Annotated in this window: 109 protein-coding genes and 2 tRNA genes (2 of these 111 only partly in view); 39 read left to right on the top strand and 72 right to left on the bottom strand. The window is 47.9% G+C overall.

Annotated elements, in window-relative coordinates; all coding sequences use genetic code 11:
* From T411_RS0101180 to T411_RS0101150, 6 genes are all read right to left on the bottom strand, one after another.
* Positions 1-48 carry the start of a NapC/NirT family cytochrome c gene (locus tag T411_RS0101180; RefSeq protein WP_000023440.1) on the bottom strand. It extends 1,047 nt beyond the left edge of the window, so only the first 48 of its 1,095 coding nucleotides appear in the window; its start codon is at positions 46-48; its stop codon lies off the left edge, out of view.
* A 266-nt stretch (positions 49-314) separates the two neighbouring features.
* The gene (locus T411_RS0101175) at positions 315-2,855 is read right to left on the bottom strand and encodes an Ig-like domain-containing protein (protein WP_000833027.1); all 2,541 of its coding nucleotides are present in this window, start codon (positions 2,853-2,855) and stop codon (positions 315-317) included.
* A gap of 263 nt (positions 2,856-3,118) precedes the next feature.
* Positions 3,119-4,324 (bottom strand): NupC/NupG family nucleoside CNT transporter, encoded by a 1,206-nt coding sequence (locus T411_RS0101170; protein ID WP_000096607.1) that lies wholly within the window; start codon positions 4,322-4,324, stop codon positions 3,119-3,121.
* Positions 4,325-4,666: 342 nt separating this feature from the next.
* A complete protein-coding gene (locus T411_RS0101160) occupies positions 4,667-5,614 on the bottom strand; it encodes a LysR family transcriptional regulator (protein WP_000457165.1) in 948 nt (315 codons plus the stop codon).
* A 163-nt stretch (positions 5,615-5,777) separates the two neighbouring features.
* Positions 5,778-6,749, bottom strand: coding sequence for a lytic murein transglycosylase (locus tag T411_RS0101155; RefSeq protein ID WP_000735487.1), 972 nt, complete (start codon positions 6,747-6,749; stop codon positions 5,778-5,780).
* A gap of 24 nt (positions 6,750-6,773) precedes the next feature.
* On the bottom strand, positions 6,774-7,052 hold the full coding sequence (locus tag T411_RS0101150; protein WP_000882651.1) for a YcgL domain-containing protein: 279 nt from the start codon (positions 7,050-7,052) through the stop codon (positions 6,774-6,776).
* 199 nt (positions 7,053-7,251) lie between these two features.
* Between T411_RS0101150 and minC the strand changes: the two genes are divergently transcribed.
* From minC to T411_RS0101130, 4 genes are all read left to right on the top strand, one after another.
* Positions 7,252-7,914, top strand: coding sequence for a septum site-determining protein MinC (gene minC / locus T411_RS0101145; protein WP_000042146.1), 663 nt, complete (start codon positions 7,252-7,254; stop codon positions 7,912-7,914).
* 20 nt (positions 7,915-7,934) lie between these two features.
* Entirely contained in the window at positions 7,935-8,747 is an 813-nt protein-coding gene (minD, locus tag T411_RS0101140; protein WP_000086775.1) for a septum site-determining protein MinD, read from the top strand.
* Positions 8,748-8,751: 4 nt separating this feature from the next.
* Complete coding sequence (minE, locus tag T411_RS0101135; protein ID WP_000054416.1) at positions 8,752-9,015, top strand: cell division topological specificity factor MinE; 264 nt, start codon at positions 8,752-8,754, stop codon at positions 9,013-9,015.
* A gap of 291 nt (positions 9,016-9,306) precedes the next feature.
* Positions 9,307-9,795, top strand: coding sequence for a copper resistance protein NlpE (locus T411_RS0101130; protein WP_000748182.1), 489 nt, complete (start codon positions 9,307-9,309; stop codon positions 9,793-9,795).
* Between the two features lie 66 nt (positions 9,796-9,861).
* On the opposite strand, the gene T411_RS0101125 is transcribed toward T411_RS0101130, so the two are convergent.
* Together T411_RS0101125 and T411_RS0101120 are read right to left on the bottom strand one after the other, a co-directional pair.
* Positions 9,862-10,185: a DUF1244 domain-containing protein gene (locus T411_RS0101125; RefSeq protein WP_000046692.1), complete on the bottom strand. Its 324-nt coding sequence runs from the start codon at positions 10,183-10,185 to the stop codon at positions 9,862-9,864.
* A 154-nt stretch (positions 10,186-10,339) separates the two neighbouring features.
* Complete coding sequence (locus tag T411_RS0101120; protein WP_000825368.1) at positions 10,340-11,215, bottom strand: Tim44 domain-containing protein; 876 nt, start codon at positions 11,213-11,215, stop codon at positions 10,340-10,342.
* A gap of 193 nt (positions 11,216-11,408) precedes the next feature.
* Between T411_RS0101120 and T411_RS0101115 the strand changes: the two genes are divergently transcribed.
* Together T411_RS0101115 and T411_RS0101110 are read left to right on the top strand one after the other, a co-directional pair.
* The gene (locus tag T411_RS0101115; protein WP_000113995.1) at positions 11,409-11,999 is read left to right on the top strand and encodes a TetR/AcrR family transcriptional regulator; all 591 of its coding nucleotides are present in this window, start codon (positions 11,409-11,411) and stop codon (positions 11,997-11,999) included.
* A gap of 12 nt (positions 12,000-12,011) precedes the next feature.
* Positions 12,012-13,883, top strand: coding sequence for an MFS transporter (locus T411_RS0101110; protein WP_000013111.1), 1,872 nt, complete (start codon positions 12,012-12,014; stop codon positions 13,881-13,883).
* A 108-nt stretch (positions 13,884-13,991) separates the two neighbouring features.
* Here T411_RS0101110 and T411_RS1000000120970 read toward each other — a convergent pair whose 3' ends face one another.
* Entirely contained in the window at positions 13,992-14,183 is a 192-nt protein-coding gene (locus T411_RS1000000120970) for a hypothetical protein (protein ID WP_000231302.1), read from the bottom strand.
* Between T411_RS1000000120970 and T411_RS0101100 the strand changes: the two genes are divergently transcribed.
* Positions 14,098-16,113, top strand: coding sequence for a methyl-accepting chemotaxis protein (locus T411_RS0101100; protein ID WP_001911210.1), 2,016 nt, complete (start codon positions 14,098-14,100; stop codon positions 16,111-16,113). The two genes, T411_RS1000000120970 and T411_RS0101100, sit on opposite strands and share 86 nt — an antisense overlap.
* 52 nt (positions 16,114-16,165) lie before the next feature.
* Here the strand turns inward: T411_RS0101100 and T411_RS0101095 are convergent, their stop codons facing one another.
* A complete protein-coding gene (locus T411_RS0101095; protein WP_000133005.1) occupies positions 16,166-16,711 on the bottom strand; it encodes a helix-turn-helix domain-containing protein in 546 nt (181 codons plus the stop codon).
* A gap of 90 nt (positions 16,712-16,801) precedes the next feature.
* Between T411_RS0101095 and T411_RS0101090 the strand changes: the two genes are divergently transcribed.
* Positions 16,802-17,962: a benzoate/H(+) symporter BenE family transporter gene (locus T411_RS0101090; protein ID WP_000675679.1), complete on the top strand. Its 1,161-nt coding sequence runs from the start codon at positions 16,802-16,804 to the stop codon at positions 17,960-17,962.
* A gap of 28 nt (positions 17,963-17,990) precedes the next feature.
* Here the strand turns inward: T411_RS0101090 and menE are convergent, their stop codons facing one another.
* The 6 genes from menE to T411_RS0101060 form a co-directional block, all read right to left on the bottom strand.
* Positions 17,991-19,421 carry an o-succinylbenzoate--CoA ligase gene (gene menE / locus T411_RS0101085; protein WP_001173525.1) on the bottom strand — a complete coding sequence of 477 codons (1,431 nt, stop codon included), beginning with the start codon at positions 19,419-19,421 and terminating at the stop codon, positions 17,991-17,993.
* Entirely contained in the window at positions 19,397-20,395 is a 999-nt protein-coding gene (gene menC, locus T411_RS0101080; RefSeq protein ID WP_001215226.1) for an o-succinylbenzoate synthase, read from the bottom strand. Before menC ends, menE begins: the two co-directional genes overlap by 25 nt.
* Positions 20,396-20,482: 87 nt before the next feature.
* Positions 20,483-21,349, bottom strand: a complete 867-nt coding sequence (menB, locus tag T411_RS0101075; RefSeq protein WP_001918720.1) for a 1,4-dihydroxy-2-naphthoyl-CoA synthase — start codon at positions 21,347-21,349, stop codon at positions 20,483-20,485.
* A gap of 24 nt (positions 21,350-21,373) precedes the next feature.
* Positions 21,374-22,165, bottom strand: a complete 792-nt coding sequence (menH, locus tag T411_RS0101070) for a 2-succinyl-6-hydroxy-2,4-cyclohexadiene-1-carboxylate synthase (protein ID WP_000950604.1) — start codon at positions 22,163-22,165, stop codon at positions 21,374-21,376.
* Positions 22,155-23,867 (bottom strand): 2-succinyl-5-enolpyruvyl-6-hydroxy-3-cyclohexene-1-carboxylic-acid synthase, encoded by a 1,713-nt coding sequence (gene menD, locus T411_RS0101065; protein WP_001078087.1) that lies wholly within the window; start codon positions 23,865-23,867, stop codon positions 22,155-22,157. The genes menH and menD overlap by 11 nt, the downstream gene beginning before the upstream one ends.
* Positions 23,864-25,171, bottom strand: a complete 1,308-nt coding sequence (locus T411_RS0101060; RefSeq protein WP_000902260.1) for an isochorismate synthase — start codon at positions 25,169-25,171, stop codon at positions 23,864-23,866. The genes menD and T411_RS0101060 overlap by 4 nt, the downstream gene beginning before the upstream one ends.
* Before the next feature lie 214 nt (positions 25,172-25,385).
* On the opposite strand from T411_RS0101060, the gene T411_RS0101055 reads away from it, so the two are divergent.
* From T411_RS0101055 to T411_RS0101045, 3 genes are all read left to right on the top strand, one after another.
* Entirely contained in the window at positions 25,386-26,600 is a 1,215-nt protein-coding gene (locus T411_RS0101055; RefSeq protein ID WP_001179458.1) for a pyridoxal phosphate-dependent aminotransferase, read from the top strand.
* A 152-nt stretch (positions 26,601-26,752) separates the two neighbouring features.
* Entirely contained in the window at positions 26,753-27,337 is a 585-nt protein-coding gene (gene yfbR / locus T411_RS0101050) for a 5'-deoxynucleotidase (RefSeq protein WP_001158196.1), read from the top strand.
* A gap of 56 nt (positions 27,338-27,393) precedes the next feature.
* Positions 27,394-28,719 (top strand): anti-phage deoxyguanosine triphosphatase, encoded by a 1,326-nt coding sequence (locus T411_RS0101045; RefSeq protein WP_001198176.1) that lies wholly within the window; start codon positions 27,394-27,396, stop codon positions 28,717-28,719.
* On the opposite strand, the gene T411_RS0101040 is transcribed toward T411_RS0101045, so the two are convergent.
* A complete protein-coding gene (locus T411_RS0101040) occupies positions 28,713-29,315 on the bottom strand; it encodes a tRNA-uridine aminocarboxypropyltransferase (RefSeq protein ID WP_000092435.1) in 603 nt (200 codons plus the stop codon). The genes T411_RS0101045 and T411_RS0101040 overlap by 7 nt on opposite strands.
* A 3-nt stretch (positions 29,316-29,318) precedes the next feature.
* Here T411_RS0101040 and rrtA point away from each other — a divergent pair, with 3 nt between their 5' ends.
* The gene (gene rrtA, locus T411_RS0101035; RefSeq protein WP_001055412.1) at positions 29,319-29,870 is read left to right on the top strand and encodes a rhombosortase; all 552 of its coding nucleotides are present in this window, start codon (positions 29,319-29,321) and stop codon (positions 29,868-29,870) included.
* Between the two features lie 75 nt (positions 29,871-29,945).
* Here rrtA and T411_RS0101030 read toward each other — a convergent pair whose 3' ends face one another.
* The 9 genes from T411_RS0101030 to T411_RS1000000120965 form a co-directional block, all read right to left on the bottom strand.
* Positions 29,946-31,793, bottom strand: a complete 1,848-nt coding sequence (locus T411_RS0101030) for a M3 family metallopeptidase (protein WP_001276873.1) — start codon at positions 31,791-31,793, stop codon at positions 29,946-29,948.
* Positions 31,794-32,005: 212 nt separating this feature from the next.
* Positions 32,006-33,127, bottom strand: a complete 1,122-nt coding sequence (rnd, locus tag T411_RS0101025; protein WP_001911432.1) for a ribonuclease D — start codon at positions 33,125-33,127, stop codon at positions 32,006-32,008.
* Between the two features lie 109 nt (positions 33,128-33,236).
* On the bottom strand, positions 33,237-34,937 hold the full coding sequence (gene fadD / locus T411_RS0101020) for a long-chain-fatty-acid--CoA ligase FadD (protein ID WP_000360594.1): 1,701 nt from the start codon (positions 34,935-34,937) through the stop codon (positions 33,237-33,239).
* A 124-nt stretch (positions 34,938-35,061) separates the two neighbouring features.
* Positions 35,062-35,916, bottom strand: a complete 855-nt coding sequence (locus tag T411_RS0101015; protein ID WP_001084849.1) for an alpha/beta fold hydrolase — start codon at positions 35,914-35,916, stop codon at positions 35,062-35,064.
* On the bottom strand, positions 35,913-36,470 hold the full coding sequence (locus T411_RS0101010) for a Slp family lipoprotein (protein WP_000784639.1): 558 nt from the start codon (positions 36,468-36,470) through the stop codon (positions 35,913-35,915). Before T411_RS0101010 ends, T411_RS0101015 begins: the two co-directional genes overlap by 4 nt.
* Before the next feature lie 16 nt (positions 36,471-36,486).
* Positions 36,487-36,792 carry a hypothetical protein gene (locus T411_RS0101005; protein WP_000253641.1) on the bottom strand — a complete coding sequence of 102 codons (306 nt, stop codon included), beginning with the start codon at positions 36,790-36,792 and terminating at the stop codon, positions 36,487-36,489.
* 59 nt (positions 36,793-36,851) lie between these two features.
* Positions 36,852-37,565, bottom strand: coding sequence for a tRNA (adenosine(37)-N6)-threonylcarbamoyltransferase complex dimerization subunit type 1 TsaB (gene tsaB / locus T411_RS0101000; protein WP_000111655.1), 714 nt, complete (start codon positions 37,563-37,565; stop codon positions 36,852-36,854).
* Positions 37,562-39,502 carry a DNA repair helicase YoaA gene (yoaA, locus tag T411_RS0100995; protein WP_001893775.1) on the bottom strand — a complete coding sequence of 647 codons (1,941 nt, stop codon included), beginning with the start codon at positions 39,500-39,502 and terminating at the stop codon, positions 37,562-37,564. The genes tsaB and yoaA overlap by 4 nt, the downstream gene beginning before the upstream one ends.
* Positions 39,503-39,593: 91 nt before the next feature.
* Positions 39,594-39,797 carry a hypothetical protein gene (locus T411_RS1000000120965; RefSeq protein ID WP_000356701.1) on the bottom strand — a complete coding sequence of 68 codons (204 nt, stop codon included), beginning with the start codon at positions 39,795-39,797 and terminating at the stop codon, positions 39,594-39,596.
* A 269-nt stretch (positions 39,798-40,066) separates the two neighbouring features.
* On the opposite strand from T411_RS1000000120965, the gene purU reads away from it, so the two are divergent.
* Complete coding sequence (purU, locus tag T411_RS0100985) at positions 40,067-40,900, top strand: formyltetrahydrofolate deformylase (RefSeq protein WP_000412706.1); 834 nt, start codon at positions 40,067-40,069, stop codon at positions 40,898-40,900.
* 73 nt (positions 40,901-40,973) lie between these two features.
* Here purU and T411_RS0100980 read toward each other — a convergent pair whose 3' ends face one another.
* Positions 40,974-42,974, bottom strand: a complete 2,001-nt coding sequence (locus T411_RS0100980) for an NADPH-dependent 2,4-dienoyl-CoA reductase (RefSeq protein WP_000283414.1) — start codon at positions 42,972-42,974, stop codon at positions 40,974-40,976.
* 229 nt (positions 42,975-43,203) lie between these two features.
* Between T411_RS0100980 and sppA the strand changes: the two genes are divergently transcribed.
* Positions 43,204-45,054, top strand: coding sequence for a signal peptide peptidase SppA (sppA, locus tag T411_RS0100975; RefSeq protein WP_000838328.1), 1,851 nt, complete (start codon positions 43,204-43,206; stop codon positions 45,052-45,054).
* 116 nt (positions 45,055-45,170) lie between these two features.
* Positions 45,171-46,184: an asparaginase gene (gene ansA / locus T411_RS0100970; RefSeq protein WP_000101384.1), complete on the top strand. Its 1,014-nt coding sequence runs from the start codon at positions 45,171-45,173 to the stop codon at positions 46,182-46,184.
* Positions 46,185-46,281: 97 nt separating this feature from the next.
* Here ansA and T411_RS0100965 read toward each other — a convergent pair whose 3' ends face one another.
* A complete protein-coding gene (locus tag T411_RS0100965) occupies positions 46,282-46,569 on the bottom strand; it encodes a YeaC family protein (protein ID WP_000381017.1) in 288 nt (95 codons plus the stop codon).
* A gap of 103 nt (positions 46,570-46,672) precedes the next feature.
* Here T411_RS0100965 and T411_RS0100960 point away from each other — a divergent pair, with 103 nt between their 5' ends.
* The gene (locus tag T411_RS0100960) at positions 46,673-47,497 is read left to right on the top strand and encodes a DUF2989 domain-containing protein (protein WP_001054630.1); all 825 of its coding nucleotides are present in this window, start codon (positions 46,673-46,675) and stop codon (positions 47,495-47,497) included.
* A gap of 160 nt (positions 47,498-47,657) precedes the next feature.
* Here the strand turns inward: T411_RS0100960 and msrB are convergent, their stop codons facing one another.
* Positions 47,658-48,101: a peptide-methionine (R)-S-oxide reductase MsrB gene (gene msrB / locus T411_RS0100955; protein ID WP_001881721.1), complete on the bottom strand. Its 444-nt coding sequence runs from the start codon at positions 48,099-48,101 to the stop codon at positions 47,658-47,660.
* A gap of 299 nt (positions 48,102-48,400) precedes the next feature.
* On the opposite strand from msrB, the gene gap reads away from it, so the two are divergent.
* The 6 genes from gap (at position 48,401) to T411_RS0100925 (ending at position 54,339) form a co-directional block, all read left to right on the top strand.
* Positions 48,401-49,396, top strand: a complete 996-nt coding sequence (gene gap, locus T411_RS0100950; RefSeq protein ID WP_000153496.1) for a type I glyceraldehyde-3-phosphate dehydrogenase — start codon at positions 48,401-48,403, stop codon at positions 49,394-49,396.
* Between the two features lie 147 nt (positions 49,397-49,543).
* Complete coding sequence (locus T411_RS0100945) at positions 49,544-50,434, top strand: D-hexose-6-phosphate mutarotase (RefSeq protein ID WP_000365090.1); 891 nt, start codon at positions 49,544-49,546, stop codon at positions 50,432-50,434.
* Between the two features lie 433 nt (positions 50,435-50,867).
* Positions 50,868-51,872 carry a DUF2860 domain-containing protein gene (locus tag T411_RS0100940; RefSeq protein WP_001021735.1) on the top strand — a complete coding sequence of 335 codons (1,005 nt, stop codon included), beginning with the start codon at positions 50,868-50,870 and terminating at the stop codon, positions 51,870-51,872.
* Between the two features lie 154 nt (positions 51,873-52,026).
* The gene (rlmA, locus tag T411_RS0100935) at positions 52,027-52,845 is read left to right on the top strand and encodes a 23S rRNA (guanine(745)-N(1))-methyltransferase (RefSeq protein WP_000143339.1); all 819 of its coding nucleotides are present in this window, start codon (positions 52,027-52,029) and stop codon (positions 52,843-52,845) included.
* Between the two features lie 77 nt (positions 52,846-52,922).
* Entirely contained in the window at positions 52,923-53,843 is a 921-nt protein-coding gene (locus T411_RS0100930) for a ChaN family lipoprotein (protein ID WP_001259038.1), read from the top strand.
* A gap of 139 nt (positions 53,844-53,982) precedes the next feature.
* Positions 53,983-54,339, top strand: coding sequence for a hypothetical protein (locus T411_RS0100925; RefSeq protein ID WP_001068121.1), 357 nt, complete (start codon positions 53,983-53,985; stop codon positions 54,337-54,339).
* Between the two features lie 73 nt (positions 54,340-54,412).
* Here the strand turns inward: T411_RS0100925 and T411_RS0100920 are convergent, their stop codons facing one another.
* Together T411_RS0100920 and mlc are read right to left on the bottom strand one after the other, a co-directional pair.
* On the bottom strand, positions 54,413-55,357 hold the full coding sequence (locus T411_RS0100920) for a chemotaxis protein CheV (protein ID WP_000017256.1): 945 nt from the start codon (positions 55,355-55,357) through the stop codon (positions 54,413-54,415).
* A gap of 104 nt (positions 55,358-55,461) precedes the next feature.
* Positions 55,462-56,679, bottom strand: coding sequence for a sugar metabolism global transcriptional regulator Mlc (gene mlc / locus T411_RS0100915; RefSeq protein WP_000281794.1), 1,218 nt, complete (start codon positions 56,677-56,679; stop codon positions 55,462-55,464).
* Positions 56,680-57,123: 444 nt separating this feature from the next.
* Between mlc and pyk the strand changes: the two genes are divergently transcribed.
* Entirely contained in the window at positions 57,124-58,569 is a 1,446-nt protein-coding gene (pyk, locus tag T411_RS0100910) for a pyruvate kinase (RefSeq protein ID WP_000099574.1), read from the top strand.
* 41 nt (positions 58,570-58,610) lie between these two features.
* Here pyk and T411_RS0100905 read toward each other — a convergent pair whose 3' ends face one another.
* Both T411_RS0100905 and cydH read right to left on the bottom strand, forming a co-directional pair.
* Positions 58,611-59,768 carry a patatin-like phospholipase family protein gene (locus T411_RS0100905; protein ID WP_000834946.1) on the bottom strand — a complete coding sequence of 386 codons (1,158 nt, stop codon included), beginning with the start codon at positions 59,766-59,768 and terminating at the stop codon, positions 58,611-58,613.
* Between the two features lie 18 nt (positions 59,769-59,786).
* Positions 59,787-59,876, bottom strand: a complete 90-nt coding sequence (gene cydH, locus T411_RS1000000120745; RefSeq protein WP_000434306.1) for a cytochrome bd-I oxidase subunit CydH — start codon at positions 59,874-59,876, stop codon at positions 59,787-59,789.
* A gap of 135 nt (positions 59,877-60,011) precedes the next feature.
* Here cydH and T411_RS0100895 point away from each other — a divergent pair, with 135 nt between their 5' ends.
* From T411_RS0100895 to T411_RS1000000120740, 3 genes are all read left to right on the top strand, one after another.
* Complete coding sequence (locus T411_RS0100895; protein WP_001248969.1) at positions 60,012-60,602, top strand: porin family protein; 591 nt, start codon at positions 60,012-60,014, stop codon at positions 60,600-60,602.
* Positions 60,603-61,108: 506 nt separating this feature from the next.
* Complete coding sequence (locus T411_RS0100890; RefSeq protein ID WP_000818005.1) at positions 61,109-62,569, top strand: sodium-dependent transporter; 1,461 nt, start codon at positions 61,109-61,111, stop codon at positions 62,567-62,569.
* Positions 62,569-62,670, top strand: a complete 102-nt coding sequence (locus T411_RS1000000120740; protein ID WP_000144235.1) for a MetS family NSS transporter small subunit — start codon at positions 62,569-62,571, stop codon at positions 62,668-62,670. The genes T411_RS0100890 and T411_RS1000000120740 overlap by 1 nt, the downstream gene beginning before the upstream one ends.
* A gap of 111 nt (positions 62,671-62,781) precedes the next feature.
* Here the strand turns inward: T411_RS1000000120740 and ptsG are convergent, their stop codons facing one another.
* The 14 genes from ptsG to yceD form a co-directional block, all read right to left on the bottom strand.
* Positions 62,782-64,212 carry a PTS glucose transporter subunit IIBC gene (gene ptsG, locus T411_RS0100880; protein ID WP_000475679.1) on the bottom strand — a complete coding sequence of 477 codons (1,431 nt, stop codon included), beginning with the start codon at positions 64,210-64,212 and terminating at the stop codon, positions 62,782-62,784.
* 443 nt (positions 64,213-64,655) lie between these two features.
* Positions 64,656-65,423, bottom strand: a complete 768-nt coding sequence (locus tag T411_RS0100875; protein ID WP_000497154.1) for a TatD family hydrolase — start codon at positions 65,421-65,423, stop codon at positions 64,656-64,658.
* Positions 65,414-66,388, bottom strand: a complete 975-nt coding sequence (locus tag T411_RS0100870; protein ID WP_001881747.1) for a DNA polymerase III subunit delta' — start codon at positions 66,386-66,388, stop codon at positions 65,414-65,416. The genes T411_RS0100875 and T411_RS0100870 overlap by 10 nt, the downstream gene beginning before the upstream one ends.
* On the bottom strand, positions 66,381-67,019 hold the full coding sequence (gene tmk, locus T411_RS0100865) for a dTMP kinase (RefSeq protein WP_000991933.1): 639 nt from the start codon (positions 67,017-67,019) through the stop codon (positions 66,381-66,383). Before tmk ends, T411_RS0100870 begins: the two co-directional genes overlap by 8 nt.
* A complete protein-coding gene (gene mltG / locus T411_RS0100860) occupies positions 67,016-68,032 on the bottom strand; it encodes an endolytic transglycosylase MltG (RefSeq protein WP_000592627.1) in 1,017 nt (338 codons plus the stop codon). Before mltG ends, tmk begins: the two co-directional genes overlap by 4 nt.
* Positions 68,029-68,832: an aminodeoxychorismate lyase gene (gene pabC / locus T411_RS0100855; RefSeq protein WP_000289970.1), complete on the bottom strand. Its 804-nt coding sequence runs from the start codon at positions 68,830-68,832 to the stop codon at positions 68,029-68,031. The genes mltG and pabC overlap by 4 nt, the downstream gene beginning before the upstream one ends.
* 77 nt (positions 68,833-68,909) lie before the next feature.
* On the bottom strand, positions 68,910-70,154 hold the full coding sequence (gene fabF, locus T411_RS0100850) for a beta-ketoacyl-ACP synthase II (protein WP_000044695.1): 1,245 nt from the start codon (positions 70,152-70,154) through the stop codon (positions 68,910-68,912).
* An 88-nt stretch (positions 70,155-70,242) separates the two neighbouring features.
* On the bottom strand, positions 70,243-70,479 hold the full coding sequence (gene acpP, locus T411_RS0100845; protein ID WP_000065130.1) for an acyl carrier protein: 237 nt from the start codon (positions 70,477-70,479) through the stop codon (positions 70,243-70,245).
* Positions 70,480-70,714: 235 nt separating this feature from the next.
* Positions 70,715-71,449, bottom strand: coding sequence for a 3-oxoacyl-ACP reductase FabG (gene fabG / locus T411_RS0100840; protein WP_001918744.1), 735 nt, complete (start codon positions 71,447-71,449; stop codon positions 70,715-70,717).
* 27 nt (positions 71,450-71,476) lie between these two features.
* Positions 71,477-72,400, bottom strand: coding sequence for an ACP S-malonyltransferase (gene fabD, locus T411_RS0100835; RefSeq protein WP_000032624.1), 924 nt, complete (start codon positions 72,398-72,400; stop codon positions 71,477-71,479).
* A 69-nt stretch (positions 72,401-72,469) separates the two neighbouring features.
* Positions 72,470-73,420 (bottom strand): beta-ketoacyl-ACP synthase III, encoded by a 951-nt coding sequence (locus T411_RS0100830; RefSeq protein WP_000287010.1) that lies wholly within the window; start codon positions 73,418-73,420, stop codon positions 72,470-72,472.
* A 5-nt stretch (positions 73,421-73,425) separates the two neighbouring features.
* Positions 73,426-74,451 carry a phosphate acyltransferase PlsX gene (gene plsX, locus T411_RS0100825; RefSeq protein ID WP_001180565.1) on the bottom strand — a complete coding sequence of 342 codons (1,026 nt, stop codon included), beginning with the start codon at positions 74,449-74,451 and terminating at the stop codon, positions 73,426-73,428.
* Between the two features lie 9 nt (positions 74,452-74,460).
* A complete protein-coding gene (gene rpmF, locus T411_RS0100820) occupies positions 74,461-74,631 on the bottom strand; it encodes a 50S ribosomal protein L32 (protein ID WP_000290732.1) in 171 nt (56 codons plus the stop codon).
* A 34-nt stretch (positions 74,632-74,665) separates the two neighbouring features.
* Positions 74,666-75,190 carry a 23S rRNA accumulation protein YceD gene (gene yceD, locus T411_RS0100815; RefSeq protein WP_001174444.1) on the bottom strand — a complete coding sequence of 175 codons (525 nt, stop codon included), beginning with the start codon at positions 75,188-75,190 and terminating at the stop codon, positions 74,666-74,668.
* Positions 75,191-75,337: 147 nt separating this feature from the next.
* Here yceD and T411_RS0100810 point away from each other — a divergent pair, with 147 nt between their 5' ends.
* Positions 75,338-75,919: a Maf family protein gene (locus T411_RS0100810; RefSeq protein WP_001181925.1), complete on the top strand. Its 582-nt coding sequence runs from the start codon at positions 75,338-75,340 to the stop codon at positions 75,917-75,919.
* Between the two features lie 100 nt (positions 75,920-76,019).
* Here the strand turns inward: T411_RS0100810 and rluC are convergent, their stop codons facing one another.
* Positions 76,020-76,967, bottom strand: a complete 948-nt coding sequence (gene rluC / locus T411_RS0100805; protein WP_001002871.1) for a 23S rRNA pseudouridine(955/2504/2580) synthase RluC — start codon at positions 76,965-76,967, stop codon at positions 76,020-76,022.
* A gap of 611 nt (positions 76,968-77,578) precedes the next feature.
* Here rluC and rne point away from each other — a divergent pair.
* Both rne and T411_RS0100790 read left to right on the top strand, forming a co-directional pair.
* The gene (gene rne / locus T411_RS0100795; RefSeq protein WP_012706024.1) at positions 77,579-80,737 is read left to right on the top strand and encodes a ribonuclease E; all 3,159 of its coding nucleotides are present in this window, start codon (positions 77,579-77,581) and stop codon (positions 80,735-80,737) included.
* Between the two features lie 353 nt (positions 80,738-81,090).
* Positions 81,091-82,650, top strand: coding sequence for a SulP family inorganic anion transporter (locus T411_RS0100790; protein WP_000461417.1), 1,560 nt, complete (start codon positions 81,091-81,093; stop codon positions 82,648-82,650).
* 2 nt (positions 82,651-82,652) lie between these two features.
* Here the strand turns inward: T411_RS0100790 and T411_RS1000000121520 are convergent, their stop codons facing one another.
* On the bottom strand, positions 82,653-82,787 hold the full coding sequence (locus T411_RS1000000121520) for a hypothetical protein (RefSeq protein WP_001881761.1): 135 nt from the start codon (positions 82,785-82,787) through the stop codon (positions 82,653-82,655).
* On the opposite strand from T411_RS1000000121520, the gene T411_RS0100785 reads away from it, so the two are divergent.
* Complete coding sequence (locus T411_RS0100785) at positions 82,768-83,643, top strand: DMT family transporter (RefSeq protein ID WP_000219805.1); 876 nt, start codon at positions 82,768-82,770, stop codon at positions 83,641-83,643. The genes T411_RS1000000121520 and T411_RS0100785 overlap by 20 nt on opposite strands.
* A gap of 109 nt (positions 83,644-83,752) precedes the next feature.
* Here T411_RS0100785 and adhE read toward each other — a convergent pair whose 3' ends face one another.
* A complete protein-coding gene (gene adhE / locus T411_RS0100780; RefSeq protein WP_001145580.1) occupies positions 83,753-86,437 on the bottom strand; it encodes a bifunctional acetaldehyde-CoA/alcohol dehydrogenase in 2,685 nt (894 codons plus the stop codon).
* A gap of 626 nt (positions 86,438-87,063) precedes the next feature.
* Here adhE and T411_RS0100775 point away from each other — a divergent pair.
* Positions 87,064-87,702 (top strand): YchE family NAAT transporter, encoded by a 639-nt coding sequence (locus T411_RS0100775; RefSeq protein ID WP_001190428.1) that lies wholly within the window; start codon positions 87,064-87,066, stop codon positions 87,700-87,702.
* An 89-nt stretch (positions 87,703-87,791) separates the two neighbouring features.
* Here the strand turns inward: T411_RS0100775 and asd are convergent, their stop codons facing one another.
* Complete coding sequence (asd, locus tag T411_RS0100770; protein ID WP_001263690.1) at positions 87,792-88,904, bottom strand: aspartate-semialdehyde dehydrogenase; 1,113 nt, start codon at positions 88,902-88,904, stop codon at positions 87,792-87,794.
* Between the two features lie 424 nt (positions 88,905-89,328).
* On the opposite strand from asd, the gene nhaC reads away from it, so the two are divergent.
* The gene (gene nhaC / locus T411_RS0100765; RefSeq protein ID WP_000938463.1) at positions 89,329-90,774 is read left to right on the top strand and encodes a Na+/H+ antiporter NhaC; all 1,446 of its coding nucleotides are present in this window, start codon (positions 89,329-89,331) and stop codon (positions 90,772-90,774) included.
* A 34-nt stretch (positions 90,775-90,808) separates the two neighbouring features.
* Here the strand turns inward: nhaC and T411_RS0100760 are convergent, their stop codons facing one another.
* Positions 90,809-92,014, bottom strand: coding sequence for an Hpt domain-containing protein (locus T411_RS0100760; protein WP_001995424.1), 1,206 nt, complete (start codon positions 92,012-92,014; stop codon positions 90,809-90,811).
* Between the two features lie 162 nt (positions 92,015-92,176).
* Positions 92,177-93,178 (bottom strand): nucleoid-associated protein YejK, encoded by a 1,002-nt coding sequence (yejK, locus tag T411_RS0100755; protein WP_000051797.1) that lies wholly within the window; start codon positions 93,176-93,178, stop codon positions 92,177-92,179.
* An 84-nt stretch (positions 93,179-93,262) separates the two neighbouring features.
* Here yejK and T411_RS0100750 point away from each other — a divergent pair, with 84 nt between their 5' ends.
* The 4 genes from T411_RS0100750 (at position 93,263) to T411_RS0100735 (ending at position 95,710) form a co-directional block, all read left to right on the top strand.
* Complete coding sequence (locus T411_RS0100750) at positions 93,263-93,478, top strand: YejL family protein (RefSeq protein WP_001123168.1); 216 nt, start codon at positions 93,263-93,265, stop codon at positions 93,476-93,478.
* A 34-nt stretch (positions 93,479-93,512) separates the two neighbouring features.
* Positions 93,513-95,315, top strand: coding sequence for a DUF3413 domain-containing protein (locus T411_RS0100745; RefSeq protein ID WP_000228449.1), 1,803 nt, complete (start codon positions 93,513-93,515; stop codon positions 95,313-95,315).
* A 63-nt stretch (positions 95,316-95,378) separates the two neighbouring features.
* Positions 95,379-95,455 (top strand) — tRNA-Pro (locus T411_RS0100740).
* Between the two features lie 164 nt (positions 95,456-95,619).
* Positions 95,620-95,710: transfer RNA gene (locus T411_RS0100735), tRNA-Ser, on the top strand.
* Positions 95,711-95,772: 62 nt separating this feature from the next.
* Here the strand turns inward: T411_RS0100735 and T411_RS0100730 are convergent.
* The 3 genes from T411_RS0100730 to T411_RS0100720 form a co-directional block, all read right to left on the bottom strand.
* The gene (locus T411_RS0100730; protein ID WP_000612504.1) at positions 95,773-96,693 is read right to left on the bottom strand and encodes a histone deacetylase family protein; all 921 of its coding nucleotides are present in this window, start codon (positions 96,691-96,693) and stop codon (positions 95,773-95,775) included.
* Positions 96,694-96,713: 20 nt separating this feature from the next.
* Positions 96,714-98,657, bottom strand: coding sequence for a DNA topoisomerase III (locus T411_RS0100725; RefSeq protein WP_000197425.1), 1,944 nt, complete (start codon positions 98,655-98,657; stop codon positions 96,714-96,716).
* Positions 98,658-98,741: 84 nt separating this feature from the next.
* Positions 98,742-99,074, bottom strand: a complete 333-nt coding sequence (locus T411_RS0100720) for a Grx4 family monothiol glutaredoxin (protein ID WP_000447541.1) — start codon at positions 99,072-99,074, stop codon at positions 98,742-98,744.
* 251 nt (positions 99,075-99,325) lie between these two features.
* Between T411_RS0100720 and sodB the strand changes: the two genes are divergently transcribed.
* The 3 genes from sodB to T411_RS0100705 all read left to right on the top strand — a co-directional run bounded on the left by sodB (position 99,326) and on the right by T411_RS0100705 (position 101,577).
* The gene (sodB, locus tag T411_RS0100715) at positions 99,326-99,910 is read left to right on the top strand and encodes a superoxide dismutase [Fe] (RefSeq protein ID WP_000863548.1); all 585 of its coding nucleotides are present in this window, start codon (positions 99,326-99,328) and stop codon (positions 99,908-99,910) included.
* Positions 99,911-100,024: 114 nt separating this feature from the next.
* A complete protein-coding gene (locus T411_RS0100710; RefSeq protein WP_001196007.1) occupies positions 100,025-100,528 on the top strand; it encodes a VC2046/SO_2500 family protein in 504 nt (167 codons plus the stop codon).
* A 425-nt stretch (positions 100,529-100,953) separates the two neighbouring features.
* Complete coding sequence (locus tag T411_RS0100705; protein ID WP_223225464.1) at positions 100,954-101,577, top strand: SDR family oxidoreductase; 624 nt, start codon at positions 100,954-100,956, stop codon at positions 101,575-101,577.
* 12 nt (positions 101,578-101,589) lie between these two features.
* On the opposite strand, the gene T411_RS0100700 is transcribed toward T411_RS0100705, so the two are convergent.
* The 16 genes from T411_RS0100700 to T411_RS0100625 form a co-directional block, all read right to left on the bottom strand.
* Positions 101,590-102,336 carry an MlaA family lipoprotein gene (locus T411_RS0100700; protein WP_000233072.1) on the bottom strand — a complete coding sequence of 249 codons (747 nt, stop codon included), beginning with the start codon at positions 102,334-102,336 and terminating at the stop codon, positions 101,590-101,592.
* Positions 102,337-102,406: 70 nt separating this feature from the next.
* Positions 102,407-103,621 (bottom strand): c-type cytochrome biogenesis protein CcmI, encoded by a 1,215-nt coding sequence (ccmI, locus tag T411_RS0100695; protein WP_000266864.1) that lies wholly within the window; start codon positions 103,619-103,621, stop codon positions 102,407-102,409.
* 2 nt (positions 103,622-103,623) lie between these two features.
* A complete protein-coding gene (locus tag T411_RS0100690; RefSeq protein ID WP_001918752.1) occupies positions 103,624-104,067 on the bottom strand; it encodes a cytochrome c-type biogenesis protein in 444 nt (147 codons plus the stop codon).
* Between the two features lie 29 nt (positions 104,068-104,096).
* Complete coding sequence (locus T411_RS0100685; RefSeq protein ID WP_001035064.1) at positions 104,097-104,651, bottom strand: DsbE family thiol:disulfide interchange protein; 555 nt, start codon at positions 104,649-104,651, stop codon at positions 104,097-104,099.
* The gene (locus T411_RS0100680) at positions 104,652-106,607 is read right to left on the bottom strand and encodes a heme lyase CcmF/NrfE family subunit (RefSeq protein ID WP_000559818.1); all 1,956 of its coding nucleotides are present in this window, start codon (positions 106,605-106,607) and stop codon (positions 104,652-104,654) included. It abuts the gene before it with no gap.
* Entirely contained in the window at positions 106,604-107,086 is a 483-nt protein-coding gene (ccmE, locus tag T411_RS0100675; RefSeq protein WP_001069622.1) for a cytochrome c maturation protein CcmE, read from the bottom strand. Before ccmE ends, T411_RS0100680 begins: the two co-directional genes overlap by 4 nt.
* A complete protein-coding gene (gene ccmD, locus T411_RS0100670) occupies positions 107,083-107,289 on the bottom strand; it encodes a heme exporter protein CcmD (RefSeq protein ID WP_000545344.1) in 207 nt (68 codons plus the stop codon). The genes ccmE and ccmD overlap by 4 nt, the downstream gene beginning before the upstream one ends.
* Positions 107,289-108,041 (bottom strand): heme ABC transporter permease, encoded by a 753-nt coding sequence (locus tag T411_RS0100665; RefSeq protein WP_000266113.1) that lies wholly within the window; start codon positions 108,039-108,041, stop codon positions 107,289-107,291. Before T411_RS0100665 ends, ccmD begins: the two co-directional genes overlap by 1 nt.
* Positions 108,042-108,131: 90 nt before the next feature.
* Positions 108,132-108,800, bottom strand: coding sequence for a heme exporter protein CcmB (gene ccmB / locus T411_RS0100660; RefSeq protein WP_000982362.1), 669 nt, complete (start codon positions 108,798-108,800; stop codon positions 108,132-108,134).
* The gene (ccmA, locus tag T411_RS0100655) at positions 108,797-109,420 is read right to left on the bottom strand and encodes a cytochrome c biogenesis heme-transporting ATPase CcmA (RefSeq protein ID WP_000895172.1); all 624 of its coding nucleotides are present in this window, start codon (positions 109,418-109,420) and stop codon (positions 108,797-108,799) included. Before ccmA ends, ccmB begins: the two co-directional genes overlap by 4 nt.
* Positions 109,421-109,793: 373 nt before the next feature.
* Positions 109,794-110,297, bottom strand: coding sequence for a flagellar transcriptional regulator FlrD (flrD, locus tag T411_RS0100650; protein WP_001881776.1), 504 nt, complete (start codon positions 110,295-110,297; stop codon positions 109,794-109,796).
* Positions 110,273-110,767 carry a chemotaxis protein CheW gene (locus T411_RS0100645; RefSeq protein WP_000075896.1) on the bottom strand — a complete coding sequence of 165 codons (495 nt, stop codon included), beginning with the start codon at positions 110,765-110,767 and terminating at the stop codon, positions 110,273-110,275. Before T411_RS0100645 ends, flrD begins: the two co-directional genes overlap by 25 nt.
* A gap of 38 nt (positions 110,768-110,805) precedes the next feature.
* Positions 110,806-111,822: a chemotaxis protein CheW gene (locus T411_RS0100640; protein ID WP_000092964.1), complete on the bottom strand. Its 1,017-nt coding sequence runs from the start codon at positions 111,820-111,822 to the stop codon at positions 110,806-110,808.
* Complete coding sequence (locus tag T411_RS0100635) at positions 111,815-112,591, bottom strand: ParA family protein (RefSeq protein ID WP_000637668.1); 777 nt, start codon at positions 112,589-112,591, stop codon at positions 111,815-111,817. The genes T411_RS0100640 and T411_RS0100635 overlap by 8 nt, the downstream gene beginning before the upstream one ends.
* Before the next feature lie 9 nt (positions 112,592-112,600).
* Positions 112,601-113,734 carry a protein-glutamate methylesterase/protein-glutamine glutaminase gene (locus T411_RS0100630; RefSeq protein ID WP_000985860.1) on the bottom strand — a complete coding sequence of 378 codons (1,134 nt, stop codon included), beginning with the start codon at positions 113,732-113,734 and terminating at the stop codon, positions 112,601-112,603.
* Positions 113,735-113,760: 26 nt separating this feature from the next.
* Positions 113,761-115,343: the 3' portion of a chemotaxis protein CheA gene (locus tag T411_RS0100625; RefSeq protein ID WP_000119661.1), read on the bottom strand. The gene runs 775 nt beyond the window's last position; only the last 1,583 of its 2,358 coding nucleotides appear in the window; the start codon falls outside the window, past its right edge; its stop codon occupies positions 113,761-113,763.

Here is a 115,343-nt window from a genome sequence, read left to right as displayed (position 1 = left end):
CACCCCAATGGCAACAAGCAGTGCAACATACCTTTTTTTGATCGACATAAGCTTACACATCCTTTTACATTTATAAATATGCGATCATCCTACCCCTTTTGGGGTATGAGATATTGATCCGCATCATATACGTGCTACGAAAAGCGTGCTTATGTGATGTTGAGTCAAACCTATCGCGGACTATCTTCACTTACCCTCCACGGATTTCAACCAACCTCTTTACTTATTGGTAACTCTCTAGACAAGTGCCATAAAAAATTCACCCCAGCGTAACTGAGGTGAATTTGGCGATAAAAGAAACTCAACGAACGGATTTACTGAGCATTATTCATCTGGCTAAGTTTATCCCCAACCGGTTTGGAAAAATTAAAGCCGTCGTGCTTATCCCAGTTGATTGACCAGGTCATCACGCCTGCATAATTGGGGTAGGCAAAGGCTGGTTTGATGGTGCCGCAGCGGGTTCCTTTGGTTAAACAATCCAACGCATCAAGGATATTTTGGGTTGGAGCTTGACCCGAATTTGCCGAACTTGGACCTGATGGCAAACCAATGGCTACTTGGTCATCACGCAATGGTTCAAAGCGTGTCCCGTTGGCTAAAGTGAAGCCTTCAATCAACATTTTTGATTGGGCGACCATCATATCCACAGAGCCTTCTGGTGCCGCGCTCGGTGTGTATGGGTTAGGTAAACCACCGTTGTTGTAGAGCTGAACATGCAGAATATCAAGCGTATCGCGCACTTCGTTAATCACCGGAATGTAAGCGCCCCAAATTCCACTGTAGGCAACCATACCACCTTGCACATAAGGGTGTTCAGGCGCCATAGTGAGGAACATATCACCACCGATGTTTTTCTCGATTTGCTTCAATGCTCGGCCTAAGCGCGCTTGAATTTGTGAGCCATGAACAAGGTTTGAACCACTTTCGAGATCCACATCCAACCCATCAAAGCCCCATTCTTTGATCAACGCAGTCAGGCTGCTCACGAAGTTGGCTTCATCTTGATCAGTGTTAAGGGTAATAGTGCCTTCAGCGCCACCTAAGGAAAGGACAAATACTTTACCTTTCGCTTGCAGTGCTTTCATATCTTGCTTGAATTGCGCAGGATCGAGCGCAGGACAACTGCTGTAAATATCACCGGCATACAGGTTGAAATGTACCGTTCCGGTACTGTTGCGATCGTTTTCTGCAAAGGCAATATCAATCACATCCCACGCTTGTGACATATCCGCCAAACGAATTGGGCAACCCGCACCATTGACGAAGTTATGCCAGTAACCAATCAAGCGATGTTTCTTCTGCGCTTGCTCTACCACGCTGATTGCGGCAGCAGAAGAGGTCACGCTCGTTCCTGCTGCGTCAGTCGCTTTCGCGGCAACGGTATAGTTACCAATCGCACTTGGCGTCCAACTGTAAGCAAAAGGCTCTGTTGTATCCGTTGCAACTACCGCGCCGTTGACCACAAACTCCACTTTCGCCACATTATTGGTTAGTGACGTAGCATCGGCGGCAATATTGACCGGTTTACCTAGACCAACGGTTTGGCCGGATGTCGGTGAAGTCAGTGAAACCACCAGATCTTGATCGCTCACCGTCACGCTGACTGCGCTTTCACTGGTGTTACTGTCGTTGTCGGTTGCGACTGCTTTCAGGGTTTGATTTCCCGTAGTAGTGGCTAGCCAGTTAACCGCGTAAGGTGCTTGAGTCACCACGCCTAAGCTGTTGTTGCCCGCAAAAAACTCCACTTGCGTGACCGAGCCATCGGCATCACTGGCTTGCGCCGCCACACTGACGGTTGAGCCAGCAAGAATCACTTGGTTCGCCGTTGGGTTGGTTAATGTCACGACAGGTGGCGTTGAACAAGCGCCTAAACCACTCCATGCTTCTTTCCAATAACTTCCAACCCCTGGCTCATACGCCCAACCGGAGCTGGAAGAACACCAACCGGCGATATCACAGCGATATTTTTGGTTCTTATTTTGTACCAACTGCCCTGCCGAATACGCGGTTCCCACCGAATACACAGGTAAACCCGCGCAACCTGCATTCGAGCCACTGCCGACCGTTAAAGTCACTTCTTGGCTCAGGGTAGACAGGTTGTCGTTATCAATCGCTTTGGCTTTAAAGGTATGGCTGCCGACAGCGGCATTCCAATTAAACTGATAAGGCTCAGAGCTATCGATCACAACAAGTTGGCCATCAACATAAAATTCAACAGCGTTGACAGTGCCATCACTGTCAGTGGCATTTGCGGCCACGGCTAGAACATCGCCCACGGTTAGCTGTTCACTGCCCGTTGGGCTAGTCAACGTCACAGTTGGCGGAACTGGGTTACCAGTAGGCGTTACGCTGATATTTACGGTGCTGCTGGTGGTTGCACCTTGGTTATCGGTCGCAATCGCGGTCACTGAAGTGGCTCCTAGCGTTGCCGTCCAATCCACTTGGTATGGGGCTTGTTGGTCAATCGCGATACGCTGTGTGCCGACTAAAAACTCCACCTGAGTAATGCTGCCATCACTATCTGAGGCATTGGCTTGTAATCCGACGACGGAGCCTTGTGGGATCTTGGCGTTATTGAGTGGTGATTGAATGGACACTTGAGGTGGGTTATTCGCCCCTCCGTCACACTGTCCAAGAATTTGCCATGCGTCCCATTGACCAGAATGGGTTACCGGATCGTTACCCTGAGTCCAGTAACGCGCTTGGTAAGCGGTGTTGGTTTTTTGAACTTTATCACTGCCAACATACACTGTACTGCTGTCCCACACTGGCACTCCGGCACAGTTATAGGCTTGTGCTGAGTAACTTACCCCCAAACTGGCGGTAATCACGGCGGCTAAACAATAGCGCTTCATGTTTCTCTCCTGTATTAGATGATGTCGCTTATAACTAATACTCCAGAGTGAAAGATTTGCATGTTAATCAATGGAATAGTTTACCGTTCTCGGCACAGTGTCACTGCTTCTTCTGCGGTTAATCATCGCTTTCAATTCTTTTTCGGCGCGATTCACGAAATAAAAAGGAGATCTTTAAAACAATCACCACTACTAAAAGCGGTGATTTAGGAATAACAAAAAAAGGCCAGCATACTCGCTGGCCTCAATCCATCAATCTGTGATCACAAAGACAAAATCACTCCAGCGATCGATGCACTCATTAGGTTAGCTAATACGCCTGCGCCAATCGCACGGAAGCCGTATTGGGAGATAAAAGAGCGACGTTCAGGTACAAGGCTACCCAAACCACCAATCAAAATCGCCATGGTAGAAATATTCGCAAAACCGCACAGCGCGAAAGTCACGATCGCTTGTGAATGCGCACTCAATTGCTCTTTCACTTCAATCAGTTGAATGAAAGCGACAAACTCGTTCACCACCACTTTGTTACCAATCAGCGAGCCTGCCGTGATCGCCTCATGCCATGGAATACCAATCAGCCAAGCTACCGGAGCGAAAACATACCCCATGATCAGTTCAAAGCTTAGCTCGATGCCAAACCAGCCACCAAACCAACCGAGCAAGCCGTTTAACAGAGCAATCACACTCACGAAAGCGAGCAAAGTCGCCCCTACCGCAACAGCAATTTTCACACCCGACATCGCGCCATCCGCAATCGCTTCGACGACGTTAGTGGATTTCGGCAGATCCAACTCATCTTGCGCAATCGCGGCATCGACGTGTTCGGTTTCTGGCAACATGATTTTTGCCATCAAAAGACCCGCAGGGGCAGACATGAAAGCCGCCGCGATCAGATAGTTCAATTCCACACCTAAAGAGGCATAACCAACCAAAGTACCGCCAGCAACCGACGCTAAGCCGCCCGTCATCACTGCAAAGAATTGCGAATCGGTCATTTTATGAAGATAAGGTTTCACCACCAGCGGCGCTTCAATCATACCCACGAAAATGTTTGCGGTAGCAGAAAGGGATTCTGCACGGCCTGTGCCAAGCAATTTCTGTAAACCACCACCGATGAGGTTAATCACTTTCGGCATGATGCCTAAATGGTAAAGGCCAGAAATCAGTGCAGAGAAGAAAATGATGATGCCAAGGACATTAATCGCAAACACAAAACCTACGCTGCCATTGGCGAGGCCACCAAACACAAAACCGATACCATCTTGCCCATAGTTGATCAGTTGTGACACCGCGCCCGTCACACGATTGAGTGCCTCTTTACCCGCAGGTACATACAGCACCAGTAAGGCGAAGAAGATTTGCAGCAGTAACGCTAAAGAAACTGTACGCAAGTTGATATTTTTTCTATTGGTAGAAAATAGCCACGCAACCAGCAAAATTGCGCCCATACCGAGGAGTGATGACATAACGCCGCCCAAATTGTGAGTAGAACAGGAAAGGCGGCGATTTTAGTGAAGGAAATCGTATGCGCAAGGTGAGTTTGTTAATCACTCATTACCAAACCGGTAATCAAAATACGTCTTTTCATAACTTGCTGATTTTATTAAACCTAAACGTTTGCTTTTGAGTTATCTTTTCCATTGGGAAAATATCTTTTTAAAAACAGCAATAATCCTCATGGAATATACCCCCAGCGATCTCCTGTTGCACTAGCAAGCCAGTGAGCTAATCTCACCGAGTATCGAAAGGCGGCGTCATTAAGGAGAGCAAACATGATCCACACGGCTACGGCGTTAAGTCGCCAGAAGCTATTCTGCTGCAAAACGAACATAAGGTTGTAAACGAGTATCCCAGTAACAAGGCGTACCGAGCCGCTGTTTGATAAATTCAATCACCGCCGATGTTTTTTTCGGCATATGTTGACGACTGGGATACACCGCATAAAACGGCATCTGTTGATTGGCGGACCACTCCGGCAGCAGCTGAATAAGCTGCCCTGTGCGAAATTCATCTCGCAGCAAATAGGTCGCCAAATAAGCGATTCCCCATCCTGCCACGGCAGCATCGCGTACCGCCTCCGCCAGATCGACCGAGTAGTTTCCGGCCACTTTAATGGTTTGATTGTGTCCATCTCGGCTGAATGACCAACGGGTGTAATCGCGCTCCCAGCTTCGATAAATCAAGCAGTTATGCTCCATTAAGGCCATAGGTTCTGTGGGTGATCCATAACGCAGCAGGTAGTCTGGCGATGCGGCCACCACAAAACGGCAATCGGCAATGCGCTGCGCCACATAACCCTCTGGTAGCTGCTCGTTACTGGTGATCCATAAATCCAACCCTTCCTTGAGCATATCGACTTTATGATCAAACAGATGCACTTCGACGTTCAACTCAGGATATTGTTGGCGAAGCTGCTCCAAAGCAGGCAACACATGCAAGGTGCCAAAAGATTGCGATAAACCAAGTCTAATCAGCCCTACCACTTCATCACGCTGATCTTCCATTTCACTTTGTGCATTGGTCACAATCGTTAAAAGTTCACGGCACTGGGCATAAAACAGATTCCCAGCATCCGTCAGAGTAAAGCTGCGCGTGGTGCGCTGCACCAGTTTAACGCCCAGCGAGGCCTCTAACGCGGCGAGCTGTTTACTGACATGAGACACCGACACGCCTAGCGCGTGCGCAGCAGCAGTAAAACTTTGATGTTGGATTAACACCGCAAATAAAGCCATTTGGCTCGCGCGTTCAGCAAACAAATCGCATCTCCATCAGCAAACTCTCCCCATCACAGCCTTCTTCATCAACACATCCCGATTACCGAAATGCCTAAAAACCCGTTGCTCACAAACAGAAAAAACAGAGGGCTCAATGAGAGCCCTCTGTTCGCTAATTGCCAATCCGTTGCGCCAATCCAACAGGTTAGAACGCAATCCGATCCGCCAGATGGCTGACCGCCAACGCAAAGTAATGAGAGCGATTCCACTTCATCAATACATTGTAGTTGTTATACACAAGATAAATTCGCCCTGCTTCATCATCAGGCATGATGAGCCACGCTTTAATATCATCAGAAAGCGCTGGCAGCGGTTTACCATCATAACGAGTGACCCCAAGCTTACTCCACTCTTGTAACGTTTTGCCTTTTTCAGGCTGACGTCCTTCTAGAGCATGGTCAAACCCTTTGGGGATTTTCACTTGGCGTCCCCAAGTGTACTTATCATCCCAGCCTGATTGGCTGAGATAGTTAGCCGTAGAAGCAAATACGTCTGAACGTGTTCCCCAAATGTCTTTTTTGCCATCACCGTTGCCATCAGCGGCAAAATTCAAAAACGAGCTTGGCATAAATTGACACTGCCCCATCGCGCCCGCCCAAGAGCCTTTCATGGCTTCAGGGGCAATGTGACCTTGTTCGAGGATCTGCAAGGCGGCCATGGTTTCTTTGCGGAAAAACTCTTCACGGCGGCCTTCATAGGCCAGCGTCGATAACGCATCAATCACCCGAAAGTTACCCGTGAACGCACCGAAATTACTTTCAACCCCCCACAAGGCAACAATAAATCTCGGTTGTACTCCATACTGCTTACCAATGCGTTGCAGCTCAGTGTAGTGTTTTTCATACAGAGATTGCGCTTGCTTTACTTTCCACTCTGGTACAGCGCGCGGGATGTATTCATCCAGCGTCAACTTTTTCTCTGGCTGATTTTTATCCGCAACGACGGAACGAGGCTTGTATTCCACATCACGAAACGCTTCGTTGAGGATACGTTCGGAAATACCTTCTTCACGCGCTTGCTGCTTTAGCCTTTCGACATATTGTTCAAAACTGACTTCATTGGCGAGTACGGGTGCCGATAACGCTAGGCCCAGTACTATCGATAATAATTTTTTCAAGATGCCCTCCTTGAGCCATCTTCATCAGGGAGTTTGGCGCGCTTTGCGCTCCTTATGTTGTTCCAGCAAATTTTCTGGTGGCGGCGGTAACTGCAAAAAGAAACCTTGTTCCTGCATGGATTGTTTCACCTTCTCCACATTCACTTGCGCCAACTGACGCTGCTCAAGATTGACCAGCATGACAAAAATAGGTTTACCAAACATCTGTTTTAAGGTGTCAGGGACCTGTGAAAAATCGTCCCGTTTCGGAATATAGAGATAAGTGCCTTCTTTTTTAGGACTTTTGTAAATAGAGCAAAGCATGACAAGCCTTTTATTTCGATTATTGACCACTTAGGGCATTTTGTCTTAATTCAGTTAACTTTGATCAAAATTGATGCCAAATCACTTATTTCACCGCAAGAGAACTTGCTGTGCTTTGGCGCTGAATATAACATGACAGCCCTGTTCTCAGCCAATGCTCTCTCCGTAAGGCATAGAGTTTATTGAGGTCAACGTTACCATGTCGAAAAACCCTGACCTGAAAGGTAGTAGTTTTACTTTGTCGGTATTACACCTTTCTGACAACCAAATTGCGCATACTGTTCAATTTCTTCAAGAAAAGATCGCGCAAGCCCCGGCCTTTTTTGCCAATGCGCCAGTGGTGATCAATGTGGCGAAAGTCGAGGGCGATATTGATTATCCTGCGTTAAAACAAGGGATCAGCCAAGCGGGTTTAATCCCCGTCGGTGTCACAGGATGTAAAGACAAACGTAGCCAAAACCTTGCCGTCGAAGCCGGTTTTGCAGTAATGACCGCCACAAACTCCCCAGCCCAAGCCCCAGCGCAAATGGCTCCGACCAAAGTGATTCGTACCCCAGTACGTTCGGGTCAACAGATTTATGCCAAAGACGGCGATCTGGTGATCTTAAGTCACGTCAGTGCGGGGGCTGAAGTGATCGCCGATGGTTCAATCCATATTTATGGCACGTTACGTGGCCGTGCGATTGCCGGAGCGAGTGGTCAACGAGAAGCACGAATTATTTGTCATGATTTGCAAGCGGAATTGATTTCCATCGCTGGCCGCTATTGGTTAAGTGATCAAATTGAAAGTCAGTTCTGGCAACAGAGGGTGATGCTCAGTATGACTGACGAATCGCTCTATCTCGAAACGCTCACGATTTAAGATTGAAAGGAAAAAATAACATGTCGCGCATTATTGTCGTCACGTCAGGAAAAGGCGGGGTTGGCAAAACCACCTCCAGTGCTGCAATTGCTTCAGGTCTCGCGCTGCGAGGCAAAAAAACCGCTGTGATCGATTTTGATATCGGTCTGCGTAATCTCGATTTAATCATGGGCTGTGAGCGCCGCGTGGTGTACGATTTTGTCAATGTCATCAACGGTGAAGCAACGCTCAACCAAGCCTTGATTAAAGACAAACGCAACGAAAACCTGTTCATCCTGCCTGCCTCTCAAACTCGTGATAAAGATGCGCTAACCAAAGATGGTGTACAGCGCGTGCTCAATGATCTCAAAGAGATGGGTTTTGACTTCATCATTTGTGACTCACCAGCTGGGATTGAGCAAGGCGCGCTGATGGCGTTGTACTACGCCGACGAAGCGATTGTCACCACCAACCCTGAAGTATCGTCAGTGCGCGACTCTGACCGTATTCTAGGCATTCTCGATTCTAAATCGATGCGGGCGGAACAAGGCCAAGCGCCGATCAAACAGCATCTGCTGCTCACTCGCTACAACCCTGCACGCGTCACTCAAGGTGAAATGCTCAGTGTGCAAGACGTCGAAGAAATCCTACATGTGCCGCTGCTCGGTGTGATTCCAGAAAGCCAAGCCGTATTGAACGCCTCGAACAAAGGGGTTCCAGTAATTTTTGACGATCAATCCGATGCAGGCCAAGCTTATCAAGATACGGTGGCACGTCTACTTGGTGAACAAGTTGAGTTTCGTTTCCTGACTGAAGCGAAGAAAGGTATTTTCAAACGCTTATTCGGAGGTTAACGCTATGTCATTGCTGGAATTTTTCCGCCCACAGAAGAAGACTTCCGCGAGCGTTGCCAAAGAGCGTCTGCAGATCATTGTGGCTGAGCGTCGTAGCCAAAACGATCCTGCACCCAGCTATTTGCCACAACTCAAAGAAGACATTCTGAAAGTGATTGCCAAATACGTCGCGATTGACCCATCCATGGTCGAACTCTCTTTTGAGCATAAAGGCGATGATATCTCGGTGCTTGAGCTCAACGTCAAACTGCCGGATGACGAAAAATAACCGCTTCAAGACCCTCATCGATGAGGGTCTTTTATTATCTCCCTCTGGTCTCTGCTCAACAGGCTCTCTCCAAACGATTTGGCGTTGTCGTCTGTAGGCGGCAAGTAGGAAAGGGGTATCCTTCTCCACAAGCAAATGACTATTTATTATCTGTTGGGAAATATCGCTTTTATTGAGCTAGATCACACACAACTTGTCGCTAAAATGACGCGCGTTTGACTAGGACTTAACGGCATGAGTTCATATTAGTCGTGTTTGTGATGGTCAACCTTTCTTAACCAAGGATCTATGATGAAAAAAAGTATTTTTGCCCTGAGCGCGCTGACTCTCATTCTTGTCGGTTGCGACAACCAACAAGACGCAAAAGTGGAAGTAGAAAAAGTCGTTGATGTTGCGGCAGCACCTGCTGAGCAATCTGCGGCTCAACCATCAACAGCAAGCGTTGATGCAGCGCACAATGCTCAAAACAGCCTAGATTGGGCTGGCATCTATCAAGGCACTCTGCCTTGTGCTGATTGCGGTGGCATTGAAACAGAGCTGACGCTGAACGCGGATGGCACCTACGCGCTAACAGAAAAATACCTCGATAAAGAAGGTGAACCTTTTGCCTCTCAAGGTACTTTCGTTTGGAATGAAGCTGGCAACATCGTAACACTGCAAACAGGCGACCAAACTGGCAGACAATTCATGGTGGGTGAAAACACGCTGTCCCATCTGGATATGGAAGGTAAGGTTATCGAAGGTGAGCTGGCTGAGTTTTACGTGCTAAGCAAGCAATAAACCGAGCCGCTTATACGGTTTACGAAAAACGCGCCATCCATTGGGCGCGTTTTTTATTGCCTACATTTAAGCTTTGCTTTTCGTTTTCGCTTCAAAGGCGGCGAGTTGCTCTGGCGTCGCAGGCGGCTGGTGGTTTGCCTTCCACTCATCGTAAGTCATACCGTAAACGCGCTCACGCGCATCATCAATATTCAAATCCAACCCCTGTTTTTCCGCTTCAGCAGCGTACCATTTACACAAGCAGTTGCGGCAAAAATCCGCCAAAATCATCAGGTCGATGTTCTGAACTTCTTTATGTTGATCAAGATGTTGTAGCAGTTGACGAAACACTGCGGCATCGAGTTTATCTTGCTCGGCTTGGCTGAGTTGTTGATGTTTGAATTGCGCCACGTCACTTTCCTTTTGTGCCATATTGAAGGCGACCAGTATATACCCAAAAATCGGCAGATTGCAGTTGAGGCAGGCTTCGGATTTTCGTGATAAAAAACACCCAGCTTTCGCTGGGTGTTGAATACAATGACTAAATTGGGCGTTGGTCTGTTTTTTAACCTTGGATACCAACAATCAACCAAGGAGCATTGGGGACTGTCAGATCACGTTCTAAGTGCCATACGTCCTCGATGTTTTCTTCAATACCTTCGACAGCGTCACGATAACGACCGCTGAACTGCAAGCTGAGCTGAGCGCGGTTTGCATCGTAGTCTGCACGAACAATCTCTGCATCCACGTACATGACGTCCGTATGTTGATCGCCTTCGTAATTCGCACGCTCGGCTTTAAGATCTTCAAACAAGCTTGGAGAGACATACTCACGAATCGTTTCGAGTTGGTTATGGTTCCACGCCCCTTGCAAGATGCGATAGTGTTCACGTGCACCATTCACAAACGCCACGCGGTCAAAACCGGCTGGGTAATTGTGGGGTACATCGCTCTGAGCGGCACTACCAAAACCACCACCCATAGATTGTGGCTGTTCAAAGTTGTGTACATTAGGTTGCTCAAACGGCGTACGGTTCATGCCGCTGTAGGCCGGTTGCTGCTGAGATTGGTTTATGCTGCCTTGCTTCGATGCCAGAAAAGCACGCATCAGCTTGAAGATCACAAACGCAATCAGACCCATGATCAGGATATCCATAAATTGGATACCTTCAAATGCACCGCCAAAGAAGGCAGCAAGCAGACCACCTGCCAGTAGACCGCCGAGCAAACCGCCCATTAAGCCTTTCTTCGCAGAGCTGGCTGGATTCGCCGCATCATTTTTCACGGTGTCATTTTTTTGTTGTTGCTGTTTAGGTGCCGGAGCCGTTTTGTAACTGTTATTACCAAACGACTTACCACCTCCGAATTTTTTGGCCTCAGCAATCGGAGTTACCGCAACCGAAACCATGATTAACGCGATAAGCGAAAACAAACGTTTCATACACTTCCTTAGGGTTCGATGTTATGGGGCTTTGCAGCCGATCTATCTTCTCAAAGTCACTATAGCCAGTTCATCTCGCAATGGAAACGTTTTGCATTTATCGACATGTATCAGAATATTGCAAATCGATTCGTTGACGCTCCTATAGGGGATGTTTAGACTATCGAACGTTGTTCATTATTGAATCCAGATCATGGCTAGACGAAACGATCATACCCGAGAAGAGCTGGTGGCTCTCACCTTAGATAGAGTCAAACAGTTCCTCGATACTCACTCCTATCATGAGCTGAGCTTACGTAAAGTCGCCACTATGATTGGCTACGTGCCCAGCACCTTAGTCAACGTGTTTGGCAATTACAATTTGTTGCTATTGCATGTAGTGGCGCAAACCCTTGATGAATTGGCGCAAGAAGCCCAGCAAGCTGTGAAATCCACCACTTATCCGAAAGATGCACTCTATCAACTGGCTTATTGCTACCATGATTTTGCGAAAAGAAATCCTTATCGCTGGCAGTTAATTTTTGAACACAATATGAATGGGGAGATGCTGCCCGAGTGGCAAGCTCAACGCATTAATAACATGACCAGCATGTTAGAAGATCTGCTGAAAGTGATTGCGCCTTTGCGTTCAGAGCAAGAAGTGTTGCAGGCGAGCCGCGTATTGTGGTCTGGCGTGCATGGCATCACTATCTTGAGTGTCGATGATAAATTTTTTGCCAATGAACCGATTGATGGTAATGCTTTGATTAATAATCTGCTGAATCACTATCTGGCTAACTGGTAATGGATGAACAAGATGGCAAACCCAACTACGGCTCTCTTAACTGAGCGCCGCTTTTTACCCTATTTCATCACTCAGTTTCTTGGTGCCTTTAACGACAACATTTTTAAAAATGTCTTGTTACTCTTTGTTGCGTTTGCAGGCCCTCAAGCGTTACCTATCTCAAGCAATTTATTCATCAATCTCGCTGCTGGGCTGTTTATTCTGCCTTTTTTCCTCTTCTCTGCGACCGCGGGAGTCTTAGCGGATAAGCTAGAAAAGTCTCGGTATATTCGTTGGGTTAAATTGCTTGAAATCGCCATCATGCTGTGTGGTGCGATAGGTTTTATCACTCAAAGCTACGGAATCTCACTGTTTTTATTGTTCTTGATGGGTACACAATCGGCCTTTTTTGGCCCAGTGAAATACGCATTGCTACCACAACAACTGAAATCGGAAGAGCTCGTCCCCGGTAATGCCTTAGTAGAAACCGGTACTTTTCTGGCGATCTTATTAGGCACCTTAGGGGCTGGACTGATTGCTTCCGCTGATAACGCGCACTACTTCGCCGCGGCTGCGGTAGTGATTTTCGCCGTGCTTGGTTATCTCTCTAGCCGCGCTATCCCACTCGCACCTGCGAGTGCTCCTCATCTCGAATTTCGTTGGCAGCCAATTACGCAAACCAAGCAGACGCTCCGCATAGCCAAACGTGATCGCGCCATTTTCCAGTCCATTATGGCGATCAGTTGGTTCTGGTTTCTCGGCGCGGGGTACCTTACTCAGTTTCCTAACTTCACTAAACTGCACCTCAACGGTAATGAAGCCGCGGTCTCTTTCTTACTGGCGCTATTTTCCGTCGGCATTGCCGTCGGCTCACTGGCGTGTGACAAGCTTTCCGGACACCGGATTGAGGTCGGCATTGTGCCCTTGGGCAGTGTGGGGATCAGCTTCTTCGGGTATCTGATGGCGACCAGCATTCCCGCCGATCTCCCCATTTTCAGTACTTTTGCGGATTTTGTTACTTACTCCGCGCTATGGCCACTATTTGCTTATTTATTATTGATTGGCGTGTTTGGTGGCGTATTCATCGTTCCGCTTTACGCCATGTTGCAGCAACGCGCTAAAGTCACTGAACGTGCGCAAGTGATCGCGGCTCTCAATATCTACAATTCGCTGTTTATGGTCGGCAGTGCCGCACTTGGCATTGTGTGCCTCAGTGTATTGGAGATGAGTATTCCGCAGTTATTTGCACTACTGGCTGTGCTTAACGTCTTGGTGGCTTTGTATATTTTCCTACAAGTGCCGATTTTTGCCGTTCGCTTTCTGGTGTGGATCCTCACTCATACGCTGTACCGAGTGCGCCATAAAAACTTGCACCATATTCCAGAGCAAGGTGGCGCACTGCTGGTGTGTAACCATGTCAGTTATATGGATGCCCTATTGCTCAGTGCGGTTTGTCCGCGCTTAATTCACTTTGTGATGGAAGAAGAGTACGCCAACCTGCCACTGCTGAAACGTTTCTTGAAACGCGCTGGGGTGATCCCGATTTCTGCCAACAACCGAGCCTCTCTTCGCCGCGCATTTGCGGATATTGAACACTCACTCAACGAAGGGAATTTGGTGTGCATTTTCCCAGAAGGTCGACTTACCGCCGATGGTGAAATGAATCCGTTTATGCGTGGCTTAGATTTAATCCTACACCGCAGCCCTGTTCCTGTGGTTCCTCTGGCACTCAAAGGGTTATGGGGCAGTTATTTCAGCCGTTACAAAGGCCGAGCTTGCCAAGGTGTGCCACGCCGTTTTCGCTCACAGTTAGAGATTGAAGCGGGAATGCCAGTTGCCCCGGAGCAAGCCAACTCGGCGGTGATGCACGAAAAAGTGGCACAATTGCGTGGCGATTGGCGTTAATCCCACACCTTCTTCCTCTATTATTCATGATGTTTTGAAGTTGCAGTCAATCGCGCTGCAACTTCTCCTCATAACCCCATTATTTATCCTCCCAATTAACCAATAACATCACCAAAACTGTTCTAGACTCAAAGTCACATTACCGACTTTTTCAGCCTTTCGTTTAGCACCAACAGTGTCATCCGGTAAATATGATGGGTTAGAGGACTCTTTCATGAGAGTAAAAACAAAAATATTAGTCACATTCAGCGTCGTAGGTATTTTAGTTACTGCTTTAGGCATTTGGACAATAAAAACCATGTACTCAAGCTCCTCGGGGTTGAGCTACATTGTTGGCCCCGCTTGGGATACGGCAGATGGGGCGATGGAAACCACCATACAGATTGAAGCTCAGATGCTTGCCGTCAATAGGCTCATCCTAGGCGAAGATAGCCAACGGGTTGAACAAATACTCAATACTGCCATTACAGATGTCGATACGTCCTCTTCCCGCATGATCGAAGCGGGTCTATTAAGTGCGGCTCAGACACAACAATTTTCTCAATTCAACTCACAGTATCAACAATCAAGAAACGCACTGATTACTAGCTACAAGAACTATATCGAGACCAAAAAATCCTACGATAAAGCAACGCAAGTCCTTGTCGATTTTGGTGAAAAACTAGAGACATTAGGTGATAGTGCCGTTGAGGAATTAGAACGAGAACCTAATCGGAACATCACTTGGCAAAGTGATGTTATGGAACGCTGGCAAGCCGCAGATGGCGGTATGGAATCCAATATAGGCTTGCTATGGAAGCTCTACTACACACAACGTTTGCTGGATGGTCAAGATGATGCCACTCAAATTAAAGCCATTGAACAAGCGATTGGATTTCAAAAACAAGCCAACAGCGAAATGTTCTCGACTGGCCGATTTACTATATCGGCAGGAGAGGAATGGAAAAATGCAAGTTATGAAGAAGTATTCTCCCAATTAAACTCGCAGCATGAACAGGCGATGATGGCGGTCATTGAAAGCTATCGGAACTATCGTCAAATCTACCAAGAGTACACAGTAACATCACTGGCATTACTGGATTTCATTGCCGAATTAGAAGAACTCGCAGACAGTAAAGTAGAGCAGCAAGCCGTGCTTATTTTAGATGGACAAGCATGGGCGATATCTTCATTTAAGGTATTGATCATTATCGCTTTGCTTGTATTACTGTTGTTAGGTTGGATCCTTGTGAACCAAATTCTATCGCCTATACAACGTTTGCAGGAGAGAGTAACCGATATCTCTGAAGGTAATGGTGACTTAACCCTGCGAGTGAACATCACCACCCAAGATGAGTTTGGAGAATTGGGCAAATCATTCGATAAATTTATCGAAAAAATACAGAATCTTATTGCTGACATCACTCAATCTACCAATCTCGCTAAGACCGCGGCGGTAGACCTGTCTGCCACGTTTAAAGTGACCGCAGAAGCCGTCAATAAACAGACATTCGAAGTGAATACTATTTCGAACGCGACCACGGCGATGACCGCCATTTCTTCGCAAGTGATCAGTGGCGCGCGAGAGATAAGCCAATCGGTACTTAACATAGATAAAAACGCGCAAAGTACACTCAGCAACGTTCGACAAGCCGCTCAATCGGTCAATGAACTGGTTGCAGAGGTGACACAAGGAACTGAAACCATCAACTCCTTAAAAAATCATGTCACAAGTATCGAGCCAGTTTTAGCCGACATTAATGGCATTGCAGAACAAACTAATTTGCTCGCACTTAATGCAGCGATTGAAGCCGCTCGTGCGGGAGAACAAGGGCGAGGCTTTGCGGTGGTTGCCGATGAAGTGCGTTCACTTGCTACACGAACACAAGGCAGTACCAACACCATCCAGCAGAGCATTACTCAATTGCGTAGCAGCGCCGATGAATCGGTAAGAGTTATTAACAACAGCATGTTAAAAGGTACTCAAACCACAGAGATCACATCACAGGCTGAAGAGTCCTTACATCAAGTCGCGATTGAAATCTCTCGACTAACGCAGATGAACCAGCAGACCTCTGAGGCGATTACTCATCAAGAGCAATCGGTGACCAGTATTGCTTCTAGCCTTTCTCACTTACAAGCACTTTGCCAAAGTGCCCAAGAAAAAATCCAACAGAGTGAGCACACCATTTCAGCACTCAAGCTAAAACAAGAAGATTTGGCGCTAAAGATGAGTAAATTCAAAATTTAGTATCCTCTGGCAGTGGGTGACTTACCTATGCCAAAACCGCCCACTGCACCTGTTAGCCGCGCCTTGGGTACGCAACAATATTTTGAAACACTGCTTTTTCTGTCACCGCCGCATACCCGTGAGGTTGGTCGCTAAAAAAACGAATATGCTCTCCCTGTTGCAACTCATGCCACTGTTCATCAAAGAACACCTTCATAATCCCTTCCAAAACATGAATGTATTCAATGACCCCTAAAGCATGAGGTGATGACATCTGCTGATGGTGATCGAGCAGTGTAATTTCAAATATTTCCAATCCTGTATCTGCGGCATAAGGAAATAAGGTGTGGATTTTCATGTTGAGATCGTCAGGGAAAGAACGCTCACTCGACAAAAGTTGCGGATCATTGGCAAAGAAAGCGGAAAATGAAGCCTCAAGGCCGCTAGCAATTTTCCAAAGTGTCGCAATGGTGGGACTGGATTCACCACGTTCAATTTGACCTAACATGGCTTTAGATACCCCAGTAAGTTGAGCAGTGGCATCCAAACTCAACCCTCTGCTTTTGCGCAGATTTTTTAATTGATTAGCAATTTGTGACTTAAACATCACGTCAGTCATGCGAAAACCCCTTATTGTGCGCTATAACGCACAGAGCTATACTCGGAACGTGCGCTATTACGCACGACTTTACCTGAAAAGGAAATCATGATGAAAGGATTCTTCAATCTTAGTCACCTCTCTGCGGGATTTACCACGGTTTTGGTGGGATACACCAGTTCGGTGGTGATCGTGATCCAAGCCGCCACAGCCTCAGGTGCCAATCCAACTCAAATCGAAAGTTGGTTGCTGACTCTAGGCGTGGTGATGGGGCTAACGTCAATCCTCTACTCTTGGTTTTACAAAACGCCAATTGTCACGGCGTGGTCAACACCTGCGGCAGTCATGCTGGCGGCATCGGCGGGACAATATTCATTACCCGTGGTGATTGGCGCGTTTATGTTCTCTGGCGCACTGTTTACTTTGACGGGCATGCTCGCACCTTTGACACGAGCACTGAGTAAAATCCCAGTTCCTCTAGGTACGGCTATGCTTGGTGCTATTTTGCTGCCCTTTTGTGCCAAAGCCTTCACCCCGCTGACCGATACTCCCGCACTCTTTGCGCTTTTATTTACTAGCTACTTACTGGCTAAGCACCTTGTTCCTCGATACACCATGTTGGTGCTCTTGCTGGTCAGTCTTGGCAGTGCTCTCGCCTTGGGAAGCTTTCAGCATGCGGATCTGGCGCTGCGGATCGCCACGCCAATCTGGGTGACGCCGGAGTTTGATTGGCTCGCCATGCTTAACCTTGCCCTGCCGCTCTACCTCATCACTATGCTTTCACAAAATTTACCGGGGATTGCGATGCTCAAAAGCTATCAGTATGACGCACCAATCAAACCGATTTTGGTGGGCACGGGATTGGCAACCCTGATGAGCGCGCCTTTTGGCGGCTTTAGCGTCAACTTAGCCGCCATTTCTGCCGCCATCTGTATGAATGAGGATGTCGATCAAGACAAAGCACAACGCTACCGTGCGGTACTTTGGGCTGGAGGATTTTATTTATTGGCAGGGATTTTTGCGGCCCTTGTCGTCAATCTCTTCCTCGCGCTACCCAAACCTATTTCAGCCATGCTCGCTGGTTTAGCGCTGCTCGGTACATTGATGATGTGTTTGCAGAGCGCGTTTAAAATCGATGAGTACCGCGAGCCTGCGCTACTCACTTTTGTGATCACGCTTTCTGGTGCAACCTTGTTTGGAATGAGCGCGACGCTGATTGGCCTTGTGATCGGATTGGCGTACTTACGGTTGACGACTCGCCCGCGACCATAAACTCAACCAGCAGCGGATAGGTTTAATCTTATAGCGGAGTGAACTGCGTTTGGTTGGCGGCCAACCACGCTTTCACCGCCGCACGAGAGACTTTAATTCCCCCATCCAGCAAAGCATCGGGGAGTAAAAAGTACATGATAGGCCATTTGAATTTTTCGAGTTTAGCTTGGCACCAAGTATCACCGATGGCTTGACACCACTCGGCCTCACTACGAATCACGGCGACGGGTCGCGCACCAAACTCACTATCTTGAACGGGTATTACGATCGCCACTTGCACATGAGGGTGCTGGTTTAACACCGCTTCTATTTCTTCACAGTGAACATTTTCACCGCCAGAGATAAAAAGATTATCCGCTCGGCCATCAATCAACAGGTTATTGCCCTGCCAGCGACCGAGATCTTTGCTGTCAAACCAACCCTGCTCATTAGTGAGCGGAACTAGCTGCCCTTGCCAATAATAGCCTTGTGCCAACGTCTTCCCAGCAATGAAAATCCGCCCATCAACAAGGCGCAGCTCACGATGATCCAAAAGCTCACCATTACCTGCAAGTCCATCGACCCGCTTTGCCGTCACGGTGGAGGCGGCTTCGGTCATGCCATAGCCGAGCCAAGTATCAATACCACGCGTTGCCGCCATTTGAGCGAGTTCAACAGGGATATGGCTGCCGCCGAGCAGAACACGTTTGAGCGTCAATGGAGAGCTGCTGTCCAACAGACGTTTAAGCTGAGTAGGCACCAATGAAGCATGAGTGACGCCAGCAATATCGTTTTGCAGATCGCCAGTGCCGATCTTGAGTGTCGCTCCGACAGCAAGCCAACGATAAAGAATGGCCACACCAGAAATATGATACAGCGGCAAGCTCAGTAACCAACTGTCTGACTCGGTAAAAGCAAACTTGTTCAGTAAACCGCGCGCCGAAGCCAAATGTTGCTGATGAGTGTGAGTCACCGCTTTAGGTGTCCCCGTCGAACCCGAGGTGAAAATTAACGTCGCCAGTTGTTCACAAGAAAACTGGCTAGAGACTTTCTCGCCACCAACGGATTCATCCCGCTCATCGGGCAAACTCAGGCGATGAGCATTAAGCTCCGCAATCTCTTCTTCACTCAGCGCGCAAGAAGGCGCTAGCCAAAGGTGCTTCGGGCTTTGCTCGGCATAGAGTGTGGCGAGCTTTTCCTGCAAAAGAGCTAAAGGTTGTGGTGCGACAAAGGTGCACAGCGCGCCCACTTGAGTACAAGCCAAAAACCACAGCACAGTGTGCAGATGATTTTTCCCGACCAGCGTCACCACTTCCCCCGACCGAACCCCTTGCTCACGCAGCGCTTTAGCGTAGTGCGCTACTTGGCTATCTAATACTTGCCAAGTCAGGGTTTGCCCAGCATGACTCAGCGCAACCTGCTTGGGGTCACGCTCAAGCCAAGGCTGCCAAAGGCTCACAGGGAAGATTCCGAGCGCCATACGATTGACTGCTCTTGCAGGGCAACCACAGGCAGTGAGCTATTTGGCCAAGGCGTTTCGAGCTGAGTTCGGAATAATCCCATCGTATCCAGTCCCGGTACTTCATTAGGCAGCAGTTTATGCGCTAAACGTGCTAACTGGTTCAAGCCCAAGCTCGACTCTAAGCTAGAGCTGATCACAGCTTGTAGCCCAAGTGCTTTGGCTTTCTCGATCAAAGCCTCTACACGATACACCGAGCCAATTAGGGTTGGTTTGATGACAATGGTTTTGACACCTAACAGATTCTCTAAAGCAAAATCCGCATCGCGAACCGCTTCTTGTAAGGTTTCGTCCCACGCAATCGCAATCCCTGTATCAATCGAAAATGCGATGCTTTCGCTTGGCGACTGGCACGGCTCTTCCAGAAAGGCGATACGGCTGCGTAAAGACGGCGCGACGTATTGAGCAAACTTGAGCGCTTTGGCAGGAGTCCACGCGCGGTTGGCATCCAAACGCAGCGTTAAATCCGGCATCGATTCCAAGAACAGATTGACGAGCATGCCATCACGGATCGGTTCATACAGTCCAACTTTAACTTTAGCGACTTTCTGCCCCGGTAAGTTGTTCAACACCGGCAGCAGCTCATCAGGATCGCCCGTACACAGCGGCGCAACATAGTAGTTGCCTTGCGCGGGCAACGCTTGTTCTAGCTCGTAGTGCGCCATCGAAATACCAAAAGCCACCGAAGGATGCTGTGCATCCCAATCGATAACCTGACTATTGACCCAAAGCTCAAGCAGCGCTTGTGCTTGTACGCCCGCTTCTTCCAGCGTTTCGCGGCTAAAGCCGGGCAGTGGAGCAATCTCGCCGCGTGCAGTACGGCCGTTTTCGGTCAGTTCGACAATAAAGCCTTCACGCTGAGTCAGTTTCTCATTGCGAAGGATGACACCGCTATCCATCGGCAGTTGGTAGCGATAGAGGGTTGCATGACGCATGCTGATCTCTTCCTATATCCAATACATCCACATAAACGGGGTTTATGCTCAAAGAGAAAGAGCGGCAGGACGCCGCTCTGAGAAGAATTATGGGTTACGCGGGAACTTGTTGAAGTCCGGGCGGCGTTTTTCATTAAACGCGTTACGGCCTTCCTGACCTTCTTCAGTCATGTAGAACAGCATGGTCGCGTTGCCAGCCAGCTCTTGCAGTCCTGCTTGACCATCACAGTCCGCATTCAGTGCCGCTTTCAAGCAGCGAATCGCCATTGGGCTGTGTTGCAGCACTTCACGACACCAGCGCACGGTTTCTCTTTCCAGCTCTTCCACTGGCACAACCGTGTTCACCAGCCCCATGTCCAAGGCTTCTTGGGCATTGTAGAAGCGGCATAGGAACCAAATTTCGCGCGCTTTCTTCTGGCCGACAATACGCGCCATGTAAGAAGCTCCCCAGCCGCCATCGAATGAGCCGACTTTCGGGCCCGTTTGACCAAATTGTGCATTTTCTGCTGCGATGGTCAGGTCACACATCATGTGCAGTACATGACCGCCGCCCACCGCCCAACCAGCCACAGCCGCAATCACTGGCTTTGGACAAGTACGGATCTGGCGTTGGAAATCGAGCACGTTCAGGTGGTGAGTACCGGAATCATCGCGGTAACCGCCGTAGTCACCACGAATTTTCTGATCGCCACCGGAGCAGAAGGCATCTTCACCTAAACCGGTCAGGATAATCACACCCACTTTGTCGTCATAACGCGCATCCGCCAGTGCATGGATCATCTCTTTGACGGTCAATGGACGAAACGCATTGCGTACTTGTGGTCTGGCGATGGTGATTTTGGCAATCCCATCGTCGGATTTGTGGTAGTGGATATCTTGATAGTCACCGGTGCAGTCTTGCCAAATCACTGGTGCGTAGAGTTCTTGCTCAGAAATGCCTGTAGTTTTAGCCATGGTGGTTCCCATTGTCGTTATCACTCAATCGATTATTGAGTGGATCATCGCTTGTACAATCTTGGCAAACGCTTGCGGCTGTTCGTGGTGGACATTGTGTCCCGCCTGCGCAACCTGACTGTAACTTAACCCGCTACTCTCGGCGAGTTGCTGAAATTTACTGTCTTGCTCACCACACACGTAATGGATGGGGAGCTTAAGAGCCTGCAGCGCTGGCAATAAATAGGGCTGCTTAGCCAGACTTGTTGCCAGTAACATATGTGCTACTGATGAACCAAGATTAGCACTACGTTGCGCAATCAAAGTTTGTCTTTGCTCATGATTTAGTGAACTAAATACCGCTTGTTGATACCAATCGCTCAACACATGCTCAATCGGTTGCTGACTAAAGCGCTGCGCCCACTGCTGATCATGTTGCCAACGCGCTGCTTTTTCCTCATTCTCTTGCAGCCCGAAGTGACCACCTTCGATGATCGCCCCTCGCAGATTAAGACGCGAAAAAGCCCCCTGCGCTAATCCATGCATGATTAATCGCCCGCCGAGCGAATAGCCAACCAAAATGACTGGCACCTCAGAAGTAACATGGGCTTGTACGGTTTGCTCGATCATTTCGACCGCTTCGGCAAAATTATCACAATGCCGTTCTGGATTTGTGCCGTGGCCGGGAAGATCCAGCGTCAATGCTGCGCACTGAGTGCGCGCTAAATGAGAGAGAACCGGTTGCCAATCCGCACCACTGCCAAGCAAACCGTGCACCAACACCACCAAGGGTGTTCGCGCAGTAGGCTTGGCAAAGTGCAGTTGGTTAGAGAGCATGGAGTTGCGATGTCAGTTGTTTGATGTGCATGGAAGCTTGCTGCGGCGGGGTTTTCACCTCGATAAGCAAAGTACCTGCACCGTGTGCAAAATGCTCTTCCACCAAGGTTTGGTAGTGCTCTAAGGTTTGCGCCGCACAATACGCTAAACCAAATTGTGATGCGGCGTGAGCAAAGTCCATTCCATGCGGCATTTGATAGAGCGCTTCGCGCTGCTCACTCGGCACAGGCAGGAGATCGAAAATCGCTCCGCCGTCGTTATTGGTCACGACTATCACGGTCGGCTGCGCAGGATTGCGCATCAACGCGAGCGAGTTGAGATCGTACAGTAGCGAGGTATCTCCCAGCAGCATCAGTAATGGCTTTTGCCGCGCACGTTGCACCCCTGACGCTGTGGCGACTAAGCCATCAATGCCAGATGCGCCACGATTGGAGAACACTTCACGCCCATCAAGCGCGCTGAATATATCCACCAAACGCACAATCAGGCTGTTGCCCAAAAACAGATCCGCTTGCGTAGCGCGCTCCGTCAAATCTAGCGCCAGTGCGACTTCACTCAGGGAAGAAGAGGAGAAATGCAGTTGCGCCAGTTGGCGAACCGACTGCGCATAATGGGTTAACTCATCGGCCCAACCTTGCTGGGTATGTTGACCCGCTAAGCGTTTGCTGAGCACAGCGTCTACCCAGTGGCTAATCTCACACACCCACTGCTGCTGCATGGCGTGCCAAGGGTTATTGCGTGCGCTGTGCGGCGCAATGTAATGATACTCGCCAAGACCCGTGGCGCACCACGCTTCTAACCACTGCAACAGACGTTTGGAGACAATCCGCGAACCAAATTGCACCACACATTGAGCTTGATTGAGCTGTTCACGTGCTTTGGGATGCTGCAGCCAGAGATCAAAATGTGCCCATTGGCTACTGATGCCCGATTGTGGATCGCACAGTAACGGCCAGCCCATCGCTTTGGCAAAACGCTTTGCCGCTTGAGCCTCTTGCAAGCTCAGCGAGCCAACTATCACCACCCCTTTAGTCAGCAAGCCATCGATTGCAGCGGGAACACTCTGCACTAATCCTTGATGAACTTGGGTATAAGGCCGAGCTTGCTCACGCCAACGCTGAACAGGTTGTAAATAGGGTTGATAAATCGCCTCATCCCCAGCCGAATACAAGGGCTCAGGAAATGGGCAATTGATGTGTACACTGCCACCGAGTAGGGCTTGACGCGCCATCACTTCATCAATCGACGTGAGTAGCCAAGAAAGTGGATGATGGATGGCAGGACTAGGCAGCTCCAGCGATGCCGTGACATGAGATGAAAAAATCCCCGATTGCACAATGGCTTGATTGGCACCACACCCCACTAGCTCAAGCGGACGATCCGCCGTGAGTACCACTAAACGTTCACCGGTGAGTTTGGATTCAGCAATGGCTGGTAATAAGTTCGCCACTGCAGTGCCCGAGGTTACAATCACCGCGACAGGCTGTTGGCTAGCTTTCGCTAAACCAAGCGCCATAAACCCTAAGCCGCGCTCGTCATAGTGAGTATGTAACGTGAAAGCCGTATTCGCATTAGCCTCAAGCGTCAACGGGGTTGAACGAGAGCCCGGAGCCACACACACTTGTGTCACTCCCAAACGGCTTAACTCTTCGAGTAACACTCGCGACCAAAGACGGTTCAATAAAGCTTGATCGCGGTTCATGATGCCACTCCCAGCGGTAAGCGGTCGGTTATCAAGCTCAATAAGGTAGAGAGCTTTTTATCCAGCTCCTGCCATTCATGCTCAGCAATCGAGCCCGGCACAATGCCAGCGCCTGCATAGAGCTGAACTTGTTTATCCACCACTAAAGCACTGCGGATCGCCACACAAAACTCGGCTTGCGCATGGCTAAAGTAACCCATGGAGCCTGCGTACCAGCCGCGTGCAAAAGGCTCATTTTCCGCGATGAAAGCCAGTGCCGCTTGACGAGGTAAACCCGCAACCGCGGCGGTAGGTTGTAATACGCCCAGTAACTGCACGCCATTGACCCCAGATTTAAGCTGCGCATCAATGCGTTTTTTCAGATGCTGCACTTTACGCAATCGCACCAGCTGCGCTTCTCGCTGGGTATGGATCTGCTCGGCGTGCGGCGCGAGGCTTTCGATGATGTCCTCTACCACCAACTGATTTTCATTGAGGTTTTTACTGTCATGCGTCAGCCAGTGAGCCAGTTCCATATCTTGCGTCGCATTAGCTCCCCGACCAATCGTGCCCGCTAAAGCTTCGGTTTCCAGATTCTGCCCATGGCGTAGGTAGAGCCGCTCTGGGGTTGACCCCATAAAGCTGTGGCGAGAATCGAGAGCCAAAAGAAAGTGAAAGCTGTGGTGATTTTGGGCATGGCTAGCTTTGAGCAGTTGCGCCGCACTGAGCGGTGCATCCAATGTCAGCGTTGTTTTACGCGCTAACACCACTTTTTTAAACTGTTTTTCGGTGATCCCCGCCAGCACTTTTTCCACCAAATCATGCCAGTTAGCCGCCGTTGGCGTGTGTTCGACACGAGTGACGTGCGCTGTCATCGAACGCAAAGTGGGCACTTCCACCAGCAGTTTTTGCAGTGCGGTCAGCGTGCGCTGCGGCTCATTGTTGATATTGACCGCGAGTAACCACTGTTCATCCCGTCGAATCAGTTCAATCTGTGGTAGAAAGAAGAAGGAAGACATACAACGCGGATTTTTGGCGGTATGCCCATCAAAGGAGCGTCCACCCCATACTCGCTGCTCATCGCCTAAAATCGCATACGCCGGAGCAGGATCGGTAAACGTGTACACCTGACCGAGCGCGACCACTTCTTCACGAGTATCACGCGATTGCCAGTAAAATTTGGGGAAAATCGGTTGGGCATCAAGCCAGTCAATCAGCGCAAAGGGAGGCTTATCGGCCAACGGCTGAGTAAAACGAACATCATGAGCCTTCGCGCCACGGATGTGCTCCATCAATTGAGCAACGGCCTGATAAAAATGCAACAAAGCGACCTCGTACGGGGAGAGATTCGGTAAACTGCGGCTACTCTATTGAGAGAGCCTTATGAAATCAAGGTTATGGGGTATCTTTTACTTCGGCAAGTGATCGAGGCAACATGTCTTCTGATTTTAAAACCAGGTTGTCTTAGATTTTTATTCTAAAAAATGGCAAGTTAGTGTAGTTTGATCAAGAAAACAGATTATTTTCAGGAATATTACAATGCAAAATATCGGGATGTCGTCAAAACTCGATAATGTCTGCTATGACATTCGAGGACCAGTGCTTAAACATGCTAAACGCATGGAAGAAGAAGGGCATAAAATACTGAAGCTTAACATCGGTAACCCTGCCCCGTTTGGTTTCGACGCCCCAGACGAGATCCTAGTCGATGTGATCCGTAACCTACCTACTTCACAAGGTTACTGTGACTCGAAAGGCATTTATTCCGCTCGTAAAGCGGTGGTGCAGTACTACCAGAAAAAAGGTATCCGCAGTCTGGACGTCGAAGATGTGTACATCGGCAACGGTGCATCAGAGCTTATCGTGATGGCGATGCAAGCCCTGCTCAACAATGGCGATGAAATGCTGGTACCTGCCCCTGATTACCCACTGTGGACAGCCGCGGTAGCACTTTCTGGCGGCAAAGCCGTGCACTACATCTGTGATGAAGAAGCCGATTGGTATCCTGACCTCGACGATATTCGCAGCAAAATCACCCCGAAAACCCGTGGCATTGTGCTGATCAACCCCAATAACCCAACCGGTGCGGTTTACAGTCGTGATTTCTTGCTGGAAATCATCGAGATTGCTCGCAAGCACAAGCTGATGATTTTCGCCGATGAGATTTACGACAAAGTGCTGTACGACGGCGCGGTGCATACCTCAATCGCCACCTTAGCGGATGATGTATTAGTCGTCACCTTCAACGGCTTATCCAAAGCTTACCGTGTTTGTGGTTTCCGTGGTGGCTGGATGTTCCTGACTGGCCCCAAACAGCAAGCACAAGGCTATATTGCAGGGCTCGATATGCTGGCCTCGATGCGCTTGTGTGCCAACGTGCCAATGCAACATGCCATTCAAACCGCACTCGGCGGCTATCAAAGTATCAATGAGCTGATTTTGCCGGGCGGCCGACTGCTGGAACAGCGTGATCGCGCATGGGAGCTGATTAACCAGATCCCGGGGATTTCTTGCGTGAAGCCAAAAGGCGCGATGTACCTGTTCCCGAAAATTGATACCAAAATGTATCCGATCAAAGATGACCAGAAAATGGTGCTTGATTTCCTAGTGCAAGAAAAAGTGCTGCTAGTACAAGGCAGCGGCTTTAACTGGCCAAAACCGGATCACTTCCGCATTGTGACTCTGCCTCATGTGGAAGATCTGGAAATCGCCATCAGTCGCTTTGAACGCTTTATCACGACTTACAGCCAATAATAGATTGGCAGCAAGTCGCAAAATGACTTGCTGTCGTGGGTAGGCGAAGCAGGCTCTCTTTCGGTACACTGAAGAGAGCCTGTTTTTTTATCTTCTTTTCAGCGTCATCGGCCGTTGAAAAGCCAATCCATCAGCAAGGAAGTGAGAGTGCTATGCAAGAGAGCCATTTTTTCGCCCACCTCGCGCGCATGAAACTGATTCAGCGCTGGCCATTAATGCGTTCCATCTCCAGTGAAAATATTTCTGAGCACAGCCTGCAAGTCGCCTTTGTCGCTCATGCACTGGCGGTGATCAAAAACAAAAAATTTGGTGGAACGCTCAACCCTGAGCGCATTGCGCTGCTTGCCATGTATCACGATACCAGTGAAGTGCTGACCGGTGATTTGCCAACGCCCATCAAGTATTTCAATCCCGAGATCGCTAAAGAGTACAAAAAAATCGAAGCGGCGGCCGAGCGGCGTTTATTGGATATGCTCCCAGAAGAACTGCGCGACGATTTTCGCCCGTTTCTTATCTCCAATACGGCCGATCCCGATGAAAGCGCCATCGTTAAGCAAGCCGATGCGATTTGCGCGTATTTGAAATGTTTGGAAGAGCTCAGCGCAGGTAACCACGAATACGCTCAAGCGAAAAAACGCCTCGATGTGACGTTGCGTGAACGGCACAGTGAGGAGATGGCGTATTTTCTACAAACCTTTGCCCCGAGTTTTGAATTAACACTGGACGAAATCAGCTAAGTCGCTATAACTTAAGACATTGTAAGTTAAAACAAAACTGTGCAAGGAGTAACGCGATGCAAGTATCCCTAAACCCTGAGTGGTTAGCTCGTAACAACGATGAGCACAAAATTCGCCGCAACGATCATCGCAGCCCATTTCAGCGCGATCGCGCGCGTATCCTCCATTCGGCGGCTTTTCGGCGCTTGCAAGCCAAAACCCAAGTCCACGGAACAAGCTTGAATGACTTTCATCGCACTCGCCTCACCCATTCACTGGAAGCAGCGCAAATCGGTACCGGCATCGTCGCGCAAATTAAACTCAAACAACCGGAGTTTCGTGAGCTATTACCTTCTGATAGCCTAATTGATTCACTCTGCCTTGCGCACGATATTGGTCATCCCCCTTACGGGCATGGCGGTGAAATTGCGCTCAATTATATGATGCGCGATCACGGTGGCTTTGAAGGCAATGCGCAGACTTTTCGGATCGTCACCAGCTTAGAGCCTTACACTGAGCATCACGGCATGAACCTGTCGCGCCGCACGCTACTCGGGCTTTTGAAATACCCTGCGCTGCTGAGTGCCACGCGCGCTGCAATACCACCGCCAGCGGTCGCCCACCAACGCCAACTGAAAGCTAAAGATTGGTCGCCTGCAAAAGGCATCTACGATTGTGATCTCGCGAGCTTGGACTGGGTGCTGGAGCCGCTGTGTGAAAGTGATCGTGAATTGTTGGGACAAATGCGCGCAGAACCAAGCTCCCCCAAAGAGCACCGTAAAACTCGCTTTAAATCGCTCGATTGCTCGATCATGGAACTGGCGGATGACATCGCTTACGGCGTGCATGATCTGGAAGATGCGATTGTGCTGGGTATGGTAACCCGCGCGCAGTGGCAAGAAGCCGCAGCGGCGCAGCTTGCCGAGTGCGGCGATCCTTGGTTTGAAGAACATATTGCCGAGCTCAGTGAGATGCTGTTTTCTGGTAAACACTATGTGCGCAAAGATGCGATTGGCGGCATTGTAAATGCCCTTTTAACCAGTATCAGCGTGAAGCCAGTTGAAGCGCCATTTCATAATGAACTGTTGGCGTTCAATGCTTATATCGAGCCGCACATGGGCAATGCGCTTGAAGTGCTCAAACACTTTGTGAGCCAATACGTGATTCAAATTCCGCAGGTACAGCGCTTTGAATACAAAGGCCAGCAACTGATCATGGATTTGTTTGAAGCGTTAAGTGCTGACCCAGAACGTCTACTGCCACAAGCCACCGGCGAAAAGTGGCGTAAAGCCCAAGAACAAGACGAAGGCATGCGCGTGATCTGCGATTACATTGCCGCGATGACCGATGCTTACGCGCAGCGACTGCATCAGCAGCTCTTCTCAGCGCAGAGTCATTACTGACGGTAATTTCGCTCGAAAACGCCTTCCGGCATCTGATCGATCTGATATTGAATCATGGCATCAAACACCTTGAGCAGTGGCGAGAAGTCACGCTCAGGTTGCCACTGCTGGAGCAGATGATAACCCGCCTCCACTGTGGAGAGCGCGGTATCATCCGGCGCTTTACGAATTCGGTAATGCCCAACACACTCGTCCGGCAAATGTAGGCTCGGTAAGTCATGCAGTTGAGTGTTGATTTGCCACATCTTGTAGGCTTTTTTCCACGTCCCATCGAGCAAAATCACCCGCGTTTTGCGCGCTGTCGTGAGGCTTATCTTTGTGCACTCTTGCGCGTGTTCATTCGGATAAAGCACATAGTAGTCCACATCCGGCTCTGCCAGCAGTTGGTTTAACTCGTCATGCTCACGAAAATCTTCGCCCACCAATAGCCGACAATTGGCCAATGACAAGCTGAGAATGCGCGCGGTACCGAGTGGGCGCTTTTGTTCCGTTGGGTGCTGAAGAATGATAAGCTCAACCGCACTTTCCAGCGCGACAATGGACGGACACAAGCACGCTTTACGCGCTTTACCACACTCGGAACAATAACGGGACATGACGTGAATCTTTACCTGCTGTTATTGGCAATAAGCCTGTTGAGTTTAAGTCTGCAGTGGCCACCACTGCATGAGCTGACTCTGTGGCACTTCAGCGCCATAGAACAAGGTCAATGGTGGCGCATCCTAACAGGAAACTTCGCACACACCAACTTTGCCCACTGGGCGATGAACCTTGCCGCATTATGGATCATCAGCTTTGTGTTTAAACCCACGGCTCGTCAGCTTCTGATCCCTCTGCTACTGATCAGCCTTGCGGTGGGAGTGATGATTCTCGCCTCCGACATGCAGTCTTATGTTGGGCTCTCCGGCACCTTGCATGGTCTGTTTGCTTACTACGCGCTGAATGAAGCACTGAATGGACGACGCAGCAGTTGGCTGTTAGTGCTTGGCGTTATCGGAAAAGTCGCATGGGAGCAGTGGTTTGGCGCATCCGCTAGCACCGCAGAGCTGATTGGCGCACGAGTAGCGACGGAAGCCCATTTGGCCGGTTTAGTCGGCGGTTTGTTGCTTGCTGCTGGGCATTGCTTCTTGCAGCGTAAACTATCGCAATAAACAGGATAAAAAAGGCCGAACGCTATGCGTTCAGCCTTTTTATTTTTCAGTACGTGTGTTTCATTAACAGCCTAATTAGCAACCGTAATGTTTGGCAATGTACGCCTCAAATTGGCGGCACATCTCTTCATCCGAATCACGGTTAGAAGCCAGCTCAGTGGCACCATCAATCACTCGAATCTGCGCATTTAATGAAGCGGGTTTGGTTTGCTCACGCGTCGCCAATTGCGCCATTTTGTGCTGCTGCTTTTGCCATGCTTCATCCGGAGTTAAGTTACAGGCATCGGCAAGATAGCGAGCATTAAAGCCTTCACCAGTGAGGTTCACAATAGTGTCATTGTGAGAAAGTGCATTGCCTTGCTGCCAATAATGCTTCGCCAGTAGTGGCCCAATCGCTGGGTTATCGGTGAAATAACCAAACTGCCCAAGGAAATAAGCGCGAGTTTGGTACACCGCCATGTGCGCCAACAAGTAACCGTGATAAGCACACGCCGATTCATCGGATAACAGATGCGGGATCGCCATCAGCGGACGCGGACTGCATTCAAGGCCGATAATCCGCTTTTCAGTGGCTCTGGCCAGTTCAGTGACGCGCTCTGCAGTCAGCTCTTCCTCGCTCTGTTCATACAGTGCTCGCTCAAAATACGGCACGAGCAAAATACTGCGCTCTTCGTAAGCTTTAAACGGTTGGCGGCTAAATACCATGGCTTTGATGAGCTCATCTGGCACTGGGTTACCTTGTACATCTTTGGCATAGGTTTTCAACCAGTCAGCATCCATCAATAGACTATCGCAAAACATGGATTGCGTTTCAGCGTACGCCATCGAAGTGGGTGCAAATTCTTGTGAAAAACACGGCGCGTTCATCTTCACATTCGCAAAGTGCGCCGCGTGCCCACCTTCATGGAACAAGGTGTTGATGCCATCGTAACCACTGCCTACCTGATCTGGCTTAGCATTACTGGTGAAATTAACTTTCGCCGCGACCCACTGACCTTGGTCGTAAAACGCCGGAATTGGCCCATGGCAGAAACCGTTTGGATATTTACCTTTACGATCCAGCAAATCAAGGGTCAGCTCAGCGCCACTAAATTCAATATTGAGGCGACCAAAAGACTCCACCCAACGACGCAGCGATTGTGAAAATGGCACGTAAGGGTCCAGCTCACGCATCACATCGCCCGCAAACGAATAGATGAAGTTATGTCCTTGCAGCGCTTGCTCACCTTTACTTTGTGCAAGTTCCGCTAAGCTAGTGAAGTGACGATCACGCGTGCGCTGTTCAAAATCATCCAAAATGGTGAACAGTTGCTCAGTGGTCATCTTCTCTTTTTTGGCAACCGAGTAATCAAAAAAGGTTTTATAACCTAAGCTGCGCGCAAAATGGTTACGACGCTTCACCAGCTCTAACAATCCATTTTGTAATAACCACTGTTCTAAGCCTAAGAAAGCCTGATGGGCGCTGCGACGTACTGCTTCTTGATCATGAGTACGCACCGTGGAACCTAAAGTGACAATCGAGGCTTCTACCGCTTCGCCCTGTTCGTTGGTATAAGTCAGCACATGCTTCTGTTTTTTCTCAAACAGATCGGCCTCAAATTGGATTAATCCGGCTTTGAGTGACTGCGCTTGCTCTGATTCCAGCGCATGACTTTCAAACATCGCGAGCCAGCCTTGTAAGCCCGTTAAGGTTTGCGCTTTTTCTTCGCTATCGGTGATCTGTTCTGCCAATTCGATTTGCTGGCGAATTTCCTCAATCCGCGCACCATTGCTCAGAAACTGAGTCCACTCGGTTTGTGCTTGCGCGGAACCCACATGATCATAACTCAGCCCCATGTAGGTATCCCAGAAGAAATCTTCTTTGACACGATGGATGTTCAGATAACGGTGGTTAAGTTGATTGAGGTAATGTGTCGCAGACATAACAATCCTTATTGATGATTTTCCTTGCTCTTCTTGCCTAGATTAGAAGAGTCGATGAAGGCGCATTATCGCACGATGCTGCGCGATGCGAGTAGGCACTCCGAGAAATGCGATAGTGCCTACTGTTCATGGAATTTTACTGACAGAAAAATGCGTGAATAAAACACCTATCCTGAAACGACTTGGCGCTGCAGATCCAAGTCGGAAGGAGATTATTTCAAGACGAGCGTATTGAGCTTCTCGCCAAGTAATGGTAAACGCCACCCTTGCATTAAATCAGGCAAGCGGGCTGGGTCGCGGTCGCGCTTCCATACCCAACTCAGCAGTTGGTTAAGCTGTTTTTTCGACGCCAAAAATTCGGTCGCAAGGCCACTGGTGTTCGAAACGCTCTTTACTTCATCTTTCAAACGTTTGAACAACTGCTTATAACCTGGGTATTCCATGATCGGCACGATTTCTGGTGGATACGCATCGGCTGGCGTTTCTAGCGCCGTTTTCACCATAGCGATAATTTTGCTGCTGTGACGACGGATTGCGTGCGGATCAACCCCCTCCTCTTCCATGCGTTTCGGACTACGAAGTGCCAAACGCGAAATGGTCAGTAAGTCCGTTTCTTTAATCACGAAGTTCAGCGCCAAATCTCGATTTACCGCTTCATGGTAACGCCATGTTGCTAGGGGTTTGAGGATCGCCAGCTCTTTAGGTTTAAGCTGCCAAGCCCCTTTGATGTCTAAGTAAGCGAGCTCTGGGTTGCTGACTTTAGTGCGCTTGGCCACTTGCAGTTCACTTTCTTGCAATGCCGCGTCCCACCAGCCGGCTTGGGTCACTTGCTCGACCAGTTTTTCGTACATCGGTAGCAGATAGAACACATCGGCCGCGGCATATTCCAGTTGCTTGTCACTTAGAGGGCGCGCTAACCAATCGGTGCGCGATTCGCTTTTGTCTAGCTCAACTTGCAGTTGGTCTTGCACTAACGCCGCAAACCCAGTGGATAAACCGTAGCCCAAAAACGCGGCCATAATCTGAGTATCCACCATAGGGAAAGGCGTGCAGCCAAACGCATTCTGGAACACTTCCAAATCTTCGCCACAGGCGTGCAGCACTTTCAATACCGAAGTGTCTTGCAATAACTCGACAAACGGCGTCATTTCATCCAGCACGGTGGGATCAATCAGCGATAGGTTTTCCCCATCAAACATCTGGATCAACCCCAGTTGCGGAAAGAAGGTGCGGGTACGGACAAATTCGGTATCCAGCATCACCACATCCGCATCACGGGCAGCAAGACAGACTCGTTGTAGATCGCCTACTTGGCTAATAATTTGATAATTCACAGATAACTCGCAGTTGTTGCTCAAAAGAAGAGAGACTTCTTTTGAAAGAAAATGCCGGCAGCTAAGGCCGGCATTCTAACATTAAAAAACACTCGCAGCTGGGTACAGCTTATGCGCTTTGCTTCGCCTTTGCTGCCAACTGTGCGTCATTTTCTTCACGCAGCACACGACGCAGGATTTTGCCCACGTTGGTTTTTGGCAGGTCGTCACGAAATTCAACCAGTTTTGGCACTTTGTAGCCAGTCAGATGCTTACGACAGTGAGCAATCACTTCGTCTTTGGTCAAGCTTGGGTCGCGCTTCACCACATAAATCTTCACCAATTCGCCAGAAACATCGTTAGCCTGACCAATCGCTGCGACTTCTAGCACTTTGCCGTGCAGCGCCACCACATCTTCGATTTCATTCGGATAAACGTTAAAGCCTGAAACCAGAATCATGTCTTTCTTACGATCAACAATGTGGATCAAACCTTGATCATCGAATTTCACAATATCGCCAGTTGAAAGCCATCCCTCAGCATTGAGCACTTCTTTGGTCGCTTCAGGACGCTGCCAGTAACCTTGCATGACTTGTGGACCACGCACTTGCAGCTCACCAACTTGATCGTTAGGCACCACATTACCCGCATCATCCACAATCCGCACTTCGGTTGACGGTACTGGTAAACCAATCGCACCCGTGTAATCCGTCAAATCGTATGGGTTGCCGGTCACCAGTGGCGAACACTCGGTCAAACCATAGCCTTCGAGCAAATGGACACCGGTAGTCTTTTTCCAACGCTCGGCAACAGCGCGTTGTACCGCCATACCACCACCAACTGCTAGCTTCATATTTTTGAAGTCGAGCTCGTGGAAATCTTCGTTATTCACCAGCGCATTAAACAGGGTGTTTACACCGGTAATGGCTGTAAATGGGTACTTTTGCAGCTCTTTCACAAAGCCCGGTATATCACGCGGGTTAGTGATCAATAAGTTGCGGCCACCCATTTCAATAAACAGCAAGCAGTTTACGGTTAAGGCAAACACGTGGTACAGCGGCAGTGCGGTGACCACCAGCTCGCGACCCTCTTGCAGCACAGGGCCGTAAGCGCCTTTGGCTTGCAGCACGTTTGCGACCATGTTGCGGTGCGTCAGAATGGCGCCTTTCGCCACACCGGTTGTACCGCCAGTGTATTGCAGGAAGGCAATGTCTTCACCGGACATAAACGGCTTCACGTATTGCAGACGGCGGCCTTTGTGCAGCGCTTTACGCATCGAAATCGCGCCCGGTAGATCGTACTTAGGTACCATGCCTTTGACGTATTTCACCACGAAATCGACAATTGTGCCTTTGGCGCGTGGCAGCATCTGTCCAAGACTGGTCAGCACCACATGCTTGACCTGTGTATTGGCAACGATCTGCTCTAAGGTGTTAGCAAAGTTTGAGACGATCACAATCGCGCGCGCATCCGCATCATTTAATTGATGCTCCAGCTCTCGCGGAGTGTAAAGTGGGTTGACGTTCACTGCGATCATGCCAGCACGCAGAACACCAAACAGCGCCACAGGGTATTGCAGCAAGTTCGGCATCATCAGAGCGACACGGTCACCTTTTTTCAGCTTGAGATCGTTTTGTAAATAAGCCGCAAAGGCGCGGCTGCGCTCTTCCAGCTTACGGAATGTCATCACCGCGCCCATGTTCATGAAGGCTGGCTGATCCGCGTACTTATGTACCGATTGTTCAAACATTTCGACCAGTGATGGGTACTGATCAGGATTAATGGTTTCCGGTACGTCTTTCGGATAACGTGAAAGCCAAGGTTTATCCACGGTAATACTCCTCGTTATTGGCTGGCGCTATTCTTGTTGTTGTCATCATGCAGTAGTCATGCAAATGCTGACCGCTATTACAGCACAGCCGAGGTGCTTGAGCACGTAACTCTCAAACACTTGTTTAAATTTTGTTAACTAAGCCAAAAATCAATTCAGCGACCGCTTGAGGTTGCTCTAAATGGCAGTGATGCCCGCCCGCCACCGTTGCTATGGGGATGGTCGCAAACTCTGGGTTTTGTGCTTGTTGCTTGAGTGTGGCAAACCCCTGCGAGCCCAAAATCACCTGCTGCGGACAACGGATTGATTCGCGCACCTGCGCGGCGTGTTCCGGCGTCATGCGATATAAAGAGTCCGCTTTGAGCTTAAGATCATGCCGCCAGAACCACTGCTCGTCATGCTGATAAGTGCCACGTTCGACCAACGGACGCAGCAATTCAGCCGGTAACTGATTGGCCAAAGCACGGTGACGCAGTGCATGTTCAAAGCTGGCATACCCACGAGGTTTTGCGTTGCGTAACGCATGGCGCGAGCGTATCCCTTGCCGCAAACGCGTGACACTGTGCGTGGCAGGTTCAGAGAGTGGTCCGAAGCCTTCTATCTGCACTAAACCGCTGACTTGCTCGGGAAAGGCGGCACTATAACAACTTGCGATTAAAGCACCAAGCGAATGCCCCACTAGCACTGGTTTGTTTGGCGATAAGTTGAGCAACAGCTGATCGAGATCATCGATATAGTCGTGAAATGCAGAGTAACCCGCTTTGTGGCTAGAGAAACCGTGACCGGGCAGATCAACCGCGCACAGATGCAGCCTAGGATCCAACGCATGTAACGCAGGCATCAGTGACAAGAAACTCGCCGCGTTATCCAGCCAGCCGTGAATAAAAATGACCGAGACTTCGGCCATTTTTGCATTGCCCACTTCAATGGCCGCTAATTGGCCTTGTTCGAGCAGATAAGTGGTTGAAATAGAGTTCATTTAACTTCTTGAATGATCTTACCGTCCCGCTCAGGCATCGTCCTTGGCCAACAGTAGAAACCGCGACAAGGGAACATGTAAGGCCCAATATCATCGACTTCGACTCGCTCTTCCACTCGCCACAAATGGTAACCTTGCGCATTCATCACCGGATAAGTATGTTCATAGTCACCCACTTTGCCTTGTTCAGATGGCGCTGTCGTACCATAAAGCGTGAGCAAGCGACCTTCCCCATAAGTGATTGGATCTAGGAATCCCGGCACGTAAGCGACAAAGCGACCTTGCGGCTCTTGATGGATGTTGGGACGCCCTGCGCTATCAATCGGTAAGTTGACCAGCTCAACGCGGGTGCGATCTTTTTGGTTGCTGATGTTGGCAACAACGCCGCCCATTCGAACGGGTGATTGCGTAGCTGGATCGCGCTCAAGCCAAGCCGAATATTGAGTCACAACGCTTTTATCATCGGGATTGCCCAACTCAGGTGGCAAGCTCGCACAAGCAGACAGCAGCAGAGCCATGGTAGGTATGAGTAATTTCAGCACAGTCATCTTCATCGAATTCACCTCAGTTTTAGATGTAGATATCGACCCCAAGCAACTGCGCAAGTTCCTCTTTGCGCGCTTGATTCATCACATTCAGGTACTCTTCCATCGCTTTACGACCCCGCCCTTCAGGCAAATCGTACTGCACTTGCGCGCGATGGATGTCCGACTCATTGACCTGACGGATCGATTCCGCTACCGCTGTCGCGACTTTGCTGGTCGATGAAACGCTTTTGCCACTCTCGCTCTGACTGACCTCGCCCTTTTTCCCCGTTTTCGAGGTTTTATTGGTGCCAGGCAGTCGCGCCGGAGGTAATCCATTAATTGAAACCATACTGTTCCTATTCGTTTGCGAGTGAGTAAGCGCTCATCTTCTGCCTGACGGTTTTAGCCTTACTCGCGACCCGGCAGTTTTTTCCAAGCCACAGTATCGCGCAGATACACAGGGCTTGCCTGCTCCACACTCACTTGATTGCCTTGCGCTAATTCGAACTGAGCCAAATAAGCCATATCTTGCGCATCAGGGTAAAGCACTTCGCTGGTTTGCAGTTGCAACGGCAGATCCGCCAGTGCGGGATAAGCATCCCAACCCGTTCCGGCGGTCGCCCAAATCTGCTCATCTTGGGTTAAATCATCTTGGGTCAAGGTCTGCGCTAACAGCGCAGGTGCAATCACACACTCCGCTTCCGCGGCTTGCCAACTGCCATCTTCTTGACGCACATAGCGCCCCCAATACACCTCTTCCATGCGCGCATCAATCGCGCTGGCAACATGGGTTAACCCCTGCAAGCGATACGCCGCTTGCGCCATCGCCGCTAAGGTCGAAATGCCAATCATCGGCAGATCTGCCCCAAAGGCTAAACCTTGTGCAATTCCAATGCCAATCCGTACCCCAGTAAAACTTCCCGGGCCACGGCCAAAAGCCAAAGCATCCAATTCTTGTAGCGTTACGCCTGCTTCTTTTAAGACTTCGTCCACCATAGGCAATACTTTTTTGGTGTGATCACGCGGGGCGATTTCACTGCGTGAATAAACGGTATTGCCGACGAGTAGCGCGACGGAACAGCGCTCGGTGGCCGTATCTAAGGCGAGAATTTTTACGCTCATGAGTCTCTCTGATTGATTTCAGTTATAGCTAATTGTTGTAGAAAAGTGGTGACGACGTCCAGATCCCGCGTGCGTGGGATTGGCGGTAAACTGGCGAGAAACACGCCACCATAATCGCGCGTGACCAATCGATTGTCACAGATGATCAACGCGCCTTTATCATTTTTATCGCGGATCAGCCGCCCCACACCTTGCTTTAAGGTGATCACCGCTTCGGGCAGTTGCACCTGCGCAAATGGATCGCCACCGCGCAAACGACAATCTTCAATCCGCGCTTTGAGCAACGGGTCATCCGGTGCGGTAAACGGCAATTTGTCGATGATAACACAGCTTAAAGTGTCGCCTCGCACGTCGATCCCTTCCCAGAAAGCACCAGTTGCGACCAACAGGGCATTGCCCAGCTCCATAAATTCAGCCAACGTTTTCTGCTTACTGGTTTCTCCTTGCATCAACACTGGCAAGGTCAAACGTTCACGAAAACGCTCGCCTAGATCGCGCATCATGCTGTGCGAGGTACATAAAAAGAAACAGCGCCCTTGGTTATGTTCGATCACTGGCGCGAGCATGCGTACCAGTTTCTCAGCAAGGCCGGGACTGTTCGGCTCGGGTAAATAGCGCGGCACGCACAAGACCGCTTGCTGCTGATAATCAAATGGGCTGACCAGCGAAAACTGCGCACTCGGCGTCAGCCCTAGCCGCTCAGTAAAGTGGCTGAAATCTTCGTTGACCGCTAAAGTGGCGGAAGTGAATATCCACGCGCCCTCTTTTAGCGCAATCTGTTCACGAAATTTATCTGCTACCGACAGTGGGGTAATGTGCAAACTGAAATGGCGCGGCGTGGTGTCATACCAATAGGAATATCCAGTGACAGAAACATCACACACACGGCGAATGCGGCCTAAGATCAAAGTTGCACGTTCAAACGCGGTATCCAGAAGCTGACTGCGCCCCAAAGCCAGCTTGAGCACATCCAGCGCAAATTGCAGCGCTTCATTGAGCCGTTCCACTTCCCTTGCCACGGTCGGCACTTTCAGCACTTCACGCCAGTTACCGCGATAGCCCGGCTCACCAAGCACAATGCGTAAATCCATTGCCGCCTGTACCAGTTTGTCCGACACTTTTTGCAGTTGGCGCATATCTTTCGCTTCGGTGCGATAACCGAGTTCAATGTCTTTCGCCAGCTCTTGCACTTGTCGGCTCGATACCGACTGACCAAAATATTGGCTCGCGATGTCCGGCAGTTGGTGCGCTTCATCGAAAATAAACACTTCGGCTTCCGGAATTAACTCACCAAAGCCCGTCTCTTTGATCGCCAAATCGGCCAGAAACAAGTGATGGTTCACCACGACCACATCGGCATCCATCGCGCGACGACGCGCTTTGGAAACAAAGCAGTCTTGGTAGCTCGCGCACTCTTTGCCCAAGCAGTTGTCATTGGTCGAAGTTATGGTGGGAATAATCAGGCTATCTTCCGCCAAATCATCACATTCACCTAAATCGCCGCTCTGGGTACTGGATGCCCAGCTGCGTACTTTCACCAGCTGAGTGAGCAGCGTGGGATCAGATTCGGGGGTATGGCTTTCGACCATTTGCCGACTTAAGCGGTCAAGACAGAGATAGTTTGCACGCCCTTTGAGCAAAGCGACTTGGCCGAAAAAGCCTAATGCACTGACCATTAAAGGCAAATCGCGATGGAAAAGCTGCTCTTGCAGGTTTTTAGAACCGGTACTGATGATCACCTTTTTGCCACTGAGCAGCGCAGGCACTAAATACGCGAAGGTTTTGCCGGTTCCGGTACCCGCTTCAACCACTAATTGAGATTGGTTGGCGATAGCACTGGCGACCGCTTTCGCCATATCGACTTGTGCTTGTCTGGGTTGAAAGCCCGGAATGGCTTGGCCTAAAGCGCCTTGCTGGGAAAAGGTTTTTTCAATCATGCCAGTTCGTTGTGCAACGGAAATGGCGCGATTATGGCAGGTTTTCAGCAGCGGTGCGAATGACAATCTCATTCACACCGCAGAGAAAGATTTACTTGCGATTGAGATAACGGGCAAGCCAAGGTGGAGCATCATAACCCGATGTCGGGGTGATGGTCATGGCTTTGGCTGCTTCAGAAGGGGAGGCGCGGTTTTCCCACATCTCTTCCAAAATATGCTCATCCATAGGCTGATCCCCGAGCAGTGCCTCTACCCGCTCGACATACAATTTACGTGCGAGAAGTTCTTTATCCATATCCGACCCCTTACTACTCTCAACAATAAGAAACTACCTACTCAATGCACAATGAACCTAAGTATTACTTGGCTAAAGCGATTGAATCTGTCTTGATAATAGATTAATTATAGGTGCGTATTTGCGGGCTGGCTCACCGTTCAGCCGCCGCCGATTTGTTTTTTAGAATGAAAAAATTCGCTAGACCCAGACTGGCTGAAATGGCAAAAAATAGCCTTGTTATTTCAAAGAGAAAGGGGATTTTTATTTTTGCATGGAAGTTGTTATCAATGGAAAAAAAAACCCTGCTGACGCATTGTCCTGATGCGCCGGGACTGATCTCCAAGATCACCAATATTTGTTACAAGCATCAACTCAACATCATCCACAATAATGAATTCGTGGATAATGCCAGCGGTCATTTTTTCATGCGTACCGAATTGGAAGGTTATTTCAATGACGCAACGCTGCTGGCCGACCTCGACCATGCTCTACCTCAAGGTACTAGGCGTAAACTGATCAGTTCGAGCCGCAAACGCATCGTCATTCTGGTGACTAAAGAAGCGCACTGCTTAGGCGATATTTTGATGAAAAACTACGATGGTAGTCTGGATGTGGATATTGCTGCGGTAGTCGGCAACTATGACACACTGCAACGTTTGACTGAGCGTTTTGATATTCCTTACCACTGTGTGTCCCATGAAGGTTTGTCGCGTGAAGCTCACGAACAAGCACTGTTAGATGTGATTGACCAATATCAGCCAGATTATCTGGTTCTCGCCAAATATATGCGTGTGCTGACACCTGCGTTTGTGGAGCGTTTTCACCATAAAATCATCAATATCCACCACAGTTTCTTGCCCGCTTTTATCGGTGCGAAGCCGTATCAGCAAGCCTATGAGCGCGGTGTAAAAATCATTGGTGCAACAGCGCATTTTGTGACGAACGATCTCGATGAAGGGCCGATCATCAAGCAAGACGTGATTCCGGTCGATCATACCTTTAGCGCGCAAGATATGGCGCAAGCTGGGCGCGATGTAGAGAAGAATGTACTCAGTAAGGCTCTCAACAAAGTGCTGAATGATCATGTGTTTGTCTACGGCAACAAGACCGTCATTTTGTAACGAACCCTCAGCAGTAGACAATAACAAAGGGCACCGAAGTGCCCTTTGCCGTTCATGGTTTTCACTCAACAAGTTACAATCGAACTGCCAGCTCCACACCTTGACGAATCGCGCGCGCAGCATCCAGCTCTCCGGCGACATCCGCCCCACCAATCACATGCAGCTTATCGCCCAGCTCAGCCCACTGCGCCTCAAAAGGACGCACGGATTCTTGACCTGCACAAATCACCACACTATCAGCATCAATCAGCTCTGATTTTCCATCACGCTCAATATGCAGACCTTGCTCATCGATTTTCTGATACTGCACGCCACCAACCAAATGCACACCGCGTTTTTCTAACGTGCGTTTATGGATCCAGCCCGTGGTTTTACCCGGCCCTTTACCCACCGCGCCTTTGCGCCTTTGCAGCAGCCAGACTTCACGCTCACTGGTTGTCTCAGGATATGGGTACAAACCGCCGGGGTGCTCGATGGCTTTATCAATCCCCCATTCGTATAACCAATCATCTAAAGTTTGATCTTTCGGCTCGGTGAGCATGCTCGCCACATCCACCCCAATACCGCCAGCGCCGACAATCGCGACCTTTTGGCCTACGGGTGTCTTTTCGCGAATTAAGGTTTGGTAATCAACTACTTTTGATGATTCACTCAGCCCCGCTAGGGCGATTTTGCGAGGTGTCACGCCCGTGGCGATCACCACTTCATCGTAGCCACGCAGATCGCTAAATTGCACTTCACAACCCAGGTGCAACTTCACGCCAGTTTGATCAATCCGGTTAGCAAAATAGCGAATGGTTTCCCGAAACTCTTCTTTGCCGGGGATCTGCATCGCAAGACGGAATTGGCCACCGATTCTGTCATTGCGTTCAAACAGATCCACTTGATGACCACGCTCTGAAGCGGTCGTCGCAAACGCTAAACCGGCAGGGCCAGCACCGACAACCGCAATTTTTTTGCTCTGTGCGGGTTTAACCACAATCTCAGTTTCATAACAAGCGCGCGGGTTCACCAAGCAGCTGGCACGTTTGCCACGAAAGACGTTGTCCAAACAAGCTTGATTACAACCAATACAGGTATTGATGAGCGCGCTCTGCCCTTCTTGCGCTTTGCGTACAAAATCCGCATCGGCTAAAAACGGGCGCGCCATCGACACCATATCCGCCTGACCACTCGCCAAAATTTTCTCCGCTTGCTCCGGCGTGTTAATGCGGTTACAGGTCACGACAGGCACTTTTAAATAGGGTTTGATCTTCTCCGTCACCCAGCTAAAGGCGGCACGCGGCACTTGGGTCGCTATTGTGGGAATACGCGCTTCATGCCAGCCGATCCCGGTATTGATAATGGTGACCCCCGCCTCTTCTAAGGCTTTGGCAAGCACCACCACCTCTTCAAAAGTGCTGCCCTGCTCCACCAAATCGAGCATCGACAGACGAAAGATAATGATGAACTCTTTGCCAACCGCTTCACGGATAGCTTTAACAATTTCAACTGGAAAACGAATGCGGTTTTGATAACTGCCGCCCCACTCGTCGTAACGCATGTTGGTGCGCTTACAGATGAACTGGTTAATCAAATAACCTTCTGACCCCATCACTTCGACGCCATCATAGCCCGCCAGTTGTGCAAGCTCGGCGCTATTGGCGAAGTCTTGGATGGTATTGCGGATTTGGCGAGTGCTCATTTCACTCGGGGCAAACTTGGCAATCGGTGCACGAATCGCGGAAGCACTTTGTGAAAATGGATGCATCGCATAACGCCCCGCATGCAGCAGTTGCAAAGCGATTTTAGCGCCATGACGGTGCACCGCTTCTGTCACCACTTTATGGGCTTTGGCATGCTTAGTTTTGCTAAATTCAGCGCTGAATGGGTGCAGACGGCCGCGCAAGTTAGGCGAAAAGCCACCCGTCACAATCAAGCCTACGCCACCTTTGGCACGTTCTTCATAAAAGGCCGCCAGCTTGTGCAGCCCTTCCTTATTTTCTTCTAAGCCAGTATGCATAGAGCCCATCAACACACGATTTTTGAGCTGAGTAAAACCAAGATCGAGAGGCTGAAATAGATTTGGGTACATAGCGACTTCACTTTGCTTCTTATTGATATGGTCTGACCAGAATATTCTTGCCAATTACAAAAATCAAACAAGTGTTTACATTTGTGTAACAGCGATCAAGGTTACGCTGGTTTGCAAGATTGTTGTTTGCCCCGATCAGATAACGTAGGATGTGGTTCGTTGTGCGCTGATATGCACTAGACATCTGAAGCTTTGGAGTGTTGTGCCACTCCGTTGGTCTGGAGATACCATGAAATCACTATTTCGTTTTGTTGGGCTGATTTTGAAAGGGATTTGGAAAGCGATCACCTTCATCAGGCTGGCACTGACTAACCTTATTTTCTTACTCAGTATTGGCATTATTTACTTTATTTATGTCCACGCTGACGCCCCGCTACCCACCATGGATAAATCCTCGGCACTGGTGCTCAATCTGTCTGGCCCGATTGTTGAGCAGAGTACGCACATCAACCCGATGGACTCCTTTACGGGCTCCGTGTTTGGTGAAGAGCTCCCCCGCGAAAACGTGCTGTTTGATATTGTTGAAACCTTACGCCATGCGAAAAATGACAACAATGTCACCGGGCTTGTGTTGGCTTTAGGAGACATGCCAGAAACCAACTTGACTAAGCTGCGTTATATCGCCAAAGCGATCAACGAATTCAAAGCCTCTGGTAAGCCTGTGTTTGCGGTTGGGGATTTTTATAATCAGAGCCAATATTACTTGGCGAGTTATGCGGACAAAATCTACCTCGCTCCAGATGGTGCCGTACTGCTAAAAGGTTACAGCGCCTACTCCATGTACTACAAAACTCTGCTTGAGAAATTGGATGTCACCACTCACGTCTTTCGTGTCGGCACCTACAAATCGGCAATTGAGCCTTTTGTGCGTGATGATATGTCTGATGCGGCTCGTGAATCCGCTTCTCGCTGGCTCACTCAGTTGTGGAGCGCGTACGTCGATGATGTCGCGGCCAATCGCCAAATTGAGATCAAAACCCTTACTCCAAGCATGGAGCAGTTTGTCGCTCAGTTGAAAGAAGTGAATGGTGACTTAGCTGCACTGTCCAAAAAAGTCGGTCTCGTCGATGAACTGGCGACTCGTCAGCAAGTTCGCCAAACGTTAGCGGAAACTTTTGGTAGCGATGGAAAAGACAGTTATAACGCCATCGGTTACTACGAATACAAAACCACCATTAAGCCAACGACACTGACCGATGCCAACGATATTGCCGTTGTCGTCGCGAGCGGTGCGATTATGGATGGCTCACAGCCACGTGGTACCGTGGGTGGCGATACCGTAGCTGGATTACTGCGCGAAGCTCGTAACGACAGCAATGTAAAAGCGGTCGTACTGCGTGTCGATAGCCCAGGGGGTAGCGCGTTTGCTTCCGAAGTGATCCGCAATGAAATTGAAGCTCTGAAAGCGGCGGGGAAACCTGTGGTGGTGTCGATGTCAAGCCTTGCCGCTTCCGGTGGTTACTGGATTTCGATGAGCGCAGATAAGATTGTCGCCCAACCGACCACACTGACAGGTTCAATCGGTATTTTCAGCGTGATCACTACCTTCGAGAAAGGACTGAACAACCTTGGTATTTATACTGATGGTGTTGGTACAACGCCTTTTTCAGGACAAGGCCTGACCACGGGCCTCACCCAAGGTGCAAAAGATGCGATTCAACTGGGTATTGAACACGGTTATCAGCGCTTTATTTCTTTGGTTGCAGAGAAACGTGGCCTGACCTTAAAAGCAGTGGATGAACTGGCTCAGGGCCGAGTCTGGACTGCACAAGATGCACAAACCCTCGGTTTAGTCGATCAGTTGGGTGATTTTGATGATGCCGTACATTTGGCAGCGGATCTGGCACAGTTGGATCAATATAACCTGTACTGGGTTGAAGAGCCACTCACTCCAGCCCAGCAATTTTTACAAGATCTGCTCGGACAAGTACGTGTCAGCTTAGGTTTGGATGTCTCCACTCTCTTGCCAAAATCACTGCAACCCTTGGCAGTAGAGTGGCAACAACAAACGTCGCTGCTCAATCAATTGAATGATCCTAAAGGGCAATATGCGTTCTGTCTGCCCTGCCAAGTAGAATAGTCTACGCGGTCACAACCCTTGATATACCGAGGCGCTTTGCAAGAAGCGCCTCTTTTTATTGCAAGAGTTTTCGCTATAATCGCCGCTCTGTTCCCTACACTGAGTGATTTCTCGCTATGGCAAGAAAACATATTTATATCGCCTATACTGGCGGCACCATTGGCATGAAAAAATCGGATCACGGCTACGTTCCTGTTGCAGGGTTTATGGAAAAGCAATTAGCCAGCATGCCCGAGTTTCACCGTCCAGAAATGCCTCTGTTTACCATTCATGAATACGATCCTTTGATGGATTCATCTGACATGACGCCTGCTGATTGGCAGCTTATTGCTGACGATATTGCGGCCAACTACGACAAATACGACGGCTTTGTAATCCTCCACGGTACGGATACCATGGCTTACACAGCTTCAGCACTGTCGTTCATGTTCGAAAACTTAGGCAAACCTGTGATTGTCACAGGCTCACAAATTCCACTGGCGGATCTGCGTTCAGACGGCCAAGCCAACTTGCTCAATGCCTTGCACGTCGCAGCCAATTACCCTATCAATGAAGTGACTCTGTTCTTCAATAATCGTTTGATGCGTGGCAACCGCAGCCGCAAATCACACGCCGACGGTTTTAGTGCTTTCAGCTCGCCAAACCTACCACCTCTATTGGAAGCAGGCATCAATATTGAATTGAGCACCAACGTCAAAGTGGATGAAAAACCGAGTGGTGAGTTCAAAGTCAACCCGATCACGCCACAACCGATTGGTGTGATTACCATGTACCCCGGCATTTCTCATGAGGTGATCCGCAATACCCTATTGCAACCCGTGAATGCGATGATCCTGCTCACCTTCGGTGTCGGCAATGCACCGCAGAATCCTGAGTTACTAGCTCAGCTCAAAGCGGCCTCTGAACGTGGGGTGATTGTGGTGAACCTGACCCAATGTCTTGCGGGCAAAGTCAATATGGGCGGCTACGCCACAGGTTGTGCACTGGCTGATGCGGGCGTGATCAGTGGCTATGACATGACGCCTGAAGCGGCGCTCGCCAAACTGCATTATCTACTCAGCCAGAACCTTTCCTATGAAGAAGTGAAAGCCAAAATGCAGCAAGTGTTACGTGGTGAAATGACGCTGTAGTGGTTGAAGCAGAAGATCGAAAAGCGATCTCCCCCATTTAACATGGTTGCCAATGAGCCTCGCGTAATGCGAGGCTCATTATTAGATTGAGGATTATTTATGCCTCTTGGTTGGGGTTAACGCGCAGAATATCCTCTTCCCCTTCCGAAAAACGCTTTTTCAGTTCCGCTTTGGATTTAAAAACCACCTCGCCTCCCACGCCAACCGACATATGGTCTGCCTGTGTATTATGCTTAGATTGATACAACATCACAGCTTGCATACAGGAATCTCGCTGCTGTTGTGAAAGTGGTGTACCCTCAGGCCACTTGCCCGTTTCTACGGCGTACAGTAGGCGCTGATAAGCTTCAGGCGTAATCGCATTAATCAGTTGTTGGGTGTCCATGATCTCATCCTGCTCAAAAGTGATGTGGCGTCAACATAACGAGCTAGCGTAATGCGTCAAGAACAGCTAAATAAATAAGTGTATTTGATCACAAGCCGATATCATGAATTTGACTAAACCATTACTTATTCTCGCAAGCCTAGTGCTGTTAAGTGGCTGTTTCGAGAATCGCAAGAACACCGAAAAGCTCTGTGCCGACAACCCCAATCTGCGCTGTGAACAGCTCAATATGGATGATGGGCAATGCCGCATTCCCAGAACCGATCTGATATGGCACCGCTTTGAAATTTTGAAATCACCGAGCGATGAAAAAAGCATCAAAGAATACCATTTGGTCAGTGCTTATCGAAAATGTCTTGAGCTTGCTTCGCAAATCCAAGCGATTGATCAAACGAAGCTAAAAGAGAATCGCTTTAATGCTTTGGTCAATTCAGGCAAAGAGCAAGAACGTATCGTGGCTGAACTGAAACAATCCAATTCACCACAAGCACTCTATTTCTTGTGGAGTCAGATTGGTGATCACGCGGCGCGGCGTGCCTTTTTGCAGTTGGAAGGTAAGCCTGAATTAGAAACGGCCGAGATGCAGTACGCCCTCGCCACTTTTTACACTGACCGCGATAAACCGAAAACCATCGAGCTGCTGCATAAAACACTTGAGCTCAGCAATGGTCAACCCGTCAATATTGAGATATTGAAAGCCTTAGCCAGTAACTACCATGCTCTGCATGATAAAGAGCATGCTTATCTGTGGGCAATGATTGGCAAAGAGTTTGGGGTTTCGGTTGCGTCCACAACAGAAATGAAACGGCTTTACGGTTTTAGCCAAGAGAAGTTTGCCGCATTGGATGATACTGCCAGCACGATTGCTAAAACGATCCGTAACGGCAGTTACACCAAGACTACCCTGCCTAAACCTAACGAAGGGTGAAGTGCCTCGGAAATCAGCGGCGAATTTCTTGGCCGCTGATCCCTTCCGACTTAAAGATGCAGCGCTGTTGACGGCGGTTATTTCCCATCGCATAACCTATTGGTGCTCGGGGATGAACTCACTTGGCACCCACCTAACACTCCAAGTCGTCTGGCAATATTCACTTTTTGTTGAAAATTAACGACACCGAGTTAACACAAAATCTCAATCCTGTCGTCTTAGGACCGTCTTCAAAAACATGTCCAAGGTGGCTATCACAGGCTGCACAACGAATTTCGGTACGCACCATTCCGTGACTAAAGTCATCCAAAAAGCGTATCACCTGTTCATTAATCGGCGCATCAAAACTTGGCCAACCGCAGCCCGAATCGTATTTATTTTCAGAGCTAAACAGAGCGCTTTGGCAACAGGTACAGTGGTAAAGACCCGTGTCTTTATTGTGTAACAACTTACCTGAGTATGGTGCTTCTGTCCCCTGTTGGCGGCAGACATAAAACGCCTCTTCCGTCAGGTGCTCACGCCAGTATTCATCAGGCTTGTGCAGATCTTTTGATTCGAATTTCACCCTTTCTATTTCCTTTTTACTTATCGCTTCACTGACCATTTTTTGTGAAAAACTTGCCTAATTCAGAGTTTGTGGCACATACTTTTTCACTCTATTTTGAGCAAGATTTTTTAGTGTGTGCGGTACTTAACCATCGCCACATTCTACGTCAATTGGTAAGCATAAAAAGCAGGCTCAAGTTTAAAAGTTAATCAGTTGCAAACGATTGTGAAAAAAAGCGACGCTTTTTTTTGACTTTAAACAAGTTAAGTCCGATTATCTGTTGCAGCTTTTAACTGGATTCTGTAATTTTACTACCAGTTATCTTTAATCAGAAATTAAGTTGTGGAGCAACTATAATGACTATCAAAGTAGGTATTAACGGTTTTGGCCGTATCGGTCGTTTCGTTTTCCGTGCTGCGCAAGAGCGCAATGACATCGAAATTGTAGGTATCAACGACCTGATCGACGTTGATTACATGGCATACATGCTGAAGTACGACTCAACTCACGGTCGTTTCAACGGCACTGTTGAAGTGAAAGACGGTAACCTGATCGTTAACGGCAAAACTGTACGTGTAACTGCAGAACGTAACCCAGCTGACCTGAAATGGGGCGAAATCGGTGTTGACGTTGTTGCTGAAGCAACAGGTCTGTTCCTAACTGACGAAACTGCTCGTAAACACATCGAAGCAGGCGCGAAGAAAGTTGTTCTGACTGGTCCTTCAAAAGACAAGACTCCAATGTTCGTAATGGGTGTTAACCACAAGACTTACGCGGGTCAAGACATCGTTTCTAACGCTTCTTGTACAACTAACTGTCTAGCGCCTATCGCTAAAGTACTGAACGACAACTTCGGTATCGAGTCTGGCCTGATGACCACTGTTCACGCGACAACTGCAACTCAAAAAACAGTTGACGGTCCTTCAGCAAAAGACTGGCGCGGTGGCCGTGGTGCTTCTCAAAACATCATCCCATCTTCAACTGGCGCAGCGAAAGCAGTAGGCGTTGTTCTTCCAGAACTGAACGGCAAACTGACTGGTATGGCTTTCCGCGTACCAACTGCTAACGTTTCTGTAGTTGACCTGACTGTTAACCTGCAAAAAGCAGCGTCTTACGACGACATCAAAGCAGCTATGAAAGCAGCTTCTGAAGGCGAACTGGCTGGTATCCTAGGCTACACTGAAGATGCCGTAGTTTCTACTGACTTCAACGGTGACACTCGCACTTCTATCTTCGATGCTGACGCAGGTATCGCACTGACTGACAAATTCGTTAAAGTAGTATCTTGGTACGACAACGAAATCGGTTACTCAAACAAAGTTCTTGACCTGATCGCTCACATCTCTAAGTAATGTAGTGATTAGCGAAGAAATTCGTTAGACAAAAAGGCGACTCTAGAGTCGCCTTTTTGGTGTCTGAGTATTGGTGTTTCCGAGTCTTTTGCTCGCTATTTCACCAAATCTCAGAGCTAGCCAAAACGCAGACTCAAGGAAACTAAGATGGATTTACTCTCTTTGAAAACCGTCACAACATTGTCTGATTGCGTCACCATAGCTGAGCAAGATCAAGTCAAAATCGTACGCGTCATTCATGACAAAGCCAGCGCCGCTATCTCACTACACGGTGGCCATGTCCTCTCCTTTCAGCCAAAAGGTCAAGCTGACTTGCTGTGGATGAGCTCACAAGCTATTTACGATGGCAAAGCCGCACTACGCGGTGGTATTCCGGTTTGCTGGCCATGGTTTGGTCGTATTGCCGCCCCGGCACATGGTTTTGCACGGAACCAAGAATGGAAACTGATCGAACACAGGGAAAATGAGCAAGGCGTTATCGTCACTCTCGGCTTGCAAGCCACGCCAGAGAGCTTAGCCATTTGGCCATATCAATTTGACGTTCGATTGCACGTGGAAATCCGTGAGAGCTTGACTGTGACACTTGATGTGACTAACACGGATTCAAAAGCATGGACCTTCTCTGGGGCTCTGCACACTTATCTGCACGTGGGTGATATTCGTGAAACGCAAACCTCAGGTGTGGGAACGGAGTATATTGATAGCCTACAAAACAGTCGTCTATGTACTCAGCACGGTTTGCTCACTCTCACTGACGCGATAGACCGTGTTTACACGCAACCCGAACCCTTGATCACAGTGCAAGACCCCGCATTAGCTCGCACGCTAACCGTTGAAAATCAAGGTCATAACTCCGCGGTGTTGTGGAATCCTTGGCAACAAGGTGCTCAATCGATGGCCGACATGAATGATGAGGGTTACTTACACTTTTTGTGTGTGGAATCAACACTGCATGCGCCGTCTTTGGCAGAGGGTATCACCTTACAGCCGGGGCAAAATCATCAGCTAGTCACTCAAATCACTAGCCAAGCTCAATAGTCCTCTCGATATAAGCAGCACTTTATACCCAAACAACTTGAAGTTGCAGGTAGGCGGCAAATGAGTGAATCCCCATGAGCATAGATACGCTATGTGATTGGGGTGAACGAATGCAGCCAACACCGCTGCAGCTTCAAGTAGGAAGGGTATATCCATTCTGGATTGCAACGCGGGTGCTGCTTATTTCATTTTTGACAAATTTACTGAGCGATCCACATTCTGTTCATCTTTTCGTCATGGCATTCAGGACTTAGCTCGGTATAATTGTGCCTCTTGATATATACCCAAACGACTTAGAGTTGCTGGTAGGCGACAAGTGAGTGAATCCGCATGACCATAGATAAACTATGTGATTGGGGTGAACGAACGTAGCCCACACCGCTGCAGCTTCAAGTCGGAAGGGGATAACGCATACATTTGGTAAGGAAGCCTAATGAACATTATTTACCCCAGTCTACTCACTTTGCTTGTCGCCTCTTTGCCACCAGCGGCTTATGCTCAAGGCCCAACCGATAGAAATCAGCCTGGTTGGGATGTCACACTGAGTCTTAACAGCTTTTACGTGCGTGATAAATCGCAAATGAACACCAATGATGACAACGCGATCACCACGGATTTACAGCAATCAGGTACCTCCACTTCCGAGCTCCTGTTTGCACCACTCGGGAATGTGCAATACACCTTTGCCTCGGGAAATACTCAGCTTTTTGCCGGTCAAAGTACCGACCAAGTGATCGAGGGACAACTACAAGCGGAACTGGGTATCACCCACCGATTTGAGAGACTGGGTGAAATTACACTCGCTTATTTTCCTTCGCTGCCTGGGATTAATGAAACTTGGCGCGATCCCTATTTAACGCAGACGGCAAGAGCGGCGACCGACATCAGCGCACAAGGAGGACGCCTTGCTTATATTGCGCCTTTCGCGCTTCCAATTACTCTGCGTTATGCCTACTTAGATTACAAAGTCGATGAAGAGCAAAGCGGTGCGACATCCGGCCTCAATAATACGCAACGTGCGTTACTCAATCGCAACAGTGAGTATCAACAAGTATCGGCTGAAATCTCTTTAGCTCTGAGCCGCTCTTGGTCTTTAGTCCCGCAAATCACCTATACCCAGCGTGATGCTCAAGGGGATGCATTTGATTTTACGGCGCTGGACTATCAACTCGGTGTGAATACCTTTTTCGGCCCACAAGCGCTGTTTTTAACCCTCAGTTATGGACAAGAAGAGTACGATACCGCACACCCGATTTTTGCGAAAACCCGTGATGCCGACCGCTGGAGCGCCTTTGCGCTGTATGTCTATCGCGCGCCCTTTGGTTGGCAAAATGTCTCGATTAACGCGATGGCAGGACTGAGTGAAACCGATGATGCGGTGAACTTTTTTGATCAACAATCAACCTTCCTTTCAACGGGTGTCGCCTTCAATTTTTAATGTTGATCTCTTTAACTGTAAGGCCGTTCAAGCCTTTGAGCGGCCTTTATCCCTCGAGCAGTCAACATCAACCGCGTTAAGAGACTGGGTTGCGCTTTGTATTTCGCGCGGCTGCCGTTAAACTTACGCCTCTATTTTGTTGATTGAGACCACCATGACCTTTTTGTGCCCGCTGTGTGAGCATCCCCTAACGCTAAACCAAAATACTTACGCCTGTATCAATCGTCATCAATTTGATGTAGCGAAAGAGGGGTACGTCAATCTGATGCCTGTTCAGCATAAGCGCTCCAAAGATCCCGGTGATAACAAAGAGATGACACAGGCTCGTCGCCGTTTTTTACACACAGGCCACTACGCGCCCATGCGTGAAAAAGTTGCCACATTGTGCCAAACCTATTTAACGGACCGCCAGCAAACGCTGCTCGATATTGGTTGCGGTGAAGGCTACTACACCGATTTTTTTGCCAAGGCTTTGCGCCAGCAAGACAGTGAAGCACAAATTTTTGGGCTCGATATTTCCAAAATCGCCATACGCTACGCGGCCAAACGCTACCCAGAGTGCCAGTTTGCCGTAGCCTCTAGCCACCGCTTACCTTTTGCCAATCAGAGTCTGGATGGCGTGATCCGTATTTACGCACCATGCAAAGACACCGAATTGGAGCGTTGTATCAAAATAGGCGGCATCGTTATCACCGTCACGCCAGCGGCACGTCACCTGTATCAATTTAAACAAGGCATCTACGATCAGGTGCGTTTACATGAAGAGCAACCAGAAACTCTGTCGGGTTTTGAATTGGTTGAAGAGTGTAAACTCCACTACCCTATGGCACTCAATGGCTCAGAAGCGGCAGACTTGCTGCAAATGACTCCGTTTGCTTGGCGTGCCAGTGAGGATTTTAAACACCGTGTTAGTCAAAGTGATACTTTCGAATGTGAAGCCGATTTTATGCTCCGAGTGTATCGCAGAAAATAACTGATAACGATTCTCATTGATTGCATAAGTCAGTCGCCTCCATTACCATGAGCGCAATTTTTATGGAGGCCTTTCTTATGCGCACTATTGCGGCACTTTTCCTTTCTTTCAGCTTACTCGGCTGCTCAGCCACTCCAACGCAAGTTAGTACCTTTTATGACTATCAATTGGCGACGCCAACTGGTGAGCGGATCAGCCTACAGAGATTGCCTGCTGAAATCGAAAACGCTGACGTAATCCTGGTCGGTGAATGGCATACCCACGCAGGTATCCACCGTTTCCAGACTGATTTGCTTAAGCAGATGACGGAAAATGGCCATCCGATGGTACTGTCGATGGAACAGTTTACCCGTGATGCTCAACCCTTGATGGATGACTATCTCACTGGGAAAATTGGTGAGCAGTATCTGATCCAAAAGGCGAATGCTTGGCCTAATTACGAAAGTGATTACCGCCCTTTGGTCGAGTTTGCGAAAAGCCAACAGTTGCCCGTGATTGCTGCCAATGCCCCAAAACCTATCGTGCGTTGCATTGGCCGAGTAGGGATTGATTATCTTGACCGTTTAAGCCCCGAACAGCGCCAATGGGTCGCAACCGAAGTTAACATTCAAGATTCGCCATACAAGAGCACCTTTATGGCTTCAATGCACCATGGCAATCCAGCACAAAATGAGAACCAATATGCGGCGCAAGTCACTTGGGATGAGACCATGGCGGAAAGCATTGTGCGCTATCTTGCGGCCAATCCTGAACGCAAAGTTCTACACATCGCCGGCATGTTCCATACTCAGCAGGGTTTAGGCACGGCGGCATCGATTTTGCGTCGCAACCCAAATCTCAAAGTTGTCATCATCACTCCTGTCGGTGAAATCTCGCCACAAAGTGATGATTATCAACTGCAAGTACTCACGCCACCTGTGCGTTATGTGCAAAAAGCGCATCAAGCCGAAGCGATTAATGCATTGAAAAATCGCAACACAGATCTCGTTTGCGAATAAACATCTCCTCCTCGCCGTCAAACACTCAAAACAGGCACAGCATTTGCTTGCCTGTTTTTCACACATAAAGTGTAAAAATCACGCAAGTTTTTTAGTTTGTGGTCGATATAGTTTCAGAGTGATGACTTAGGAGAGATGTATGAACCCAATAGGCGCAGGATCCGTGCACACATTGCCATCCAACACTACGCTTAAATCTCAGACACCTACTAAGCCAGATACGGCTCCTGCTCCCCTCAAAGTAGAGCAGAACAAAGTCACCTTGTCTGAGGAAGGCAAAGCGCTGCTTGCCGCTTTACAGGAAATTGAAAAAGAAGGTAAAGCGCTAGAAAGCAAAGATAAAACTGTCGGCGATAAAGTTGAAGCTTTCACTTATGGTGCTTTGGGCATGGATCACCCCGAAAAAGTGAAAGAAGTTGAGGACACCTCCTACTCTGCTGGGCAATATCTTTCCGCTGCGGCAACCATAGGCGGCATTCTGTTAGCCGTATTGTAAACTCGCCAATCAACACCATTTAAAAAGGCACTCGATGAGTGCCTTTTTAATGCTATCGGTTCAACCTATATGCTTAGGAAAGCACTTCTCGCAATCTTTCCTGAGCAACTTGTACGAGCAAATCAGGTTGGAACTTAGAAATAAATCGGTTACAGCCTACCTTTTGCACCATGGCTTCATTAAAGCTGCCACTGAGCGAGGTATTGAGTGTGATAAAGAGATCCTTCATACGCGGATCATTACGAATTTCATAAGTCAGCTTATAACCATCCATTTCCGGCATTTCAGCATCCGTAATCATCATGAGTAATTCACTGTAGATGTCTTTACCTTCATCACACCAAGATTTCAATAAATTCAACGCCTGCAAGCCATCATGGCATTCGATGATATTTAAACCTAATTGGGACAGTGTATCTTTCACTTGATTTCGTGCTGTTGAAGAATCATCGACAATCAATATGGTTCGACCATCCATATGGTTGAGTAGGCTCTCATCCAATACTTCTTTGGATATTGAGGCATCATAATGGACGATTTCTGCTAATACCTTCTCCACGTCAATGATCTCAACAATATGTGTCTTGTCTTGTTCTTTGACATGCGTGAATGCCGTTAGATAGTTTGCCCTTCCGGCCGACTTAGGTGGCGGCTGGATTTCCGTCCATGCGGTATTGATGATGTTGCGCACCTGCCCCACCAAAAAGCCCTGTATTGTCCGGTTATACTCAGTAATGATTAGGTTTTGTTCCGTATCTTGAACACGGCGAGGAGGAAAACCGATGGCAGATCGTAAATCGATAACGGGCACTGGTTCACCACGTAATGACGCAACACCAGTGATATGAGGATGCGAGCCTGGCATTTTGGTCAGTAGAGGGACTTTGATCACCTCTCTAACTTTAAAAACGTTTATCGCAAAAATTTGACGACTATTGAGGCTAAACAGTAACAGCTCCAATCGGTTTTCGCCGACCAGATTAGTACGCTGGTCTACCGTGTTCAAAACACCTGACATACGAAATTCCGTTAAATGACTACCTAGGTAACAGTATAGCCGCTAGGTATAAATGTAAATGTAAGCAAAGCTGAAATTCTTACTTCTTGTATGGGAATGGCAGATTATCCTTCGACCACTTTCATTAAGAGTAGACCATCATAGAGCGCCTGCTTGATCAAAGCTGCACCGGGCATGGTCGCTTGTTTATAGAAACGCGACTCGACCAACTTCAAATCTTGATGGTAAACCGGCAAACTCTGCTCACGAATACACTGCTCAATAGAGGGATAAAGAATCGATTTCGCCTGATTAATGACACCGCCAATTAAGATTTTCTCTGGGTTGAATAAGTTAATCACAATTGCGATCGCAGCACCTAAATAACGCCCCAACTGTTGAATCACATCTACAGCAAGCGGATCCCCATCTGCGGCAGCAGCACAAATATCTTCTATCGAAATTTCTTCCACTGTCGCGAGGCAACTAGGCTCTCCGGCTTGAATGCGCGCCGTGACCTGATCGCGAATCGCTTGTGAAGACGCCACGGTCTCTAAGCAGCCGTAGTTTCCGCAATGGCAACGTTTACCTTGCGGATCAATTTGAATATGCCCTAGCTCACCGATATTGCCATGGCGACCTTGCAATACACGTCCATCGAGCACAATACCTGCACCAAGTCCGTGGTGAATGGAGATCAACACAGAATTATCGACATCTTGTGAATGACCAAACAATTTCTCTGCTAAAGCCCAAGCCCGCGTGTCATTTGCAACAAACACAGGCAATCCAGTGGCTTTATAAATTTCTGGCCCTAAAGCTAAATTTTTGACATTGTAGTGCGGCATTTGCAGCACTATACCCTGCTCAGAATTGACCAATCCCGGCAACGTAATAGCAATACTGGTTACACGATCTAACTGCGCGGCGTAGGTTTGAAAAAACTCTTCAATTTCAAACAATAACCGGGCTAACACATCATCTTGATCGATTTCATGGATATCAATTTTGGTATCAATCAACACTTCTCCACCCAACTCGTGGAGAGCAATGGTGAGATAACCTCGACCGAGCCGCATTGAGAGAAACTGCCAACCAAGATTATTGGTCTGAAGGCCAACAGCAGGTCGACCTCGACTGATCGCCTCTTGAACCGTCGTTTCATGAATCAAGTGCGCATCAATCAATTCACGGGTAATTTTGGTAATACTGGCTGGCGCAAGCTCACTCTCTTTCGATAAATCGATGCGAGAGATTGGCCCTTTTTGGTCTATTAGTTTGTATACGCGGCCCGCATTGATCTGCTTAATATGATCAATATGGCCGGGTTGAGCCATGTACATGCGGCGCTCCGGAATTCAACGACAGACCAATTTTTTTACTTTGCGAAGTAATTGTGAAGTTCTTTGTCAGATAGCCGTGACAAATATCACGCATATACCTAGAAGTTTGTGTTTTATATCCAAATATTGGCCTTTATTGCTGCCATTTATTGATGGGTACGATATACCCAAACAGAACAAACACCATCAGCAGCATCAAACAGAACAGGTATAAACAGGATAATAATTTCCCTAAGCCACTATACTTATATCCAAACTACTTGAAGTTGCAGGCTGGCGGCACATTTGCGCAGCCGCCAGAGGCCTTGGCTGAGAACCAAAGCTGACTTTCTTCGCCCCATGAGCATAGACATTCCATGTGATTAGGTGGACAAAGGCAGCCAACACCGCAGCAACGTTAAGTAGGAAGGGTATACCTTACTGTCACATCGAAGGAACAATGATATGAGCTCAACTTTGCGTAGAACAAAAATCGTCGCCACCTTAGGTCCTTCCACAGAAAGCCCTGAAATTCTCGAAGCCATTATCCGAGCCGGAGCCAATGTCGTTCGGATGAATTTTTCACACGGCACCGCGGAAGACCATAAAAACCGTGCGCAGAAAGTTCGCGAAATTGCCGCCAAACTCGGTCGCCACGTCGCCTTATTAGGTGATTTACAAGGTCCAAAAATTCGTGTTTCTACTTTCAAAGAAGGCAAAATTATCCTTAATGAAGGGGAACACTTCATTCTTGATGCGGAATTAGCCAAAGGGGAAGGTACGCAAGAAAGCGTGGGGATTGATTACAAAAAGCTACCGCAAGATGTTTGTAACGACGATATTTTGCTGCTTGATGATGGCCGTGTGCAGTTACAAGTTATGCGAGTTGAAGGCAATAAAATCCACACCAAAGTCTTGGTCGGCGGTCCTCTCTCCAACAATAAAGGGATTAACAAAAAAGGCGGCGGTTTGTCGGCAGATGCTTTGACTGAGAAAGACAAAAATGACATTCGACTTGCGGCAGAAATTCAAGTTGAGTACCTCGCGGTGTCTTTCCCTCGCAATGGTGAAGACATGAAATTCGCGCGCCGCCTTGCCCAAGAATCTGGGCTTTATGCGCGTATGGTCGCCAAAGTTGAACGCGCAGAAACCGTCTCTTGTGATGAAAACATTGATGATATTGTTCGTGCCTCGGATGTCATCATGGTCGCACGGGGTGATCTCGGGGTGGAAATCGGTGACCCCGAACTCATCGCCGTACAGAAAAAGCTGATTTCACGCGCGAAAAAACTCAACCGTGTGGTGATTACCGCAACGCAAATGATGGAATCGATGATCAGTAACCCTATGCCAACCCGCGCCGAAGTCATGGATGTGGCGAATGCGGTGCTCGATGGCACTGACGCTGTGATGCTGTCGGGAGAAACGGCTGCGGGCAAATATCCGGTTGAAACCGTCAAAGCGATGGCTGAAGTCTGCATTGGTGCAGAAAAGATGATTGAGTCGAATGAGCAAAACTATCGCATTAAAAGTGTGTTCCGCACGGAAGAAGAAGCGATTGCTATGTCGACTATCTATGCAGCCAACCACTTAGAAGGCGTTAAAGCCATGGTCACGCTCACCGAATCAGGACGCACCGCATTAATGACCTCAAGGCTCAATTCCGTATTCCCGATTTTTGCGATGTCTGCCAACCAAGCAACCCTCAATCGCTGCGCGTTATTGCGCGGGGTGATCCCTTTCTACTTCGATACCAAACAAGCCAGCGGTCTGGAAGCAGCCATTGCAGCATTAGATGCCCTCAAAGAGCGAAACCTACTCGAAGAAGGGGATCTCGTGATCATTACCCAAGGCGATATTATGGGAGTCGAAGGCTCCACCAACTGTATGCGCATCTTACCTGTCTATTAGTCATCGCAAGAAGAAGGCTGCATAGCCTTCTTCTCTTTACCTCACATCAGATTGCGGGGGAGTTCCTTGCGGAAAGTCTCAGCTTCACTATACGCTTTTAAAAAGCGGTAACCCGCTTTCAGTCCTAGCTCATAGTCATATTGCAGCGCCTCTGGTGAACTCAATAACGAATTCGAGTGCAAAGGCTCACTTGGCATAATTTGCGCGATAAATGTATCGTCATGATGTGCGTCAAGAAACTCAGAAGTCAGCGTATAGGTTTGATAGTGGACCATTAATAAATCCGCCAGCCCCGCATCAAACTTGCTACCCAATAAATGACTGAGCCGATAAATATCATCAGCCCCAAATAACCAGCGCCCACCATTCAGGGCATCCAGATGTTTCTGCTCTTTTTTCTGCTCTTTTGCACGCAGCTTTTGTTGTTGCAGGAATTCATTCCACTCTTGACGCCATCCTGACCACTTATGCTGTAGCTGGTGTTGAAGATGGTTCAGTGGCTCACGCAACCACAGTGGTAATTCCGTCGCTGAGGGAGATGGCGTTTCTTCCTCCTTCGACATAAATTCAGTGCGGATCACCGTGATAAAGCGAGCCTCTTTACGCCACGCTTCTTGCACCGGAATTGATGCTGAAACACCCCCATCAATATATTGCTTACCCGCAAGCGTAACAGGCTCAGGATAAAGGCCAGGGATCGCACAGGTCGCTAAAAGTACTTGCTGCCAATCTGCGCCTAACATAGGAAAATAAGCATCTTTTAAGTCATCCGCAGATGTGACTGCCGCATAAGCCTTGCGCTTACCTAAAGCCTGACGTGCCATGTCCAAATCTAAGCGATAAGGGTATTCACCGATCCGATCCAGCGCCCACTGCATATTCATATATTGTTTACGTCGGATGTAGCTAAATAGATGGAAAAACTCTGCGCGAGTGGTCAGCTCTAAAATAAAGGCTTTACTTAACCCGGTTTGGCGAGATAAAAAGGCGCACAAATTCAAGGCACCTGCTGAAGTGCCATAAAACTCATGGTAAGGGTCAAAATTAGATAATAGAAAAGCGTCCAGTACACCAGCCGTAAAAATACCTCTTTGGCCGCCCCCTTGGGCAACCAGTGCATGTTTACCACCAATGTATTTGGCTAGACGCTGAGTATCGAGCTCAGTCCTTGCATCAGAAACAACTCCACCACTCTTCATTTGCAGGACCACCCAAGACTAGTGTGTAATTGCAATCACTCCAAAGCCGATCAGCACAGTGAAGGTGATCGCAACAATTGCTAGCGCAAACTTCAGATCTTGTTCCATAGAAACCTCCTTGGTTATACAACAAAGTAATAACATCGGTGTGAAGTATCTTCAAGATTTGCTGATTTTTCGTGCACGATTATGCAGTTACTATCACAATACCTTGGTCGTCAAACACTTGGCTAGGATCTGCATATGCGTCAAATAAATCTATTTATTCTCAACACGTTATTTCTGCTTTTTGCGCCACTTTCTGCTGCTGAGTGGATGGTGACGCCTTCCGTCGGTTACACTTTGGGAGGCAAAGTTCTCGATCAAGCTGGCCGTCAATATGATCTTGAGAACTCCAGCAGCTACGCTTTAGCTATTGAAACTACCTACGACAACGGCCGAATTGGCTTGTTTTATTCTACGGAACCTACCGAAGTCCAAACTTTAGTCAATCAAGATGCCTCTATTCATTATCTGCATTTTCAAAGCAGCATTTACTATCCAGTAGCAGAAAAGCTCTCTTCCTTCATTGGCCTAGGTATTGGCGGAGCTTATACCGATGTAGCATGGGCAGATAAGAAATTCGGTTTTTCTGCTAGTGCATTTGGTGGTGTTGAATACCGCATTGCCTCCAACGTCGCACTGAATGCTCAATTACGCTGGTTGGGCACCATGGTTGATAATGATTCAAGCGCGATATGCACCCTGCCTTCGTCAGAAAGCTGCGTGGTGAAATTTAAGTCCGATTGGCTAAACCAAGCCACAGCCTATGTCGGGTTTACCATTCGCTTCTGATGACCGCTTTTTAGTCCCAATTTTTAACAAACTCGCAAAACTGGGCATATCCTCTAAAGGGTGGCTGTTTTTTAGACAGACACTCTTTCTTTTATATTAGATAGTTCTATCAGTTCAATTTACCGATCTCAGTGAGATTCACTAACTCTCACCAATCAGACACCATAATCCTCGATAAAGTCACCCAAACCCAAAGAATACAACCTACAATTAACAAACGAGCAACCTATATAATCTATTGCCACCTACAAAATAAAACGGTAGTCTCGAACCATTGCGTAGCTGATTATTTCAGATTTCGCAAACACACATCGCGTAACTAAGAATTAAATTCTAGGTTTTCGGACAGCAACCAATATATATAACTAACTTTTTGCGGAATCATGGATGATAGAGCAAAAGTTGGCCGCGCAAATATTGTACGGATAACTTTGCCTCCTTTTCCCCCAGATTCAGCGACTGCTGACGAAAAGCTTCATACCCTAGGATATTACAAGGAGTTGTTTATGAAGCGAGAACAATGGGGATCCCGTGTTGGATTCGTATTAGCCGCCGTAGGGTCAGCAATTGGCCTTGGTAACATCTGGCGTTTCCCTTATATGGCCTATGAAAATGGTGGGGGTGCATTTTTCATCCCTTATCTTTTCGCCATGGTCACTGCAGGCATTCCGTTTATGATCCTAGAGTTCAGTATGGGTCAGAAACATCGGGGTTCAGCGCCAACGACACTCGCCAAAATTCACTCAAAATTTGAGTGGTTAGGCTGGTTCCAAGTTGGGATCGCAGCCGTCATTGCTGTTTATTATGTCGCAGTGATTGGTTGGGCTATTTCCTACTTTGGTATGTCGTTTACCCAGAGTTGGGGCAGCGACACTAACGCTTATTTCTTCAGCGAATACCTGAAGTTAGGAGATAACTCGCCCACAAATTTAGGCAGCATTCAATGGCACATTGCATTTGCTATGTTGATTGCTTGGGTCATCACTTATGTAGCCATTGTGGGTGGGGTTAAAAAAGGCATTGAACGTGCATCAAAAATCATGATGCCGATTCTATTTATCATGGTGCTGATTCTGATCGCTCGCATGATCTTCCTACCCGGTGCATTGGATGGCGTGAACTATATGTTCCAGCCCGATTTCAGCAAAATCTGGGATGTAAAAGTTTGGGCAGCCGCTTATGGGCAGATTTTCTTTACTCTGAGTATCGGCTTCGCAATCATGCTAGCGTATTCAAGCTACTTACCTGAGAAATCCGATATTACCAACAACGCCTTTATGACCGTGTTGATCAACTGTGGTTTCTCCGTACTGGCTGGGATCATGATCTTTTCGGTATTGGGCTATATGGCTCAAGAACAAGGAAAACCATTGACGGAAGTCGTTTCAGCCGGTGTTGGTCTTGCTTTTGTTACCTTACCAGCGGCGATCAACTTGTTGCCAATCCCATACATCTTAGGTCCTTTGTTCTTCTTAGCCTTGGTTGTTGCAGGTTTGAGCTCACACATTTCCATCATGGAAGCCGTCACCTCTGCGCTGATTGATAAGCTCGGTTGGAGCCGTAAGAAAGCCGCAAACATCGTTATTGGTATTGGCTTTTTAGTTTCCATGGCTTTTGCAACCAATGGGGGCTTGCTACTACTGGATTTGGTTGACCACTTTGCGAACAACGTGGGCATCATGGCCAGCTGTTTGGTGGAACTGGTATTGATGACTTGGCTATTGAAGATTTCTGATGTTCGTAAATACGTCAACAGCATCTCTGATTTTAGCGTTGGGGTTTGGTTTGATATCTGCCTGCGCTTTGTTTCACCCGTTATCTTAGCGATTATCGTCGCTACTAAACTGCAAGCTCTCTTCACCGAAGGTTACGGTGGCTACGATTTAACACTTGGCTGGGCGATTATCGCTGCGCTATTGGTGATCGGGATTCTGATCAATGCAAGCTCACGTAAGGAAGCATACTAATGACATTCAGTGCAATTATCATGATGATTATCGGTCTTGGGATCACATGGGGTGGCGCAGCCATCTGCATAAAGAAAGCGATGGACAAGGCTTCATCCTAACCACGTAAAGACGGATACAGAACGACGAGGAATCTGTGGATCAATGGCAGATTCCTCAAAACATAAAAAAGGAGACCTAAGGTCTCCTTTTCTCTAGGGGGAAGAATGAGATTAACCGTTGTTACGGATCCACTCATCCATTTCAGTTTTCAGGTTGTCTGATTTAGTACCGAAGATAGCTTGTACACCACCAGAAACCATAACCACACCTGCTGCACCAAGCTTTTTCAGCTTATCCTGATCAACCAGAGCAGTATCGGCTACCGATACACGCAAACGAGTGATACACGCATCTAGGTTAGTAATGTTCGCTTTACCACCGAATGCGGCAACCAGATCACCAGCCAGCTCATTACCGCTTGATGCCGATTTATCAGCGCTCTCGTCTTCACGACCTGGTGTTTTTAGGTTAAGAGCACGGATAACGAATGTGAATACTACGTAGTACAGCACAGCGTAGCCAATGCCTAAGCCAACCAGCAGTAACATGTTATCTGCACGTGGTGATTGAACAACAAAGTCAATGAAACCGTTAGAGAAGGTATGACCGTGAACCACGCCCAGCGCGTTAGTCAGAACGTAAGCCAGACCTGCTAATACAGCGTGGATAGCGTACAGTACTGGAGCTACGAACAAGAATGCGAATTCGATTGGCTCAGTAATACCGGTTAGGAATGAAGTCAGAGCAGCAGAAGCCATGATACCCATTACTTTTGCACGGTTTTCAGGCTTAGCACAGTGAGCGATAGCAAATGCAGCGGCTGGAAGACCGAACATTTTGAACAAATAGCCACCTGCCAATTGACCGAAGCCATTGCCTGCCGCACGAGAAGCATCGTCAGCCGTTAGGAAGCAAGTCATGATGCCGTTAACGGTTTCACCCGCACCATTCACACAAGTACCAGCTTGGTAGAAGAAAGGTACGTTCCAAATATGATGCAGACCAAATGGGATCAGTGAACGCTCAACGATACCGTAGATACCAAATGCGGTTACAGGATCTTGGTTTGCCGCCCAGTCAGAGAAAGTGGCGATCGCAGAACCGATTGGTGGCCAAATGAATGACAGAACCACACCCAGTGCAATCGAAATAAAACCCGTGATGATTGGAACAGCACGTTTACCTGCAAAGAAACCCAGATATTCAGGCAGTTGAATTTTGTAGAAACGGTTGAATGACCAAGCTGCAACACCACCGGCTAGGATACCACCCAGAACACCAGTATCGATGCCGCTCACACCCATCACAGTTGCCATGACTTTTAAAGTCGCAACCATAATGCCGTAACCGACGATAGCAGACAGACCAGATACACCGTCGTTGTTAGTAAAGCCTAGGGCAACACCGACCGCAAATAGCAATGGCATTTGACCAAAGACTGAACCACCCGCCTGTTCCATGAGATGTGATACCACTTCTGGTAGCCAGCTAAAATTAGCGGCACCCACGCCTAGCAAAATACCGGCGACAGGCAAAACTGATACTGGCAGCATCAGCGCCTTACCGACCTTTTGCAGATTCGCAAAAGCGTTCTTAAACATGTTTATGCTCCTGATTAAGTTATTAGAATTGCTGGGACTAACGGCATACCCCCGTAGCCTAAATGTTAGCACCCAGTGAAAATGTAACCACTTTTTGCATTATATTTTCCGGCTCTAAATATATCTTGATACCCCTCAAATTTTCTAGTTTGCGACGAAATTAAGTTTCAAATTACTAATTAGATCACAATCGGCAACCTTTCATTTTCAACTCAAAAATCAACCTAAACATATGTTTTGTATAAAACTAATTATTGATAGCATTAATTTTACTGGGTAAATAAAATAGATATGCATGTTATTTTTAGTAACAAAATTACAATTTGAGGAATTCCGCTCTATTTTTCAACAAATACAGTAAACACCTGCTTATTTAGAATTTCTTATTTATTTGACGAATAAAAAAGCGAGCAAACGCTCGCTTTTTTATCTAAATATGATTTTCATCGCAAAAAAAGATTTTGAAAATTTTGTGTTGTTTTTTGCGCAACTTCTGTCAAAGAAACGCCTTTTAGAGCGGCAATATAGGCAGCGACTTCGACCACATAAGCAGGTTGGTTCTCTTTACCACGATGCGGTACTGGGGCGAGATAAGGTGAATCCGTTTCAATCAAAAGACGATCCAGAGGTAAGGCTTTCACGACCTCTTTAAGATCGGTTGCTTGTCGGAAAGTCACAATCCCTGAAATAGAGATGTAGAATCCCAGCTCCATCGCAGCTTGAGCAAAAGCAAGATCCTCTGTGAAACAGTGAATCACACCACCACACTGCTGCGCTTTTCCTTCTCTCAGTAATTGAAGAGTATCTTGTTGAGCATTACGAGTATGAATGATCAGCGGTTTATTCAGAGCCACTGCAGTCTCAATCTGCTGCCGAAAACGCAGTTTTTGTAAATCGGCGGTTTCAGGTTGGTAATGATAATCCAACCCCGTTTCGCCAATCGCAACCACTCGAGGATGCTGTGCATATTGGTGGAAAAGGTCGAGCGAGAAATCACTCTGCACATCCAGTGGATGCACACCACAAGAAGCATACACTTGCGAGAAAGGCTCGATCATCGCGAGCATCTTAGGGAAAGAATCAAGCGTAACGCCAACCGAGAGTAAATATTCCACTTTGGCTTGGTGCGCTTTGTCGAGCACATCGCTGACATCCGCGTGTAAGTCTTGGTAATCCAACTTGTCGAGATGACAATGAGAATCTACAAACATGTTTCCTCATCACTAAATTGATATAACCATTGCAGCAACAGCAGTTCTGTATTCAATCCACTGAACTGGTTCAATTGTTCCATCAGCCTTTCCAAGCTCGCTGTCTGCACATGAAGTTTAGAATAGGTAAAACGGCCAGCTAATGCGGCACTTGCTGGGGGATAATAGTCTTGCTGCACACCAAAGTGAATTTTTTGCGCATCGGTCAAAACACACCAAACCCAATACAAATGCGTGGTCAGATCGGCATCGATGAGTGCGATACATTTAAGTTGCGCATTCACATCGCCACTCAGCGCATTCATCAGTTGGCTTTCAAGCTCATGATATTTTTCCGCGCCCCCTTCTAGCATAAAGGCACGGGTTTTGAGCGGTGAATCTGCGCAAAGATGTAAGGCGTAAGCAGGCGTCGTGATCCCCTGCCCTTTTAGCCACTCAACCACCAACGCAGTGGTTGGCGCAGGGAGCACTAATCTTTGGCAACGGCTAACTATCGTCGGCAAAAGATGCTTAATCCGAGAGGTAACCAAAATAAATAGACAGTTTGGTGCAGGCTCTTCGAGCGTTTTCAGTAGCGCGTTGGCGGAAGATTCATTCATCGCATCGGCAGGCTCAATCACAATCAAGCGATAACCGGAGAGCTGGGACGACTCTTGGGCGATACGATTCATCTGGCGAATTTGCTCCACCGTGATCGATTTCCCGATCTTTTCAGGCTTAACAACATGAAAGTCGGGATGATTTCCCGATTGCATTAGACCGCAACTATGGCAAAAACCGCATGGCTCACTTTGGCTACTCGTACACATCAAGGTGCGGGCCATGAGTTCAACCAAACTCTCAACGCCTACTCCTTCTGATGCCTGAATTAACGTCGCTGACGAGATTTTTCCTGCAGCTAATCCCGCTTGCCAAGGCTGCCAAACGGGAACTAACCAAGGGTAAAGAGAATTGAGATTAGACACGGTTAACTTGACTCAACCAATCTTGTAAAGCACGACGAATATCGGCCGTGACCTGTTCAATCGACTGTGCTGCATCAATCATAACCACAGAATCATCGCTATTGGCTAATTCAAGGTAACGCTCACGAGCACGCTCAAAAAAGCTGATGTCCATTTTTTCAATGCGATCCAACTCACCACGGCCGCGAGCACGTTCCAAACCAAGCTTAGGGTCGATATCCAAATATAAGGTTAAGTCGGGTTTGAAATCCCCAAGCGCGGTCTGTTTGAGGCTTTGCATCGTGCTTGGTGCAATTTGTCGGCCACCACCTTGATAAGCTTGAGAAGACATATCATGGCGATCACCGACCACCCACTCACCTCTTGCTAACGCGGGTTTAATAACATTTTCCACCAGTTGTACTCGCGCGGCATACACCAAGAGTAACTCAGTAATATCTTGAAGCTCTTCGCCCGGGTGCTCTTCTTTCACTAACGCGCGCAGCTTCTCAGCCAGCAGCGTACCGCCGGGTTCACGAGTGCGAGTGATGTGATCAATCCCATTTTGCTGTAAGGTTTCTACCACCACTTGAATCGCCGTGCTTTTGCCCGCCCCTTCAAGACCTTCAATTACGATAAATTTTGCGTTCATTGTTTTGTTCTAAGTTTTTTGAGATAAGCACGCACAGCACGGTTATGATCTGCGAGTGTCTTAGAGAAATTGTGTCCACCCTCACCGCTTGCCACAAAGTAAAGATAATCACTCTGTTCAGGATTGAGTGCGGCATAAATTGACGCTTCTCCGGGCATTGCGATAGGCGTTGGAGGTAACCCATTGATCACATAAGTGTTATATGGTGTACGGGCACGCAAATCTTTCTTACGGATATTGCCATCGTAGGTCTCTCCCATCCCGTAAATCACCGTTGGATCCGTTTGTAAGCGCATGCGCTTATTCAAACGATTAATGAAAACGGCCGCAATGCGTTCGCGTTCCTCGGCAATTGAGGTTTCTTTTTCAATGATCGAGGCAAGGATTAAGGCCTCATAAGGCGTCTGGATCGGCAGTCCCTCTTGGCGATGCTCCCAAGTCACTTGTAGAAACTTTTCCAATTTCTGATTAGCTCGTTTGAGGATCTCTACATCGCTGGTTCCTTTCGTAAAATGATACGTTTCGGCAAGAAACAAACCTTCCAGCTTTTCATGCTCAATGCCTAAAGCCTTCGCAATATCGATTTCAGTCAGACCCGTCAGTTGCTGGGTGATGTTTTCGTTGCTTGCGAGGATATCCCGCCACTCTTGAAAACGACTGCCCTCCACGAAGGTGATGGAAAATTGATGCTCTTTACCAGAAACCAATAGCGCCAAAGCCTGCTCTAAAGACATATCAGGTTGTAGCTTGTAAGTTCCTGCCTTAATTTTGGAGAGTTCAGGATGAAAACGACGTACCCATTCGGCAACAAAGCTATCTTGGATCCAAGCTTGTTCGGTTAACTGGGCCAGCTCTCGACTGAGAGTGGTCCCTGAGGCGATCGTGACGAGCTGAGCCTCTTGGATCATCAAAGGCTGAGCCAGATACTGATCCATCTGCTTAACAACATAAAAGTAGCTGCCTGCCACAATACCGATCAGAGCAACCAACACCAATACCCGCTTTTTAATCACGAATTACTACTCTCCTGAAATCGTCGCGTCATGCTACCTATCGTCAATCGTTGTTGACCAATTTGTGTGACTGGAGCAACCTCAAGTAAGGCATTGGTAATAAACACTTCCTCAGCACTCAATAGGTCTTCCAGCGTAAATTCATCAATCACAATAGGAATCTCTTGTTGCTGCGCGAGTTCGAGTATCTGTCGACGCGCAACACCGGCGACTCCGGCATGTCTTAAACAAGGTGTAAACATCGTCCCATCTCTACACCAAAATATATTAGCTGCGGTGGTTTCAATCACCTTGCCATTGATGTCTAAACAGACCCCATCATCCCATCCCGCGTTATCCATCTCGCGTTTGAGTAGGATCTGCTCCAGTCGATTATTATGTTTGTGCCCCGCCAACAGAGGATTTAATCCCATTCGCTGCTGACAAATCCCCACAGCCAATCCCTTATCACGCCATGCTTGATAGTGGGCAGGAAAAGCAAAGGCGCTAATAGTAACAATGCTTTCACTCACTTGAGTAGGACTGTAACCTCGCCCTCCCAAACCTCGGCTGATGTGTATTTTCAGTCCAGCTTTCTCCTGCGGCAGGATCATGCTTTGCAGTCCCTGCCATACCCGATCCCAATTGGGCTCGGGTATGTGCAAGATATCAAGACAGGCCTGTAATCGCGCCTTATGTGAGGACCATTGCTGCACCTGACCTTCTTTGGTCAGTATAGTCGTGAAGCAACCATCGCCATACTGAAATGATCGATCATGAATAGGCACTTCATTACGCCGTTGACCATTGACCCAGTACATGCTCTCACTCCATAAAAAGAAACGGCTCAATGCTATGCATCAAGCCGTCTTAACTCAAGTAAAGAGTGATGAAGTTTTTACATGCGCTTGAAAATCAAGCTACCGTTAGTACCACCAAAGCCAAACGAGTTACACATGGCGTATTCCATACTCTCAACTTTACGGGCAACATGCGGTACTAAATCGACACCCAAACCTTCTTCAGGATTATCCAGATTGATGGTCGGTGGAACCATTTGATCCACCAAAGACATCACAGTGATGATCGCTTCGACAGAACCTGCAGCACCTAATAAGTGACCCGTCATGGACTTGGTAGAAGAAACCAGAACTTGCTTAGTCCCTGCTTCACCCAACGCACGTTTAATGCCTTTCACTTCAGCCACATCGCCCGCAGGGGTAGATGTACCGTGAGCATTAACATAACCAATCTGCTCACCAGTCACGCCTGCATCACGCATGGCCGCTTCCATCGCCAGCGCACCGCCAGAGCCGTCTTCACTCGGTGAAGTCATATGATAAGCATCACCTGACATACCGAAGCCAACCACTTCTGCGTAAATTTTCGCGCCACGCGCTTTCGCGTGTTCGTACTCTTCAAGCACCATGATGCCGGCACCGTCACCGAGCACGAAACCATCACGGTCTTTATCCCAAGGACGAGACGCTTTTTGCGGTTCATCATTACGAGTTGAGAGTGCTTTCGCCGCACCAAAACCCGCCATGCCCAGTGGCGTTGACGCTTTTTCTGCACCACCTGCAACCATCGCATCCGCATCACCGTAAGCAATCATACGTGCTGCATGGCCGATATTGTGCAAGCCCGTGGTACAGGCGGTAGAGATCGCAATATTGGGACCACGTAAGCCACGCATGATAGACAAGTTACCGGCAATCATGTTGACAATAGTTGAGGGAACGAAGAAAGGGCTAACCTTACGTGGGCCTTTCTCGATTAAAGCTTGATGTCCGGTTTCAATCAGCTCAAGGCCGCCGATACCCGAACCAATCGCAACGCCAATACGCGCAGCATTTTCTTCATTAACTTCTAGGCCTGAATCTTCCAAAGCCTGAATGCCCGCAGCGATACCATACTGGATAAACAAATCCATTTTGCGAGCATCTTTTTTTGACATGTACTGTTCGCAGTCAAAACCTTTTACCAGGCCTGCGAAACGAGTAGAAAAATTGGTAGTGTCGAAGTGCTCAATGTTGACGATGCCGCTTTGGCCGGCCAACAAGGCTTTCCAAGATGACTCTACAGTGTTGCCTACCGGTGACAACATACCCATGCCAGTGACAACAACGCGACGCTTGGACACGATAATATTCTCCGGAATTGAAATTGAAATGAGAGAGGGTTGAGAACTAAGAAAAATTCAGGCGGCCAGTGAGCCGCCTGAGGAGAGATTACTGAGCGTTGCTGGTTACGTAATCGATCGCAGCTTGAACAGTAGTGATCTTCTCTGCTTCTTCATCAGGAATCTCAGTATCGAATTCCTCTTCCAGAGCCATTACCAGCTCAACAGTGTCCAGAGAATCAGCACCCAGGTCTTCAACGAAAGAAGATTCATTCTTTACTTCTGCTTCGTCTACACCTAGCTGTTCAACAATGATTTTCTTTACGCGTTCTTCGATGTTGCTCATTTTTTCTTTTCCTTTACAGATTTCGCCTAATGCGATGATTCCGTAGTTTATTCGAACTAGGGAAAGTTGCAAGCGTGAGGTTTCTGGTCTAACCACAAATTAGGCGATTTTAACCGAAATTCACACCATTTTTGATATAAATCATGCATAAATATTGTGCATGTTACTTACATTTTTCACACAAATTTGCCTCACGAGCGCTGAATTTGCTCAATCGCTCAATAAGGCAAAATTGTTAGATCATGTACATACCGCCGTTGACATGCAGTGTCTCGCCGGTGATGTATGCCGCTTCTGGTGATGCAAGGAAAGCAACCGCAGACGCAATTTCACGAGGATCCCCCAGTCGACCTGCTGGAACCTGCGCTAGTGTAGCAGTACGTTGCTCGTCATTCAGCGCTTTTGTCATATCAGTTTCGATAAAACCTGGTGCAACTGTGTTGACGGTCACACCGCGCGATGCAACTTCACGCGCCATTGACTTAGTAAAGCCAATTACGCCCGCTTTTGCTGCCGCGTAGTTGGCTTGACCTGCGTTACCCATAGTGCCAACAACAGAGCCAACATTGATGATACGACCTTGACGTTTTTTCATCATGCCACGCAAAACGGCTTTAGACAGACGGAAAATCGACGTCAGATTGGTCTCCATAATGTCTGACCACTCTTCTTCTTTCATGCGCATCAGCAGATTATCGCGAGTGATACCAGCATTGTTCACCAGAATGTCGACGCCGCCGAACTCGTCGGTAATGGCTTTCAGAACCGCTTCAATCGACTCAGGATTGGTCACATTCAATGCCATACCTTTGCCGTTGTCACCCAAGTAATCGCTGATCGCCTGCGCACCGCTTTCGCTGGTTGCCGTACCAATCACTTTGGCACCACGTTCAGCTAAGAGTTCAGCAATCGCTTTACCAATGCCGCGGCTTGCGCCAGTCACAAGAGCAACTTTGCCCTCTAGATTCATGAATTGACTCATGTTTTCTTCCTGTTGTTATTTCACCGCATCCAAAGAAGCCACGTCATTGACTGCGACACCTTCTAGGGTTTTTACAATACGTTTTGTTAGACCAGTCAATACTTTACCCGGCCCCATTTCAATCAGCTTTTCGACACCTTGTGCGCTCATTTGTTCAACGCATTCAGTCCAACGAACTGGGCTATAGAGTTGACGAATCAACGCATCTTTAATTTTTACCGGATCCGTTTCAGCCACAACATCAACGTTATTGATGACCGGAATTTGTGGTGCATTGAATTCAAGCTCTGCTAGAGTTTTTGCCAATTCATCGGCAGCAGGCTTCATCAACGCGCAGTGTGATGGTACGGAAACTGGCAGAGGCAGCGCACGTTTCGCGCCCGCTTCTTTACACAGAACGCCCGCACGCTCAACCGCATCTTTTTGACCAGCAATAACCACTTGGCCTGGTGAGTTAAAGTTTACAGGAGAAACCACTTCACCTTGCGCCGCGTCAGCACAGGCTTTAGCAATCGCTTCATCTTCTAGACCGATGATCGCGTACATTGCACCCGTACCGGCAGGCACCGCTTGTTGCATCAATTGACCACGCAGCTCAACCAGCTTGATCGCTTGTTTAAAATCAATCACGCCCGCACATACCAGTGCTGAATATTCACCCAAGCTGTGACCAGCTAAAACCGCAGGTTGCTCAAGACCCAGTTGCTGCCATACACGCCAAATCGCAACAGAGGCGGCAAGCAACGCAGGTTGAGTACGGAAAGTTTGGTTGAGATCTTCCACAGGGCCATCTTGAACCAGCGCCCACAGATCGTAACCAAGCACTTCTGAAGCTTCGGCGAATGTTTGTTTTACCACAGCATACTGCTCGGCAAGGTCAGCCAGCATACCTACTGCTTGCGAGCCCTGACCTGGAAATACGATAGCAAACTTACTCATAAATCTTTCCTTCATCTAAGAATGGATAAGGAGTCCTAGGACTCCTTAAAGTCAAAATTCATTGTGCGTTTAGAACTTCACCAGAGCAGAGCCCCATGTGAAACCACCACCAAAAGCTTCGAGCAGTAGCATCTGCCCACGCTGAATACGACCATCACGCACGGCTTCATCCAACGCTGTAGGCACAGTCGCCGCAGAGGTGTTGCCATGACGGTCTAAGGTAATCACCACCTGATCGAGCGACATCGAAAGTTTTTTCGCGGTTGCTGAGATAATCCGGTAGTTCGCTTGATGTGGTACCAACCAATCGAGCTCAGACTTGTGCATGTTGTTGGCTTTCAGCGTATCAACTACCAGTTTAGATAGTTGAGTTACTGCGACTTTGAACACTTCGTTCCCCGCCATGTGCAGCCATTTATCGCTATCACCACCACGAACAGGCACTTCAAGGCTCAGTAAATCACCAAACTCGCCATCCGCGTGGATGTGAGTAGAAAGAATGCCCGGCTCGTTACTTGCGCCCACCACTACCGCGCCAGCACCATCCCCAAATAAGATAATGGTCGAACGATCTGTGGGGTCACAGGTTTTGGACAACGCATCCGCACCAATCACCAAAACATGTTTGCACATGCCAGATTTGACATGCTGATCAGCAATAGAGAGCGCGTACATAAAACCAGAACACGCTGCGGCCAAATCAAACGCTGGACATCCTTTAATTCCCAGTTTGCCTTGCACTTGGCAAGCGGCTGATGGGAAAGTGTGGCTCGCACTGGTGGTCGCCACAATAATCATATCGATGTCGTGTTTATCAATACCGGCCATGTTTATGGCATTTTGTGCAGCGAAGAATGCCATATCGGCAACGGTTTCATTGTCAGCCGCAATACGACGCTCGCGAATACCAGTACGAGCAACAATCCACTCATCACTGGTCTCTACCATTTTCTCTAAGTCTGCGTTAGTACGCACCTGAGATGGCAAGTAGCTGCCAGTACCTAAAATTTTGCTATACATGAAGACTAATAATGCCTCTCGAGTAAAACCGCTTCCAAACGATCGCTTATACGGCTGGGTACTTGTCGTTTCACCTCATGCACCGCTTCAGAAATCGCATTCACGACCGCGGATACATCAGCACTTCCATGGCTCTTAATGACAATGCCGCGCAATCCTAGCAAACTTGCGCCGTTATACTGGTCGGGGTTCAGGGTTTTTAATTCAGTAAAGAGCTCAGAAAACAGTTTTCTTGCAATCCAACCCTTTATGGATGAGGCTAAAAGCGATTTTTTTAACTTATCGATAAAGAGTTGCGCTGTTCCTTCACACGCTTTAAGGCAGACATTCCCGACAAAGCCATCGCACACTATCACATCTGCCGCATCAGTTAACAGTTGATTACCCTCAATATAACCAATGAAATTGATCGCCTGAGTTTGGGTCAGCATTTCCGCACAGCGCTTAACCAGATCATTGCCTTTAATCTCTTCTGCACCGATGTTTAAAATTGCCACTCGTGGAGCTTGCTGCAGATGCTGCTCAGCAAGCGCGGCGCCCATCACCGCAAATTGAAACAGAGAATCGGCATCACTTGAGACATTCGCGCCCAGATCGAGCATCCAGGTTTTGCGGCCAGAAATAGTGGGCAGAGCAGAAACCAGCGCCGGACGATCAATACCCGGTAGCAATTTGAGACGAAAACGCGACAGCGCCATCAAAGCGCCGGTATTTCCGCCACTGACACACGCATCCGCTTGATTTTCAGCAACAAGATCAATCGCCATGCCCATAGAACTGCCAGCACTATGACGTAAAGCAAGCGAAGGTTTTTCGGAGTTGGAGATGACACGGTCACTGTGCACAATACTTAAACGCGTATCGGCCGAATAACCAAGAAGAGAGAGTTGTTGAGTGATCTGATGTTGATCACCCACTAAGATCACTTTTAGCTCTGGGAAATGTGACAGTGCCTGCACGGCGGCAGGCACTGTTACGCGTGGACCGAAATCCCCGCCCATTGCATCAAGTGCAACGGTTAAATTTTGCAAAGGTCAACCTTACTTGTTGATAACCTTTTTACCACGGTAGTAACCTTCAGCGGTTACGTTGTGGCGCAGGTGAGTTTCACCTGAAGTTGCGTCTACAGATAGCGCTGCAGCAGTTAGCGCATCGTGTGAACGACGCATGCCACGTCTTGAACGTGTTTTACGGTTTTGTTGTACGGCCATGGACCCTACTCCTATGTTAAGAATGCTTAGCGAATTACTTCTTCAAGCTTTTTAAAACATCGAATGGATTCGGCTTCTCTTCCAAAACTTCTTCTGGAAGTTCACCAAACACCAAATTGTCTGAATCAACGCTACAATCCGCTTCGTCATGCATCGCAACTTGAGGCAAATTCAAGATGAACTCGTCTTCAACTAACTGAACTAGGTCAACCTCACCAAACTCGTTTAGATCTACCAAATCATACTCGTCTGGGGCGTCTTCTTCACTTTTACGACCTAAGTAAGGGGTATAAGTAAATTCAACTTCACACTCGTGTGCGAAAACCTCGTTACAGCGCTGACACTCTAAATCAACTTCGATGTTAGCTTTACCAGAGATAACAACCAGTTGCTGTTCATCAATCTCAAATGACAATGAAACTTCAGCGTCGCGTTTAACGCCTGCGACTGACTCCTCTAAGCGCTTGAACAAATTAACTTGGATGATGCCATCAAAGTCTAATCTTTTCTGAGCGGCTTTAGCCGGATCAACCGTTCGCGGTATTTTTACCTTTTGCATAGGGCGCGAATATTATCTTCCAAAACAGATTTAGTCAAAGAAAAAGGCAAAAAACTTGGTTTTTTTTCCCTTTCCACAGAGAGCATTATGAACAGCGCATTAGGATACGTTATGCTGCTGTCAAACACGCGATGATTGTAAAGTAAAATGCAAAATTACCAACTAGTTTTAGCTTCTACCTCTCCATTTCGCCAACAAATTCTGGCGAAATTAAAGCTGCCTTTCGTCACTGCAAAACCTGATTGCGACGAAACGCCGTTAATCGGAGAAACACCCGAACACTTAGTGATGCGCTTGGCTGAAAACAAAGCGCGTAGCTGCTTTTTAGCAGACCCGAGCTTAGTGATTGGGTCAGATCAAGTCTGCGTGATCGATGACCAAATCATCGGTAAACCCTTAACTACTGAAAAAGCCGTTGAACAACTTTTACGCCAAAGTGGTCAAGCGATTACCTTTTATACTGGCTTAGCGCTTTTTAACAACCAAACTCAGCAAACACAGGTGCTTTGCGATACCTTTACGGTACATTTTCGAACCTTATCCGAGAGTATGGCTAGACGTTATGTCGAGGCTGAGCAACCACTGCACTGTGCAGGTAGCTTTAAAAGTGAGGGATTAGGCATTGCCTTGTTTGAGCGCTTGGAAGGCGACGACCCCAATTCGCTCATCGGCTTACCCCTGATTAAGCTCATTCAGTTGTTAGAAAATGAAGGGCTCAATGTGATTTGACTTTAGCGTTGACATTGCACAACGGACACCGCAAGGCTTTATCACGAAAAACTAACAGAAAAGGGCGAATTATCGCCCTTTTCTTGTTTAGGCATCCGGTTTAAGCCTGACGCATTTTTGTCAGAGCTTGCTCCAAATGCGCTTCGAGTGGCGCATGGATTTCCAACTTTTTCTCGCTGGCAGGATGCACAAATTGGATGTTTGCCGCATGCAAAAACAGGCGCTCAATCCCAAATTGCGCTGTATAAGCATCAAAGCGGCGATCACCATAACGATCATCCCACGCGATTGGATGCCCCATGTACTGAGTGTGTACACGAATTTGGTGCGTACGCCCAGTCACAGGGCTCGCTTGAACTAACGTCGCTTCAGCAAACTTCTCAAGAATACGGAATCGGGTTTCCGACGGCTTACCGTTGGGGTTCACGCGCACTATGCTGTTGACTTCATTTTTCAGCAACGGCGCATTGACCACTTTACACTCTGCATCCCAATGTCCCATGACTAAAGCGTAGTAGTACTTCTGCACCGTTTTCTCGCGAAACTGAGCTTGTAAGTGGCGCAGTGCCGAGCGTTTTTTGGCCACCAGCAAAATCCCTGAGGTATCACGGTCAATACGGTGTACTAACTCAAGAAAACGCGCTTGGGGGCGCAGGGCGCGCAAGGCTTCAATGGCACCAAAGTGTAAACCGCTCCCACCATGCACTGCCGTACCTGACGGTTTATTGAGGATGAGTAAATGATCGTCTTCATAGACAATACAGTGTTCTAATTCCGCCACTTTACTGAGTTTGGTACTCGGTGGAGCAGGCTCGTTCTCTTTGACTTCCACGGTGACGGGAGGCACACGCACCACATCGCCCGCTTCGAGCTTGTATTCTGCTTTTACGCGTTTTTTGTTCACGCGCACTTCTCCCTTACGTAGAATTCGATAAACCACGCTTTTGGGAATATTTTTTAATTGGTTGCGCAAAAAATTATCAATGCGCTGACCAGCCATGTCTTCATCAATGTCGATGAACTGGACTTGAGTTCTGATTTCGTTCATGGCGCTATTCTATCTGGAATCGAGTTAAAGTCACATTTTCTTAGCAACAAAAAAAGCCATTTTTCATTAGCATCAACCCCATTTGCCGACAATTTAACCAAGTTAACCTTGGGCTCACTACCTAATTTGGTCGCACGGATGCTCCAAGCCTAACATTTCAATCATCTTATCTTTATTTAACAATAAGTTAGATTGTTGGTTTTTTGTAATCTCCCGCAAATAATTTGCGCTACATTGGAAAGCTGATTGCTGACTTTGGCAGTCACTGCTATAGTTCACAGCTGCAAGAGCTGAACCGGTGGCATTTTGTTCTTTACCGTTCAATTTCTGGCAAATTAATGAGTAGTCAGTCGAAAACAAGGTGCAGCACACGGCGTAAGACACACTGTTTGAGGCTTTTTGTTGCTCTACTCGTCGCCTTTTCATGTTGAGTACCCACCGCCTTTATAGCGGATCACAGGCAATCGTTGGCTTGTGAATACTGATGTGCCCCAGAGCATCCCCTCCAGCCGGGAGGCTGTATCGAATAAGCCATGGGATCTGGCACCGTGAAAACGAAACTCGGCAACAAAAACAAGAATCAAAACTATATAAGAAAATGAGATTTTTAAATGAAAAGAATGTTAATTAACGCAACTCAAAAAGAAGAGTTGCGTGTCGCGTTGGTCGATGGCCAACGTCTGTTCGATCTGGATATTGAAAGTCCGGGGCACGAATCGAAAAAAGCAAATATCTACAAAGGCCGCATTACCCGCATTGAACCCAGTCTTGAAGCTGCATTCGTTGACTACGGTGCTGAAAGACACGGTTTCCTCCCTCTCAAAGAAATCGCTCGTGAATACTTCCCTGATGGTTATAGCTACCAAGGTCGTCCAAACATCAAAGATGTGCTGAACGAAGGTCAGGAAGTGATCGTGCAAATCGAGAAAGAGGAGCGCGGTAGCAAAGGTGCAGCCCTAACCGCCTTTATCTCTCTAGCGGGCAGCTACTTAGTTCTGATGCCAAATAACCCTCGTGCTGGCGGTATTTCTCGTCGTATCGAAGGCGATGAGCGCACTGAACTGAAATCAGCACTCAGCTCACTAGAATTGCCACAAGGTATGGGCTTAATTGTTCGTACCGCAGGCGTAGGTAAAAGCGCTGAAGAGCTAGAGTGGGACTTAAATGTACTGCTTAAGCACTGGAGTGCGATTAAACAAGCGTCTGATTCAAACCCTGCACCTTTCCTTATCCACCAAGAAAGTAACGTGATTGTTCGTGCGATCCGTGATTACTTGCGTCGTGATATTGGTGAAATTCTTATCGACAGCAACAGCATTTACGAGCGTGCTCTTGAGCATATCCGTTTAGTGCGCCCAGATTTCGTCAATCGTGTGAAAAAATACGAAGGCGAAGTACCGCTGTTCAGCCATTTCCAAATCGAAAGCCAGATTGAATCGGCTTTCCAACGTGAAGTTCGCCTGCCTTCTGGTGGTTCAATCGTTATTGACCCAACCGAAGCCTTGACTTCCATCGACATCAACTCTGCTCGCGCAACCAAAGGTGGCGATATTGAAGAGACCGCTCTCAATACCAACCTAGAAGCTGCAGATGAAATCGCACGCCAATTGCGTCTGCGTGACCTCGGTGGTCTTGTGGTGATCGACTTCATCGATATGACCCCTGTTCGCCACCAGCGTGAAGTGGAAAACCGTCTACGTGAAGCGGTGCGTGTTGACCGTGCTCGCGTTCAAATTGGCCGTATTTCTCGCTTTGGTTTGCTGGAGATGTCGCGTCAACGTTTGAGCCCTTCTCTGGCAGAAGCAAGCCATCACATCTGTCCTCGTTGTAAAGGAACCGGCGTGATTCGTGACAACGAATCTTTGGCACTTTCTGTTCTGCGCTTAATTGAAGAAGAAGCACTCAAAGACAACACATCGCAAGTGCTTGCGGTGGTACCTGTCTCTATCGCGTCTTATCTGTTAAACGAGAAGCGTCGCTCAATCAATCACATTGAAAAAGCGCAGCAAGTTCGCATTACTATCGTGCCAAATTCCGATATGGAAACACCGCACTTTGAAGTGATCCGCGTGCGTGAAGGTGAAGAGCAAGATGTTCTCTCTTACCTGATTCCGAAAAAGCTGGAAGCGATGAAAGAAGCGGAAGGCAAAGAAGTGGTCGATGTTGAGCTCAAACCAAAACGTATTGAAGAGCCAGTACTGAAAGGTTTTGCAGCGCCTGCGGAAGCGGTTCCTGCTCCAACACCAAAACCTAAAGCAGAACCTCAACCTGTTGCAGAGGTACAGCAACCTGCGCAGCCTGGTTTCTTTAGCCGTGTGTTTAAAGCGATTGCGAGCCTATTCTCTGCGACACCGGAAGCGGCCAAAGTAGAAGCGCCTGTAACGCAGAATAGTGAACAAGACAAACCTCGTCGTGAACGTAACGATCGTAATAATGATCGTCGTCGTAACCCTCGTGACAAAAACCGTCGCCGCGGTAATGAGGAAAACAACGAGCGTAACGATAAAGAGACATCAAACAGCAACCGTAAGCCACAAGAGCGCAAGCCAAAGCAAGAGCGTGGTGAGCGTAACGAACGTAATGACCGCAATGAACGTCCAGAAACCGAGCGTCCAGAACGTCAAGATCGTCGTAATAAACGAGATGAAAGTAAAACGGCTAAATTGCTTGAGCAAGGTCGCCAATTAGCGGCTGAAGCACAACAAGAAGTTAAAGCCGTTGAGCCTAAAGAAGAGAAAGCCGCGGTTGTTAAAGAACGTCGTCAACGTCGTAAGCTCTCGAAGCAAATTCGAGTCAAAGATCAGCTTGCCGCAGAAGAGTTAGACAACCTGTCTACAGCTCCTGTTGACAATGCGTTCGACGCTCCAGCGCCAGTTAATCTGCCTGTAACCGATGATTTTGCGGATTCGGCTCAAGAGGATAACGAGCAAGATGATCAGAAGCAGCGTCGTAATCGCCGCTCGCCACGTCATCTGCGCGCCAGCGGCCAGCGCCGCCGTCGTGGTCGTGATCGTCGCCCTAACCCATTCCGCCTGCGTAAAGGTGGGGTTGCCTCTCCTGAGATGGCCATGGGTAAAGTGATGCCTCGCTACGACTTAGCGCCGCGTCCACAGTCACGCCATGAAACTGCTGAAGGTGCTCAACATGTGACTCATGTAACACCGACTGCGGCAACTGCAGTAGTAGAAAGCGAAAAAGTGGCAGCGCCACGTGTACTCGGAGGCGTTGCCTTCCCAGAAATGGCGATGGGTAAAGTCATCGTACGTCGTGAAACTGCTGCGGTTCAACCTGAGCCAGTAGTGCAAGAGCCAGTGATTACTGACGTGATCGCAGAGACACTCATCGCACCCGTTGAGCCGGTCGTGGTTGAAGCTACAGTGATTGAAGCTCCGGTAATTGAAGAGTCAGCAACAGAAACTGCTGCGCTAGAAACCGTAGTGGCGAAAGTCGCTGAAGTCGAAGAGCCAGCCACAATCAGTGACGAGGTTGTCGCACAAACGACGGTTGAAGTGATCGCAGACAAAATGGCAGAACCAATTAAGGTTGTTAAGCCAGTGACAGTGAGTGCAACATCACTCACCGCGAAAGCGGTCATCCAACAGCCGTACGCCTCATCGCCGATGACTAAAGCACCTGGCTCAGATGACATCCGTGAAGTGCAGGTTAACGCCGCGCCTTTACGTGCTGAACGTTACCAAGCGCGTGGTGCGGGTAGTCAAGTCGTGCGTAATCAAGCCAGTGCGGGCATGAGTAAGCCGCAAAGCTTCTAAATAGCGAAACCATACGATAAGGGCTGCCAACGCAGCCCTTTCTTTTACCCGTGATTCTTAAATTTCCCAACAGCCTTGCATCATCTCTTGCCTAGATGCCTTGTGTACATACTACTTGGCGTTGCAGCCAATAGCGCTAAAGCTCAAGTAGCAAGGGGATGACCTTATTCATGCTGGTGATATGGGCTAACACTGTAATTGATGATTGCACCCTACCGTTCAATTCTGTAGCATCCGCAGTTCAAAATTAACCCGCTTAGTCACACCTTGATCTTTCACTTTATGTTAAGCGGCTCGGTTCACTTCATGCTCATCATTCATGAGCAGCACAAATACGGAACACGGTTTTGCCCATGTTTGAATTCCCTTCTTTCTCGCAGCACTCAATAAAAAATGATGTGTTATCTGGGTTGACGGTCGCACTGGCTCTGGTACCAGAAGCGGTGGCTTTTGCATTTGTCGCGGGGGTCGATCCTATGGTTGGCCTTTATGCCGCGTTTATTGTCGGCCTGATTACCTCCATTTTTGGCGGTCGGCCCGGTATGATTTCTGGTGCAACCGGAGCAATGGCAGTAGTGATGGTGAGCTTAGTCGCAAGCCATGGTGTGCAGTATTTATTTGCCGCGATTCTTCTCACGGGTTTACTGCAAGTCGCAGCAGGCTTGTTTAAGTTAGGCAAATTTATTCGCATGGTACCGCATCCAGTGATGATTGGTTTTGTGAATGGGCTAGCGATTGTGATTTTTCTAGCTCAACTCGGCCAATTTAAAGCTCCCGATCTCAACGGAGTCATGACTTGGCTACCACAAAAGGAATTGCTCCTCATGTTAGGGCTGGTTGCCTTAACGATGGCGATCATCCATTTCCTACCCAAACTCACCACCGCGATACCTTCTTCATTGGCGGCGATAGTCACTGTCACTCTGCTGGTTCAAGGTTTAGGCTTGGAAACTCGTACCGTCGTGGATTTTCTGCGGGCTATGTCGGGGAATGATGCGGCAACTCTTGCGGGCTCTCTTCCCTCTTTTTCGATTCCCGCGGTACCTCTGACTTGGGAAACCCTAAAGATCATTTTCCCTTATGCTTTAATTCTCGCTGCGATTGGCTTGATAGAGTCACTGCTGACGCTGACGGTTTTAGATGAAATGACTGGCACTCGCGGCCAATCCAACCGTGAATGTATGGGGCAAGGCTTAGCCAATATCACGTGCTCCATGTTTGGTGCCATGGGTGGCTGCGCCATGATTGGGCAATCGATGATCAACGTTAACTCTGGTGGACGTGGTCGTCTATCGGGGATAGTCGCAGCCGTATTGCTGCTGTGCTTTATCCTGTTTACCGCTTCTTTGATTGAGATGATCCCGCTTGCGGCATTAGTCGGCGTCATGTTTATGGTGGTGATTGGCACTTTTGAATGGGCTACCTTCAAATTAGCGCGCCGAGTTCCGAAACAAGATTTCTTCGTCATTGTGTTGGTGACAGTGGTCACCGTGTTTACCGATTTAGCGATTGCGGTCGCAGTCGGTGTGATTGCCTCTGCGTTGATGTTTGCATGGGAGCACGCCAAGCATATTTACGCAGCCAGCCATATCAATCCTGATGGGCATAAGGAATATCATATTCATGGCCCCATTTTCTTTGGGTCGGCCGCGAACTTCCTTGAATTGTTTGATGCGCACCATGATCCTAAAGAAGTGATTGTCGATTTCGCTCGCTCGCGCGTGGCCGATCATTCAGCGATTGATGCGATAGAAACCTTAGCGGAACGTTATGCCGCCGTTGGTAAAACCTTGCACTTGCGCCATTTAAGCCAAGACTGTCGCGCTCTACTACAGAAAGCAGGCAGCTTAGTGGAAATCAACCTTAAAGAAGATCCAACCTACAAAGTCGCTAGTGATGTTTTGGCGGGATAATATCACCAAGGCAGCCTCGCGCTGCCTTGTTCACGACGGCCAGCCATCGATGATTTAACTTGCTGATAATTTAGCCTTTCTCTAGCATGGTGCTTCCACTTTCTTCCGGAGCACACCATGACATGGATTTTTCTCACCCTGTTTGCTGCCTTTATGCAAGCATGGCGCAACGCATTCCAGAGCCGTTTATCTGGCGATGTGACAACAGCAGGTGTGACCCTCGCACGCTTTCTCTGGGCAAGCCCGATTGCTGGCGTGTATCTGATCGCACTCTATCAATGGCAACCTGCCGCATTACCCACCTTCTCCAGTGCATTTTGGCATTATGTGGTCGGCGCATCGTTCATGCAGATCCTGGCTACCGCGTTAATGGTCAAGCTTTTTAAATACAACAACTACGCGGTTGGTGCTGGGCTGGCTAAAAGCGAAGCTTTGGTGGCTGCAATCTTGGGTATGCTGTTTTTCGGCACTCAACTCACGGTATTAGGCTGGCTTGGTGTAGTGATTGGCGGGGTTGGAGTCTTTATGCTGAGCAGTCACGGCGGTTTTAAACAGCTTTCACTCCCGACCGTACTTCTTGGCTTGAGCAGCGGTAGTGCATTTGCTCTCACTTCACTCTGGGTTCGTGAAGCCAGTCTCGCCTCACAACTCCCCTTCCCTTACAGCGCAGCTTGGGTATTGTTGTTGGTCATCTCGCTGCAAACACTCTGTTTGGTCGGATACTTGCTCATTAAAGAGAGATCGACCTTGTACAAGCTTTGGCAACGCCCGAAGTTAGTCATGCTGACCAGTGTGAGCAGTTGCTTAGGCTCGATAGGTTGGTTTAGCGCCATGTCACTGCAAGCCGTGCCTTATGTGAAAACGCTTGGCCAAGTGGAGATCTTTTTCACTATGTTGATCTCCATCTTCTGGCTAGGTCAAAAAGTGCGAATTAAAGATGGATTCGGGCTTATCTTAGTGGCTCTGGCCGCTATCTTGGTGATGTGGACCTAACTCAAGTGGCCATCTTACTGACTCTTCCCAAAGTCATGGCATAAAAAAACCCTCCTTATGGAGGGTTTGAATTTCCCGATTTGTTTCGTGCTAGCGAAAACCAATCACATTACTTTTTCGCTTTTGGCGCTTTCGCCGCTTCTTGATCTGCTTTCTTTACGATAACAGTGGTGCCTTCGAAAGTTTGACCTTCAACGAATGGCTTACCGTAGTAAGAAGCCAGCAGAACTTCTTTCAGCTCAGCGATCAGTGGGTAGCGTGGGTTTGCACCAGTACATTGGTCATCAAACGCTTCAACCGCTAGCTCATCCACTTTTGCAAGGAAGTCTGCTTCTGCTACACCTGCAGCTTGGATTGATTTTGGAATGTCTAGGTTAACTTTCAGTTCATCCAACCAAGTCAGCAGACGCTCAATCTTCTGTGCAGTACGGTCACCCGGTTGGCTCAGACCTAAGTGGTCCGCCACTTCTGCGTAACGACGACGTGCTTGTGGACGGTCGTATTGAGAGAATGCCGTTTGTTTGGTTGGGTTGTCGTTCGCGTTGTAACGTACTACGTTAGCAATCAGCAGAGCGTTCGCCAAACCGTGTGGTAGGTGGAACTCAGCACCGATTTTGTGCGCCATTGAGTGACATACACCCAAGAACGCGTTCGCGAATGCGATACCAGCGATAGTGGCTGCGTTGTGTACTTTCTCACGAGCGATTGGATCTTTCGCACCATTCGCGTAGCTAGAAGGTAGGTACTCTTTCAGCATCTTCAGCGCTTGTAGTGCTTGACCGTCTGAGTATTCGTTCGCAAGAACGGATACATAAGCTTCGAGTGCGTGAGTTACCGCATCGTAACCACCGAAAGCGGTCAGAGACTTAGGCATGTTCATCACAAGGTTCGCATCTACGATCGCCATTTGTGGTGTCAGTTCGTAGTCTGCCAGTGGGTACTTAGCGCCAGTCTTGTCGTCAGTCACAACCGCGAATGGTGTAACTTCTGACCCCGTACCTGAAGTGGTAGTGATACAAACAAGCTCTGCTTTTTTACCCATTTTAGGGAACTTGTAGATACGCTTACGGATGTCCATAAAGCGCATAGCCAGTTCTTCAAAGTGAGTATCTGGGTGCTCGTACATTACCCACATGATCTTCGCCGCATCCATTGGTGAACCACCACCTAGCGCAAGAATCACATCTGGTTGGAAGCTTTGCATTGCTGCAGCGCCTTTTTCTACGACAGACAGTGTTGGATCCGCTTCTACTTCGAAGAATGTCTGAACTTCCATGCCTTGTGCTTTCAGCAGGGCAACCACATCGTCTGCATAACCGTTGTTGAATAGGAAACGGTCAGTAACTAGGAATGCGCGTTTTTTACCTTCTAGGTCGCTCAGGGCGATTGGAAGGCTACCACGGCGGAAGTAGATAGACTTAGGTAGTTTGTGCCACAACATGTTTTCAGCTCGCTTCGCAACAGTTTTCTTGTTGATTAGGTGCTTAGGACCTACGTTCTCAGAGATTGAGTTACCACCCCAAGAACCACAACCCAGAGTCAGAGACGGTGCAACGTTGAAGTTGTACAGATCACCGATACCACCGTGAGTGGTCGGGATGTTGACAAGAATACGGGCAGTTTTCAGTTTATCACCAAAGTAACGGATACGGTCTGCGTTAACGTCTTGGTTGGTGTACAGACCTGAGGTGTGACCGATACCGCCGATCTCAACCATAGTCACCGCTTGAGCAACCGCGTCTTCGAAGTTGTCAGCACGGAACAGGCCAAGTGTTGGAGACAGTTTCTCGTGAGCGAATTCATCGTCATAAGAGACTTTGCCCAGACCTTCACCCACCAGCACTTTAGTATCTGCAGGTACTTTTACGCCTGCCATTTCAGCGATAGCAGCAGCAGGTTGACCTACGATCTTCGCGTTCAGAGCGCCATCAATCAGCAGCACTTTACGCACTTTGTCTGCATCCGCTTTGCTCAGGACGTGCGCTTTGTGCGTTGCGAAACGCTCTTTCACTTCGTCGTAAACTTCGCTCACTACGATAGCCGCTTGCTCAGAAGCACACACTACACCGTTGTCGAACGTTTTAGACATCAGGATAGAAGCAACCGCACGTTTGATATCTGCAGTTTCATCGATAACAACTGGAACGTTACCTGCACCTACACCGATGGCTGGTTTACCAGAAGAGTAAGCCGCTTTCACCATCCCAGGACCACCCGTCGCAAGGATCAGTGCGATACCATCGTGTTTCATCAGAGCATTTGACAGCTCAACTGAAGGTTGGTCAATCCAACCGATGATGTCTTTTGGTGCACCCGCTGCGATTGCGGCATCCAGAACCAGTTTCGCTGCTGCGTTGGTTGAGTTTTTCGCACGTGGGTGTGGAGAGAAGATGATACCGTTACGAGTCTTCAGAGAAATCAGTGATTTGAAGATCGCGGTTGAGGTTGGGTTAGTCGTTGGGACGATACCACAGATGATGCCAACAGGCTCAGCGATAGTCATAGTACCTAGGTTGTCATCTTCTTCGAGGATGCCACAGGTTTTTTCGTCCTTGTACTTGTTGTAGATAAACTCAGAAGCAAAGTGGTTTTTGATTACTTTATCTTCAACAATACCCATACCTGATTCTTCTACCGCCATTTGTGCTAACGGGATACGTGCTTGGTTTGCTGCTAGAGAGGCTGCGCGGAAGATTTTGTCTACTTGTTCTTGAGAGAAAGTAGCAAATTCAGCTTGAGCTGCTTTAACGCGAGCAACCAGAGCATCAAGTTCAGCCAGATTAGTAACAGGCATAATGAATCTCCTAAAATAAAAAAATGTTAAAAACTCTTTAGTAAGTGTGCTGCAGTTCGTTTTTACTGTGGTTCAAAGACTTAACTTACAACCGACTTAGTAAATTGCTTTCACGACTGAGTATAATATTTCAGACTGTGAAAAAAATTGACTCAGATCAGTTATGAAAAACTAATTACCTAACAAGTGGTACCCAAGAGTAAAAACATAAATTAAACAATTGAAATTAAACGATTTAAACAAAAAACCACTCGTGATTAAAAAAACCGCACTTAGCTTTCAAAAACTAAAAAAACTACAACAGCCTGTAAAAAAGTTTCATTTTTAAACACAACCACCACTTTTAAGAGGGGGTTAACGTGCTACTGAGAGTATATCGGTTATGCTTACGACCACCAGCCATTGCCTAAGTTTTTACAAAAAATGTGCGAATGTTAACAGGCGACATTATGAGCAAACAAACTTGACACAAGAATGACACTTACTCTTTGCATAATTCTTCATCAATTAGTTTTTCTCACATAATAATCAATAGCGACTCAATTTTTTTCATTCGTGCTTTTGCTATCTTTAACTTACATTACGCACGCTTCTTTACGTCCCAATGATGGTTACGAGACTTCATCATGCAAAGCTTTGAAATTGCTATATTCCTCCAATTTTTTCTCGGCCTTGTCGCTGCAGTAAACCCTGTAGGCATTATGCCGGTATTTGTTTCTCTTACTGGCCACATGACGCTGGAAGAGAAAAATAAAACCGCAGCGACCGCGAATATCGCCGTGGCCATCATCTTGATCATCGCCTTACTGGCGGGTCAAATGCTGCTCGACCTCTTCAGTATTTCTCTCGATTCATTCCGTGTTGCAGGCGGTTTACTGCTGCTTAGCATCGCCTTTTCGATGATGAGCGGTAAGCTCGGTGAGGATAAGCAGAATAAACAGGAAAAATCCGAATACATCAGCCGTGAGCAAATTGCGGTTGTCCCACTGGCGATGCCACTCATGGCCGGCCCCGGAGCCATCAGTTCAACGATTGTTTATGGCTCACGTTATCCAAATATGCTGGATACCTTGGGGATCATTTTGACCGTTGTCGCCTTCAGTTTTTGCTCTTGGCTGCTTTTCCGTTCAGCACCGTATATCGTCCGCTTGCTCGGACAAACCGGTATCAACGTAATCACCCGTATCATGGGTCTGATCCTTGGTGCGCTCGGTATTGAATTTATTGCCAATGGGCTACGTAACTTGTTTCCCGGCTTAGCGTAAATCGTGAATAACTCGATTTAAGACGTCGATAAAAAAAGCGCCAAACGGCGCTTTTTTGTTAGGAGATGTGGCTTCGCCAAGGGAGACGATTATTTCTCGGCCAAAATGATGCGCAGCGTACGGCGCAACGGCTCAGCAGCCCCCCACAAGAGCTGGTCGCCAACCGTGAAGGCATTGAGGAAATCATCGCCCATCGCCATTTTGCGTAAGCGGCCGACGGGGACAGACAGCGTGCCGGTTACTTTAGCGGGTGTCAGTTCACGTGCGGTAATGTCACGCTCATTCGGGATCACTTTGACCCAATCGTTATGAGTAGCAATCATCTCCTCGATTTCATCGAGAGGAATGTTCTGCTTCAGTTTGATGGTCAATGCCTGAGAGTGGCAACGCATTGCGCCGATACGCACACACGTACCATCAATCGGTACTGGAGAATCTTGCAAACCCAGAATTTTGTTGGCTTCTACACCCGCTTTCCACTCTTCTTTGCTTTGGCCATTATCGCGTTTCACGTCAATCCAAGGGATCAGTGAACCTGCCAGCGGAACCCCAAAGTTATCGGTTGGGAAAGAACCCGAACGCATGGTTTCAGCCACTTTCTTATCAATATCCAAAATGGAGCTGGCAGGATTGGCAAGCTCTGAGCTGACGGCATCATTAATCACACCCATTTGTGAAATCAGCTCACGCATATTTTGTGCGCCCGCTCCGGATGCTGCTTGGTAAGTCATAGCGCTCATCCATTCCACCAAGCCACGCTCATACAGGCCACCAAGTGCCATTAACATCAAGCTCACAGTACAGTTACCACCGACAAAGGTTTTTGTACCATGATGAATACCATGCAGAATTTGTTTAAGGTTAACGGGATCCAGAGTGATGATCGCCTCTTTATCCATACGCAATGTCGATGCAGCATCGATCCAGTAACCTTTCCAACCCGCTTGACGCAGTGCTGGGTAGACCTTTTCGGTATAACTACCGCCTTGGCAGGTAATGACAGCATCAAGCTGCTTGAGGCTCTCAATGTCGAACGCATCGTGCAACATGCCTGCATCTTTACCAAAATTAGGGGCAGGAACACCAATTTGCGATGTACTGAAGAAAACCGGTTCAATCAGATCAAAATCGCGCTCTTCTACCATGCGTTGCATGAGGACAGAACCGACCATGCCACGCCAACCTACTAAACCTACTCTCATTTCCCTTACTCTCCGTGTAGATCCAATGTCAAATCACTGGCTCCATCTATAAGTGGTTCAGCCTGAAATCTCAAGCCTTTCTTAGCAAATCTGACAACTTTTTCTTATCCTTCTCTCGGGGTTATTCGCTTTTTTACGGCAAGCATCTTAAAACTCTCACTTTTTAACCAAGTTAGAGTATTGACGTCAGATTTTTACCAAAAAACTTATTTCTTGTAACACAAAAAACTCACCTCACAAAAGATTTGCTTTCATTTATTACTCAAAAAATAAACAGCAAATGCTACAAATTAACCACTTGAACGATATAAATCACAACAAAGAGCTTTAATGTCGATATATTATTTTAACTACGGTAAAGTGCACCTCGACTCAATAAGGATATCCTGACTCCTTACTAACGATTGGATAAGAGGCTCTTAGTATGTTACAAGCCCAACAACGCCTGCCAAGTTTGACTCAAGTAATCGTCTCGCTTGGCCTATTTTTGCTGTTAGCGTTTTCATTTACCGCAAAACTGGATTTACCGATCCAACTGGCTCTGTATATTGGCTGGTTCGTGATCATGACGTTAGGTATTCGCCTAGGACATAAATACAAAGACTTAGAAAATGCTGCCCTGAATGGCATTTCAAATGGTTTAGGCGCAGTGCTGATCTTATTGGCGGTCGGTGCTCTTGTCGGAACGTGGATTTCCGGCGGTATTGTGCCAACCATCATCTATTACGGTCTAAAAGCAATTCACCCTTCTATCTTTTTATTAGCCACTATGGTGATTTGTTCATTGACTGCTCTGGCAACGGGAACCTCTTGGGGTGCGGCAGGTACTGCCGGTATTGCCATGATGGGGATTGGACAAGGCCTTGGTATTCCAGCGCCTATCACTGCTGGTGCTGTGCTGTCAGGCTGTTACTTCGGCGATAAGATGTCTCCCCTGTCTGACTCTGTGATCTTAGCCTCTTCGATGTCTAACGTTGAAGTGATGGAACACATTAAAGGCATGTTACCGATTGCTCTGATCAGCTATGTGATCACTGGCATTCTGTTTACTCTGTTTGGTTTCCATTACGCTGGCAACGTCGATATGTCACAAGTAGAGACGGTCATTGCCGCGATGGAACAGCAGTTCTACATCACGCCTTATTCTTTCGTGCCTGTGTTGATTGTGCTTGGTTTGTTGGCAATGCGTATGCCTTCTTTCCCAGTGATCAGCTTTGGTTCATTGCTCGGTATCGTTTGGGCTGTGATGATCCAAGATGTCGATTTCCTTCAAGCGTTCAACACCGCATGGGCACCTTACAATATTGAATCTGGCGTAAGCTTTATTGATGCAATTCTTAACCGTGGCGGTATGTCATCCATGCTCGGATCGGTTGCGGTTATCGTCTTCGGTCTTGGTTTTGGTGGTCTGCTCGATAGAGTCGGCGTGCTAGAAACCATCGCCAAACTGTTCGAGCGCCGAGTCACTAGCCCAGGTTCGCTAGCGACCAGCACTATCGGTACCGCCTTTATGGGGAACGTTTTTGGTTCTGCGATGTATGTATCACTGATCCTGACCCCAAAAATCTGTGCCAAGAACTACGATCGTTTAGGCTATCAACGTAAGAACTTGTCTCGTAACGCAGAATTCGGCGGTACACTGACCTCTGGCATGGTGCCTTGGAGTGATAACGGCATCTATATGGCGAGCATTTTGGGTGTGGCGACTCTCTCTTATGCACCGTTTATGTGGCTAAGCTTCGTGTGTATTCTCGTCACTATCATCACATCTTACTGTGGTTGGTTTGTCGATAAATGTGAACCCACACAGGCCATGAATGAACAAGAAGTGACGGCAGAGGAAATCCAGAAAGCACCGGCTTCTGCATAACAACGTTCCATCACTTGTTATCTTTTAAAGAGCGCTAAGGCGCTCTTTTTATTGATAATTCATCCGAAGGCAATCGCGATACATGCCACTCTGCCTCACGCACAGTTTCAGCCAGATAAGCAGAAAGATTATCCAAGGCTCTTTCACTTGGGAGCTGCCCCGCTCGTAAATGACTCTCTATTTCAGCAGCGACCTGCTTTAATCGCTCAGCACCAAGGCTTGCCGCAACACTTTTTAGGCTATGACAATGTCGCTGCGCGGCTTCAGGATTACTGAGTAACAGCGAACGGATCTGCTCATCATCATTTTTATGATCTTCCAAAAAAACTTTGAGTAGCTGCCGAACGGCTTCAAAGTCGCCATTCAGCGTTTGCTCTACCAGCGCGATATTGACTTGATGACTCATGCCACCTAGCTTGTGAAATTTTGTATTTTCTTGGTTTGAAGCAGATCGAGGCAAAAACTGGGGACGGGATGGCAATACGATAAAACAGAGCATCGCTATCGAGCTAGCCCCAACCAGAATCACCATCATGATCCAGAGCTGATGGTGATACTCCTCTTCAAGCATACTCGCCTCTTCATAGACAGCATGATTGAGCAATTTTCCGACGAGGTTATCGCCTTCGGCGTATTGCGTCAGTAAGCGAGAAACTTGTGCCAAAGCAACTTGCAGCGATTCTTGTTCACGACTGGGCAAGGTTAAAGAATCTTGCAAAATACGATCTAAACTTCGATAGATTTCAGGACTGTTTCTATTATCCGCAAACAACGCTTCAAAGCTAAACGCGCCTAACTGGAAATACGCTGACAATAACTGAGGATCGGCATGCACACGCTGACGACTTTCACGAAAGCGCTCAGCCAACTCCGTTGGATGCAGCTCAATGGTTAAAAACGCCCGCGCTTGTTCAACAAATCGATCGGTTTGGTACAAGAGCTGCTGCACATCTCGCCGAATCCATATCCTCGACTGTTCAGCTTCAATCTGCATGCGTAAAGCTAAGACTAATGACAGCTCAAGCTCCAAATTAGGAGCTTGATTGGCTCGATAGGGCTGCGCAAAATAGAGCGTCTCACGAAAATGCATCAAACGATTGGTGAGTTCATCGAGACTGCGTGAGGAGGAAGAGATCAAGGAGAATTGCCACAACACCAAAGCGGCGACCAAACTCCAAGCCGCGAAAATAGCCATCACGACTTTCTTCCTAACACCTTGATTCAATAAAGTCTGTGCCATGCCTAACCATCCTGTTTAGAACTTCAGATCAAGCATATACCCTATTTTGACTCTTGATGGTGCACGCAATAAATTGCGTACAAAAAAGAGAGCGTGATCGCTCTCTTTTTCAATGAACTCAATGAAACCTACCTACTTATCTCATGATCGTCGGGCTGATGTTTAACGTAGGCGAGTTAACTGATCACGCAAATTAGGTGGAGTGCCTTTAATCGTCAGCGTATCGGTTTCTGGATCGTAAAACACTCGCTCGCCGAGCAACAAACTATCAAAACTCAAGTTTAAACCGCCACCCGCACCTACGTATTTGGTTAGCTTACGAACCGTTGAACGATCGGCAGGAAAACTCTCTTCTAACTGATAGCCTTGTTCACGAGTGAAATCGAAGAAGTTGACGCCCTCATTACTCGGAGGCAGCTCGCCGGAGAGCTCTTGCACTCTGACTTCATCACCCGCTTTGATTTGATCGTTACAGTACTCATACACCTGCTTTTTGTAACTGATCACTTCCTCTTTTTCGAATTTCGCGTCAGCACAGAAGTCTTCCACCGCCTGCATCAACACTTGGTTTTGCTGTTTGGTGTCTAAGCCAATATCCGCCTGTAGAAAGTCCAAAAAGAAGTCTGCCACTTTACGACCAACACGACCTTTGATGTAACTCAGGTAACGTTTGGACTCTTTGTCGGTTTCATAGCTCGAAAGATCAATACGCGCCACGATATCCATTTTGTTGATGTCTAGATAGTCGGTAGCGCTGATGTCGAGCCCTTCTGTCACTTTCAAACTTTGATTGAGAGGCAGTAGACCAATAAAGAGATAATCCGTCGCCAAAGATTGATATTCGGCCATCACTAAGATCCCTTCATCAGCAAAAGGATACTTGGCTAACTCATTTTTTAGGCGTTGAGCGCTTTGCTGTGAAAACTCATAGAATGGCAGGGTTCCACGACGCATCTCTTGCAACCAAAGCTGGAATTCACTGTCTGACTTAAAGCAACCGAAACCTTTCCCGGCTTTTGCATTAAAAACACGATGTAACTCAGCGACTAAGTTTTCAGTTGACGTATCATTGCGAAGAGATTCGGCGCGATAATTCACCACCAATTCATCGTTATCATTTTTACGGAGTTGGTGCAAAATCACGTTAGAAAGGAATAGGCTCATAGTGAAATAATCATCGTTCTGGTTTCAGTTGTCAGGCATAGTAGGTTATCATAAGCCGCTTTTACTATCATCATCAGAGTCAATATGCCTATTACATCTAAATACAGTGACGAACACGTTGAATCCATTCTGACTGAAATTGCTGCGGTACTAAATAAACATAATGCTTCGCCAGAGCTCACCTTAATGGTGGTTGGCAACATCGCAACGAATGTCATCAATCAAAATGTTGCTGCTGCACAACGTAAAGTGATTGCTGAAAAATTCGCGCAAGCATTAGTGTCGTCTTTGCAAAGCTAAATTGCCCCATTTAACCCATAAATAGAAAAAGCACATGGTAGATAGCGGAAATACATACGGCGATCGGGTATCTCGTTTAGTAGGTTGGGGGCACTGGTTTGCCTTCTTTAATATCATCGCTGCCATGTTGATTGGCACACGATATATCTCTCAATCACCTTGGCCAGAAACCTTGCTTGGGCAGCTCTACCTTGCGCTGTCTTGGGTTGGACATTTCGGCTTTTTGGTTTTCGCACTCTACCTGTTAGTGCTTTTTCCACTTACTTTCATTATTCCATCGAGAAGCTTATTCCGCTTTTTGGCCGTATGCTTCTCGACGTTAGGCCTCACTGTTTTACTGATTGATACTCAGGCCTACCAAATTATTAATCTGCACCTCAACCCTGTGGTGTGGGAACTGCTATTCAGCGATGAAACCAGCAGTGTCAGTGCGGATTTGCAGCATTTGTTTGTGGTACTGCCCCTCATCTTTCTCCTTGAGCTCGGTTTATCAGAATGGGTTTGGCGCAAGCAGCGTAAACTGTCACACAAACGCATCGGGCGACCTCTAGCGGCCGTCTTTTTCTTCAGTTTCATCGCCAGCCATCTGATTTATGTGTGGTCGGATGCATATCTCTATTCCCCGGTCACCAGTCAGCGAGCGAATTTCCCGCTCTCTTATCCAATGACGGCAAAATCCTTTATGGAAAAGCACGGCTTGCTCGATAAAGAAGAGTACAGCAAGCGCCTTGCCGAACAGAATAGTGATATTGACGGTCTGATTTACCCACTCGAACCGTTAGAGTTCAGTCGTAGAGCCAATAATTTGAACGTGCTGATAGTCAGCATCAATAATTTGCGTGCAGATGCCCTGACCCCTGAACTCATGCCCAATACTTATCAGTTTGCGAATGAGAATCTCAATTTCACCAATCATTACAGTTCAAGTAACGATATGTTTGGCTTATTTGGTCTGTTTTACGGCTTACCGAGTACCTACGCCAGCAGTGTGCGAGTGCAAGGCAATGCGCCGCTACTGATTGATGTGATGAAGAAAAATGACTATCAGTTTGGCTTATTTAGCGGCAACAACTTTGCAGACCCACTCTATAAAGAAACCATGTTCCGCTCTTTACCGATAGAGGCGATTGCTGTTACGAACGATGAGAGCAGCCCAGATGAACAAGCGGTACAACGCTGGGCAGAATGGCTAAATGTCGGTCAAAAACAGCCTTGGTTTAGTTATTTAGAACTGACGACCGTAGAAGAGTTTTCAGAACTCAGCAGTGCTCAAGAGTCAGCGGAGGATCGTTTACGCAGTGCATACAACCTGTCCGTGACCCAAGCCGACCAAGTCATCAACACCGTTCTTGAACAACTGAACTCGTTGAAACTTATGGATAACACTGTGGTAGTGATCACCTCCAATCATGGCACGGAGTTTAATGAAACCAAAACCAATACTTGGGGTTCAAACACCAACTACAGTCGCTACCAACTGCAAGTCCCTATGGTGATTCATTGGCCTGGCAAAGTGGCAGGAACCTATGCTCATCGCTCTAGTCATCTCGATTTCTCGGTAACACTCATGCAAGATTTGCTCGGTGTTTCCTCTAATCCGGTTGACTACAGCAGCGGTAAAAATCTGTTTAACGAAAGTAAGCGCAAATGGATTTTGGCGGGCGATGCTCGTGAGCTCGCCTTGATTACCGATACACAAACTACAGTGTTGGATAAGTTTGGTAATTTCAAAGTCTACGATGGCGATTACCAACGTCTTAAAGAAACCAACCCAACACTGCCTGTATTAATGCAAGGTTTGACCGAATTGCAGCGTTTTTACGCAAAAGATAATTAAATTCATTATTTTAAGTCGGTTCAGGGTTGACGCATCTAGTAAAAGTCATTAGATTACGCGCATCGGACTGTAGCGCAGCTTGGTAGCGCACCGTCATGGGGTGTCGGGGGTCGGAGGTTCAAATCCTCTCAGTCCGACCATACACCTAAAGGGGAGTTTCTTAGAAACTCCCCTTTTCCGTTTTATTTAATGTGTAAAATAGCACTTAGTCATAAAAATAGCGGCCAAGTGTACATAATTGAAGCAAACAGTATTTTCAGGGCTTTACAATCGAACTTAGGGTCGATATTATGCGCCCCATAACGGAGAGATGGCTGAGTGGTTGAAAGCACCGGTCTTGAAAACCGGCGATGGTTAATAGCTATCCTAGGGTTCAAATCCCTATCTCTCCGCCACATTAGAAAAGCCGCTGATAATTCAGCGGCTTTTTGCTTTTACGCACGGCCATCATTTCGCTTCAATACCCTGCGCTTAACGCCGCTTTCAGTAACTCAAGATGCAATGGCACGAGTGCCGTATGGTCTTCGCGATACCCACCGCCTATGACACAAGCGATTGGAATGCTCTCCTGCTTTGCCAAACCCAACATAAAACGATCTCGTTGCGCGATAGCGGCCTGTGAAATGGATAAATAACCTAGCTCATCATCGTTATGAATATCCACACCGGCGTCATAGAGGATCAGATCAGGTCGATGGAGATTGACCGCCATTTCCACCGCTTGGATGAAAGTGGACAAAAACTCTTCATCGCCCGTCTGGTTAGCATATCCGACATCCATACTAGAAGCAGGCTTACGCGCCGGAAAATTCTTATCACAGTGAAAAGAGAGCGTAATGATCTCGTCACGTTCCGCGCACAAGGTTGCCGTGCCGTCACCATGATGTACATCACTGTCAATGATCAGAACTTTATCAACACTAGGCAAAGAGAGTGCGAAGTGCGCGGCTATCGCCAGATCATTGAACAGACAGAAACCGCTACCAAAATCGGCGTGAGCATGGTGATAACCCCCACTGAGATGAATTGCCACCCCTGATTGCAACGCTTGCTCAACCGTGAGGCAGGTTCCTCCCACCGAGTACAAAGTACGCTCAATCAGTGGTTTGCTCCAAGGAAATCCGATTCGACGCATCTTGGCCGCGGATAGCGTCCCCTCGAGCAAAGCTTGCACATAATCTGGGTCATGCAATCGCGTGATGCGTGAAAGCTCGGCCGCAATGGGGGTATGAAACTCGAAGCTCGCTTGCCATGCTTCACTTTGCTCTCTTTGACGCACAATCTCTTCGTAAAGCAGGCGATACTTATTGATCGGATAACGATGCCCCACAGGCAAATCCAGTTGTGAATAAATAGGATGGTAAATCAGTGGGATCATTTTGCTCTGCTCTGGGTTTATTAAGCTTTATACGTTCTGGCTTTACTCTTTGGTGCACGGCGTGTGCGCTTAAAGGCAGGTTTACTCACCGCTGGCAAAGCTTGCAATGATACAGGAACCGGTGCGACCTGAACTTGCTCAATTAACTGCTCGAGGCGGCCTTGTAGTGTCTGCATAAAGGGTTGATAAGCTTGCCCCTTTTCCGCGATCGCTTGCAGTTGATGTTCCCAATGTGCCGTCATATCGGGATAGGTGGCTTCACTGGGTAACGCATGAATCAAACCTCGGCCAGCTGGCGTGCTTTTAATGAGCTTGTTATCACGCTGCAGTAATCCACGCTTAAACAAGGTATCCAAGATCCCAGCTCGTGTGGCTTCAGTGCCTAAACCATCCGTCTCACGCAGAATTTTTTTCAGCTCTTTATCGGCCACGAAACGGGCAATCCCCGTCATCGCCTGCAGTAATGTAGCTTCCGTAAAATGGCGTGGCGGCTCGGTTTGTCTCTGTTTTATTTCCCCTTCTCGACACTGCAGCACAATGCCAACAGGCAAAGGGGGGACTTTATCCACGCACTCTTCTTGCTCATCTTGCTGACCGGTCAACACTTTCCATCCAGCACTGAGCAGTTGACGCCCTTTGGCAATAAAAATGCCGCCAGCGATGTTAAAAACCAGTTTGGCTTCTGCATAAATCGCCGCAGGATAAAATTGCATAAGGTACTGACGCGCAATCAGTTGATAGACTTTCATTTCATGCCCTGACAGCGCATTAACCGACGCTTTCTTCGGCGTTGGAATGATGGCGTGGTGCGCGTCGACTTTACTGTCATTCCACGCTTTGGAGCGTAGTGATAAATCCGCATCATTCACTGCGGTGACCATCTCTTGCGCATTGTTGGCTATTGCCGCTACCACGTCGGGAGCCTGAGCTAAATGCTCTTTCGGTAAGTATCGGCAATCAGATCGCGGATAAGTGATCAATTTATGCTTTTCATAAAGAGACTGGCACAGATCCAACACTTGTTGTGCGCTGAAGTTATACCGTTTTGCCGCATCAATTTGCAGCGCTGAAAGTGAATAGGGCAAAGGGGCCGCTTGCTTGGTTTGATCTTGCTCTGATTCAGTCACAGTCGCGGGCTGATTCGCAATGCGACTGGCAACATTGTCCACCAATTTACGGTTAGTGACCCGCCCTTCTTCATCTTGCCAAGGTAAGCAGGCCTCACTTGGTTTCCAACGGGCACGTATGTCGAAGTATTCGGTGCCATTTTGGTATGGAATTAAAGCATCAAGAGTAAAATAATCATGCGGGATAAAATGTTCGATCTCTTCATCCCGTCGCACCACTAAACCCAGTACTGGCGTCTGTACTCGCCCTACGGAGAGCACGCCTTGATAACCGGCTTTTTTCCCAAGCAGGGTATAAGCTCGAGACATATTCATACCATACAGCCAGTCAGCGCGTGAACGCGCTAAAGCCGAAACAGAGAGTGGAATAAACTCTCGATTACTGCGCAAGCCTTGTAAGGCACGCTTGACTGCAGAAAGGTTTAAATCACTGATCAAAAGGCGCTGCACGGTTTCTTTTTTGCTCTTCGGCACTTTGCAATAATCGATCACCTCATCCACCAACAGTTGCCCTTCGCGATCGGGGTCACCGGCATGGATAATCTGCGTTGCTTCTTTGAGTAGCTTACGAACGACGGTGAGCTGTTGAGAGGAGGATTTTCTTGGGCGCAGTTGCCACTGCTCTGGAATGATAGGCAAATCCGCCATATTCCACTTTTTGTATCGCTCATCATAAGCGTCTGGCTCGACTTGTTCGAGAAGGTGACCAATGCACCAAGTCACGATATCGCCATTAGCGCAGCGAATACACCCTTGTTCTTTTTTATGAGGCTTGGGTAGTGCATCGGCAATCGCTCGCGCAAGGCTAGGTTTTTCTGCAATAAATAACCGGGTCATGGAAATCGCTGACGAGATAAAATTAAGGCCACATTACTCAATGTGGCCTTATGAAATCAAGGAAAACTGTAAATTTAACCAGTATTACTCTTGGCTTGCTGAGCGAGCAGCCGCTTCTTTTACCAGAGTTTGCAGTTCACCCTTTTGGAACATTTCCAGCATGATGTCACAACCGCCAATCAGCTCGCCTTCAATCCACAGTTGTGGAAACGTTGGCCACTGCGCGTAAACCGGCAACTCTGCACGGATGTCTGGGTTTTGTAGGATATCTACATAAGCAAACTTCTCACCACAAGCCATCAGAGCTTGTGCGGCTTGCGAAGAGAAACCACAGCTTGGCAGTTTCGGTGAGCCTTTCATATAAAGCAGAATCGGGTTCTCGGCGATTTGCTGTTTGATTTTGTCAATAGTTTCCATCGCTTCCTCGTTAATGGATGTCATCAAATATGGGCACATTCTAAAGGAATAACCGAGAATAAAAAGCATATTCTCAATATGGATATACGCTCGACTTGGCGTTGCTGGATCTTTTTCTGCCTTCAGGCTTTTAATAAAGTAAAAAGTTGCTAAAATACTTGGCAAGTCAGTCGTAACGACGAAGAAAATAATACACTGGAAGCAATGACATAAAGAGAATCCACTCTTTACACTCAACGGAGAATCGAGCAATGGCATTTGAATTACCCGCTCTTCCTTATGCGAAAGACGCACTGGAACCACACATCTCAGCAGAAACTCTGGATTTCCACCACGGTAAGCACCACAACACTTATGTGGTAAAACTGAACGGTCTGATCCCAGGTACTGAGTTTGAAAACAAATCACTAGAAGAGATCATCAAGACCTCAACTGGCGGTATTTTCAACAACGCTGCGCAGGTTTGGAACCACACTTTCTACTGGCACTGCCTATCACCAAACGGTGGTGGCGAGCCAACTGGCGCAGTTGCTGAAGCAATCAATGCAGCATTCGGTTCTTTTGCTGACTTCAAAGCAAAATTTACTGATTCAGCCATCAACAACTTCGGTTCATCTTGGACTTGGTTGGTGAAAAAAGCTGACGGCACTCTGGCGATCACTAACACTTCAAACGCAGCAACACCGCTGACTGAAGAAGGTGTAACCCCTCTGCTGACGGTTGACCTGTGGGAACACGCGTACTACATCGACTACCGTAACGTACGTCCAGATTACATGAATGGTTTCTGGGCTCTGGTTAACTGGGACTTCGTTGCTCAGAACCTAGCAAAATAAGCTAATACTGCTTAATAAATCGTCATAAGCCTGCAATTTTGCAGGCTTTTTTCATTTGTTCGCCTCAAGTTTTCTGCTCTTGTGCCGTTATATGGACATCAAGGGGAGAGTGTCATGCAAGTCCATACATTAGATAAAGCCGGTGTCATTAGCGAACTGCATTTTGGCCAAGGAATTAGCCAAGCAGTGACGCATGGGCGTCGTGCCGACTTTGCCTTACTCTTGGCCCTGTTCTCTAATGATGTCCGTGATAATACACCAGTAGATAAAATTGAGGTTCCACCGACAACGGAACAAGTATTGCGTCAGCGTTTTGAACTCGCAGAGCCTCAACGCCTAGAAAATGATGAGAGCTCCTATCAAATCTCCGCCAGACAAGCCGCACTCTTTCATCAAGGTGGCATGGCCAGTGCAAAGCTCAGCCACTATCTCACACCGGAAGTGCTTACTTATCGTCCACAGGATACTCAAGGTTTGCCTGAAGAGGTGTACTTGAACCTCTCAGGGCACGAACGGCGTCACCTCGCGGATAAACAACCCTCTACGCTATTGGCAAAAGACTTTTATCATCGTCTCGCCACCGCCTATCGCCAAGATCAACTACGTACTGCTAGTTAATCTTGACCTTCTGTTCTCGCCTTTCTTCTCCTCTGCAAGAAAGCCATTCGCTCTATGTCCAAACTACTGTGAGTTGCAGGTAAGCGGCCACTGGGTAGCACTATGTGTATAGAGTGACTCTACACTTGGGAACCAACCTAGCGCTCTGAGGCCCTGAGTTTCAAGTAAGAAGGGGATATACATAAGGCATACTGCAAACAAGAATTCTGTTTAATATTTTTTGTGAATGGATGCAAAGTATTAAGTTTCAGTTTGGTTAATCCAAAGTTATTTGAACTTATTCACACTGTATACACATGTAATCAACCATGCTGTCCAAACCCCCTGCGAAACCTCACGGTTAAAAAGGCAGATAAAAATAAGGTAAGGTGGCACTCATGGACATAAAAAGTGCAATAATATTAATTACTTCTGCAAGCTCAGCCTTGGGTAGCACACTGGCAACACATTTTGTGAGGTTAGGAGCCAAAGTGATCCTCTGCGATCGCGATCAACAAGGATTAGTCGATACCTATTGGCGCTGTCATGCACTCTCAGATCAAGTTGCCTACTTTCATATCAAGGATTTTTCCCCAGAAAGTATTGAGACGCTGCTTGATATGGTCGAGCAAAAATTTGAGCGTGCGCCCGATGTGCTGATCAACAACTTACCGTCTGCGCGATTGCCGTCACTGGTCGATGAAAAACCTAGCGAGCAGTTTATTCAGCAGCTCGCGGCTATTGCGTCTTCACTGTTTAACTTCAGTCATGCTTGCTCTGTTAGGATGCGCCAACGGCAAACCAAAGGGGTCATCGTCAATGTGGTGTGTTACAACACAGTACAAGATAGATCCGGTATTGTGAGTGCCAATTCGATGGTATCGGGGTTTACTCAGAGCTGGGCTCAAGAGCTTACCCCATTTAATATTCGAGTGGGGGGAGTTGTCCCTCAAATCGCTAGCGCCAACGATGAAATCGTACACTGGTCAGAAATGCGGGAAGAGCTGATCCGTAATACAGAGTATATTGTTTCCAATGAATACTTTAGCGGCAGGGTTATGTCAGCCTGATTTCAGAGACCATCATAACCCTTCATTTAAATACTCATCGAGATACTCTTCTTCCTCAGGGTCATAGTCATCCACTTGGATCTCCGCTTTGAAAGCTTGCCGTTGGAGATAAGCATCGCGAGCCAAACTGTAAGGATCAGGTGAGTCTTGTAATAAGGCCTCTTGCGAAACTAACGCAGCGCGCGTTTCCATGCCTTCAAGTGCCCATTTGCCGACCCCAGCCCAGATATTGAGATAGGCAAGCGGGAAATACATGCCATCCACCACATCGGTCACTTCGCGTACCGTATAGGGACCATAACCTGGGACCATTAAATAGGGGCCATTGCCCACACCGTAATGGCCTACCGCATCACTGAACGCCTTATCATCGTATTTTTTGATGCCTGCTTCAGAAGCGATATCAATCAAACCGAGTAAACCAAAGCTGGTATTAATCCAAAAACGATTAAAGTGATCGACCGCTTTTGTCCCATTGCCCATCAGCAGGTTATTCACCATGCTGGCAGGCTCGTCTAAGTTAGAGAGGAAGTTGGCAATGCCACTGCGTACAGGCTTAGGTACATAACCGACATAAAATAGAGAGACCGGACGCACCACATAAGGGTCTAGGTAGTCATAGTTAATTGTCCACATTTGCCGGTTGAAACTTTCCAGAGGATCGTTCACCTGCGAATGAGGGGAGGAGTCATCAGGTGCACTGCTGCACCCAACTAAAAAAAGTGTGAATAGCGTAATCCAAGATAAGCGGCCAACCATACGTAATTCCATGTGCAAAGGCCGATGATCCCATCGGCCTTATTGTTATATTATTTTTCAGCTTGTGATTTTATTCATACTGCTTATCAAGCACAACGTCAACAGGCTCACCTGTTTTCATTGTGGGACTTTCGGCATACCAGTCACCGCTTTTCGTCGCCACATTACCATCGCTGTCGATACGCACACGTACCACATACGACTCAAGACTGGACAATTTTGATCCTTCCATCATGCTGTTATTGTCATCCAACACCACGGTTCTTGGAAACTCACCTAGCGGATAACGGGCTGCAGCAACAGGCATTGGCGAACCGGGAGCATGGATAGATACGATCAACACTGCGTTAGGATCAACCTTAACCTGCTCGCCTAGATTAATGGTGACTTTCACCGATTGACCCTCTGCCATGCCCTCGCCCATTCTCTTACGAGCGCTTTCAATACTGCGGCTGAGCATCTCATAACGAGCATCGTCAGGACCAATCGCTTGTTGCATCAAACTCCAGTACTTGATTGCAGCAGGAAAATCTCCACTTTCAAAAGCATCAAACGCCAATAATGAATAGACGCGTAAATCAGCATAACCACGTTGGGCTAACTTGAGCAGAATCGACTTCGCTTCTTGCTGGTCGACAGGATCATTCGAAAGCATCAAAGCTTGTGCGTAACCAAATTTCACATCCGGATCTTCATTATCCAGAGCAAAAGCTTTCTTCATCGCGCCAATCGCGGTTTCCAGATCGCGATTAGCAAGGCCAATCCGACCCAGCAACAACCAACCGGTAACATCATCAGGCTGATAATGCAGTCGAGTGCGCAGTGCCAACGTCAAATCATTCATCTCTTCGTCACTGAGTTCCGCTTGTGGCGACATGAGTTTTTTTGACAATTCAGGCAGTTGTGCTGACACTTGCTGCCAAGCCTGAACATGCTGATAGTGACCAAACTTGGCGTACAGCGCATAACTCAATCCGACTACCAACAATACTGAAGGCAGGGCAACCATCCACAGTGAAACACGATTTTCCTGCTGATGTTTTTGCTGGGTTGGAATGTCGTCAAGCAGAGTCTGTTTTAAGTCGGCAATCAAATCTTGTTGATCGGCAACAATGCCTTCTTCGGTTTCCTCTTCAAGCTCTTTCAAGCGGTCTTTGTAAAACGCTTTATTCAGCTCATCGCGCAAAGCCTGATCGTTATTCGCACGCTTTTGAATAAACGGAATGATGACGAAAACCACCGCAATCGCCACCAGTAATAGGGTCGAGATCCAAAACATCCACATGATTACTTCTCTCCCTCTTGCTCTTCTTTTAGCAATGCTTTCAAACGGGCTTCTTGCTCTTCATTCCACTCGGCATTATTCGCAGCATCACGCGCTTTACGACGACTGCGTAACACAATCACAGTGAAACCAATCACTAACACTGAAATAGGCCCAAGCCAAAGAACAGCGGTACCTAAGGTAAATGGCGGATTGTAGGTCACAAAGTTGCCATAACGCGCAATCATGTAGTCGACGATTTCCGATTTCGATTTACCCTCTTTGGTCATCTCATACACTTTTTGGCGCAGATCTTGTGCCAACTCAGCGTTTGAGTCGGCAATCGTGTTGTTTTGACATTTCGGGCAGCGCAAGGTCGCCCCCAATTCTTGAAATTGTTTCTCCTGCTCTGGAGTATCAAAGTCATACACTTCAATCGTTGCAAACGCCGAGAGAGAAATCAGCATGGCGGCACAGACCGCAAACAACCACTTTTTCATTGTTTCGCCTCCGCCAGCATTTTTTCATACAGTGGCGCGAGTGTTTCTTGCCAGTTGCGCGAATTAACATCCCCAACATGACGATAGCGAATCACGCCATTGGCATCGATTAAGAAGGTTTCTGGAGCACCGTACACCCCAAGATCCAGTCCCAACATACCATTGCCATCAAACAAGCTGATCAGGTAAGGATTGCCTAAATCATTTAGCCATTGAGTTGCTTTATCTCGCTGATCTTTATAATTAAGGCCGATGATTTTTACCCCTTGTTTGGCCAACTCATTGAGATATTGATGCTCGGCATAACAAGTTGGACACCAGGTTGCCCATACATTAAGCAGTAAAGGCTCGCCTTTGAAAATCGACTGATCGTATAACTTACCGGGCTCTGCCAGATCTTCGAGACGAAACTCAGGAACGGTTTTTCCCACCAAAACCGATTCCAACTTGGTTGGGTCATCCCCTGCGGAGTTTTTCATTAACTGGGTAGCAAACACACCAGCCAACAGCAAAAATGCCACTAGCGGGATAAATAAAATCTTCTTATTCACTTAAGCCTCCTGATGTGCGTTTTTTCTAAAGCGGTAACGCTTGTCACTGATGGCTAAGGCACCACCGATGGCCATCAGCAAGCCGCCTGCCCAAATCCAGCGCACATAAGGTTTGTAATAAATACGCACAGCCCAAGAGCGGTTATCATCCAAACGCTCACCCATCGCAATGTAAAGGTCACGCGTAATGCCACGGTCGATCGCCGCTTCGGTCATCATTGACTTTGCGGTGCGATAGAAACGTTTCTCGGCATGCAATGTATTGACATATTGGCCTTGGCTAGTGATTTCAAAATCAGCAATGTAGCCATCGTAGTTCGGTCCATCTTTATCACGCACACCTTGGAAGTAAAAGTTGTACTCATTGAGTTGGAAGTTATCTCCCGGAGCCAAACGCACATCACGTTCAATGCTGTAGTTTTGCACCATAGCAATACCAATGATGCTCACCGCTAAACCAACATGACCAAGCATCATCGCCCAGTGGCTACGTTGCAGTTTCTTCACCCCAACTATGAAGCGGTGACGATGAGTCGCTCGCGTGTGCAGTTCATAAGCGTGTAACAGTAAGATCCACCACGCCATGACCCAACCAAGATAAGCCATTGGGCTAAACGTCGGAGCATTCAGCCACATCATCAACGCTGCCAATACTAACGATGCCATCGCTGTGATGAGCATAGGTTTAAAGAGTGTGGAGATTTGATCGCGCTTCCAGCGGATCAGTGGACCAATTCCCATAAAAAATGCAAAAGGAATCATCAACCAGGCAAACAGCATGTTAAAGAAAGGCGCACCGATAGAGACGGAACCAAGACCCAGTTGTTTGTGCACTAAAGGCAACAAGGTACCAATCAGTACCACCGCGAGTGCGGTCATCAGCAGCACGTTGTTTACCAACAAGCTGTTTTCACGAGATACCAGCTCAAAATTACCACGCACTCGTACTGAAGCGCCTTTGATCGCAAATAGCAGTAGTGAACCACCAATCACCGCAATCAAGAAGCCGAGAATGAACATACCGCGCGCCGGATCGGAGGCGAAAGCATGCACCGAAACCAAGATGCCTGAGCGCACTAAGAAGGTGCCCAATAGGCTCAACGAGAATGCAGAAATCGCCAGCAGTACCGTCCACGCTTTGAACGTGCCGCGTTTTTCAGTCACCGCTAATGAGTGCATCAGCGCTGTTCCGGCAAGCCAAGGCATGAAAGAGGCGTTTTCCACTGGATCCCAGAACCACCAACCGCCCCAGCCAAGTTCGTAGTAAGCCCACCATGAACCCAGTACGATACCCAGCGTCAAAAAGAGCCAAGCGGCCGTTGTCCAAGGTCGTGACCAACGTGCCCATGCCGTGTCGAGACGGCCTGTCATCAAAGAAGCAATCGCAAACGAGAAGGCCACGGAGAATCCCACATATCCCATGTACAACATAGGCGGGTGAATGATTAACCCGGGGTCTTGCAGCAGCGGATTTAAATCACGGCCGTCAATCGGAAAATAAGGCAAGGTGCGTAAAAACGGGTTAGACGTTAGAATGATGAAGAGTAAGAACCCAACAGTAATCATCCCCATCACCGCAAGCACACGCGCTACCGATTCTTGTGGCATACCGCGGCTAAAACTCGCGACAGCCACAGTCCAAGCCGCTTGGATAAGCACCCAAAGCAGTAATGAACCTTCATGCGCGCCCCATACAGCAGTGAGGCGATAGTACCAAGGCAGCTCACTATTGGAGTTACTTGCCACATATTGCACTGTAAAATCATTGATATAGAATGCCCACAGCAAAACCGCAAACGAGATCGACAGCAAAAAGAACATACCCCATGCCAAAGGGCGAGCCGTGTTCATCAATAGTGTGTTGTTGCGTGACGCCCCAACTAATGGCAGCACACTGAGTAATATCGCTAAGCTGAGCGATACAATCAGTGCAAAGTGGCCAATTTCAGCAATCATTGGTCGCTTCCTTGTTTCTGTTCTTGCGAGTATTGCAGTGGAGCGTGGGTCTTTTTCATCGCCTCTGCAATTTCTGGTGGCATATAGTTTTCATCATGCTTTGCCAGCACTTCAAACGCTTCAATTTTGGTCGGCTCCACTAACACCCCTTGTGCTACGATACCCTGACCTTCTCGGAACAGATCGGGCAAAATACCGTCATAGGTCACGGTAATACTTGGTCCCACATCGTGTAGATCAAAGCTGACTTTCAATGAGTTCGGATCACGTTTTACCGAACCTTCCACCACCATACCGCCAATACGTAAACGCTGGCCGATTTCCGGCTTTTTCCCCTCTTTGCCATACACGAGCTCAGTCGGGGTATAGAAGAGATCCATATTCTGATTCAAGGCATAGATGATGAGCCCAATGGTCGCGCTAAGGCCAAATAGAATGGCCAAAACAACACCGAGCCGCTTTTTACGTCTTGGGTTCATAGTGTGTTCTCCATATGTTTCGCAGCATCAATACGCGCCTGACGCGCCAATTTATCGCGCACTTGGTTGAGTAACTTGGTTTTGCGTCGAACGCTGACGATCCACAACATCGCCATGGAAAGATAAGTCAAACCGAAAGCACTCCAAACGTAAGCGGCATAACCGCCCATCGCTAAAAAATCACTGAAAGAGTCAAAATGCATTACCGATTTCCTCGCACGGTTTGGTTGGCAAGCTCACTCACCCAAGGACGGTGGCTTTCTCGGCTCAAAATTTCATTGCGTAAGCGGATCATGGTCAATGCAGCAAAAAAGAACGCAAAACCCAAGATACAAGCGAGCAGTGGCCATAACATTTCTGGTGCGATCGATGGTTTGGCAAACTTAGTGATCGTGGCACCTTGGTGCAAGGTGTTCCACCACTCAACGGAGAAGTGAATGATAGGCAGGTTAATCACTCCGACGATGGCTAATATACCCGCCGCTTTTGCCGCAGTTTTTTGGTCATCAAACGCATGATAAAGCGCAATAACCCCTAAATAGAGAAACAGCAGAACAAGCTCAGAGGTGAGACGCGCATCCCACACCCACCAGGCTCCCCACATCGGTTTGCCCCAAATAGCACCAGTGATAAGGGCAATAAAGGTGTACACCGCGCCGATGGGTGCCATGGCTAACGCGGCCATATCCGAAATACGCAGTTGCCAGACTATCCCGATAAATGCGGCGATGGCCATCGACATGTAAACCCCCATCGACCATATCGCTGCGGGAACATGGATATAGATGATTCGAAAACTGTCCCCTTGTTGGTAATCCGCAGGTGCATAGGCCAAACCGAGCACCGTTCCTACCGCAAGAAACAGGAATCCTAAACTGGCAAACCAAGGCAACAACTTACCACACAGCTGGTAAGCGGCATCAGGTTTGGCATAGGGATGAAGCCATTTCCACATGTTTATCTCACTTTGCTTTCAAATTATTGAGTTTTAACTAAGTTGTTATAATTTATCTAACGCAGTATTTTCGTGCTTGATCGAAAACAATCAATGCACACTTACTCGTAACGCCGCGCTGATCGCAAATGGCGTTAGAGTCATCGAACCCATGAGCATAGCCGCTAAAATCGCAAGCTGGCCGTTATACGGCATTCCCAATGCCGCCGCATCAATCGCCGAGGTCGCAAATATCAAAACAGGGATGAAGAGCGGCAAAACCAATAAGCTCAATAGCACCCCACCCTTTTGCAAACCCACGGTGAGTGCCACCCCAATTGCCCCAATAAAACTCAGTGTTGGAGTCCCCAGCAACAGAGTCAGCACTACCGCAAGCCAGGCTGAGCTATCAAATGAAAGCAAGATCGCCAGTAGTGGGCTAATTAAAATCAGCGGTAAGCCTGTCAGTAGCCAATGAGCCGTCACCTTAGCCAGTACCACCACTGAGAGCGGTAATGGTGTCAGCATCGCTTGCTCTAATGCACCATCTTGAAAATCATCACGAAATAAACGCTCCAATGAGAGCAATGCCGCTAATAAAGCGGCCACCCAAACAATCCCCGGCGCAATTCGTGCCAACAAGGCAGGTTCTGGTCCCACACTGAGCGGAAACAGGGTAATCACGATGATAAAAAACCACAGAGGGTTAAACACATCCGCCTGACGGCGAAAAGCAATTAAAAGTTCACGATGAATAAACTGAATAAAAGCAGGCATCATTTCGGATCACCCAAGCGAATTTTGCGCAGTTTAGGGTTATCGGCAAACATGTCTTGGTGAGTCGTCAGTATCACTATCCCCCCTTGCTGCGCATGGCTTAAAAAGAGCGCCTCAAGCACACTCACTCCTTGCTTATCGATGGCGGTGAGCGGTTCATCCAAAATCCACAGTGGCTTTTTACTTAACCATAATCTTGCCAAGGCAACTCGACGCTGTTGCCCTGCCGACAACTGTGCAACCGGCACATCTTCACGCCCAGCTAAACCAACTTTGGCTAGCGCTTCAAAAATCGCGGGGTCATCCACCGTTTGTTGATGAACCGCCAGATAAAAACGTAAATTTTCCAGTGCGGTGAGTTCTCGCTTGATGCCGGTTTGATGACCTAAAAACAGCAAGTCTTGATGATAACTTTCGCGGTCACTTTGAATTTTGCTCCGTTGCCAGAGGATTTCCCCACACTCACACTCTCCAAGACCCGCAATAATACGTAACAAGGTCGTTTTGCCTGTGCCATTACGACCTTCGATTTGAACGAGTTCGCCAGCATGGATCTCAAAAGAGAGTGATTCGAATAAAATCCGTTCATCACGTATGGCGGTGAGATTTTTAACTTCTAACATGCTTATCTACTAAGAGCGTTGGGACGGCTATATTAACACAGCGAGGGGGAGACTAAAGACGCGAACTCTATTACTAATCACGAAACTAAGTAAGAATCTATTAAAAATTCACGCGTTTTGTTCGCATCTAACCCTTTGTAGTTACAACTATAATCCATCCATAACGAGAAACATGCGTGATATCACAATATCAAACGCGCTAAACCCTCATCTCAACGATTCATCCGTTCCTGTCGATGAAGAATAAAAAAAGGAAGCCTACGCTTCCTTCAAAAACTCATTCAGTCATGAGCCATATCCAAATGAATATCTTTTTCCTAATTGAAGCTGTAGTCATGTTGGCTACCAGTAGGCTTCAAGGAAATAAGCCATACTATGATTTGGCTTTGTTGGCTCGAACTTCGGGATGACTTTCCAGCGGAGGAATCGATTCCTTACCCGCCAGTTTATTTTGCAAAGACATCATCAATTCCGCTTCGGCTTTGGGCAGCTCGCACTCTTGGATCAGTTCATTGAGATCGGCACCAAGTTGCACCATCTTACTGGCACGAGTGTACAAACGCGCATCCGCGTCAGTATTTTCCAGCTCAAGTAAACGCTCATTGAGATGGCGAATGATATCTTGTTGCTCACTGACTTTTTGTCCGAGCCCGACCATCACCGAACGCACTTCAAGCAGTTGTTTGTTGGATTTCTGCAGCTCACGATCCAGATTGCGAATTTGTTGGCGCAAGGTTTCACTTTGACGATGCTGACCACGTTTAAGACGCCACAATGCCAGCATGATGCACAAAACAACAAAAACCGACCCTCCTGCGATTACAGGAGGGGTTAACCAAATCAAATCAACCATTACATATGAGCCATTTCGTCCCATTCTTCATCGGTCAGGAACTTGTTCAGATCCACCAGAATCAGTAGTTTGCCATCACGATTGCTCACACCTTGGATAAATTTCGAGCTTTCATCGGTGCCCACACTTGGGGTTGAGTCAATTTCTGATGAACGTAGGTAAACCACTTCGGCCACGCTATCTACCAGAATTCCGATGACTTGGCGTTCTGACTCAATCACAATGATGCGGGTATTGTCAGTAATTTCGCCTTGCATCAAACCAAAACGTGAACGAGTGTCGATAACAGTCACGACGTTACCACGCAGGTTGATAATACCTAATACATAGTCAGGCGCTCCCGGTACAGGAGCAATTTCGGTGTAGCGCAGTACTTCACGTACCTGCATTACGTTGATGCCGTACGTTTCTTCTTCCAATTGGAACGTCACCCATTGAAGTACTTCATCGTTCGACTTTTCTTTTCTGACTTTCACTTCATTCGCCTGAGACATACCTTTCCCTCTCTGAGTCGTTTCCGACACCCAATGTTTTAATTTTCCAGTGCTTTTACATCAAGCCCTGCATTAAGCATAGCTATCAATGCTTGAACATGGATCAAAGCGCACATTTTTTCTTTCACCATGCCCGCGAGCCAAGGCCGTTTACCGACTTGCTCACGCCATCGCACTTTTTCTGTACTGAGTAACTCTGTGCCCATGAGTTGAGTGCTGGCAAGTCCCCACGCACTTTCTCCCAACATCACAATATACTGATAAGCTTGCTTATAACTCTCATCACGCAGCTTCTCAGCCATTACCCATTTTGCTGTATCAACCACATCAAGTTGTGAATCTCGATTGGTTTGTAAGCCTAAATACCAAGCCGGACGACCAATTAAATGGTTAAGTGTGGTCATACGATGAATCCCACCTAACTCATCGAGTGGCACTGCGAAAGTGACACCATTGACATCAAAATAGAGGACTTGGAAATCTTTTTCACGGATCGTGTTGGTCCAAGTGCCCAGTTTATTGCGCCCAGCTTGTGTTTCTGGAACGGCTTGCGCCTCAACAACCGGTACCTCAGCGACAGGTTCCTCGATGCTGGTTTCTATCGCAATTTCACGCTCTGCCTCAGTATCCACAGACTCTGGTTCGAGATCGTCTTCAATAACACTCTCTGGCGTCTCGATGTCCGGCTCAACATAGCTGGTTTCGATTTCCCACTCTTGGATCTCTTCAACAACGCTGCAGGGCTGAACAACGGGGTCGATTTTAGCGATTTTTGCCGTGTTTTCTTCGAGAATCTGTTCCAGATCCAGATCGGCTACTGGATTACTCGATTCCAACTGACTGAGCAAACGCTGCACATCTTCAAGATTAGGCAGCTCAAGCTCTTCAATTTCTGCATCAAAATAACTTTTATTTGGCACAGACTGGATGGCAGGAGCCATCTCCCACACCGGTTCAGGCTTGAGAGTGGACTCAAATTCGGCCGTTTCTTCATCCAGTAGCGCCGTAAAATAATCGTTCAGCGCTTGTTCGCTGGATATCAATGCACTACTCATCGATAGCGAGCCTCTCTAAGAAAAGCAGAAGCTGCTTATAAGCGAAAACGCCACGGCTCCCCTCTGCAAAATGCGAAGCGGGGAGTCGCTGTAAACTGGCATCACGAAATTTGGTATCAATCGGTACTGCAGAGGTCCAAACTTTGTCTGGATAGTCCTTTTTCAGTTGATTCAATGTCTGCAACGAAGCGCGCGTTCTCTTATCGTACATGGTTGGCACTATAGTCACTTTAAACTCACGGCTGCGCGATTTCTGCATAATTGCCAAAGTGCGAACCATACGCTCTAGACCTTTCATCGCCAGAAATTCGGTTTGCACAGGAATAAGAATACGATCGCTGGCCGCCAACGCATTAACCATCATTACCCCCAAAATAGGTGGGCAATCAATCAGTACATAGTCATAAACATGACGCAGCGCGAGCAGTGCACGCTTTAAAATCAGCCCCATCCCACTGCGATTTCCCATGACACGATCCAGTGTCGCAAGAGACATATGGGCAGGGATCAGATCAATACCTTGAATATCAGTATTTAAAATCAGAGGTTTAACAGAAGCTTCGTTATATTCACGTAACTGGAACAAGTCGAATAAACTGGCTGGTACACCATCAGAATCGTACCCCAAATAAGTAGTCAGTGAGGCATGTGGATCGGTATCAACCAGCAGGACACGCTTACCCTGCTGGCTTAATAAGCCTGCCAATGTAATCGTTGTGGTGGTTTTTCCTACCCCACCTTTTTGGTTTGCTACACTCCAAACGATCATTGAGGTTCCTTAGGCGAGCCCGACTTCTACCAACATACGCTCTGCGATTCTCTCCAGCGGTAGATCTTCCGTTGAAATTCCTGCTTTAGCGACAGCTTGTGGCATGCCATACACGACACAACTTTCTTCATCTTGTGCCCAAATGGTGGCTCCTGCTTGTTTCAGCATCCGTGCACCTTCACGTCCATCCGCACCCATTCCGGTCAAAATCATGGACAGTACTTTGTCACCAAAGATTTTCGCTGCGGAGCCAAAAGTAACATCCACACACGGTTTATAGTTCATGCGGTCGCCACCATCGATAATACGTAGGCGAGCCGCACCGGGTCGACCATCCAGCATCATCTGCTTACCACCCGGTGCTAAATAAGCAACACCCGGACGCAGCATATCTCCATCTTCCGCTTCTTTAACTTCAATTTTGCATAGCGAATTGAGACGGCTAGCAAAAGCAGCCGTAAATGTTGCTGGCATATGCTGAATCAACACTATGGGGTGTGGATAATTTACGGGGAGCTTAGTTAATATTTTTTGCAAGGCTACAGGTCCACCTGTTGAGGTTCCTATTGCGGTCAACTGGTATTTTTTACCCGAAGCTTTAAAACGAGTGGCTGCTGAAACCGCCGTCGAGGGTCGGTTTCCCAAAGGTGAGGTAGCTGCCGCTCGTTCTTGGCTGAGTGACGAACTCGCTGCTATTGATGTTGTAGGCGCAGGGCGTGGAGCTGCAGGGCGACGTAGAAACATCTTTTTCGATGCAATAGAAAGCACACGCTGCTGTAACAGTGTGACGGCTTCATCCCGGTTGCGCGCGATATCTTCAAACTTCTTAGGTAAAAAGTCTAACGCGCCAGCATCCAGTGCATCCAATGTGGCTTTTGCGCCATCATGGGTCAATGAAGAGAACATCAAAATGGGCACGGGATTGTTTGCCATGATTTCTCGGACAGCGGAAATACCGTCCATGACGGGCATTTCTATATCCATAGTGATCACATCTGGCTTGAGTCGAGCGGCCTTTTCTACGGCCTCTTTCCCATTTACAGCAACATCAATGACTTCTAAGCGCGATTCGGAGTTGATGATTTCACTCACGCGACGACGGAAAAAACTCGAATCATCAACAACTAATACTTTAATCGCCATGTTTATCCTTATCGTTGTGCAGCTAATCAGACGCGAGAAGCAGCTGCATACTGCTTGAGCAGATCCGGCACATCCAAAATCAGAGCAATATGACCATCGCTAGTGATAGTCGCACCAGACATACCTGGGGTGCCCTGTAGCAATTTATCCAGTGGCTTAATCACCACTTCTTCTTGACCAATTAAGGTATCCACAACCAGACCTACGCGCTGACTGCCGATTTGTACAATCACCACATGGCCATGACCTTGGCGAAGCTGTACTTTGCCTTTCTTCGGTGCTAACCAGTTTTGTAAGTAGAACAAGGGAATTGATTTTTCGCGCACTATGATAGTCAACTGACCATCAACCACATTGGTACGACGTAAATCCAGATGGAAAATCTCATTCACACTAGCCAGAGGCAGTGCAAACGGATGCCCCGCGACGCCAACCATCAAGGTAGGAAGAATAGCCAGAGTCAAAGGCACTTTGATGGTGATCTTTGTCCCTTTACCCATGGTAGAGTCAATATCGATCGAGCCGTTCAGTGTATTGATAGCGGTTTTTACTACGTCCATCCCCACACCACGCCCTGAAATATCGGTGATCTTCTCTTTACTAGAAAAACCAGGCATAAAAATGAGGTTAAAGCATTCTTTATTGGTAAGTCGGTTCGCGGCATCTTCATCCATTATTCCCCGTTTAACGGCGATACCACGCAGCTTATCGGGATCCATACCTGCACCGTCATCTACGATAGCTAACTGTATGTGATCTCCCTCTTGTGAAGCAGACAAAATCACTTTACCTGTACGAGACTTGCCATTTTTAGCACGCTCGTCCGGCATTTCGATACCATGGTCAACCGAGTTACGCACCAAGTGGATCAAAGGATCGGCTAGCGCTTCAACAAGGTTTTTATCGAGATCGGTTTCTTCACCACGTAACTCAAGGTCAATTTCTTTATTTAAGCTACGCGCCAAGTCACGAACCACGCGAGGGAAACGCCCGAACACTTTTTTGATCGGTTGCATACGCGTTTTCATCACCGCGCCTTGCAAGTCGGCAGTAACCACATCTAGGTTAGCCACCGCTTTAGACATCTCTTCGTCATTACTATTCAGGCCAAGGCTCAAGAGTCGGTTACGTACCAGAACCAACTCACCCACCATGTTCATGATGGTATCAAGTGTTGAGGTATCGACCCGAACAGTAGATTCAGTTTGTGCTTTCTTAGCACCACCAGCAGCGGCCACTTCGCGAGATTCATCAGAATCCTTCACCGCAGCAGGAGCCGGAGCTTTTGCTGGTTCCTCTTTAGCCACAGCAGGTTTTGCCGCTGCAGGCTTCGCAACAGGTTTCGCTGCTGGCTTAGTAGAAGGCGCGCTCGCCTCGGCGGAAGCTTTCGCATCACTAGAAACAGGGCTAGACGCCACTGGACGAGTAGCCATCTCTAGCTCTTCTACTGATGGGCCTTTGCCTGAACCATGTAGCTCATCCAGTAGTTTTTCAAACTCTTCGTCGGTCATTAAGTCATCGCCACCGGGCGCTGATTTTGCAGCTGCAGGTTTCGGTGTCTCAGTCGCTTTAGGCGTCGATGGTGTTACAGGAGCAGCAGGCGCTGCTG

The organism is Vibrio cholerae ATCC 14035, from assembly GCF_000621645.1.
GTDB classification, from domain to species: domain Bacteria; phylum Pseudomonadota; class Gammaproteobacteria; order Enterobacterales; family Vibrionaceae; genus Vibrio; species Vibrio cholerae.
Note: the sequence above shows the minus strand (reverse complement) of the source record. Positions and strands in the feature narration are given on the sequence as shown.

What these genes read in the sequence shown, in the direction of transcription:
- T411_RS0101175 (WP_000833027.1), bottom strand. Translation starts at nt 2,855, where the DNA reads ATGAAGCGCTATTGTTTAGCCGCCGTGATTACCGCCAGTTTGGGGGTA.
- tsaB (WP_000111655.1), bottom strand. Translation starts at nt 37,565, where the DNA reads ATGAGCGTAAAAATTCTCGCCTTAGATACGGCCACCGAGCGCTGTTCC.
- T411_RS0101100 (WP_001911210.1), top strand. Translation starts at nt 14,098, where the DNA reads ATGAGAGTAAAAACAAAAATATTAGTCACATTCAGCGTCGTAGGTATT.
- T411_RS0101110 (WP_000013111.1), top strand. Translation starts at nt 12,012, where the DNA reads ATGGCAAACCCAACTACGGCTCTCTTAACTGAGCGCCGCTTTTTACCC.
- ccmI (WP_000266864.1), bottom strand. Translation starts at nt 103,621, where the DNA reads ATGTGGATGTTTTGGATCTCGACCCTATTACTGGTGGCGATTGCGGTG.
- rluC (WP_001002871.1), bottom strand. Translation starts at nt 76,967, where the DNA reads ATGAACGAAATCAGAACTCAAGTCCAGTTCATCGACATTGATGAAGAC.
- msrB (WP_001881721.1), bottom strand. Translation starts at nt 48,101, where the DNA reads ATGGTCAGTGAAGCGATAAGTAAAAAGGAAATAGAAAGGGTGAAATTC.
- T411_RS1000000120740 (WP_000144235.1), top strand. Translation starts at nt 62,569, where the DNA reads ATGACATTCAGTGCAATTATCATGATGATTATCGGTCTTGGGATCACA.
- menE (WP_001173525.1), bottom strand. Translation starts at nt 19,421, where the DNA reads ATGGCGCTCGGAATCTTCCCTGTGAGCCTTTGGCAGCCTTGGCTTGAG.
- minE (WP_000054416.1), top strand. Translation starts at nt 8,752, where the DNA reads ATGTCATTGCTGGAATTTTTCCGCCCACAGAAGAAGACTTCCGCGAGC.
- adhE (WP_001145580.1), bottom strand. Translation starts at nt 86,437, where the DNA reads ATGCCTGTTACTAATCTGGCTGAACTTGATGCTCTGGTTGCTCGCGTT.
- T411_RS0100635 (WP_000637668.1), bottom strand. Translation starts at nt 112,591, where the DNA reads ATGATCGTTTGGAGTGTAGCAAACCAAAAAGGTGGGGTAGGAAAAACC.
- T411_RS0100720 (WP_000447541.1), bottom strand. Translation starts at nt 99,074, where the DNA reads ATGGAAACTATTGACAAAATCAAACAGCAAATCGCCGAGAACCCGATT.
- T411_RS0100730 (WP_000612504.1), bottom strand. Translation starts at nt 96,693, where the DNA reads ATGATCCCACTGATTTACCATCCTATTTATTCACAACTGGATTTGCCT.
- T411_RS0101030 (WP_001276873.1), bottom strand. Translation starts at nt 31,793, where the DNA reads ATGTCTGCGACACATTACCTCAATCAACTTAACCACCGTTATCTGAAC.
- acpP (WP_000065130.1), bottom strand. Translation starts at nt 70,479, where the DNA reads ATGAGCAACATCGAAGAACGCGTAAAGAAAATCATTGTTGAACAGCTA.
- purU (WP_000412706.1), top strand. Translation starts at nt 40,067, where the DNA reads ATGGAAAAAAAAACCCTGCTGACGCATTGTCCTGATGCGCCGGGACTG.
- T411_RS0101120 (WP_000825368.1), bottom strand. Translation starts at nt 11,215, where the DNA reads ATGAAACGTTTGTTTTCGCTTATCGCGTTAATCATGGTTTCGGTTGCG.
- T411_RS0100980 (WP_000283414.1), bottom strand. Translation starts at nt 42,974, where the DNA reads ATGTACCCAAATCTATTTCAGCCTCTCGATCTTGGTTTTACTCAGCTC.
- T411_RS0100775 (WP_001190428.1), top strand. Translation starts at nt 87,064, where the DNA reads ATGCAAAGCTTTGAAATTGCTATATTCCTCCAATTTTTTCTCGGCCTT.
- T411_RS0100725 (WP_000197425.1), bottom strand. Translation starts at nt 98,657, where the DNA reads ATGACCCGGTTATTTATTGCAGAAAAACCTAGCCTTGCGCGAGCGATT.
- T411_RS0100745 (WP_000228449.1), top strand. Translation starts at nt 93,513, where the DNA reads ATGGTAGATAGCGGAAATACATACGGCGATCGGGTATCTCGTTTAGTA.
- T411_RS1000000120965 (WP_000356701.1), bottom strand. Translation starts at nt 39,797, where the DNA reads ATGGATAAAGAACTTCTCGCACGTAAATTGTATGTCGAGCGGGTAGAG.
- mlc (WP_000281794.1), bottom strand. Translation starts at nt 56,679, where the DNA reads ATGTACATGGCTCAACCCGGCCATATTGATCATATTAAGCAGATCAAT.
- T411_RS0100895 (WP_001248969.1), top strand. Translation starts at nt 60,012, where the DNA reads ATGCGTCAAATAAATCTATTTATTCTCAACACGTTATTTCTGCTTTTT.
- T411_RS0101170 (WP_000096607.1), bottom strand. Translation starts at nt 4,324, where the DNA reads ATGTCATCACTCCTCGGTATGGGCGCAATTTTGCTGGTTGCGTGGCTA.
- T411_RS0100875 (WP_000497154.1), bottom strand. Translation starts at nt 65,423, where the DNA reads ATGTTTGTAGATTCTCATTGTCATCTCGACAAGTTGGATTACCAAGAC.
- yfbR (WP_001158196.1), top strand. Translation starts at nt 26,753, where the DNA reads ATGCAAGAGAGCCATTTTTTCGCCCACCTCGCGCGCATGAAACTGATT.
- T411_RS0100905 (WP_000834946.1), bottom strand. Translation starts at nt 59,768, where the DNA reads ATGAAGAGTGGTGGAGTTGTTTCTGATGCAAGGACTGAGCTCGATACT.
- T411_RS0101010 (WP_000784639.1), bottom strand. Translation starts at nt 36,470, where the DNA reads ATGAAGATGACTGTGCTGAAATTACTCATACCTACCATGGCTCTGCTG.
- ptsG (WP_000475679.1), bottom strand. Translation starts at nt 64,212, where the DNA reads ATGTTTAAGAACGCTTTTGCGAATCTGCAAAAGGTCGGTAAGGCGCTG.
- rlmA (WP_000143339.1), top strand. Translation starts at nt 52,027, where the DNA reads ATGACCTTTTTGTGCCCGCTGTGTGAGCATCCCCTAACGCTAAACCAA.
- T411_RS0101015 (WP_001084849.1), bottom strand. Translation starts at nt 35,916, where the DNA reads ATGAACTCTATTTCAACCACTTATCTGCTCGAACAAGGCCAATTAGCG.
- T411_RS0100890 (WP_000818005.1), top strand. Translation starts at nt 61,109, where the DNA reads ATGAAGCGAGAACAATGGGGATCCCGTGTTGGATTCGTATTAGCCGCC.
- T411_RS0100760 (WP_001995424.1), bottom strand. Translation starts at nt 92,014, where the DNA reads ATGGCACAGACTTTATTGAATCAAGGTGTTAGGAAGAAAGTCGTGATG.
- T411_RS0100790 (WP_000461417.1), top strand. Translation starts at nt 81,091, where the DNA reads ATGTTTGAATTCCCTTCTTTCTCGCAGCACTCAATAAAAAATGATGTG.
- T411_RS0100665 (WP_000266113.1), bottom strand. Translation starts at nt 108,041, where the DNA reads ATGTGGAAATGGCTTCATCCCTATGCCAAACCTGATGCCGCTTACCAG.
- T411_RS0100810 (WP_001181925.1), top strand. Translation starts at nt 75,338, where the DNA reads ATGCAAAATTACCAACTAGTTTTAGCTTCTACCTCTCCATTTCGCCAA.
- T411_RS0100785 (WP_000219805.1), top strand. Translation starts at nt 82,768, where the DNA reads ATGACATGGATTTTTCTCACCCTGTTTGCTGCCTTTATGCAAGCATGG.
- T411_RS0100690 (WP_001918752.1), bottom strand. Translation starts at nt 104,067, where the DNA reads ATGCTGATTTCTCTCTCGGCGTTTGCAACGATTGAAGTGTATGACTTT.
- ansA (WP_000101384.1), top strand. Translation starts at nt 45,171, where the DNA reads ATGGCAAGAAAACATATTTATATCGCCTATACTGGCGGCACCATTGGC.
- ccmE (WP_001069622.1), bottom strand. Translation starts at nt 107,086, where the DNA reads ATGAACCCAAGACGTAAAAAGCGGCTCGGTGTTGTTTTGGCCATTCTA.
- sodB (WP_000863548.1), top strand. Translation starts at nt 99,326, where the DNA reads ATGGCATTTGAATTACCCGCTCTTCCTTATGCGAAAGACGCACTGGAA.
- T411_RS0101040 (WP_000092435.1), bottom strand. Translation starts at nt 29,315, where the DNA reads ATGTCCCGTTATTGTTCCGAGTGTGGTAAAGCGCGTAAAGCGTGCTTG.
- flrD (WP_001881776.1), bottom strand. Translation starts at nt 110,297, where the DNA reads ATGGGACGAAATGGCTCATATGTAATGGTTGATTTGATTTGGTTAACC.
- T411_RS0100925 (WP_001068121.1), top strand. Translation starts at nt 53,983, where the DNA reads ATGAACCCAATAGGCGCAGGATCCGTGCACACATTGCCATCCAACACT.
- T411_RS1000000120970 (WP_000231302.1), bottom strand. Translation starts at nt 14,183, where the DNA reads ATGGTTTTTATTGTCCAAATGCCTAAAGCAGTAACTAAAATACCTACG.
- ccmD (WP_000545344.1), bottom strand. Translation starts at nt 107,289, where the DNA reads ATGCATTTTGACTCTTTCAGTGATTTTTTAGCGATGGGCGGTTATGCC.
- T411_RS0100700 (WP_000233072.1), bottom strand. Translation starts at nt 102,336, where the DNA reads ATGGTTGGCCGCTTATCTTGGATTACGCTATTCACACTTTTTTTAGTT.
- T411_RS0100630 (WP_000985860.1), bottom strand. Translation starts at nt 113,734, where the DNA reads ATGGCGATTAAAGTATTAGTTGTTGATGATTCGAGTTTTTTCCGTCGT.
- rne (WP_012706024.1), top strand. Translation starts at nt 77,579, where the DNA reads ATGAAAAGAATGTTAATTAACGCAACTCAAAAAGAAGAGTTGCGTGTC.
- T411_RS0100640 (WP_000092964.1), bottom strand. Translation starts at nt 111,822, where the DNA reads ATGAGTAGTGCATTGATATCCAGCGAACAAGCGCTGAACGATTATTTT.
- ccmA (WP_000895172.1), bottom strand. Translation starts at nt 109,420, where the DNA reads ATGTTAGAAGTTAAAAATCTCACCGCCATACGTGATGAACGGATTTTA.
- T411_RS0101095 (WP_000133005.1), bottom strand. Translation starts at nt 16,711, where the DNA reads ATGACTGACGTGATGTTTAAGTCACAAATTGCTAATCAATTAAAAAAT.
- menD (WP_001078087.1), bottom strand. Translation starts at nt 23,867, where the DNA reads ATGAACCGCGATCAAGCTTTATTGAACCGTCTTTGGTCGCGAGTGTTA.
- T411_RS0101090 (WP_000675679.1), top strand. Translation starts at nt 16,802, where the DNA reads ATGAAAGGATTCTTCAATCTTAGTCACCTCTCTGCGGGATTTACCACG.
- T411_RS0100750 (WP_001123168.1), top strand. Translation starts at nt 93,263, where the DNA reads ATGCCTATTACATCTAAATACAGTGACGAACACGTTGAATCCATTCTG.
- pyk (WP_000099574.1), top strand. Translation starts at nt 57,124, where the DNA reads ATGAGCTCAACTTTGCGTAGAACAAAAATCGTCGCCACCTTAGGTCCT.
- T411_RS0100920 (WP_000017256.1), bottom strand. Translation starts at nt 55,357, where the DNA reads ATGTCAGGTGTTTTGAACACGGTAGACCAGCGTACTAATCTGGTCGGC.
- T411_RS0101130 (WP_000748182.1), top strand. Translation starts at nt 9,307, where the DNA reads ATGAAAAAAAGTATTTTTGCCCTGAGCGCGCTGACTCTCATTCTTGTC.
- T411_RS0100710 (WP_001196007.1), top strand. Translation starts at nt 100,025, where the DNA reads ATGCAAGTCCATACATTAGATAAAGCCGGTGTCATTAGCGAACTGCAT.
- minC (WP_000042146.1), top strand. Translation starts at nt 7,252, where the DNA reads ATGTCGAAAAACCCTGACCTGAAAGGTAGTAGTTTTACTTTGTCGGTA.
- menH (WP_000950604.1), bottom strand. Translation starts at nt 22,165, where the DNA reads ATGCTCTCTAACCAACTGCACTTTGCCAAGCCTACTGCGCGAACACCC.
- T411_RS0100645 (WP_000075896.1), bottom strand. Translation starts at nt 110,767, where the DNA reads ATGTCTCAGGCGAATGAAGTGAAAGTCAGAAAAGAAAAGTCGAACGAT.
- rpmF (WP_000290732.1), bottom strand. Translation starts at nt 74,631, where the DNA reads ATGGCCGTACAACAAAACCGTAAAACACGTTCAAGACGTGGCATGCGT.
- fabG (WP_001918744.1), bottom strand. Translation starts at nt 71,449, where the DNA reads ATGAATCTAGAGGGCAAAGTTGCTCTTGTGACTGGCGCAAGCCGCGGC.
- menB (WP_001918720.1), bottom strand. Translation starts at nt 21,349, where the DNA reads ATGGCTAAAACTACAGGCATTTCTGAGCAAGAACTCTACGCACCAGTG.
- asd (WP_001263690.1), bottom strand. Translation starts at nt 88,904, where the DNA reads ATGAGAGTAGGTTTAGTAGGTTGGCGTGGCATGGTCGGTTCTGTCCTC.
- fabD (WP_000032624.1), bottom strand. Translation starts at nt 72,400, where the DNA reads ATGAGTAAGTTTGCTATCGTATTTCCAGGTCAGGGCTCGCAAGCAGTA.
- T411_RS0101045 (WP_001198176.1), top strand. Translation starts at nt 27,394, where the DNA reads ATGCAAGTATCCCTAAACCCTGAGTGGTTAGCTCGTAACAACGATGAG.
- T411_RS0100930 (WP_001259038.1), top strand. Translation starts at nt 52,923, where the DNA reads ATGCGCACTATTGCGGCACTTTTCCTTTCTTTCAGCTTACTCGGCTGC.
- menC (WP_001215226.1), bottom strand. Translation starts at nt 20,395, where the DNA reads ATGCGTCATGCAACCCTCTATCGCTACCAACTGCCGATGGATAGCGGT.
- T411_RS0101005 (WP_000253641.1), bottom strand. Translation starts at nt 36,792, where the DNA reads ATGGTTTCAATTAATGGATTACCTCCGGCGCGACTGCCTGGCACCAAT.
- tmk (WP_000991933.1), bottom strand. Translation starts at nt 67,019, where the DNA reads ATGAACGCAAAATTTATCGTAATTGAAGGTCTTGAAGGGGCGGGCAAA.
- T411_RS0100965 (WP_000381017.1), bottom strand. Translation starts at nt 46,569, where the DNA reads ATGGACACCCAACAACTGATTAATGCGATTACGCCTGAAGCTTATCAG.
- pabC (WP_000289970.1), bottom strand. Translation starts at nt 68,832, where the DNA reads ATGTACTGGGTCAATGGTCAACGGCGTAATGAAGTGCCTATTCATGAT.
- T411_RS0100945 (WP_000365090.1), top strand. Translation starts at nt 49,544, where the DNA reads ATGGATTTACTCTCTTTGAAAACCGTCACAACATTGTCTGATTGCGTC.
- T411_RS0100940 (WP_001021735.1), top strand. Translation starts at nt 50,868, where the DNA reads ATGAACATTATTTACCCCAGTCTACTCACTTTGCTTGTCGCCTCTTTG.
- yceD (WP_001174444.1), bottom strand. Translation starts at nt 75,190, where the DNA reads ATGCAAAAGGTAAAAATACCGCGAACGGTTGATCCGGCTAAAGCCGCT.
- T411_RS0100680 (WP_000559818.1), bottom strand. Translation starts at nt 106,607, where the DNA reads ATGATTGCTGAAATTGGCCACTTTGCACTGATTGTATCGCTCAGCTTA.
- T411_RS0101150 (WP_000882651.1), bottom strand. Translation starts at nt 7,052, where the DNA reads ATGCTTTGCTCTATTTACAAAAGTCCTAAAAAAGAAGGCACTTATCTC.
- cydH (WP_000434306.1), bottom strand. Translation starts at nt 59,876, where the DNA reads ATGGAACAAGATCTGAAGTTTGCGCTAGCAATTGTTGCGATCACCTTC.
- sppA (WP_000838328.1), top strand. Translation starts at nt 43,204, where the DNA reads ATGAAATCACTATTTCGTTTTGTTGGGCTGATTTTGAAAGGGATTTGG.
- T411_RS0100830 (WP_000287010.1), bottom strand. Translation starts at nt 73,420, where the DNA reads ATGTATAGCAAAATTTTAGGTACTGGCAGCTACTTGCCATCTCAGGTG.
- yoaA (WP_001893775.1), bottom strand. Translation starts at nt 39,502, where the DNA reads ATGATTGAAAAAACCTTTTCCCAGCAAGGCGCTTTAGGCCAAGCCATT.
- T411_RS0101115 (WP_000113995.1), top strand. Translation starts at nt 11,409, where the DNA reads ATGGCTAGACGAAACGATCATACCCGAGAAGAGCTGGTGGCTCTCACC.
- gap (WP_000153496.1), top strand. Translation starts at nt 48,401, where the DNA reads ATGACTATCAAAGTAGGTATTAACGGTTTTGGCCGTATCGGTCGTTTC.
- T411_RS0101055 (WP_001179458.1), top strand. Translation starts at nt 25,386, where the DNA reads ATGCAAAATATCGGGATGTCGTCAAAACTCGATAATGTCTGCTATGAC.
- yejK (WP_000051797.1), bottom strand. Translation starts at nt 93,178, where the DNA reads ATGAGCCTATTCCTTTCTAACGTGATTTTGCACCAACTCCGTAAAAAT.
- nhaC (WP_000938463.1), top strand. Translation starts at nt 89,329, where the DNA reads ATGTTACAAGCCCAACAACGCCTGCCAAGTTTGACTCAAGTAATCGTC.
- minD (WP_000086775.1), top strand. Translation starts at nt 7,935, where the DNA reads ATGTCGCGCATTATTGTCGTCACGTCAGGAAAAGGCGGGGTTGGCAAA.
- T411_RS0100960 (WP_001054630.1), top strand. Translation starts at nt 46,673, where the DNA reads ATGAATTTGACTAAACCATTACTTATTCTCGCAAGCCTAGTGCTGTTA.
- ccmB (WP_000982362.1), bottom strand. Translation starts at nt 108,800, where the DNA reads ATGATGCCTGCTTTTATTCAGTTTATTCATCGTGAACTTTTAATTGCT.